Origin of the sequence: Lysinibacillus sp. BPa_S21, assembly GCF_023337795.1 — a bacterium.
In the GTDB taxonomy this organism is placed as follows: Bacteria; Bacillota; Bacilli; order Bacillales_A; family Planococcaceae; genus Lysinibacillus.
Genome location: NZ_JALIRS010000004.1, coordinates 1 through 115,343, shown reverse-complemented (window position 1 = coordinate 115,343; position 115,343 = coordinate 1). Strand labels below are relative to the sequence as shown.

Genomic DNA, 115,343 nt, shown 5'->3' with positions numbered 1-115,343 from the left:
TTATCCTTGAATAATTTTGGTAGCACTGATAGGATGGATAATATCTTAAAATAATGTCATCAAGACATACAATACAAGCTATGAATGCTATGGATAACACTATAGCAGGAGCAGTTCTGGAGAGAGCGCATTTTGCGTCGCCGAAGGGTTCACTATCTCAGGCAAAAGGACAGAGGAGTAATATCAACTTTCAGCATGAAAGCTATACCACACGAATGTTTTCTTTTTTTACATATAACATCCGCAATCGGTATTTGTTATTCTGACGTTTACGAGACTAGTGTCACTACTAGTCTCTTTTTTATTTTCCAGTCATAGTTTTTACAAATCTTTGAGGGGGATTAACGTGGAACAACAACAATTAAAACGTGATTTAAAAAATCGCCATGTGCAGCTCATTGCGATTGGTGGAACAATCGGTACTGGTTTATTTTTAGGATCCGGGAAAGCAATTGCTTTAGCTGGACCATCCATCATCTTCGCCTATCTAATTGTCGGAACTGCCCTATTTTTTGTCATGCGGGCATTAGGTGAACTATTATTATCAAATGCTGGCTATACATCATTTACTGATTTTGCATCTGAATACATAGGACCTTGGGCAGGTTACATCACTGGTTGGACATATTGGTTCTGCTGGATCATGACCGCTATGGCAGATATTATTGCTGTCGGCGTGTATGTACAATATTGGTTTGATATACCCCAATGGGTGCCTGCAGTTGGCTGTTTAGTATTGTTATTAATTTTGAATTTATTAACTGTTAAACTATTTGGCGAACTAGAATTTTGGTTCGCCCTTATAAAAGTCATTACAATTGTTGCATTAATTGCTATTGGACTATTTATGTTATTTACAGGCTTTCAAACAAGCACTGGCACAGTTTCTGTTGAAAATCTTTGGGCCCATGGTGGGTTATTCCCGAACGGCCTGCACGGATTCCTAATGGCATTCCAAATGGTTGTTTTCGCTTTTGTTGGTGTCGAATTAGTTGGGGTATCTGCAGCAGAAACGGCCAATCCTAAAAAAAATATTCCTTCTGCCATTAACAAAATTCCATTACGTATTTTATTATTCTACGTAGGGGCGTTATTTGTTATTTTATGTATTAATCCTTGGCATGAAATGTCTGCCTCAAGTAGTCCATTTGTACAAGTATTTACACTAGCCGGTATTCCAATTGCCGCAGGTATTATCAATTTTGTCGTATTAACATCCGCTGCTTCTGCCGGTAATAGTGGGTTATTTTCTACAAGCCGCATGCTCTTTAATCTTGGAAACAACAAGCAAGCATCACCAGCGTTTGCAAAGCTCAATAAAAACAGTGTACCAAGTAACGCACTCGTTGTGTCTGCAATTGTTGTATCCGCCGGTGCATTACTAAGTAAATTAATGCCTGAGAACGCCTTTAGTGTTGTTACGACGATCAGTGCTATTTGCTTTATATGGGTGTGGAGTATTATCTTAATCTCTCATATCATTTATAAACGTAAAAATCGTGCCCTTCATGAAGCATCGATTTTCAAGGCACCTTTTACTCCGTTCGTGAACTATTTAGTTCTGGCCTTCTTTGCATTTCTATTAGTAGTGATGTTCATTTCAGAGGCAACACGTACTGCGTTACTTCTAACACCAATTTGGTTTATCCTACTACTCATTATTTATAAAATGAAACGAAAGAAAGCAATACGCTAAGGTGAAGTCCTGGATAGTGTCACTTTGAAAGCAAGTGACTCTATTCAGGTTTTTTTATTGCTAACGGTATACTCAAGAAGCGGGGCTCATTGCCTCCCTCATGTTGAATCAAAAAAAAATCGTCTCTCAAAATGAACAAATCTACAAAAAAAGATGACTCCATTTTCTGAAGTCATCTCTCTTTAATTCACTAAAAAATATTCATATTCCACTCGGTAGCTAAATGCTTTAGCAAATTCACTCCGGCTACACTGTTCCCGATGTCATCAATTGCTGGTCCGTAGATGCCAATGCCGCAGCCAGCAGGAAAAGGCGAATCTAAGCCTGCGTGACTTGGCACGGCCGCTAAAATCGCACCAGAGACACCACTTTTAGCAGGTAACCCGATAAATGCAGCAAATTTACCAGAAGCATTATACATACCGCAAGTAACCATCAATGCCTTCGCTAATTTTGCTACTTGCTTCGGAAAGAGCTGTTTATTTAATAGAGGGTGGTAGCCGTCATTGGCGATTACTAAACCAATCATCGCTAAATCCGAAACATTTACTTCAATAGCACATTGTTTCAAATAAACTTCCAACGCTTCCTCTACAGGACAATCTAAAAAGCCAGAATCCATTAAATAATAGGCTAATGAACGGTTTCGATTAGCAGTTTGCCATTCCGATTGATAAACCTCTTCATTCACCTTCAATTCCTTGCCAACCATTTGTTCTAAAAATTGCAGGATTTTAGAAACCTTCTCTTGCGGAGAATTTCCGTCAAGCATTGAGGATACTGTAATGGCTCCTGCATTAATCATTGGATTAAAAGGTTTGCCAGGTTGATGACTTTCTAGACGAATGATCGAATTGAAGGTGTCTCCTGTAGGTTCAACATCTACTCGTTCTAATACATAAGGTAAACCTCGTTCCATACACGCTAAAATAAATGTCACGACTTTTGACACACTTTGCAGCGTAAATAATTCTGCTGTATCCCCAGCTTTCATTTCGTCATTTTTAGTTCCGATAATCGAAATTGCTAATTGATTTGGATCTTTTTCCGCTAAAGCGGGAATATAGCTCGCGCATTTCCCCTCTTTTGCATAAGGACGAAACTGCTTCACCCATTCTGCCGCAAGGTGATTATTATGATTGATATGTTCTGTCGGCATTTTGTGATCTCCTTTCAAAAAACGGCATCTTCTGCCATAGCTACTCAAGTAAGTACACGTAACTGCGAAAATTCTTACTAATAGGCAAAAACAGAGCCTCCATAGTTTACCCTACGAAGACTCTTTTTGGTATAACTTTTTTAAAATTTTGGAGGCTCAGTACCTTCTGGAATTAGTGAAACATAAGTCTCCCCATCCAGACGTTCCTTCCATTCTTTTTTAGCTTCTTCAATAAGTGACGGATGATCGATTAACTCAACCGCAGTGCAAGCCATAATTTTCGCTGCCTGTAGCATCCCTTTATGGGCTATCGGCATAACCCCCTGTGATACAACTTGCCAGGTATGTAATGGTGTACCTAATGCCATACATACCGTTGTACATTGAACAGTTGGTACATTCCAGCTTACATCACCAACATCCGTTGATCCACCTAATATAAATTCAGGTAGGACACTTGGGATATGGTTAGCAATAACTTTACCTTGCAGTTGTGCGGCATCCTCTTTTTTTAGACCCACTAATGCTGATGCCTGAATTTCAGGAGTAAATGTATTAAAAATAGCTTGGGCATGCTGCTCATCTTCTAGTGTATAAGGTGGCATTCCTAAATCCAGTATTTGTTTTTGCATCACATCATAAAGTACTTTATTTGGAATAAGATTTGATGCCGCTCCCTCAAAGTCAATTTCTAACGATGTTTCAGTCATCATCGTTGCGCCTTTAGCAATATTTTCAACACGTTGATAAATCTCTTGTACTTGATGCTTTTTAGGAGCCCTTACTAAGTATGTCACCTCTGCATAAGGTTGAACGACGTTCGGAGACGTTCCTCCTGAGTTTGTAATCGCATAATGCACGCGAGCTTCTGGAATGATGTGCTCACGTAAATAGTTTACCCCAACATTCATCAGTTCAACTGCATCTAATGCACTTCTTCCTAGATGCGGCGCTGCTGCTGCATGTGCACTTTTTCCTGTAAACTTAAAAGTAGCTGCATAGTTTGCTAGGGAACTGCAAGTCATTACAGTTGTATAAGTACCAGGATGCCAAGAAATTGCAATATCGACATCATCAAAAATACCAGCCTTCGCCATATAAGCCTTACCTGAACCATTCTCCTCCGCTGGACAACCGTAGAAACGAACCGTAGCCGATTGATTATTTAGTTCTAGGTAATCTTTCACCGCTACAGCCGCAGCGAATGCGCCTGTCCCTAATAAGTTATGACCACAACCATGGCCACTTCCTCCGGCCTCTAATGGCTCATGATGCGTAGCCCCGCCTTTTTGACTCAAACCAGGAAGTGCATCATATTCACCGAGAAAGGCAATAACTGGCTTTCCAGATCCATACGTTGCAACTAGTGCTGTATCCAACCCTGCAATTCCTAGTTCCGTTGTAAAGCCCTCTTTTTCTAAAGCCGTCTTCATATATTGTACAGATTTCTGTTCTTGAAAGTGAAGTTCAGGTACTGCCCAAATGGCATCACTTAATTGAATACTAGCATCTCTTTTTGATTCGACTAATGAAGAAATTTTCTCATGTAAACGCATAGTTTCATACCCCCTATTAAGAATTCAAAAGACTTCCTTTTTGATCATTTAACGTTAAAAGTGAAATAATACAAATAACCGCAAATCCTATTAACATCCAAAAGGCTGCATCGAAGGAACCGTTAAAAGCATCTACCATAAAGCCGATTGCCATTGGCGTTACAAATCCAGCTAATTGCCCGCCTGTATTAGCAACCCCCATTGCTGAACCTGTAATAGATGAAGGTAATTTCTTTAACACAATGGCAGGTAGTAATGTTACAACAAATGCGATAAATAAAGTTACTACAGTTTGATAACTAATAAACATCGTCACAGACTCTGCTTTAAACATGAAGTACAACAAAATACCAATAACTCCACACGAAATTGAACCCAAAATCTTGTCCATTCCTCGAGGTAACTTGTCAATAATATAACCGCTACCATAAATACCAATAATAGTAGCGATAGCTGGAATTGTTTGTGCCCAACCAATGGACATTAAATCGAGTCCACGATTTTTTTGAAGGTACGTTGGAATCCAAGAAACTAATCCCCAGTTCACTGCATAGATGCAGAAATACGCAATAATTAAATTCCACATAAGTGGTGTTTTAAGTAGTTCCTTAAAGTTAACTTTTGTAGAAACATTTTCTTTACTATTGCTATTTTCCTCCGCGTCTTCTTGTGGAAGTTTGATATATTTCCAATATAAAAATGAAATAATGGCTCCGATAGCACCAATGACAACAAACATTGTACGCCAACCAATTGTTCCTAACAGATAAGCTGCAAGTAAAGGTACGATTAACGAAACGATCCCCCCAGAAGAAAGCATAATTGACATTGCTCGCCCTCGTTCCTCTCTTGGGAAAATCGTCGCAATAATTTTAGAACTAGATGGCTGAAACCCACCTTCCCCAATACCAAACAAAAATCGAATGATAATCATGGCAACTAAAGACCAAGCTAGCGCTGTTAAACCTGTAAATATCGACCACATGATTACTGAAAACAGTAAGATTTTTTTAGCACCAAATTTATCAGCAAGCCATCCACCTGGTATTTGCATAATCGCATAGCCTAAGAAGAAAGCGCTTAAAATAATTCCCGTAGAAGAAGCATCTAATTTTAAATCACCAGTAATCGATACCACTGCATAGTTCATAATGTAACGATCTAGATTTCCTAAAGACCATCCTAAAAATAAGAGTGCTAGGATTAAATTTCTGGATTTTTTTGTTACTTCATTCGTTGTCATTAACATCCCTCCCATGTTTAAACTACATCGCTGCAATTGATAGTAATAGGAAAAAATTTTAACATCTGAAAATTGCGACATCTAAAACTCCTATTCTTCCATTCCGATGTCTTGTGTAACCCCTATAAAATATTTTTCATCTCTCCCTATCTATTTCCTTTTATATAACGACAATTTCGTTATTTATTCGTATAATAATCGACTTTTTATGAATTGACAACATTTTTTTGAAAATTTCTAATAGATAATCGCACAGAAAACGATGCATAAATTAGGTCACAATACTAGGAAACCGTTGATTTATCTACATTTTTCAAATATTCAGCAAAACCAAAAAATCACTAAAATTTTCGGCATCCTTCTATTTACATTAAGCTTTCTACAAAACAAAAAATGCCCCAAAACCATTTATTGGTTCGGGACATTTATATTTCATGTGGTTGGCCTACATCACAAGCTGATATATTTTTATTGGTCTGCCACGTGTATGCTGTAATTCTTCTCCATAAATTTCCGCCAAGCCTACACGACATAAATCAGCCACGATTCGCTGCGCATTTCGTTCACTCATTTGAAGTTGTGTGGCTAAATCCTTTGTCGTAAAATGCTTCCAGCGCATTTTTTGAACGAGCGCTTGTATTTTTGTATAGGTTTTAATGCTAACGTTGCCTTTTTTTAACCTTTCAAGGATTGTAGGATCCTCTGCTCTATAAGAATATGTTAGCTCCTCGGTATTTCCAACAGATTCAATTATTGTGCCATCATCTTGAATCATGACAATATCGATTGATTCATTTTCTTTCGTTTGACGTAAAGCTCTATGCGCATTTAATTCGGCATTAAATACCGTTTGCGCAAAGCCAATTCCTGCTATGACCTTTGCTTCCATTTCTATGGATAGTTGATACATTTTTTCCTTGATGAAATAAATCTGCCCTTCGATCGCTCCACGCGTACTAAAAATTGTATATCGGCCATTCCCTTCCTCGATTAAGGACCCATCAATTTGTTCACATAATTGCAATAAGTTTTCTTTCATGCGTAATTCTAGATATTGAATACGATATCCTTGCTTCATTCTTTCCTTCAAGGAATCAAAATCTTTTATTTCGAGCATAACAGCACTAATTTGCGTTTCTTTATAATACGACGTTTTAATTTTTTCAGTAAAGAGCTGAACCGTATGATAAATCTCAGTTTTAGTAGGTGATATCCAATAGGACGGAACCCCCCTCTTCTTCAGCTCTTCGTCAACTGACGGGTAACATGTAATCGCAAAATCGATTTCCCCTTTCAGCCATAGGTCATAATGGAACGTAAATAATTCTTTTGGATTAATCGCAACATCAAATTCCTTTAAATAGATCTTCCTTACATTTTTCTCTATCTCAGTTATCCCTTTTGATGCGTTATATGCTGGTGATGAGATAATATCAATACTAACACGATCAACAATTTTCCCCATTTTATAGGACTGCTCAAAAAAACCTTTGTAAATGGCCGCTTCAGAAAAGAGGATATGTGCTAGCTTTTCCTGCGAGACACTCGTCTGACTAGCAATTTTATAAGGTATGTACCCCGAAAATAACCAAAAGTCAACATCTTGATTATGTGTTTCTACAAGATGTTTTGTTTCTGTAGCAATCGAATAAATATAAGGAATAAAGTCCATCTCTTTTTCGATTTCATGTGCTAACTCGATAATTTTTTCTACGGATTTTATTGGGCCAACAACACCTATTTTATACATCACAAGTTCCTACCTTCTGTGTCAAACTACCTTTGTTATAACAAAAAATTCTCAATTATTATGCAAATTAACTATAGTATAACGAAGAATTGATATTCTACACAATTAAAAAAGATAAATTTAACCAACAGGACCTTTTTAATTAAGGGCGTCTATTAGAGCTTTTACGTTTTATCATCCAACTTTTAATTTTTATCTTCACGCGCATGCCAGACACGTACACTAAACCCCGAATAATTTTGGTTATTCGGGGTTTAGGTTTTATACAATTTTATAAATCGGTTGGATACATTTTCTTATATAATATTTCTAATTTTTTCGAGAGTTTACCGTATGCAGTTTGCCAAGCTTTACGTTCTGCTGCATTTTCGCCTGTAGAAGGTACGTAAAGAGCATGAACCTCTGCGACCTTTTTCAAATCATTCTCGGCCTGGGTAAGCTTAGAATAATTTTTAACGACGCTCTTTTCAGAAGCACTAAGATTATCATAGGCTGCACGAATTTCTTTTACTTTCGTCTCCAAATCATCAATATATTCACCATTTACAAGCAGTAAATTAATCGATTCAACTAATTTCAAAGCAATTTCATTAGACTGTTGTTGATCTTTATCTTTATCGATAATAGCTTGTCGTATTTCTGGGCTAACTAAACTCATTTGTTTTGATGTTAGCTTTGCAAAAGCTTTAATGACAGTCGTTGGATTACTAATAAATGATTTTTCATACGTCTTCATAAATGATTCTACTTTTTTCACATCAGCAACCGCTGTTGTTAAAATAGCAGCATTCGTAATTCGCTTTTTATCACTCGAGCTCAGCTTATTATATTGCGTTGAAAGCACCTTAATTCTTTCCATTGAAACTGTATACGTATCATTTGAGACAATGCTTGCAATTTCATTATTTAAAGTTGTGATATCCGGTGCATTACCGTCTTCTAGACGATTGTTTAGCAAATCTTCATATTGCTGTTTTGCCAAATATTGCTGATTTGCAGGTAATTTAGCATAAGCAGTTTCTACTGTTTGAATTTTTTTTGCTTGTTTCGCAGCATCTGTTTCTTCTCGTGCAGTTTGTACTTTTTTATGGAATGACTTCACACCAGAAAGATCTTTACTAGCAGCTGTTAATAAATAATAGTTTGTGACATACTTTCGTCCAGCCGAAGATAGACTTTTATATTTCGTTGTTGCTGCATTTACAGCAGTTTCGAATTGTGCAAATGTATATTTCGTTACATTAGCAAACTTATCAATATCAGCCTTCAAAGCCAATGCAGCAGCTTTATCAGCAGGTTCCTTACCATTTACATCAACTGAAATAGTCGGCGTATTTAATAAAAAATCGTTTGCATTATAAACAAGTGATTGTTGTAAACTAGTTAACTTATTATAAGCTTTCAATACATTCGTGTAGTTAGTTTTCAACTTACTTTCAGCTACCCCTGGCGTTTCTGAAAGCTTTTGATAGGCATTCATGTCCTTAATAATTTTATCAGCTGCTTTAAAATCTTTTTGCAACGTTACAATTCTTTCATAGCCGACAATTTTAGCAGCGGAATTTTTCGTTAAGCCCTTATATTCATTTATAATACGGTTTACATTATTGACATGGCCTTGCCAAGAATCTACTGACGGATCTATCGGGTAACTGTCATCCACATCACCTACATAACTGTCAATTTCTTTATTTAATCTTTCTATTTGACTGTTCTCTGCGTTTTCAGCTTGAAGTAAGGTATGCATATAATTTTTTGGTACAAGCTGTAGTTGCTTATACGTTAACTTTTCATAAGCGGTACGTATTGATTTTGCTGTAGTCACCTGTTTGCTAGGTGAATCATTTTGTGACAGCTTATCGAAAAGTTTAATAAATTGTTCAACCTTTTTAATATCTGACTTAGCATCACTTAAAATGGTTTGATTTTGAACAGTTGCTCGGTAAGTTTGAGACAGTTTTGCTATATCTTTTTCAATTGTTTCAACTGCTGTTTGTAAAGCTTCGATGCTAGTAGGTACATACGTAACAAAGGAATTTTCATGTTTTAATAATTCAACAATTGCCTGATTTAGTCTTCTAACTTCTTTAAATTCATCGATCTCTGTCGGATCTTTCAAAATGTTTTTAATGCTATTGTATAAAGCATCGTTCAGATCTAAGCTACGTTGTAATAAATCCAACTTATCATATGCCTCATCGATTTCTTTTAAATATTTTGGTAGATCTTTTTCATTTACCTCATTAACTTTATCTACTTTTTCATTTAACTTGATTATTAATTCTACATCAGCCACTGCTCGCTTTAATACATCATAATTTTTCACATTCGCCTTTGCTGCAGTCGATAATGCTTGATATTTACCTTCTAATGCCGTTACTTCAGCCTGAAAAGATTCTAGACTTGTTGCATTATACTTGTTGTCATTTATTAGTTTTTCAATTTCTTGAATCATTGAATCCGATGGTTCGTTAGAAATAGTTTTTACATCGGAAACATCAGATTCTACGAAAGAAGTTCCTACCTTTGCCTGTACTCTAACCATAATATCTGTGATACCATCTTTTAAAGCATTATTAGGAATTCTGTATGTATCGCTAGTCGCTCCCTCAATAATAGTGGCGTTTTCACCAACTTTATAAAACCATTGATAGCTATATGTAATTTGATTGCTTTGTAACTTTGCACCTGCTTCGTCAGTTACAATTGCACCCGCTACTTGCACCAATTCACCAGGTACTGCATAGTTTGAACTACTATTAATTTTAGGTGCAGTAATTGAAAGATCTAGGTCATTGATCGTACGGGGTTCACTCTTATACTTATCACCTTTCGTTGTTGTCGCTTCCACGAAAACTGCTTTGCCTGCCGCTTCTACTGGTATTGTAAATGAGGCTGATGTTGCACTAGAGATTGGTTTATTCTTTGAATCATTGGAACCATCCACATAATACCATTGATAAGCATTGACAATCGAATTCGCTGGTAAGTTTTCAATAGAAGCTTTTAAAGTTTCATTTACTTTATTATTCCCTGAGACTGTGACTAAAGCTGTATCAGCACCCACCGCTCCTGCAACTGTTGGTACCATAAGGGCTGCTGGGATTGCCGCAGCTGTGAAAAATAATTTTTTATTCAAATTTTCTTACCTCCTCTATCATCTATTGGATTATATCGGCTACATCTTTAATAATTCTCTTCATTTTATAGATTAATTCTAAAAAGTGTATTTTCTCCCTATTTCAACATGATAAATGATAATATTATGATTTTAGACCGTTTTTTATAATATTTATTTCTTTCTCTTGTATTTACAATAAATAGTTGTTAATTGCGTAAATAAGCTTCAAAACGACTAATAAACGCATTTAAAGAATGACATCAAAGAGGCATCTCAATTGATTGATAATTGGGATGCCTCTTCGCTATGTATACTTATAGAAACAGCTAGATATTGATGCCAAATTATCACACCAGAAATTTTGGAAAATCAAACGTTCGTGAAAAAGATCTTTTAATCAAATAACTTCGTTTATCTCCTTAGTCAACTATCAGCATCACTTTCTTCATTTAAACAGGTCTCTATAAATTCAAAGAGACTCTTGGCATCAATTGTTCGATCTCCCCAATCATGCCAAAAATACAACACCTGGCCCACTACTCCTTTTTCTGTTGGATCTGTATCAACACAGAGATAATCGCCACCACCATTTTCAGCAATTGGAATCCATTTTTTATTCCAAAGCGTTGGTTTAACCTCCTCACCATACTCTATATCTGGAAGCAAATCATCTGGATCAAACTCCTCCTGTAAAAACTTCCAATTTTCTATAATTTCAGAAATAGGGGAAAGTGTTAAATTTCTAACAAAAGGCTGTACTCCAGGCGACCAGTCTTGCCCATTAAATATACGATAAAAACTTTTCATCTCGTCAGGAAGAGTAATACCTAAAGTTGTTTCGATTAGTTGAAATTCTTCAGCAGTCGCACCGGGCTGAAGGTTTAATGCTTCTCTACCATTCACCTCCAACTCCGAATTTTTTTCTATTAAACGATTCCATAAAATTTCAGCTTCACTTTTCATTTTCAATCCCTCTTATTTATCATAATATCTCGTCGTAATTTTCTTGCATGATGAGTGGCCAAATCCGCATATCTTGTAGGGATTGGTAAACGACTATCTTTTTCAATAAAGTGCATCGTTATTTTGGTTGCTGTATCTAAATCAATCTCGTTCCCACATGAAACAAATATCGGTTTAACATCCTTTCTACTTCTTAGAGCACGACCGTATACTACCCCATCAATCACAATATCAGTATACGCTCCAGCTCTATTTTCCGGCATTATAAAATCTGTGTTCTCTATTTTATAATACGTTTTGGCAACGCCAATTGTCGGTTTTTCCAAGAAGAATGAAGCATGTGTAGCAATGCCCATATGACGACTATGTAAATAACCATTTCCATCAAACATGTAAAGGTCTAGATTTATCTTCAACTTTTTAGCAGCCTCTATAATCAGAGGTAATTCGCGAAAGGCTAAAAACCCGGAAATATACGGAATGGTAATTTCATTTATGTACTCAACCTGTTCAACTAACTTTTTGGAACTAAAATCAATGACTTGAATGCAACAGACCCCATATTCTTTATTATTTTCATTCCAATAGGCAATATCTGCTCCGGCAACGAGTTTAATTTGATCAGCAGAAAAATTGTTTTCTAATGAAATATGCTTCCTTAAATCATTTTGTTGCGATGTATAATTCAAGATCATTTCTTCTATTTCCATGAAGATATCATCTCCTCTCTATATGATTATACTACCAAGATTTTGCAATCAAAAGCACCCCCAAATCCATACATATATAGATTAGGAGGTGTGAAAATGATTCATATCTTTTTTTCTCTTCATATATAATCCTCTGCTATAAGTTAGCCTTCCAATACAAGTATCGTATCCATAGGAATCGAAGTATGATCCCCTTCATTTACCTTAATTCGAATAGACATTCCTTCTCCTACATTGGTATTGATAGTAAACTGCCCATTAAAGGCTTGTACCCTATCTTGCATTCCTCTGATCCCCATTGAATCAGCCAGAATGATCTCATCCATTTTACATCCTACACCATCGTCAGCATAAATAATTTCAAAGCCATCTTCCGTTTCTAAAAGATGAATTTCGACAGTGTTGGCATGCGAATGTTTTAATGCATTGTTTAATAACTCTTGGAAAAGTCGATAAATCATCAAGTTTAAACGTTCATCTTCTAAATATAGCCGATCAATTGTGTAAATCAAAACAAAATCAGCACGCTTATGAACTTTGTGAATTAGCTTCTCAAGCGCAGCATTTAAGCCCAACGTGTCCAGCAATGGCGGCTTCAAATTTTCACAGTACCCTCGTAAATCATTCAATGACGCAATCATATGATCATGAATCTTAGAAAGGTTCGCCTGAATATCCTTTGTCTTTGCATGCATAAATACATCCATTTCTCGAGCAATATGGAGCTGCTCTTGTAAAACCGTATCATGAAGCTCTTGCGCTAATTGATATTTTTCTTGTTCAAATCGTAGCCAAAGAAGCTTATTGAGCCATGGTAGCTGATTTTTATCAGCCTCTTTCATATGCTTTAACTGTTCTAATAGATCTTCCACCATTTTCGTATTTTCTATAAAATTATTTACATATAAAAGCAATAATTCAAGCCATAATAATTCCTCATCCTTTAGATAAATAGATTTATTATGGTCTACAACTAATATTCTTTTAAAGTTAATATCTTGATGGATAAAAGCAATATAAAAATGCTCTGTCTTCTTTATATCACCTAAGCGAAGTTTCTCAAGCAATATTTCGTTTATTTGATTTTGGGTATATTCTTTTGATGTATTAGTGGAAGTTACGTGATGTGTTTGTAAATCATAGGTTAATACGGAAACCTGTTTAATTTCAAGGTGTAAAGCTATTTCTTGAACAAATTTCTCAAGCAAGTCTTCTATCTTTACGACCCTTCCAATACTATCAACTGTCGTATACAACCGGTGGATATAATCCCCTTTTGTCGAATATAGAATTTTTCGCTTATGATAATCTATTTTCTCTTTAATGTAAAAAAGTGCTATTAAAGACAAGAACGTAAAAAAGAAAATTTCGGTCATTCTTGAAATAGATAAATCAGTAAGCCAATAAAGACCCATTAATAGCCAAATGGTAAAAACAAATGAAAAATTAAAATAGTGGCGTAAACGGGTAATAAAGTATTCCATATCAAATATTCGTTCAGTGAGCTGTGTACATATAAAGCTGTATGGGATGAGCATTAAGAATAAAGAGCATACTTCACCAGTGAGTATGTGAACTTGAAAAATAATTTCCGGTACAGCAAACAAAAAAAGGAATGGTAAGAAGGGAATAATAATGCTTAACAAAAACATTTTTAATTGAGGGGTTTTATATTTTAAATAGCCTATCCCTAAAACACCAAAAATTATTATTAATAAAATAAAAAATAACCATAGAGTAAAATTAGAGAATATAGGATTCATATATGGATAGATAATACTACAATAGCTAAGAACAGCTATAATTAAAGGTACTACATATATTATTTTAATGTTGTAAATCAATAGCCAATTTAAATTTAAGAATAAAAAATAATTTCTTAAAAAATGAATCAATAGAACAAGACAAAGAATCATGCTACTTCGATTCACAACAGTTCCAACACTATCTAACATTCCAGACGCACCCATACTAACATAAGCCAAAGATACTGTAAGAATAAACAAAATAAGTATATTTATCAAACTCGAATTCTTTTGCTTATAATATAAGAGGATAGAAATAATTAGACTTAATAAGTAAAAACTTGCAGGTACAATCAATAAATACAAAAGCTGTTCAGGAATGTTAAATGGATCTATATGTATATGAAGTAACTTCTTATCTTGCTTCACCAACGTTAATTCTTTAGCAACTCTAATTACAGGATCATATTTTATATTATTTATTTTATTAATATTTTTTCCATCAATTTCTAAAACAATATCCCCTGGTGAAATTCCTTGATCATTTGCCCATTTCTTAAAATATGGTTCACTTATTAACCATTGTCCATTCTCTTCTTTTAACTTTATTGCTAAAAAAGGCGTGCTATAAGTAACATAAAGTAAATAGCTTCCCAATATGAGATATGTACTTATAGCAAGCCAAAACCAGTTATTTTTTAAAGATTTTAGAACCAAAGGCCACTACTTTCTAAACGTACCTCTTCATCAAAAGAATCCAGAATCGCCTTTTGTTCAAGTTCTGTAACACCAAGTAGAGAAGCTTTTTTTTCTTTTAACAAAGTTACCATCGACGGATTTTGCTCTAAATATTGAATCGCGTTAATCATAAAATCTCCTCATTTCATTAGTTTTTATAGTTACACTTTCTGGATACTCATAACATCGAGCGTCAACTTATATTTACCAAATATTTTACAAGGAATTAATAACCATAAATGTAACTACACCTTCATTATACTATCACTTTACATTTAATCAACAGAATTTTCTATTAATCGCTAAAAAATAATAGATTATGTATCATTTTCCGCAAAACATACTAATTTTCGTAATACTTCGCCTCATCCACTTTATGAATTTCTGTCAATAAATTCAACAGAACTATATCAGTTTCGATTCTTCTCGTTCACTCAAATGGATGAAGAAAGAAGAATTTATTTTTATAGATGTTCCATATTTTTTTCCTGTATCCCCTTATAAAATCCTGATAATTATAATTTAAAGTGTCATTAGCAAAGTTTTTTCAACAACGTAGAGACTTGTTGAAAGAACAATAAAAATAAAAAGGATGATTTTATGAAGCATAAGCTTTCACCCATAGCTGCTAATGAGCGGATTGAAACACTCGATGTATTAAGGGGATTCGCATTATTAGGAATTATATTAGCCAATATTGTTTGGTTCCTTTATCCGGCTTATATGCAAGAAGATCTAAGTTTTAAAAATGAATGGACTTCTTTTTGGAATCAAGCCGATTTTACAGTTCATACTATTCTTTCTATGTTTATCGATGGGAAATTTGTTATGCTGTTTTCTATGCTGTTCGGTTTTGGAATGGTCATTATGCAGGAAAGAGCCGCTGCAAAGCAACTAAACTTTTGGGGAATTTATTTTAGACGACTTATTGCATTATTTATTTTCGGTTGTATCCATGCATATTTCATTTGGTTTGGGGATATTTTAACAGACTATGCAATCTTAGGGTTATTACTCCTTTTCATGCATAAGTTAAAACCTAATGCTATGTTAATCATTAGCCTAACTTTATATAGCTTGCTTTTTGGATTAGTAACGTTAGGAGCTCTATTCTCCGATTCTACGATGATGTCAATGACCATGTCAGAGGAAAGTCATCAACTTATGCAATTAACGATAGATGCCCATCAAAATGGGAGTTTTCAAGAATTAATGAATGCTAATTTTATGGAAAGAACTTTTTATACAATGCGTAATGGACTATATGTTCTTTCTCTAGGAAACCCTATATTATATTTATTTACAAATCTTCCGTACTTACTAATGTTCTTATTCGGAGCAGCTGTTGCGAAGAAAAAATGGATTCATCGTTTCGAGGAATATCGAAAAGGCTTTTTCATTATATGGTTACTAACATTGATTTTTGGTGGAATATTGTGCTGGATATTACCTTTCCTTTTAGAAAACTTTTCAGCTGTTCAATCTATTAGCTCACCACTCCTAACAATCTTTTATGCTATTAGTTTGATCTTTATTTATCACACGGTTAAAGGGAAGAAAGTTTTACAGTGGTTAGCGTTCCCTGGAAGAATGGCCTTCACAAACTATATCGGCCAATCTATCATTTGTACATTGTTATTTGGACCATTTGCATTTGGCGTATACGGAAAACTCCACTTAACGACAGCCATCATCATCGCTATTGTCATTTTTGTTTTCCAAGTGATTTTTAGTAAGCTTTGGCTATCCAAATTCCGCTACGGACCATTAGAATATATTTGGAGGTCATTTACTTATTTAGGTATTAACAAGGAATCTGAAAATGCATAGGTAGGGCAATTAGGAATTTCTCGATAAATTTGGATTCTTCTCTATAGAACTAAGGGGCTACAATTAGGTAGCCCCTTACTTTGAACTTTAAAATAGTAACGTATGGTTTTATCCATGATTTTTTAGTTCTATCCATCACTTTGACAGTGCTATCCGCACTCTGCAGGTCCTATTAGGCCCTACTTCTTCTATCCATTTTCTGAGAGCCTAATCTACATTCCGCCTAAATTGAATCCGCATCTATTGCATTTAAAATGCCCCCAAAATAATAAAAAAAGACGCCCAACAAACTCATTGGACGCCTTCTAGTAGTTATTTATGCTTTTTGGTAACGTAGCACAGGTGTACGAGCAGCGCGTGTTTCGTCTAAGCGAGATACGACTGTAGTATGCGGTGCTTCTTGTACGATTGATGGATTTTCTTCTGCTTCTTTTGCAATTTGAATCATTACATCGCAGAATGCATCTAATGTTTCTTTAGATTCTGTTTCTGTTGGCTCGATCATTAATGCCTCTTCCACATTTAATGGGAAGTAAGTTGTTGGTGGATGGTAGCCAAAGTCTAACAGACGTTTTGCGATATCTAAAGTACGAACGCCAAGTTTCTTTTGACGACGACCTGATAATACAAATTCATGCTTACAATGACGGTTATATGGTAGATCGTAGAATGGCTCTAAGCGACGCATCATATAGTTTGCGTTTAGTACAGCGTATTCTGTTACAGCTTTTAAGCCATCTGGACCCATTGTACGGATATAAGTGTATGCTCGTACGTTGATTCCAAAGTTACCGTAGTAAGGTTTAACACGTCCGATTGATTGTGGACGGTCGTAATCGAAGTGATATGTTCCTTCCTCCGTTCTTACTAAAACTGGTTTTGGCAGGAATGGAATTAAATCTGCTTTTACACCTACTGGACCTGAACCAGGGCCACCGCCACCGTGAGGACCTGTAAATGTTTTGTGTAAATTTAAGTGGACGCAGTCAAAGCCCATATCACCAGGACGTGCTTTACTCATAACTGCGTTTAAGTTAGCACCGTCATAGTATACTTTACCGCCAACAGAGTGAATAAGCTCTGCCATTTCGATAATGTTTTCTTCAAATAGACCAAGTGTATTTGGATTTGTTAGCATTAATGCAGCTGTATCAGCACCAACTACTTTGCGTAAATCCTCAATATCTACTAAACCATTTTCATCTGATTTAACAGTGATAGTTTCAAAGCCTGCAACAGTTGCCGATGCTGGGTTCGTACCGTGAGCAGAGTCAGGAACAATCACTTTATTACGATGACCTTCACCGTTTGCCTCATGGAAGGCACGAATCATCATTAATGCTGTCCATTCACCATGTGCACCTGCCGCTGGTTGTAATGTCACTTCATCCATACCTGTAATTTCAACTAATGAAGTTTGTAGATCATAAAGAAGCTCCATTGCACCTTGAACAGTTGATTCATCCTGTAATGGGTGAACATTGGCAAAACCAGAAATTCGTGCAACAGCCTCATTAATTTTAGGATTATATTTCATCGTACAAGAGCCAAGAGGGTAGAAGCCTGAATCTACACCGTGGTTTCGACGAGAAAGTGCAGTATAGTGACGCATAATATCAAGCTCAGAAACCTCTGGTAATTCCGCCGCTTCCGCACGTACTAAGTTTGCTGGAAGTAAATCTGCAAGATCTACCTCTGGTACATCAAGTGCTTCTAAGCTGTAGCCTACGCGACCTTCTTTGGAAATTTCAAAAATGAGTGATTGATTTTCGTTATGCATTAAGAGCCCCCATTTCTGCAACTAGTGCATCAATTTCTTCCTTCGTGCGTAATTCTGTTACAGCAATTAGCACGTGATTTTTAAGAGAGTCATATGTTTGACTTAAAGGATAACCACCGATGATACCTTTATCAATTAAGCCTTTATTAATTTCTTTCACACATTTATTTGTTTTCACAACGATTTCGTTAAAGTGTGCACCTTGGAATGCTACTGTGAAGCCCGCCGCTTCAAAGGCATTTTTAGCATAGCGAGTTTTCGCGATATTTTGCATAGCCATTTCACGAACACCTTGCTTACCTAGGGCAGTCATTGCGACAGAAGCAGCAAGTGCAAGAAGCGCTTGGTTCGAACAAATATTTGATGTTGCCTTATCACGACGGATATGTTGTTCACGGGCTTGCAATGTTAAAACATAACCACGACGACCTTCACCATCTACTGTTTCACCAACAAGACGACCTGGAACTTTACGCATTAGTTTCGTTGTTACTGCAAAGAAACCACAGTGCGGACCACCGAATGCTTCAGAAATACCGAAAACTTGTGCGTCCCCTACACAAATATCAGCACCTAGCTTACCAGGAGGTGTTAAAACCCCAAGTGAAAGTGGGTTTGAAGATACGACAAATAGACTTTTTGCCTCATGTGCAATATCGCCAATTACTTGTAAGTCCTCTATCTGACCAAAGAAGTTAGGATATTGTGCAATTACAGCTGCTGTATTGTCATCAATTTGCTCTTTCAAAGCTTCTACATCTGTCACACCATCTTTATGTGGAACAGTAACAATTTCAATGGATTGACCATATGCATATGTAGCAACGACATCGCGATACTCAGGATGAACCGTTTCAGATACTAAAATTTTCTTACGACGTGTATGCCCAGCTGCAAGCATACCTGCTTCAGCTAATGCTGTTCCACCATCATACATAGAAGAGTTTGCAAGATCCATACCTGTAAGCTCTGCAATCATCGTTTGGAATTCAAAAATTGCTTGTAATTCCCCTTGTGAAATTTCTGGTTGATATGGAGTATACGCTGTATAAAACTCTGAGCGAGAAATAACATGGTCTACGATAATTGGTTTATAGTGGTTGTATACGCCTGCACCTAAAAATGATACGTTAGCATTTGTATCTTTATTTTTCGCGGCAAGTGCCGTTAATTCTTTTAATAAAGCTGATTCAGATTTTGCATCTTTAATATCATATAGGCCTTTAAAACGTACTTTTTCTGGAATATCCCCAAATAACTCATCAACTGAGGATACACCGATTACGTCTAACATTTCTTGTTTATCTTGTTCCGTCATTGGTAAATAACGATGTTTCATAAATGTAGGTCCCTCTTTTCAACTATTATTTTGAACGCTTGTAAAACGGTGTTTCTACTGTTACTACTTTTAAGTGCTTACCACGAATTTCAATTTCCAGTTCAGTTCCGATAGTTGCGAATTGACTGTCAATTAAGGCGTGACCAACATTACGTTTAGAGGAAGGAAGCTGTGTACCTGTTGTCACTTCACCGATTTCCTTACCATCCTTAAACACTTTGTAGCCATGACGAGGAATTCCTTTATCGATCATTTCAATGCCTACAATTTTACGTGACAGTCCACCTTCTTTTTGTGCCACTAATGCATCATGACCATTAAAATCCTCTTTATTTAACTTCACAGCAAAACCGATACCAGCCTCAAGAGGTGAAATTGTCGCTGATAACTCTTGCCCATATAATGGAAGACCTGCTTCAAAACGAAGTGTATCACGGCAGCCTAAACCTGCTGGAACAACACCTTTGTCTTTTCCAGCATCCAAGATTTTACTCCATAATGCTTTAATATCTTCCGGAGAGCCGTATAGTTCAAAACCATCTTCTCCTGTGTAACCGCTACGAGATACTAATGCTTTATGTCCTGCAACTTCAACATCTGCTTGGAAACGGAAGTATTTAATCGTTTGTAAATCAGTATCTGTTAATGTTTGAAGAACCTCTTCTGCTAATGGACCTTGAAGGGCAATTTGTGCATATGCATCTGATTGATTGTCGATTGTCACATCATATTGATGTTGATTTTCCATCATCCAGTCATAATCTTTTTCAATATTTGCTGCATTGACGCACAATAAATAATGATTATCTGCTAATTTATACGTTAATAAATCATCGACAACACCACCATCTTCATAGCACATTGCATTATATTGCGCTTGACCTGTTGCAATTTTTGAAATATCATTTGTCAAAAGATTTTGTAAAAATTTTAATGAATCAGGTCCAGTTACTAAAATTTCACCCATATGTGAAACATCAAATAAGCCAGCACGATTACGTACTGCGTCATGCTCTTCTTTAATAGAAGAGAATTGCACTGGTAATTCCCACCCACCAAAGTCAATTGTTTTACCATTATGCTTTGCGTATTCTTCAAATAGAGGTGTACGTTTTAATTCATTCGTCATTGTTTTTGCCCCCTTACAGTTTCATTTTTTACTGGTAGTAGTTCGTCTGTTTTTTATCTGTACAGTCATGCTTTCCATGTTAGTTCATCCATTAAAGATAAACCATCAACTATAGGTAAGACATTTTGACACAAAAAAAAGACAGACGAACCCCTTTTCGGGATTCTCTGTCCTTAAACCTGAAAGTTACACCAGACTGGCTCGCATACCTTCAATGCCAATCAGCCGGCTTTCCCCTTTGGTGGCTGTTGTACCACAGCTCTCTCCAGAGTTGCGTCTTATACGAGTCCTTTTACCTGAGAGATTCATAACATTTTGCTATTTGCTCCTTCGGTGACGTCTACACGTGCTCTCCCCGTACAATCATCCGCCCAAGATTCATCTTGGTACTATTTAGTATTCAATGAACATTTAGTTACTTATTTGTCTATATCCTAACATTAATCACATTGAAAAGGCAATCATTTTTTAAATTATAATAAAACACGAACATTCTTTTTACACAAATCTACAATAGTTCGCCTTTTAACCTTTTAACTTGGAATACTAAATACTCAAGAATTTGACGGATTGTTCTACCCTCTGTTAAAACTTGTATATGTCCTGCCTCACGATAGAACTTTCTTCTGTAATGATACAGCTTCTCTAGCTCCTCTTTCGTTGAACTCTGTACAATTGGCCTGTTTGGATCATGCTGTATTCGTTTGTAAATATCTTCGAATGTCGCATCTAAGAAAAATACGAGTCCACTGCGTCTCATTATTTTTCGATTTTCAGCATTCACCGCAACTCCACCACCAGTTGAAATAATACAGGCTTCGTCTCGGAATTTTTTCAAAAATTCTGTTTCTATTTCTCGAAAACGTGCTTCTCCGTACTTTTCAAATATCTGTGGAATTGTCATACCTTGCTGCCTAACAATTTCACGATCCATATCATAATATGGCATCTTTAACAAATAGCTTAAACGTCTTCCTAACGCACTTTTTCCGCAGCCCATAAAGCCAACTAAATATATTTTTCGCATTCGAATCACCTTCTTATAACTACGATTCTACACTGTCTGACAAAATTTGTCCTAATAAATTTATCGTAGCTCGAACATTCAGCTTTTCTATGCCATCATATGTTCGAAACTGAACCTCATAAGACGTACAATACGTAAGAACAAAAGTAGTTACAAAAAATAATAATGCAATTGCGATTAAAAAAATAGCCCCTCTGTCATTTTTCATTAACTGGAACATAGAAAGACCGCTCCTTTTTAATACCACTCGGAAGTTCAACCGCTACTGTTACCATATCTTCTTCATATATGAACCGGCATTGATTAATACCAATCAGCATAGGTACATGACCACCATTTACTTGATCACGAATAATATTGCTATAACAATCAATATTATGGATAGTATCTGCAGTCTGAAAGGTTATTCTCTTTTGATCATTTCGAATCGTAAATGATGAAAGATCATTGAAATACAAATTCAAATCATAAACAAAAAGCTCCCACTTTGACTGTTCATCAGATAATACCGTTGTTTTCATTTCAGCAAACCATAGCATAATGAACACAGCAAGATGGGCAATAAGCACATAAACAACTAATTGAAACAACGCTTCTAATAATGTATAGCCTCGCTCATTCATCGACTTCTCCTGTCTGTTGTATACATTTTTTGCGTAATTCTCGCGTATTTTGAAAACTAACACATATCCCCTGTTCGTTCATAAACCATCGAAAATTGACATTCTCAATAGTTTTAGTTCCTTCCGTTTGCTGTAAATAGCGGTATTGCTTTAAACCTTCATAGGCGGTTTCAGCTGCAATTACCTCTAACTTCTTGTTGTAAAGAGTCGTTTTCATAGTGTAACTAATAGGTATTAATGTCATGCATAATAACATAACAATGACTACTGATAAAATCGTTTCTACAAATGAAAAACCAGATTCATTCAACTCTCGATCTCCCTCGTCCTAATGTAATGACAACTTTTTTTATACCTTGGGGCGTTTTAAAGCTAAGAGTCCCTGGAGTAATGACGTTTCCATTAAAGTTGTATATAATCGTGTTAATCGAACTCGAAGAAGGCAAGAACTCAACCCCTTTCGGAAAAGATCGTTCAAATAATTCTGTAAAAATATCCTTTTTAATGATGTATCTGTTTGATGAACTCTCAAACTTTATCGAAATATAATCCCTTTGGTCCATACTATAAGTTTGGATATATTGTATATCTAATTGAATTTGTGTAAAAAACTGCTCAAGCTCCCTATTTTCCGCTGCTTTTGCCGAATACCTTACGACAATTGCTGACAAACACATAACAATAAACAATACAATTAATATTTCGATAAGCGTGTAACCACGCTCACTTTTTATATCATCCATCAGTTACCAGAACCGGAATCAGAAGGGGCCTTCGCCAATCGAACCTCGCCATCATTTGTTATCATAATCTCTTCTTTATTAGGGCAGGTCGTTTCATCCTTCTTTAAATAGCCTTTTGTTACTAAATCATTAATAGTTGGATAAGCCATATAATCTACTCGATAAGCCTCTACTTGCCCCTGTACCATAGAAATATACGCTTTACAGCCCTTTTCATCGACGCTGGCAAAATGTTTCGTTACATTTGGGATTGTAATTAAAATCAAAACCGAAATAATTAAAAGCACAATTAACATTTCAATCAATGTAAAACCCGCTTGTTTCTTTATATGTTTCATAATTTTCCTCCTATACTAATTCAATCATGTGATATATCGGTAATAATAAACTTACATAGGCGGCAACTATACATATTGCAATAATGATAAAAAAGGTTGGTTGCACAAATGCAAGGATTTTATGCAATAGTTGCTCTTGCTTTTCTGTCAATAATTCGCTGTACAGTATAAGCTCTTTTCCTAAATAGCCACTTTGCTCACCGTGATCAACAAATATAGAGAAATCCTTCTGCCAAACTGTCATCAAATGAACAGCCTGTGTCAGCGTATCACCAAAAACAACACGCTCTTTTATACTTCGTGCTAAATATTGTAGAAAAGGTTGAAGTTGTTGTTCCTCTAAAATTTGTAGACTTGCCTGTAATGAAAATCCACTTTGTAATAGACTTCCTAAATAAGCAGCAAATTGTCTCGTCAAAGACATTCGTAAATAAATCTGAATTATCGGAATTTTTAAGATAATATTTAACTGGCGAGAAATCGGACGACGTTTGAGAAAAAAGTAAAAAATCAAAGTACAACAGATTACCACTATACTTGTAACAATTAATGCATCAGGGAGATGCAACAATACTTTTGACAAAGCAATACTTGTCTCCTCTGTCCCAGTAGTTCGACTTGTTACCATTTTCTCTATATTTGGAAAGAAAATGGTGCGAAATACGAAAAACAGTAGCAACAAAAACAAAATGAGAGCTACTGGATATAAAAGTAGCTTTGTTAGTTTTTTCTTTGTCGTTTCACTTAAAGCTATTTGCTTTGCCACACCGTTTAACGTCTCAATCATATGCCCATTTTTTTCCGCAACTGTAATGGCTACTAAATGCTGTTTTGGAATTTGCAATATTTCAAAAATCCCTAAAACACCGACACCTTGCCTCATTTTGTCATCGACTAGCTTTTGTATTTCTGTATGCCCTTCAACATGATGAGGTAATAGAATAGCAATAGCCTGTGAAAATAAATAACCTTCCTGCATTAACACGCTTAAGCGACCAAAAAAATGGGATTGCTCTTTTACTCGCCATTTTGTTGCTTTTTTGTACTCCAATCGAATCCTTTCAATAAACTTAGGTATTCGCATAGTTCTGACTCTCAATTAATTCTTTTTGACCTGCAAGCGTTAAATCATGTGGTAGCTCATAGCTAGTTTTTTGCATAATTGCTTTGATAGCCCTTTGAAGATGAACATCGCTTAATATTTCAAACAATGCACGGCGATCTTCCTGGATTATTGGTGATTGAAAAAGTGTTTGAGCAACAATGCCTACCACTGTTTGGCGAAGTTCTTCTATTGAAACACCTAAATCAATAAATCGATAAAGGCAGTTTACCGAATCCTTGGCATGGATAGTCGTGACCACTAAATGACCGGTTAATGAAGCTTCGATTGCAATTTTTGCAGTCTCTTTATCACGTATCTCCCCAATCATAATAACGTCAGGTGAATGGCGTAAAATAGCTTTTAAGCCTGTAGCATATGTAACGCCAGCTCGTTCATTTACTTGAATCTGCAAAAGATTAGCCTGGTTATTTTCTACAGGGTCCTCCAATGAAATGACATGTCGATTCAGCTCTCTCGAACAGTAATCGATAAGGGAATATAAGGATGTTGACTTACCAGAGCCTGTTGCACCTGTAAAACATAAAAGTCCTTGTTGATGTTTAACTAATTCCATTAACATGTCTGCTGCATATTTGGAATAGGATAAGGAAGTAAGTGGGAATGCATGATTTTGTAGAAGCAGTCGGATAATTAGACTTTCTTTAAAAAATACTGAGGGAAGTGTAGAGACACGAAAGGCATATCGATCTTGTTCCATAGCTTTCTGAAAGGAGCCGCTTTGGGGTTTGCGCCGCTCGCTAATATCTAATGCCGCTAAAAATTTATAAAAAGAAATCATTCGTTCCGCAAGATCATTTGGTAATTTCCCTGCTTGGAGTAACTTATCATATTTTCGAAAATAAATACGATACCCCACATTTTCTGGAACTAATAATAAATCTGATGCACCAAAATGATAGGCCTTTAGTAAAAGTTGCTCACATTTTTGTTCAACAATTGTTTCTAAGTCCTGCATATTCGCACCCCTCTTCTGGTTTATTCGAATATGACCGCTCTATTCGTTATCCCTAGTATAGATACGAATTTGTCACTAGAAAAGCCCTTTTCTTAAAATAAAAATTTGCTATAAAATTTCCTGTCAAACATGTTTTTTGCTATAAAAATGTGGATAACATGCAGATTCTCACTAGAAACGAACATAATCCTATGAAAAAGTAAATATTTATGTCTAAAGGAACTGTATCTTTTTCAATAATGCAATATAATAGAATTAACATGATTTTTTTCCTACACTTGGTAGAATAGATAAGATTCAAAAAAATACATAGAGGTGAAGTAAATGATCCATCCATTAAAAATTACTAGTACATTGGCCGATGAAACTAGATACTCCATTTACGAGTATATCCTGCAAGAGAAGAAAACTGTAACGGTCCAAAATATCGCTGATAAATTTGGTATTCATCCAAATGTTGCACGTCTACACTTAACAAAACTCTCAGAAATCAATATTATTACCGCTGATTTCGCAAAAACTGGGAAAGGTGGTAGACCTGGTCGTGTTTATAAGGCAGCAGATAAAGGTGTATCATTAACGTTCCCGAGACGTGAAGAAGATCGACTATTAAAATGGACAATCCAATTAATTGAAGAATTTGGACCATCTGCATTAGAAAAATGCCAGGACATTAGCTACCAAGACGGCTACCAGCAAATGAAGAATTATGTAAATGCTGAGTTACAATTAAATAATACCCTTTCTTTCGAACAAAAGCTCCAGCTATTAACTGACAATGCAGCATTAATCGGCTATATTCCGCAAGTTCAAGAAACAGAAGATGGTAAAAAAGTGACTTTCTCCATTTTTAATTGTCCATTCCAGGAGCAGCTTACTTCTCATTCCGAAATTGTTTGTTCTTTACATGAATCCTATTTAAAGGGACAAGTAGATGCGTTATATTCAAGCAATGACTTTGTACAAATTGATAGCATGATACATAATTGCGATTTATGTAAATATGAAATAAACGTGACAGAAAACGATAACTAATTTTTAAAAATCCAATTGTTTGTCACAAAGAAGAAGAAGTTCCAGTTTACAGATACCTTTCATATCATTTATAATGAGTAAGAGATTATTGTGTCGTGGGCAAAAGGAGGGGAAATCTTCATGGATAATATGTATAAAGTTATGGCATTCTGGACAGGTATTTTTGCAGTTATGTTCTACCTTGGTGGTATGAACGAAGTATCGCTATTATTCGTAGGTAATACAGGTTTATTCTTATTATTAGGCTTCTTAAACCTTTCAGAACGTATGTACATGTACATTTTCGGAGCATATTTAACTGTGTTCTTTGCTGGCTTCACGTACTATACAACATTCATTCACGTACCTGGTGCTGGTCATTAATACAACGTAAAACGCGTGTCTCATCGAAAGTGAGACATGCTTTTTTTATGTAAATTTATTCACCAGATTCATGATCATCTATCAAGACATAGTAAAATCCCCTTTGCAATTACATGGTTAGATTTTGGTTATTTAATCTATCCAACGAATCGCAAGGGGGATTTTGTATTTTATGAAGTTAATTCAGGCTTTAATTTATTAAACACGAAGCTCTGTAATATCACCCACAAAGATGAAATTGTCCAATAAAATGGGATGGCTGATGGCATGAAAATTGAAGAAATAACAATCATCATAGGCATCATAACTATCATTATTTTCATTTGTGGATTGCGATTATCAGATAGCTTAACTGACATATAAATTTGAATCATCATCGCTAAACCTGCGATAATTGTCATAAAAATATCGGCAGACCCTAGATTAAACCAAAAGAAATTCTCATGCTTGATGGCATTGTTTTTTGTAATGGTATAATACAGTCCGCTTAAAATCGGAAATTGTATAAGCGCTGTTAAACAACCTGTTTTCATACCCGAAAAGTTTTCCATCATTATTTGAGAGATTTGCAACTGATATTCTTTACGCTCTTCTTCTGTTTTAGCCTTGCTTAAATTTGATTGTAGCTCTATTAATTTTTCCTTATTACCTAACGACGTTTGTGTAATTGTTTGTTGGGATTTAAAGGATTTATAATTTGGATACATTAAAATTAAGCGTATTAGCACTGTTAAAATCACTAAGGCCACTACATAGCTCCCCGTAAAATTAAAGAAAATATCTAGCAAATTTGTCAGTGGTTGTGTTATAAATTCAAACATTAATTAATTTCTCCCCTTTTATAAGTATTTTTCTTATAAAAGGGACTTTAATTCTTCGTCATTATCTGATTTACTGTAAATTACTTTTCTCAACCATTTATTAAGAAACATATGAGAAGGATAAATTTTACTTTCGAAATTGACATTGACAGTTAAGTCAATAGATACGTCAAGATTCGTATCAATGACAGCAATTTTATCGAAAATAGTATAAATGTATACTTTAATAAATGGACTATGTTGTACTAAATAACTAAAATCAGTAATAAGCGATAATAGCAATAATAATTCCATTTACATCACACCTATTATTATTTGGTTGATCACCATCACGTGAGGTTGATTCCGTTCCGACTGTGCACTTTGTTGTTGTTGTTGTTGCTGCCGCTTCGCTTTCACACAAATAAAACATTTGCCGCTGACGCAGAGGAAAGCTTCCTGGTGGCGTCCAGTCTCCACTCCAATCAACTTATATAAATGATATACGTTTTAACAGATACCATCCACTACCTTCCATGATTATCTTATTTTATCATAAAAGAATGTAATATTTCCAATGAATGATATTTAACTATTACCTTTATCAGCTAATTTAAAAACCATTTAAAAAAGGATTTGTTTCCATTTCTGCACCGACCGTTGTATAGTTCCCATGACCGGGGTAGATAATAGTATCCTCAGGTAGTGTCAATAACTTATCGTGAATGGATGTAAGTAATACTTTTGTCGAGCCTCCAAGTAAATCTGTACGACCTACACTTTGTTCAAATAGTGTATCTCCAACAATAGCGAAGCCATCATTTGCAAATATATATGAAATACTACCTGGTGAATGTCCTGGCGTAAAAATCGCTTTAAAATTAAAATCGCTTATTTCTAATAGCTGTTCTTTTTTAATAATATTTTCTTCAGCTGGGGCACCGACAATATAATCTGGTAATGCTGCGTATTTACTAGAGCCATTTTTTGTTGGATCTCCTAACCAGCTTACTTCTTTTTCATGAATCCATACCGGAACATCAAAAGCCTCACGGACAGCATCCACGGCACCGATATGGTCGAAATGTGCATGTGTTAAAAAGATGGCTAGTGGTTTTAGATTGTTACTGCGGATAGTCTTGATGATGCGATCTGCTTCTTCTCCTGGATCAAATATTAAGCATTCCTTATTTTTATTCGATACGATATAACAATTCGTTTGGACAGGTCCAAGTGAATAACTTCGTACGTTCATCATTGTTATCACCTCAATTTCAATTATACAACCTTTGCCACAATTTGACGATAAATGTTCATAGTTTAAACTATTTTAGTTCTCGACAAAAACAGGTAGAACGTTTACAATTAAGGAGGAATATTGTTTACGACATTCATTTTCTGATGTCGAAAGGAGTGTCTATTTTTAATGAACTTATTAATGGTTATTTTTGGTCTAGTTGCGATTTTAGCTGTAGTTGGTACATTCCAAGCAATTAAGGAAAAGAACCTTTTAAGTGTTGTTTTCAACGTATTAAGTGCTGCAGTATTCGGTTGGTTTGTTATTATGACTGTTATTAATAGCGGATACCCAACAAAATTACACTAAAATTTAGACAGAAAAAAGAGCAGCCTCCATTGAGGCTGCTCTTTTTCTATGTTTTTTTATTGCAGGAAGTTTCTCTCATTGATTCGTCTATTTTATAGACAGCTTTTCGTACGTTTTTTGATTTCTCTTGTAAAAATTATTTCGGTGATTTTTGATGTAACGTAGACGCCATGCATGGACTTAAATTAAAAGTTTTTTGATTTGAAATCATCGGGGACGCCACCTGCACATTGATTCTTTTATTTAAAGGAAAACGAATACATTGCGTTGTTTGGAGAAGCATCGCTCGACTCCTGCGAGAAAGCGAGACAGACGAGTCCCCACACGAAGCGAAGCGTAAGGAGGAGGCGCGGCACTCGCCCGCGGAAAGCGAGCGCAATGCTTCGGAAAACAACAGTAGAGTACAGTGCCAAATGAAAAAAGCGAGGTATTCAACGATTTAATCGTTGAATACCTCGCGAAATGAGAAGATATAGAGACTTTTTCAGTGCCCTGCTATCGTGAGATCTCTTTTTTGTTACTTGACTGCCCCATGCTTCAAGTTACCTGTCTTTTGGTCATAGAAGCGGAGTAAATCGCCATTAATAATGGCATCAGAACTTTCTAGTTCTTTCGTAGCTCGATCAGCGTATGGCTGACATGGCTCACCTTCAATTTCTTCCCCAGTGGCTTTGTCATAACAAGCTTCACCAGCATAGACATATTTATCTGTTACAAAACGACCGTCACGGAAAACAACGAAATCTTCATGCTCTGGTGAAAATAGGTCTGCACCAAGTTGCATATCTTTTGAAGTTTCAACGCCAAGAAGGTGTAAAATTGTTGGACGTAAATCCATTTGTCCAGCAACCTCTGTCATTTCTTTACCATCACCTGCTCCAGGGATATGGATGAATAAAGGTACTTCTTGTAGCAATGCATTATCAAATGGTGTAATTTTTTCTTTTTCTAAATATTGAGCCATCGCTTTGTTGTGGTTTTCTGAAATACCGTAATGGTCACCATACATTACAATAATAGAGTTATCATATACACCCTGATCTTTTAAGCTTTGGAAGAAGTCTTTAAGTGCTTCATCCATATAACGAACTGTTTGGAAATATCGATTTAATGTCCCTGAATTTGAAGTATATTCAGGAATCATTACATCTTCTGGATCCAATGTGAATGGATAGTGGTTCGTTAAAGTAATTAATCGAGAATAGAACGGCTGAGGCATATCTTTCATTAATGCTGCAGATTGCTCTACGAATGGGATATCTTTCATACCCCAGTTAACAGCTTGCCCTTCGCCAATTTTATATGAGTCTATGTCATAGAATTTATTAATGTGTAATGATTGATACATCATGTCACGATTCCAGAATGATTTATTATTTGGGTGCATGACATTCGTAAAGTAGCCATTATCTCCAAGGCGCTCAGCCATAGAGTTATACGTATTTCCACCGTGTGTGAAGAATACCGCTCCACGACCTAAGCCGAACAATGAGTTTTCTAAAATAAACTCTGAGTCTGAAGTTTTCCCTAATCCAGTTTGGTGATAGAAGTTACTGAAATAAAACGTATCTTTATCTTTTGTTAAAGAGTTTAAGAATGGTGTAACTTCATGACCATCCATTTGATTATTAATAACAAAGTTTTGTAAAGACTCCATCGAAACAACAATCAAATTACGACCCTTGTATTTACCAAACATTTGTGGGTTAACTGCTGCTTGATTTGAACGAATATAGTTGTTCACTTCTACTAATTCACTGCCATCCGCTAATGCACGTTGAGCAGAAGATTTAGATTGAATATAAATATCATACAAATGGTAGTTATAAGTACCAATGTTTTTCACAAGTAATTCACGGTCAAAGCTACGTGTTAACAATTGAGGACGCTCTGTTTCTGATAATCCTAAGTTTAAGAACGACACAGCAATCGCCAATACGAAGTATGCGCGACGGAATTCTACGTTGATTTTTACAGTTTCTTTGATTTTAGGTAAATATTTATTAGCTAATATTAGAATAAGTACATCGACGAAATATAATAAATCCCAAGGGCTTACAATCGCTGCTACTGATGTTCCTAAATCACCAAAGTTACTTGTTTGGAATAATACTGGTATCGTAATAAAGTCGTTGTAGAAACGATAGAACGCCACATTCCCATATAAGACTATAGATAAAATAACACTAATCGTAATTATATAACGACTTTTAACTTTTGGCGATTTAAAGAATAACGATATACCATAAGCAAATAGCAAGAAGCTTAATGGATTAATAAACAAAATAAATTGTTGCATCGCATTTTCAAGTTTCATTTCAAAGCTTGTGTGATAAACAATGACCGTTTTAATCCAAGTTGCTACAATTGCTAGTATCATAAATGAATGTTTAGGCCACTTTATTGATTTCATTCCTAACATCCTCCCTACTTTCTTACAAAAAAATAATAATTTTTAACATTTGTTACTGAAACAAAATATATCTTAATCTTTTTTTAACAGATAATCAATAGATATATTTTTGAAAAACCGTTCTCCTTGTTCGTTTATGCGCTGGACAATAATATATACGTTTTTCTTTGTAAAAAGTTTCGTAAATTATAAAAACAGTGGAAAACCACTGTTTTATGAATATTACATACTTGTTACATTATTTTTACAATACCCCAAATGAATTATATTTAAAACATTACTGATGATTTTCTTTCATACGAAGTTTTGTTGTTTCTTGACGAATTAGTAATAATGCCATTTGGTAATCTTTAATATCTAGTACATTCGCTTTATACAACTCACGAATTTCATCCTCCATTAACATCAAATCACCAATAGGATCACGTGTGTAAATAAAAGTGCCGTATGTTTTTAATAATTCATAAATATCTAACATTTTGTCCATTTTAATTCGCTCCTCGTTGTGTTACACAATCAATACGCTTTGTCGGTGTCACAATGATATCTACAGGGCAATCGTGCGCTTCTGTAGGTATGTGTTCATATAGCTGCTCTTCAAATAACAGAGAAATGAGCATACCCTTCTTATAGTTTAATATATAGCGATCGTAATAACCACCGCCATAGCCTATTCGATAGCCGAACTTATCAAAAACAACTCCCGGAACAAGTATGACATCCATTTCATTTGCGTCAACAAACTCACACTTCTCTGGAATTGGCTCACGCAAATGCATATAAACAGTTTCAAGCTGGGCAAATGATTCAATGGCATAAAATGACATCTCTCTTGTTTTTGGATTACATTTAGGTACAGCAACTTTTTTATCAAGTTTCCATAGTTCTTCTATTAATTGAATAGTGTCGATTTCTGGCTTATTGGAAATGGTAATGCCAATTGTACTTGCTTCTATTATATATGATTCCTGTAGCACTTTTTTAACTACAGTAGTTGATAGATCGCGGTAAGCTACTTCGCTTATTTTTGCAAGTGCTTCCTTTACCTCATTCCGTAAAGTTACTTTATCCATGCTAAGCTACCTCCTATTAAAATGTAGAAAGCCAAAACCACAAGTGGTTTTGGCTTAATGAGCGATTACTTAGTTTCACGGTGAAGAGTGTATTTCTTCTCGCGAGAGCAATATTTTTTAAGTTCAAGACGCTCTGGATTGTTACGCTTGTTCTTTTTAGAAATGTAGTTACGTTCGCCGCAATCTGTGCAAGCTAAAGTAATGTTTACGCGCATTATTAACCCTCCCACTCTATATCAAGAATTAAAATTTTTGAGCATGATTTATACGACTAACCCATTATAACACAAACTGAAAAAAAATCTACCTTCATTTCATATTAAGTTTGCATATGGTAAAATATCTTATAATTACATACTTAATGAGGTGAAACTATTGGATTTATCCATCATACTTATGATTGTAGGAATACTCCTAATAATTGTTTCGTTCTTTTTCAAAAATAGCGCGAAAAAAGTCGAACAAGATGTTGAGGAGCTATCCATCTCTATTTTTCAAGAAACTAATAATTTAAAACGTCGTTTAAAAATTGTTGAGGAAGAGCTGTTATTAGAGCCAGAGTTTCAGGTTAAATCACCGTCAGCGCAAAATAACACGGTAGCAAATCCGAAAGTTCAGCAGGTCATGCAAGCTGTTCAACAGGCTGCTCAGGCATCGAAAACAGGACAAGCTACTCCCAAAACGAAACCTATCCATCAAATTATTGTAAGTCAGGTGCTTGAACTAAATAAGCAGGGTCTTTCTGTAGCTGATATTAGTATTCGTTCAAATTTAACTGAAGAGCAAGTCCGCCAAGTGATTGCAAACGGAGGTCGGTAATTCATGAATAAGTCCGCTATCCGTGCATTTGGCATTGCACTTCTTCTTGTCGGAGCATTGTTAGCTTTAGCTGCTCGTTTTGATCTCAATATCGGTCTTCCAACTAAAGCTTCCACAAATACAGAACATGTAGAGGAGCTGCAAAAAAAGCTTGAACAGGCAAATAAAGAAATTGCATTATTAAAAGAACAAGCAAAGCAAGCTCCAAAGGAAAATACTCCGAAGACAGATACACCGAAAACAACGACTAAAGACAATCATAAATCGGCAGATGCACCGGCAAAAGATACAACTATGTCACTCCAAATTTACAGCGGTATTACCCCCTATATCGTGGCACAAAAGCTTGAAGATGGTGGCATTATCGAAAATAGTGTTGAAATGGAACTTTTACTAGCTAACCCTAAATACGCGCGAAGCTTACAAATCGGCTCCTATGAAGTCAATTCTTCGATGTCTTTAGAGGAGATTGCCAAATTGATTACAGGAAAAAAACAATAATATTACGATTAAAGATGGCTGTCACCAAAAATCACAACTACTGATTTTCGATGACAGCCTCTTTAGTTTCGTTTATGATATTTGTTCGATGAAAGCCCGCATCATTATACTGCCTTCTTTTGTCCCAATGGATTCCGGATGGAATTGTAGCCCAAAGAGTGGGTACTCCTTATGTTGAATGGCCATAATTTCACCATCATCACTGGATTTTGCCAAAATATTAAAATCCTCATGTAACGTGTTTTGCTCAATGACGAGAGAATGATAACGCATTACTTCGATTTTACCGTCTAACTGAGCAAAAAAGCCTGTTTTTTCATATTGAATCGTCGATAATTTTCCATGCATTATATTTTTAGCTTGAACAATGTTTCCTCCAAATGCTTGCCCTATCGATTGATGTCCAAGACAAATGCCCAAAATCGGAAATTTCGTATAAAGTTCTTTGACTACATCCACTGTTATCCCTGCATCCATTGGCGTACCTGGGCCCGGCGATAAAATAATGGCTTCAGGTTGCATGTTTTGAATGTCTTCAATTGTCATTTCATCATTACGAACTACTTTTACATCTTTCCCAAGTATTCGTATTTGCTGGAATAAATTATATGTGAATGAATCATAGTTATCGATCAGTAAAATCATTTTTTCACCTCCAATAGCGCGCGAGCTTTATTTAGCGTTTCCTCGTATTCAGACAAGGGCACAGAGTCATAAACAATACCGGCTCCTGCTTGCACATGAGCACGATGCCCCTTAATGATCATCGTCCGAATAGCTAGAGCCAAGTCCATATCGCCTGTTGCAGAAATATAGCCTACTGCGCCCGCATAGACACCACGCTTCACTGGCTCGAGCTCATTGATTAGTTGCATCGCGCGAATTTTCGGTGCACCTGATACTGTACCTGCAGGAAGGCAAGCTCTAAGAACATCCATAACATGTACATCATCACGTAATTCACCGATAACCTCAGATACGATATGCATCACATGTTTATAGCGCTCAATATTCATATATTTTATAAGCTTCACTGAACCCACTTTGGCAATACGCCCCAGATCATTTCGACCTAAATCCACCAGCATTCGATGTTCAGCGATTTCTTTTTCATCATTTAATAGTGCTTCCGAAATTATGTTATCCTGCTCCTCGTTTTTTCCTCTAGGCTTCGTTCCAGCGATTGGATTTGTCGTTACTTTTCGATCCTTCACTTTGACGAGACTTTCTGGAGATGTTCCTAAAATGGTATACGTTCCAAATTCCATATAGAACATATATGGTGATGGATTAGAAGTACGTAATTGACGATATAAAGCGAAAGGATTACCTGTATATGGTGAAGTGAAGCGTTGCGATAAAACTATTTGGAAAATGTCACCTTTACGAATATGCTGTTTTGCACGTTCAACCAGTGCTACAAAATTTTCTTTGGCAATCATCGGCTTGAAATCTAGTTGACCAAATGTCGTGTCGTCAAATGTTGCTCCAGCATATAGCTGCTCCTTCATCTTACAAATAGCCATTTCCATTGCTTCAAGAGAACGCCCTTCATCAAATAAATCGATCGCTGCTAATGTGATCTCTTGCTTTAAATGATCGAAAACGATAAATGTATCATAGAAATAGATATGGACATCCGGCATTTCTAAATCGTCTGGCAAGTATTCACCTATTTTTTCTGTATAAAATGCTGTTTCATAACCAAAGAACCCAATTGCTCCTCCAAAAAAGGCGAAAGGATACTGTTCCTTATGCAATGGCATAACTTGCTGTAATTTTACTAACACATTGTCGTTGGATTTTTCTGTTTCTCCGCCTTTTGTAAAAGAATAACCATTCCTATCTCCTGTCAGTTCTGCGATTGGGTTGATCGCTATAAACGAGTAACGTCCACTTTCTTCATGCTTGGCAGACGACTCAAAAAGCATTTTATGCTCCCCTACAAGTGATTGATAAACGGAAATTGGCGTCATCATATCACCCTGTAATGTCTTCATGGCAAACTTTCTAAGCTCAACTGTCATACTCTTTCTCTCCTTTTCTATGCTCTGCTCTTCCACACCAAAATCTATCCATTATGCTTGGCGGATTTGACGCTACAAAACTTCATTGGTCCGGATTATTCATTCCCGCCAAAACATATAAAAAAGGCCTTTCCATCACAAAAGGACGGAAAAGCCGTGGTGCCACCTTCATTGGTCTTCATCAATTATGCCCAAGCATAATTACATTCAGCCAAGTTTGGATATCCGCTGAAAGAGTTAAAAGACCCACTCTATACCCTGTAACGTAGGCAGACGCTAATCCATACTTTATTCAGGATTAGAGCTCCGAAGTCCATTCACTATTTATTTGTACTAGTTTCCACCAACCACTAGTTCTCTATTAACAAATAATAATAGCTACTACTCTTCATCAAAGCTGATATCATGTATTCATTGTAAAATAAAAAAACTAACAATTCAATTTATTTTTTGTTACGAAGCCATTCATCTTCAGCTGGATTTGCTAGTATAATATTTAGTTCTTGAAAGATTTGGCGTATAGCAAATAAAATATCTTGTCGCACATTTAGCATCTCCGCCGTATCATTTGTTGTCACAAAGAAACGCACAAGGACGCGATAAGAGGTTGGATAAAACTCATCTATAAATACATGAATCATGTCTTTTTCTGTTTGAGCATGCAAATAAATTTCCTTTTGAATGGTACTTAAAGCACTTCGTAGTTTTTCCTCTTCATTTTCAGCAGCTACAAATAAAAATTGCTCACATTTTCGTTTTTCTCGTTTCGATAAATTATAGATTGGTCGATTTACCAAATAGGAGTTAGGGACATAGACAAGCCCTTTATCACCGGTTTGAATTAAAGTACTTCGAAGGTTAATATCTTCGATGGTTCCTTCAATTTTTTGGTCCTCCGTTGCTATCCAATCGCCAATTTGAAATGGGTTATCTAATGCGACTGACATCCCACCAAAAACATGTGCGAGTGTATCTCGAATACCAAATGCAATCGCGACACCAGTTAAGCCAATCCCGGTTAGAAAGCCATTCAAATTAAAATCCCAGAAAGAAGCAATCGTAAACATCGCCAATATCATAATGAGCACTTTCCCTATACGAAGAAAGAAAGGTAACAGGACATTTGGTTCCTCATCGTTATTCAATGGTAGTGGCCGCTTTGTATAATAATTTAAAACATCGTATACGCCTTTGAAAGCAAAAAAGACCATAATCGACAATACAAAATTCTTAGTTGCTACATGTGTAAATAAAAAGATTTCTAATAATATTGATAAGCTAAGTACAAAAACTGCAGACATAAATGCATAGCGAATCGCTTTATTAAATTGTGCGAGCACTGTTGCCTGAAAGTTACGCTGACGATTTCTCAGAAATGTAACAGTACGATTAATCATTTTCTTTATAACAAACTGCTGAAAAAGCCAACCAATTACACAAAGTGCAACGGCAATAATAATTTCCATCCACGTTGGGGTTGAAATATCGGGTAATAACCATTTCAATGAATTCAAATTTTATTCTCCTCTAACTACTATGTATATGCACAGAAAAGGAGCCGACCAACAATGACGATCAGCTCCGTTTTTATTGAATTGCATCATCCGCAAAAAAAGCCTTATTAGCAAACCAAAATTGCTGCTCATTAAAATTATGCTCATGCATTGCGATGACGGAAAATTCAGCATGATACGTACGTTTCATTTCCTCCAGTACAGCCTTCGCTTGTTTTCCAACGAGGTGTTGCCCATCGATTGGAGTACCTTCTGTAAAAATAATAATATCCGCTTCTGTACAATGTTGATTTTCTTGGAGTAAGCCTTTTACAAATTGAAGCACTGGCAGAACCGCAGCTTCTCCCTTTGCCTTATATTCAATAAAATCCTTAAAATCGGATAAATTTAAATGCCCGTCTTCAAATCGAAAATGTACATGAACTTGACAGTCATATGGAACAATATATAAATCTCGACGTTCACGATGCGCGCTCATAAATAACGGTAAAATTATGCTTTTACAAAGCGCAGAATATGCCGCCATACCAGTTGTTTGCTCAAGACAGATAATAATTGGTCCTGTTTCTTTTTTATATTCATTAAAGGGAACATATAGGATATTTCCTTTTTTTATTGTTTGACGATTAAGCTTTCGTCGCCTAGCTATCTGCCACTTTCGCTCATAATACAAGCGCTGCTCTTTTCCATTGGCCAATCGTTCGGCTTGCTCAACAGCTGGTATATTTTCATAAATTTCATGCATGATATCTGCCAATTCAAGTGCAAATGCTGCCATCTTTCGTAAGGTTTCACTCTTGTAAAAATAGTCAATAAAAAAATGTTGTTCCTTATCACTTAATTCCTCAAGATGTAAGTTTTCATATAGAAAACATAAAAAATCACGTTGTTCTGACGTGAATTCCAGATCAAATTTTTCTAAGAGTGATTCTACAGCGTCTTTCACGAAGCAGCACCTCCTCAGCGCAATTTTTCGGATAATGTCTATAGTATAACCAAAATAATTTTTTGACAATACATTAACGCTTACAGTATTTTGACGCTATTTTTATTAAAAATGTTGCTATTACTTAATCATATCTTGAGCAAGGTTTTCTCGAATTAAATGTTCGCACTTCTCTTATAATCCTTCCTTTGTATCACTATAAATAGAATGACTGATATGACAGAAGATACTTACTATGAAGAGTGTTTAATTGGAGTGGAGGCTGGGCGACTCCTTAGGGATCAGCGTACAGATGAGACCCTGGAGCGAGCAACGCGAGTGAAGCGGCTCATCGGACGCCCCTAGGAAAGCGCCCAGTCGGAACGGAAATTAAACACTCATTTTATTTAAGTGCCATATTTTATTTAATAGGATAAATTTGTTTTTAACAATATGAAAAAAAGAGCCTATCATCGGCTCTTCTCTAACTAATTATTTAATTCATAATGTTTACCTTTAACTAAGTAAAATAAGTGTTCAGCAATATTTGTTGCATGGTCAGCTGAGCGCTCTAAGTATCGGCAAACAAATGTTAAGTGTGTGATTTGAGATATATGTGATGGATTTTCAGCTCCTGCACGTAACAATAGCGTTATTGTCGCTCCATATAAATCGTCAACGTAATCATCTAGTTCCGCAATTTCCTTGGCACTAACAGTATCTTCATCTGTAAAGGCTTTGATTATACTCTCTAGCATTTCTACAGTCTTGGTACACATCGTTTGCAAATTTGTTGTAGGGAAAACAAGCGGATCTTTTCCAATACGGATCGTTTCTTTTGCAATATTCACCGCATAGTCCCCTACTCTTTCCATATCAGCTGATGCTTTAACAAGTACCATGAGGCGACGCAAATCAGTAGCTACGGGCTGCTGCTTAGCAATCATTAATATAACACGGTCATTGATTTCTTCTTCAAGACGATTGATGATTAAATCGTCCTCAAGAATTTTTAGGGATGTCTCTAAATCCTGATTTAATAATGCTTCAAATGCTATTTTAAGAGCATTGATACTACTATTAGCTATCTCAATAAATTGTTCTTGGACTTCATTTAATTCCTGTTCAAAACGTTCACGCACTACCATCTTATCTCCTCCTTAGCCAAAACGACCTGAAATATAATCTTCAGTACGTTGATCTGCTGGTGTTTGGAAGATAACGTCTGTTTTATCGTACTCAACGACCTCTCCGCTTAGGAAAAATGCTGTACGATCAGAAATTCGTGCCGCCTGTTGCATATTATGTGTCACGATAATAATGGAATAATCTTTTTTCAACTCTTGTACAAGTTCCTCAACTTTTAATGTAGAAATCGGATCAAGTGCGGATGTTGGCTCATCCATTAAAATAACATCTGGTTCAATCGCTAAACAACGAGCAATACAGATCCGTTGTTGCTGTCCACCTGATAAACCATATGCATTTTGATTTAAGCGATCTTTTACTTCATCCCAGATTGCTGCACCGCGTAATGATTTTTCAACAATTTCATCAAGAATTTTTTTATTTTTTATGCCATGGATACGTGGGCCATAGGCTATATTATCGTAAATTGACTTTGGGAATGGGTTTGGCTTCTGGAATACCATACCTACACGAGTGCGTAATTCCTCAACAGTATAGCTTTTATCTAAAATATTACGCTCACGATATACTATTTCACCTGATGTTCGAACACTCGGTACAAGCTCTACCATTCTATTTAGCGTTTTTAAATAAGTAGATTTCCCACAGCCTGAAGGGCCAATTATAGCTGTTACTTCATTTTCATAGATGCTTAAATTGATGTCTTTTAAACCATGATGATCCCCGTACCATAAATTTAAATTACGTGTATCGTATACTACTTTTTTAGCAACATCAGTCGATGGCTTTGTAGCCATATGAATCGATTTGACAATTGAATTTTCCTCTTTTATACCCAGTACCATAAGGTCACCTCATTAATAACGTTTTTGGAATTTATTTCGAATAAAGATAGCAATAGAGTTCATTAATAAAAGCACTGTCATAAGAACTAAAATACCGGCTGCCGCTACATATTGAAATGCCTCTTGCGGACGTTTTGCCCAATCGTAAATTTGCATTGGTAAAGCTGTGAATTGGCTTAATAAACCATTAGGTAAAAACTGTAAAATAACAGGAATTCCAATAACAACAAGTGGTGCCGTTTCACCAATCGCACGAGACATCGCTAATATACTTCCTGTTAAAATGCCAGGTATGGCTGCCGGTAGCACAACATGCAGTATCGTTTGCCATTTTGTCGCACCCATACCATAAGAAGCTTCACGTTGTTCATTCGGTACAGCACGAATAGCCTCCTGCGCCGCAACAATGATCACTGGCAAAATTAATAAACTCATTGTTAAACCGGCTGCTAAAACACTTTTCCCTAGTCCTAACATTCGAACAAAAATAGTTAACCCAAGTAAACCAAAAACAATGGAAGGTACACCTGCTAAGTTAGAAATATTCATACGAATAAAGTCATTTAGTCTATTTTTCTTTGCATATTCCTCTAAATAGATCGCAGTCCCTACACCTATAATAATCGACACTGGCGCAACAACTGCCATCAGCCAAAGTGAACCTATTAAAGCTGCCTTTATACCCGCTTTATCGGCAAAACGTGAAGCAAAATTTGTTAAAAAGTCGATATTTAAATAGTCGACACCTTGTGTTACTATACGATAAAGCAAAATAGCTAGTGTCACTAATGCAAAGGTCGTAGCTAAGAAGAATAATGACTTCCAAACTTTATTGAATGTAATACGTTTTGTCATTCGTTTCATGACGACCGTGTCATCCATATAGCGCATGCTAGTAAACCTCCCTGAAGCGTTTAGAAATATATTGAGCAAGTAAATTCATCACTAAAGTAAAGATAAATAATGTGAATCCGACTGAATAAATCGAATAGTAAATTGTCGTACCATAGCCAGCATCACCTGTTGCAACTTGTACAATATACGCAGTCATCGTTTGTATCGAGTCTGTCACATCTAAATTGAATTTAGGTGTAGATCCGCCTGCAAGTGATACAATCATCGTTTCACCAATTGCCCGGGAAATGGCGAGAACAACTGAAGAAATAATGCCTGATAATGCAGCTGGTAATACTACTTTTATCGCTACTTCAAACTTTGTTGCTCCAAGAGCTAGGGCTCCTTCTCGCATACTATTCGGGACAGATGACATCGCATCCTCAGAAAGTGACGTAATCATGGGTAGAATCATAATACCTACAACAATACCCGGACTAAGTGCATTAAAAAGTTTTAACCCTGGAATAATTTGCTGTAGCATCGGCGTTACAAATGTTAAGGCAAAGAAGCCATAAACGATTGTTGGTACACCTGCTAACACCTCTAAAATAGGCTTAACCGTACGTCTTATTTTTTCGCTTGCATATTCACTTAAATAGATTGCAGAAGCGATGCCAAATGGTACTGCTACAACAACTGCAATAAGTGTGACTTTCAATGTTCCAGCAATTAAAGGTAATATCCCAAATAACGGTTCCTTTCCTGAAAACGGTAGCCACTGTGTACCAAATAGGAAATCCGTAATCGAAACACGTTTAAAGAATTCAAACGTTTCAAAAATAAGGGTGAAAACAATGCCAAATGTCGTCAATATTGAGATAAGTGCCGCTGAAAATAATAGAGTTGGCATTGCTTTTTCCACTATTTTCTTTATTTTTTTATTGCGCGAATTTGCAATTAATTGCTGCACAGATGATGTCTTGTTTTCTTTTTGAGAAACCATTGGGTGCTCCTTTCAAATAACAGAGGGAAAGAGCATACATCTCTTTCCCTCTATGCATGTCTGCTTATTTTAAGCCTTCTAAAGTTTTTAAAGCTTCACTATATTTATCTTCTGGTAGACTGACATAACCTACTGCTTCTGCCATATCTCCTGCGTGCTCAAGTGTATATTTGATAAAGTCATATGCTGCTTCACTTTCTTTCATAGCACTATTTTTCACGTATACGAATAGTGGTCGTGAAAGCGGTGCATATTCACCAGATTCAATTGATTTATTTGTTGGCTCAATGCCGTTTACTTTCACAATACTTAACTTATCTTTATTTTCTAAGTAGTACGCGTAGCCAAAGAAGCCGATTGCGTTTTTGTCACCCGCTACACCTTGAACTAGCATGTTATCATCCTCTGATAATGTTGCTGATTTTGCTAGATCAGCACCATCTAAAATCACTTCATCAAAGTAATCGTATGTCCCCGAATCAGTACCCGGTGAGTAATACACGATCTTTTCATCTGGCCAAGATGGATCTATATCAGACCATTTTTTAGGTTTCCCATCTTCCACCCAGATTTTCTTTAATTGCTCAACAGTTAAATCTTTCGCCCAATCATTTTCAGGATTCACGACAACTGAAATACCATCATATGCTAAAGGAAGTTCTGTAAAAGCAATTCCCGCTTTCTCTAGTTTCGCTTTTTCTTCATCTTTTATATGACGAGATGCATTAGAAAAGTCTGTCTCACCTGCGATGAATTTTTCAAAGCCACCACCAGTACCAGAAACACCTACCGATACTTTGACATTTGGTTGAGTCCCTGCATACTCTTCAACAACTGCTTCAATAATTGGTGCAACAGTTGATGAACCATCTCCAGAAACAGCTCCTTGCAGTTTTTTGTCAGCAGCATCTTGTCCTGAGCTCGCAGGTGCGTTTGTTTCCCCATTGTTACCCTTTTGTGCAGAGTCACTATTACATGCACCAAGCATTAATGCTGAACCCATTACCGCTGTCATCGTTAAGTACTTCCACTTTTTCATCTCATTTGCCTCCGTCATTAACATTTTTATAGTTGTTTGTCTTACAATCTTTACTATAATGACTAAATGTTGAAGTCGTATAAACAGTTCGTAAAAGACACGTAAAGGAATGTAATGCTTTGTAAATGATTGTAAAGATGAATTTACAATTGCAAATCATTTCAGCTGGGCGTAATTTTTCTGAATTTTCACAACACCCCTTTTTGAAAATCTGTTTTTCAATTAGTAGAAAGCACTGTATGTGGATGAGATAATACTTGCTTCCTTTTAGAAAGATGCTATAATAAGCAATTGTGTCAGGAAATAATCTATGAGGAGTTTGACTTTGTGATTAAACATGCAAAAGTACAAAATGCCAATTACTTTAAAACGTATTTAACACTTGTTATGGAACATCGAGAATTCACTCTACAGGAAGCCGTTGATTTTATGGTAGAGTCTTATTTCTGCAATAATATAGAGCTTTATGGAATAAAACCAAAACAACAATTTGAAATAGCTATTCAGCAATTATCTATATAGTAAGTTTTTATATACAAATAATTAAAACACGGTATGAAAATAATGATCTTTCATACCGTGTTTTTTCCGTGAGTATTCAATTATATTATAAAACTATAAAAAAACCGCTAGGCATTAAAATGCACTAGCGGTTTTCTCTTATTCTTCCTCATCTTCACCAATTTTGTCTTTTGTAATAGCTGGTAAAATGGGTTGTTTGACATTACTATCTGTCACTTTTTCAGTGTTATATTTTGCTTTTAACTCAAAATATTTATCAACAGCTTTTCTTGCAATTTCACTATTAGCCGAAAAAGGTTGTCTAGGGTTTGTTGATGCCCATGGAATAACTACGGCATAGGCAATTTCAGGATTTTCATAAGGGGCAAAGCCAACATGGGTATAAGTAAGTGAATACTGACCCCAATGCTGTCGTAGATCTCCGTAATACAGTACTTCAGCTGTTCCTGTTTTCCCTGCCGCTGTATAAGGTGCATTTCCAAATTGTCTTTTGGCTGTACCATTTGCACCAGTATAAACACGACGTAACCCTTGTTTTACATAATTAATTTCATCTGATGAATTATCAATATGATTTAAAATTGTCGGTCCTATTTCTGTTACTAATTGACCTAACGATTGCCCATCACTTGATGGTTCACGCACTTCTTTGACAACATGTGGCTGAATACGATAGCCACCATTTGCTACTGTCGAAATATACTGTGCTAATTGTAATGGTGTATACGTATCATATTGACCAATTGCTAAGTCGAGTATTTTCCCCGCATGTTCCGGACCAGTAGGACCTTGTACACCGCTAACTTCATTTGGTAAATCAATTCCTGTATTTACACCTAACCCAAATTGTGCATAAGAATTACGCATTTTCGGGAATGTATTTTCATTTAAAATAAGAGGCATCCTATAGCTATATGGAGTTCCATTAATAAGCAGAGCTGTTTTAAACATATAAACGTTTGAAGATTGCTCCAAGGCTCTTAAACCATTCATTTGGATATAGCCACTCTGATTAAAAACTGATTTTTTTGATTCAGTACCCTTTAACCAGATTGGTTCATCTCCTATTACAGTTATTGGTGTAATAGCTCCTAGCTTGTAACCAGTTAGCAATGTTGCTGCCTTAACTGCAGAACCTGCCTCATAAGCTGTTGTAAAGGTACCATACGAATAATCGATGACTTCATTTTTCCCTGTTTCAGGATTTTTCTCAATCTTCTTACCAACCATTGATAAAATATCGCCTGTATTTGGGTCCATCATGACTAAAAAGGCACGATCAAGTAAAGACGAAGCGCCTCGTGCTTTTAATTGAAGTAATTCTTCCTCGACAATTTTTTCAGTTGCAGCTGTTAACTCGCTATCTAGTGTTAAGACTAAATCATTGCCAGGTTTACCTTCAAAGGTCGTAACGGTATCGACTACCTGCCCTTTTTTATTCGTAATGTTTTTAACAACTGATTTTTGTCCTTGTAGTAAATCTTCATATTGTGCTTCAATATAACTTTCACCAACACGGTCATTTCGTGAATAATCACGAGCTAAATAATAATTCAGCTTTTCTTTCGGAATCCCTTTTGCCGGTACAGTTGTGCGTCCTAAAATAGCAAGTGATGATAATTTCAAACGCTTCCAGTCAGTTGTTGTGTTAACACCTGGTAGTTGCGTTAAACGCTCAGAGACACGTGCAAATTCATCGGCAGATACATTTTCACTCTTTATAATTTGTGGTGATAAATTGTAGCCTGCTACCATCTCTCGGAAGATAGCTAATACTTCCATATCTTTTTCTGTCAATTGCAATAATTCTTCATTTGTGATTCGTTCACGAACAAGTTTATCTATCTGTGCATTGACTTGACTTTCCGTTACGTTTTCTTGAGCTCTAATTTTCTTTTTTTCTTTATCAGTTACCTTTGCATAAGCAGCGTCATGATTTTTTATGATCCAAAAATCCTGTTTATCACGTAAAGTGACACGGTTTGTTGGCTGCTCAATCAATTGTGCCAGCTTTTCAGCTATCTCTATCATTTCCTCTGTTTTTGTCGACGGCATTTTCGTATACGTAATAGCGTTTTCTGGTTGGTTATCCACTAAAATACGCCCGTATCGATCATACATACGTCCCCTTGGTACACTTGTATTAACAGGTACCTCCTCTTTACGCTCTAACTCGCTTACATACTCTTCCCCTTTTACGATTTGCATATAGCCAAGCCTAAAGATTAGCATCGAAAATACAAGAAATATAGCAAAGAAAAGGACATTCATACGAAATGTTAAATTAGAGTGATGTTTTGCTTTAACACTCGAAGCGCGATTTTTTCCCGGTGCTTTGCGCATATGTATTCCCCTCCTCATCTAATTACAATTTAAATACACGATACCTAGTATACCATTCGAAGGTACGACAGGAAAGCATGCACTTATGAATTTATGCTTGAAAACATCATTTATTTGACGGCACTTTAAGTGGAAAAGTTTCTGTTTTTTATCGATTGCTTTAAAATAGTTTTAAATAATTACAAAGGGGGAGGCACAGTGCAACGCCTCTCTTTCATCTCAACTGACACATGAACTGGTGTATTTCACCACTTTAACTTGCAATGAATACAACTAAGATTCTAAAAAGACAGCAAAAAAGGCTATGCCTCGGTGACTCATCACCTTGACATAGCCTTTATTAGACAAAAATTATTTTGCAGCTTGGAATTTAGCTTCCACTACATCCCAGTTTACTACGTTCCAGAATGCACCGATGTAATCTGGACGACGGTTTTGGTAGTTTAAGTAGTAAGCATGCTCCCAAACGTCTAAACCTAGAACTGGCGTTTTACCTTCCATCACTGGAGAGTCTTGATTTGGAGTAGATGTAACAGCAACTGAGTCACCATCAACGATTAACCAAGCCCAACCTGAACCGAAGCGAGTTGTAGCAGCTTTTGCAAATTCTTCTTTGAATGCATCGAAAGAACCGAATTTAGCATCGATTGCTTTTGCAACTTCGCCAACTGGAGTTTTAGAACCGCCTGGAGCGATTACTTCCCAGAATAATGTGTGGTTAGCATGTCCGCCACCGTTGTTACGTACAGCAGTTTGTTTATCAGCTGGAAGAGCATCAATGTTTGCGATTAGAGCGTTAATGTCTTTTTCAGCAAATTCAGTGCCTTCTACTGCTGCGTTTAAGTTTGTTACATAAGTATTGTGGTGTTTAGAATGGTGAATTTCCATTGTTTTTGCATCGATATGTGGTTCTAATGCGTCATAAGCGTAAGTTAATTGTGGTAATTCATAAGCCATTGTTAAGTTCCTCCCTAAAGTAAAGAAATAATTAGTACATTCTTAGATTATCAAAATTGGTCAAACCATTCAACGAAAAATACTTCAAATTGAAGATTTCAGCCTTTTGACTGAAAAACCGATACGTTTACTATCCTACCCCGTATCTTTAATGGTTAAACTATCGAGAAGAAATTTATATCGCTATAAAGAATATAACGATCATAACAATTTGAATCACTGCTTTTGCAATTGTGGATGCTAAGAAACCAACAAGAGAACCAACACCGCTTTTCACTGCCTCTCCAAATGTACGACGCTCTACGATCAACTCTGCAATTACCGCTCCTAAAAATGGCCCTACTAATATACCTACCACCGGAATGACGAACGGGCCAATTAATAAACCAATGGTACTTCCCCACATACCTGCGTTTGAACCACCAAATTTTTTAATACCGAAGGCATTGGCTAAAGAATCGGCAACAAATAATATAACCACAAATATTATTTCACTCGCCCAGAACCACCAGCTTAGTTCCGCAAATGAAAAAAATAATCCATAGACTAAAAAACCGCCGATTAAAAAAAGCACACCTGGAATTATCGGGTATACCAATCCAACAAATGAAATGATAAAGCAGGCAATCACTAAGATCCAGCCAACAACTTCCATAAAAATTCTCTCCTTTTGTCGTGCATCAGGTTACTTAATGAGAAGAAATTGACGTAAGCTGAATCATTTCCGCTACAATTTGCTATAAATGCGCTTACATCGCTCAAGAATCCCTTGCTTTCCTAATTAACCAGCATAAAATTAAGCATTGCCTTTTATACGAATCCACAAAGCTAAAAGTTTCGTTCATTTATTGTCGAATCCCCAAAATGGAGTCCGCTATATTTACAGCATGATCTCCTATACGCTCTAAATTGCTAACGATATCTGTATAGACGATTCCTGCCGCTCCATTACATTCACTTGTATTTAAACGCGCAATATGCTTTTGTCTTAGTTTATCTTCCATATCATCTATTAAGCTTTCGAGCTCAGTTACTTCCTGTGCCAAACTCAAACTGGCAGTATCTAGCGCCGCGATACTCTTTCGTACAGCTTCAATAGCTAAGCTAAACATCCCTATTAAATCTTGTCGAGCTGACTTACTTAAACTTACCTCATGATGATCTTTATATTGTAAAAGCTCTAAAATATTTTCAAAATGATCGCCAATTCGTTCGATGTCTCGCACATTTGTTAGAAGGGTATGGTGTCTTACTGAGTCTGCTCGAGAAAGTGGTTGCTTAGACACCATCACTAAATAATTCGTAATTTCCTTGTCCAAATGATCGAGGGCTACTTCTAATTGTAAAACAGTAGGAACATGAGCAGCCTCACCCGTTTTCATATATAAAAATGTTTCCTCTAAACCATGAAGTGCATGTTCCCCCATACGTAACACTTCCTCCTTCGCTTGCCCTAAAGCAATCGCTGGAGAGGAATCAATGAATGATGGATCTAAATGCTTTGTTGTCACATCAATATTTCCATCATGCCCAGGCACTAACTTCGTGACAAGTACAGCCAATCCTCCGATAAATGGTAGTTGGATCATCATATTAATCAAGTTAAATGAGCCATGTGCTAACGCTATTTGCATTTTCGCTTCTAAGTGGAATAGCCCGCTAATCCACTGAACGTAATGCATAAATGGGGTAAAAAACAGCATGAAAATGATTGTACCTATAATATTAAATAGCACATGTGCTGCCGCCGCACGTTTAGCATATATAGAAGCACCAAGTGAAGCTAATACTGCTGTTATGGTCGTGCCTATATTTTCACCAAATAAAATAGGTAAAGCATTCTCTAAGCCAATCAAATGCTCAGCGTATAAGCCTTGCAGCACACCAACAGTTGCTGTTGAGCTTTGGACAAGCAATGTAAAAACCGTTCCAAGGAAAATCCCTAAAATAGGCAGATTACTTAGATGTAGCGTTAACGTTGCAAAGTCCGCTAATTGATGAAGTGACTGCATGCTTGCACTCATTAACTCTAATCCTAAAAATAGTCCGCCGAAGCCAAATAATATTTGCCCGATATACTGATACGTCGCCTTCTTAAAGAAAAATAACAACCCTGCTCCAATCGCCAATAACGGATAAAAATAGATGCCGATATCAATACCAATAATAAATGAAGTTATTGTCGTTCCAATATTTGCCCCCATAATGACACCGATTGCTTGACGCAATGTTAAAAAACCTGCGCTCACTAGTCCAACCGTTATTACCGTCGTTGCAGAGCTCGACTGGATACAAATCGTCACAATTATGCCTACTAACACGCCCATTAAAGGATTTGTTGTAAAACGATTCAACCATTCACGCAGCCGATCATCTGCTGATTTTTGGAGACCATCCCCCATAAATTTAATGGAAAATAAAAAGACTCCTAAACCGCCTAAAAATTGAAACAGTATGCTTTGCCAATCTATTGTCAATTGTATTCGCTCCAATTCCTACATCTCTACTTCTAATCTTTAAATGATAGTTTAGAAAAAGTAAAGAAAACCTTTAACTTCTTTACACAATATTAACATTTCATTGAATCATCACCAAAAAGTGTGGTTGATGTCCTAGGTGCGCCCAGTCTCCACTCCAATCAACTTATTTACATAGTATATGTTTTAACAAAAGTCATCCACCACTTTTGGTGAACATTTGATTATCGTATTCTCAGCAATTATTACTTATTTCATATCTTGTCAAAGTTGAACATGGTAGAATAGCGATTGGAGGAGATATGCTTATGAAACACTCACAACTATTGATCGATAGCTTAATTCATCCCAAAAAACTTGCTGCCTATCGTTTATTACCTATCGGAAAAGTCATTCAATATACCTTTCTTCTAATTACTATTGTGACTGTTTTCTCTTTTGGTCGTTTCACAGCCGGGATGTCGGTTGATACATTTGATATGAATAGTTTAAATGGTATAACTGAATACATAGAAGGCGTTAAATGGGTATTGTATCCCGTGACATTCATTATGCTTTTTGTTTTTACAACGATGCTTATTTTTGCACAAATAGCTCTCTATGCCTTAGCAGGTCTACTGATTTTAAAAGTCATGAAACGTCGCGGAGAATACCGACACATTTGGCGTACTTCAACATTTGCCATGACTTGGGCAATTCTAATAAGTATGCTATCAGATTATCTACCGATAAACAGTACAATTATTTCTGTTTTTTCTTTACTGTTAACTATGACTCTACTAATCATAGCCATCACAAAATATCCAAAACAACCAATTACAAAATAATAGGCATGAATTCCCTCTCTTCTAAATATAGTGTTAGAAAAGGAGGGGATTATTTGCGTGCTTTAGTGTTAACAGCTATTATCATTATTTTTGCTTTTGTCGCGAAAGTAGATTTGACAGAAGGTTCACTACATCTTGCTGCCTTTTATCCAAAAAATAAAGAAAATGCCCTTTGTGAAAAGCAGCGAGAACCAAATTATATTACTGTACAGACAATTCAAGGCGATACCATTCACAGTTTATTTGCACTCCATCCTGCCAAAGTACCCATGACCTTTCCAGAACGTTTACAATTATTTTATGAATTAAACCCTCATTTACAATTACAGGCACTCGTTCCTGGTGAAAATATTAAGCTTCCACTGTCATTTGAATTTGAAAACAAATGCGGAAATTGAAAAGTTAACGTTTCTTCCTTGTCCTTATTTTCTTACACTGCTAAAATAAATGTCAGTGACGGTCGAAAGTAAGGCCCGAAAAGGAGAGAAAGTTAATGAGTGAAATTTGTCACCGTACAAATACACGTCCAGTGCGTGTCGGTAATTTAACAATTGGTGGTAGTAATGAATTATTCATTCAAAGTATGTGTACAACAAAAACACATGATGTAGAAGCAACAGTAGCAGAAATTCTTCGTCTTGAGGAAGCAGGCTGTCAAATTGTACGCGTCGCGGTACCAGATGAGCGTGCAGCTGATGCGATTGCAGACATAAAAAAACGTATCAATATTCCATTAGTAGCTGATATTCACTTTGATTATAAATTAGCATTAAAAGCAATTGAAAATGGTATCGATAAAGTTCGTATTAACCCAGGTAATATTGGACGTAAGGAAAAAGTAGAAGCTGTTGTTAATGCGGCTAAGGCAAAAGGTATTCCAATCCGTATCGGGGTAAACGCTGGTTCATTAGAGCGTCATATTTTAGAAAAATACGGTTACCCTACTGCAGACGGTATGGTAGAATCTGCTCTTCACCATATTAAAATTTTGGAAGACTTGGACTTCCACGATATTATCGTATCGATGAAGGCATCTGACGTAAATCTAGCGATTGAAGCCTATGAAAAAGCGTCTAAGGCCTTTAATTATCCTCTACATTTAGGAATTACTGAATCAGGAACATTATTTGCTGGTACAGTAAAATCAGCAGCTGGCCTAGGTGCTATCCTTTCAAAAGGTATTGGTAATACATTACGTATTTCACTATCTGCAGACCCTGTTGAAGAGGTAAAAGTAGCACGTGAGCTATTAAAATCATTCGGTCTTGCCTCTAATATGGCAACGCTTATTTCTTGCCCAACATGCGGTCGTATCGAAATTGATTTAATCTCAATTGCCAATGAAGTAGAAGAATATATTTCGAAACTAAATGTACCGTTAAAGGTAGCTGTACTAGGTTGTGCGGTAAACGGTCCTGGTGAAGCACGTGAAGCCGATATAGGTATTGCTGGTGCTCGTGGTGAAGGTTTACTATTTATGAAGGGCAAAACAGTTCGTAAAGTCCCTGAAGAAACAATGGTAGAAGAGCTGAAAAAAGAGATCGATAAATTAGCAGCTGAAATGGCAGAAAAACGCGCGGCCGAAGAAGCTGAAAAAGCAAACGCCTAAGGAGGTGTTAGCATGAAAAAGCCACGCTTTGGAATTGATATCGATGGAACGGTGACATGTCCTAGTACACTCATTCCACATATCAATAAACAATACAATGTAAATATCACACTTGACGATGTGTGCGAATATGATTTTTTATCAGCATTTCCCCACCCCGTTGATCGTGTAGCATTCAATACATGGTTTAAAGAAAATGAGCCATTTATGTACGAAGTATCTGAAGCAGCTAAAGATGCGAAAGATATTTTAAATACTTGGAAAGAAAACTACGAACTTTATTACATCTCTGCCCGTGGTGAGAATGTATCAGATGTTACGGTAAATTGGTTTAAATCACAATCTATTCCGTATGATCATATCGAACTCATCGGTAGTCACGATAAAGTTTCAGTAGCAAAAAAACATAGTGTTGAGGCATTTTTCGAAGATAAGCATGATAATGCAGTCATGCTTGCGGAGGAATTAAACATACCAGTTGTGTTATTTGACACGCCGTATAATCGTCTTGCGGTTCCAGACAATGTCGTGCGCGTTTATAACTGGCAGGAAGCCAACCAATTTATCACAAACTATTTTAAATAAACAAAGGAGTCGTGTTCAGCATTGAACACGACTCTACTTTTTATACATCAAGTATCCCTCGTAACCATCGCTCCACGAAATTTTCAAAGGTAATGCCATATTTTTCATAAACAGCATGATATACGAAATAAACGCCTAATCGCTCAAGTAATTCATCATTAATCTTCATCACAAACCACTCCTTCTCTCGAATTCACTAAATTTTCAGTTACTTAAAAATCCAAATTCTTGTACATTCTTGAGGAGGTCACATCGTTGCAAAACCGTCACAATCTGCCGCCCTCATGCCCTTTTTTCATAGTTTTCTTTTCGTTAATATAGTAGTAACAACTTGCAATACTGGAGGGACTACTTGTGAGATGGATGATAAAGATAGCTTGTATAACAAGTCTTTGCGTGCTGCTAGCTGGCTGTGGTAATCGACTATCTGAAATTAAAGACGCAGTTTCAGGCATTAATTCAGCAGCAGAAACTGCAGCCAGTGCAGTTGGTCGTGATGTACATGCTATACGGGCAATTGCCATTGACTATAAAGATACATCCTTTACAGTTAATGACCTATTTAAAACTATTTTACGTGACGTACGCTGGGATTATGACGCTGAAAAAAGTGAGCTCCATGTGAGAGGCACATGGCAAGCACCACTATTTTCTGAACAACAGTGGGATGATACGATGAAAAAACAACTAGCAGAAACAGGCGTAGTAAAGATAAAATGCACCATTAAGGACGATAAAATTGATAGTGCTCTCACAAATGTAACACTTATTTTTAATGATGAAACGATTCTTAAAATGAATGGGGAAGATGCACTACATCACCTCTATGATACATATTTACAAAAATAAAGTCCGTAGCTTTTACACAAGGCTATTTTCTCAAAAAAAAGACAGATTTAATCTACAAACGGGTAGAGGAAATTCTGTCTTTTTGTTTTGATTTTTGATATTTCACGAATCGAAACCTTTACCCACCATCCACGCAATAAAATTGTTATTCCTATTTTGTGCTATCAACTACAGCAATTTCTGATTTGAAATTCCTTGACAGTATCATTGTCTCGTTGCAGCTCTTTCTAGGCTGTATTCTATGAGGCTAGGTGAGGATATGTATTTTTTCTAAATAATACTTCACGATCGCTAAATATTCTCTGGAGTAATACTTAATACGAAATTCAGAGGGTGTTGCAGCTGGTAAGCCGGTAACGTTAAGTCCTAAATCTTCACCAATAGATTCGGCGCGATATAGATGAAATCGATTTGTCACAACTACAACTGTGGCATCTTTGTCTATGTAATCCATTGAATACTGAAAGTTTTCAAGCGTACGAGTCGAATTCGATTCGGTGATAATTCGCTTTTCTTCAATACCTAATTGCATTAATGATTCTTTAATGACAGAGGCTTCAGAGACAATTTCGTCCTGTCCCTGGCCGCCCGAAGCGATGGCAATTGTATTTGGATTTTCTTTTAAATAGGCTGCTGCAGTCTTGATGCGCTCGTACAGTAGACTAGACGGTTGATCCCCCGATAAACGTGTACCTAAAATAATGAGGTAATCTGCATTTTCTATCGCAGTATCTTTACCTTGAGACACAATCAGTAAGTGTAGGCAAAGGAAAAAAACAAATACTGCCGAGAGCAATATAGTGATAAGTTTGAATACCTTCTTCATAATAACCGTTAATTCCCCTCCCATTTACGCTGTAACGATTGACATTACATAAATTATCGGTAGTAAATTTCAAAATATGCGATAGATCCTATAGCGTAGTTTATATTATTCATTTCATCCACCACGATTAAATTGAAACAACACACTATCCACTTCTTTAATCTTAATAACCTAACCTACTTTATAGCAAGTCAAATAAATTTATTGCCATAATAATTTTTAAGAACTTCCTATTTTTATGTTCATCAAAAAATAAGCCTCTGAAAAATCTTACAATTTAGAAATATCAGGTTCTTCCGTTTGAAACTAACCGAACTCTCCAGTTATAATTAAAGTATCACGTGATGGTTCGGAGGTGTTTGTATTGGGACAGAGAGATTAAAAATTGGCGAACTTGCAGAAAAAACGGGAATTACAAAAAGAACAATCGATTATTATACAAACATTGGCTTATTAGAAGCAGAACGTTCTGCATCCAATTATCGCTACTATGCCCCTGCAATGATTGAACGGCTTCATTTTATTGAGCAACGCAAACAGCAAGGTCTTTCACTCATAAATATACAACATGAGCTAAACATCACTCCGCATGAAGAAATCGATGTACAAACGCTACGTGTAAAAATGCAAGACTTAGAGCAGGATGTAACTTTTCTACTTGAACAAATAAACAAACAAGACAATCAAGATATTGAAAAGATTAAAAAACATGTTTCTCCCGAAAGTATTGCTCTCATGCAATCTTTACTTTTACTTATTCATAATTAGGAGGTGACGTTCTGTTCATACAGAACGACTATTTGGAGACCATACTCAACTTATCGATTTTCACCATTTTATTAGCTTTAACTGGCTTTTTCGTGGCAACGGAATTTGCCATAGTAAAAGTACGTTCCTCAAGGCTTGACCAATTAATTGCGGAAGGCAATAAAAGAGCCATTTCTGCAAGGTATGTTGTTAATCATTTAGACGAATACTTATCTGCCTGTCAGCTTGGTATTACTGTCACAGCGCTTGGTATCGGGATGGTCGGTGAAAAAACCTTTGAATTTATGCTTCACCCTCTTTTTAACTTGGTTGGCATTCCAGATAAATATATGACGGTCTTTACGATTGGTAGTGCTTTTGCCATCGCAACATTTTTACATGTTGTTGTCGGAGAGTTGGCTCCAAAGACTGCTGCGATTCAAAAAGCTGAAACGATTACACTCCATTTTGCTAAACCGATTATGTGGTTCTATAAAGTAATGTACCCATTTATCTGGTTCTTGAACGGTTCAGCTCGAGTATTAGTTGGCATGTTTGGGATGAAGCCTGCTTCAGAGCATGAGTTATCACATACAGAAGAAGAATTACGATTACTACTATCTGAAAGCTTTGAAAGTGGAGAAATCAATAAAACAGAGCTAAAGTTTGTGAATAATGTCTTTGAATTTGATGAACGTATTGCTCGTGAGATTATGGTACCTCGAACAGAGATTGTTGGAATTGAAAAAGATGAATCTTTTACAAATATGATTCATTTTATCGCCGCTGAGAAATATACTCGTTATCCTGTTTATGATGGTGATCGTGATAATATTTTGGGCTTTATCAACGTCAAAGAATTGTTTACTCATAGTTTGCTTGAGCAACTGACAGACGATTCATTAATCCTTGAAGATTTCATTAATCCTGTTATACGAGTAATTGAAACGATTCCTATTCAAGAATTACTAGTGCGTATGCAAAAAGAGCGAATTCATATGGCCATTTTAATGGATGAATACGGCGGGACATCGGGACTTGTAACCGTTGAGGATATTTTAGAAGAAATTGTTGGTGAGATTCGCGATGAATTCGACGATGATGAAATTGCAGAAATTCGAAAAGTAAGTGATAATCACTATATTTTAAATGCAAAAATGCTCATTGAAGATGTTGAAAAGCTATTAAATGTAACCCTGGAAGCAGAAGAAGTCGGAACATTGGGCGGTTGGTTTTTAACAGTAAATAACGGCATTAAAGCTACTAAAAATATTGAGCTGGCCCCTTATATATTTAGTATTTATGAACAACAAGGGCATCGGATTGATTACATCGAGGTTCGTCCTCTTCGCAATATGTTACCTACTGTACTAGAAGCATAATCAGGTTTTCTTAATAGTTTATAACAATTTTGCTTCACCAGTATCATTCAAATAGGGCTATTCCAGTTTTTCCAAATACTTTTGTCCCATTCCATTATTAGGCATATCCATATATAATTAATATATGGATATGATTCTATTTTCAGGGGGCAATACATATGAAATTGTTTAAACTCTATCATTCGGACGGTATTCACATCATTACCGATGTTAAAAAACACAAAACCAACATCGAATTAAAAACAATTACTGGTGAAATATTATATATTATCGTAGTTACAGATGAAAACTACACAGTGTACGATGATCGCTTTGCTGGTGCTTCAAAGCAATTAAATTCTGTAGAGGCATTTGATATTGATGGAAACTTCCGTAGCCTAGATTTTGATAATATGCGTTCACTCTTCAAAGAGGCTTTTACAAAGCTATTACAAGAAATTGCAGAATGTGTCAATGATAATGATGAACTAGTAGATATTGATACATTACGTCATAAAGTAAGCGCTCAAATTAAAGGGATCCATTTCCGTGTTATTTCTGACACGAAAAAATACGAAATTTAACTATTTTGCAGACTGTCCAATGAAAAGAATTGCTGGGCAGTCTGTTTTTTTACGTTTTAATTTCCCGCGAAACAAAAAACACCTCTGACCACTTTCATGTATAATAGTATTTAACTATCTGAAAGAAAGGGTGTTTTGGATGAATCGTGAGCAATTAGTCACACTTATTTCAGAAAAACTGAAATTAATCCGTACCGAAAAAGATTTAACACAGGATCAGATGAGTGATTTACTAGGACTTTCTAAAAAAACACTTGTTCAAATTGAAAAAGGTCGTATTTCTACTGGCTGGACCACAACCGTTGCGGTGTGCGCTTTATGCAGAGAAAGCACAATTTTACAGCATGAACTTGGCGGGGATCCACTTGAGGTCGTCGACTTAATCGCTAATAACGGCACATTACAGCCAAAGGAAAAGACGATGGGTGGATACATATGGTGGAAAAATCTTAGCGAGTACAAAGGTTATCGTCTACAACAAAACGTCATTAGTCAGCATTTTCGAATTTTAGATACAAACAACTATCGACTACTATCAACATTCGATGAGTCAATAGCCAAGCAAGTTTGGGAAGACTATAAAAAAGACTAAAACTCGCTACTACCATAGAAACATTACGGCCAAATACTTTTAGGTTTTACGCAAGTAGCATTAAAGAAACTTTGTTTAGGCTGCACGATACTGCCAGTGATGGCGCTCTATTTAAATCTTTTATTTCCTATATTTGATATTCTCTAAAAGACTGCTACTATTCATAAAACAGAGTTACTCTACAAAATGTGTAGAATCAACTCTGTTTTACATATTATAAATCGCATTCAACAAAGGCACTCCGTTACTTTAAGGTACAATATTTCGTTCTTACATACTAATTTTGTTTCGTTAATCAACTGTAAACTCCGCTGTCAAATGATACTTGTCATAGCCCCCAGCGTTTCTAAAATCCAGCATTTCTTTCACTATTCGGTATTCACCGTGATCTATACTTCCATAGAGCCCCTCCCACTTCACTTGCCATTCCTTAGCAACCGAAGAATCCAAGCTATAGCCAATATCATTAAAAGCGGGGTTCCCATCAAAGGCAAATGGAACTTGGTACCATTTCCCCTTGATTTTCTTTTCCAACAAATAATATTCACCATAGATAATTTGCTTGTTGTAGTTATTCTCAAATGTCACCGTCAATCCAGTAGAAGTGACCGTTCCTTCCTTTACAATCATCGTTACTCCCTCAAGGTTGTTGACAGTTCCGTATATTGTTTGTTCCCAGTCAGTTGTCGGTTCTCTTGTTTGATCGTCTAGTTCTTCGGAACAACCGACTAATACAAAACTAATGACCGCCAATACGATAAAAATTCTTTTCAAATTTTCTCCCCCTTTACTATTTAGACATTGATTTTTGATTAAAGTTTCAAAAACCTAACTTCACCAAACTGCTTCGTTAGCTGAATAGCAAGCTGTAGCAAATTCCACATCTATTCCCAACACTTTAGACGAACGAATACAGAAATGGAATCATTTCGTCATATGATAAAGAATAACTAGAAACCTTTATATGTTGTGATAACATTACAATCAAATATATGGTTAAAAGTTACATTAGTCGATATTTGTAAAACTATTCTCTATACTTATTAGTAGTTCTCTAATACTGGAAAGGATGCTCTTTTATGGATCGAATACTAGCAATTAGTGATATACATGGAGAAATAGAACTTTTTGAAGAATTATTATTAAAAGCTAATTATGATACTTCGCTAGATCAGCTATTTTTACTTGGCGATTATATTGATCGAGGGCCTGCATCTTGTGGCGTTTTAAACTTAGTGGGAGAATTACAAGGAAAAGGTGCACGTGTCTTACTAGGAAATCATGAAGCTATTATGCTAAAAGCATGTCGCTCTGGCCTTCCTAAACCATGGAATCATTGGGTAGCACTTTGCGGTGGCGAAGCAACACTCGCGAGCTATGGTTATCAGTTAGACGATTTTACGGAAGCTATTGAAAATGATACTCTACCTAGCTTTATTCAGACCTTACCAAAGCTAGAAGAACATTTACAGCTTATTGAAACTTTTGCTACTTATATCGAATTAGAGGATGCCGTTTTTGTACATGGCGGTGTTGTTCCTGGAGTAGCTTTGGCAGACACCGATCCTTTGCAATTTTTATGGATTCGCGAAGAATTTCATGTAGGTTATCAAGGCGAGAAAACTGTAATCTTTGGCCATACACCTACCTATAGACTTCACCAGAATCCAACAAATTACAGTGTCTATTTTGGTGAAAATAATATCATTGGTATAGATGGTGGAGCTGTTTTTGGAGGTCAGTTACACGCAATAGAATGGCCAAGTCGTCAAATTATCTCGGTGGAAAAGGAAAAGCCAACAAGTGTAGAATAACCTGTTGGCTTTTCGCGATTTCTAATACAATTTAAAAATAACACCTACTAAAGAGTACACGATAACCGTTGTAAATAAAATGGTCATATGGATAAGTGAGAAAACAAACATTTTTGTCGCCCACTTTATTTGATCTTTATTACTATGGTAACCGTAAATACTCATCACAAGCCATGCAATGCTTAGCAATAAAGCAACAAGCATAATGCCAACACTTAAAGTGCCAAATAAAAAGCTTGATAATATTAATAAGATTAAATAAAAGTTCGTTTGATAATAAGTACGACGCATCCCTTTTACAACTGGAAGCATTGGAACGTTAGCCGCTTCGTAATCAGCGTGCTTACGAATAGCAATGGCATAGAAGTGTGGCATCTGCCAAATGACCATCACTAAAAACAGGCCGAGTATTGCAGGGTGTGTAATATCAGAAGAAACTGCCGCCCAGCCAATGTACGCTGGAATCGCCCCTCCTATACTCCCAACTTCCGTGTTATAAATCGTATGTCGTTTTGTCCACATTGTATAAGGTACTACATATAAAAATACTCCTAAGAGACCAAATCCAGCAGCTAGTGGTGAAGCAAGAGCCAACACAGATGCCCCGATAATAAGCATGGCAAAAGCTAAAATTAGTGCTGATTTAGCTGACATTTCACCAGTTACAGTTGGTCGACTTTGCGTACGAGGCATCACAGAATCAATGTCGCGGTCGTACACATTATTAAATGCTCCAGCAGCACCAATAACAAGTGCTGAACCAATCGTTGCGAAAATAATTTCAGGTATATTCTCTACGAAAGTCATTTTATTTTTGTACATACCTAGCGTTAAACCAGCCCACATAGGAATTAAATTGGATTTAATGATTCCTGTTTTCACTGTCTGCGCTAAAATAGAAGAGCGTGAAGACTTTTCCAATGACTTCTCGGAAGTTTGTGGTTTATGCTCCGTTTTTAGATTTTGTTCCATTCATCTTAATTCCTTTTCTCTCTTAATTTCTACACGCTTTACCATTAGAAAGCGACAAATTTTGCATTAGACGTACCAAATTATTATTCTACCTCTTTTAGATAGAGTCTGTCTCAATGTTCACATAAAGTACATGATTTTCTTTATTCTTTATATTCAACCTAATGAAAAATAGAGATACACGTTCATTCACAACATCTTCTATGATACCACCGACTGCCGCGAATTTGAACCTTATTGGCTTGATTCTTTGCATATTACTATTCAAGTAAAACAATCTACTCTATACTAAGGTGTATGTTTTAACTATATGAAGGAGTGTCTACCACGTGAAATACGGATTTATCGGCCTTGGTAATATGACTACGGCCATTATTAAAGGAATGTGTAAAAGCGGAGATTTTGATCCTACTTTTATTTATGGCTATAATCGTACCAAAGCAAAAACAACAAAATTAGCAACCTCTTACGGCATTCAGGCAGCAAGCTCTATTGAAGATATTATGTCGAATTGTGACATCATTATCCTCGGTGTCAAACCCCAAATGTTACCAGATGTTTTACCTGAAGTGAAAAAGCATTTACAAGACAAGCATGTCATTGTTTCCATAGCTGCAGGTAAAAATGTTTCATATTTCCAAGGTTATTTATCTGAAGTTACACCTATTATTCGTGTAATGCCAAACATTAATGCGCTTATCGGTGCTTCCACTAGCTGCTTTACAGCAAGTGAGACAGTATTAGATGCACATCTTCAGCATGTCATCTCACTGTTTGAAACAGTCGGTACAATAATCGAGGTACCCGAACACTTATTTTCCATATTTACAACGATTGGTGGTGCTTCACCTGCATTCACCTATATGTATATCGACGCATTAGCACGTGCAGCTGTACGTGAAGGAATGCCAAAAAGCATGGCGCTTGATATTGCGGCAAATGCAGTACTCGGCAGTGCAAAAATGATTATCAAATCTCAGGAACACCCTTGGGCACTTGTTGATCAGGTATGCTCACCGGGAGGGACAACTATTCAAGGTGTGTCCTCATTACAAAGTAACCATTTTGAAACAACGATTCACGATGCCGTAGCTGCCGTGACTAACAAAGATCGAAGCTTATCAAAATAGGTCTTGAATGAATAGTAAAGAATAAAATGAAACCGAGACATCCTGCATGTCTCGGTTTTTTATGTTGGTTAAAAACTATTATGTTAATGAAATTAAGGTTTTAATATAGTATGGCTCTTCGGCAAAATGAGGGGTTGATTTCCGTTCCGACTGGGCGCTTTCCTGGGGGCGTCCGATGAGCCGCTTCGCTTCGCTGCAGGGTCTCATCTGTGACGCTAATCCCCGAGGAGTCGCCCAATCTCCACTCCAATCAACCACTTCACATAGCATATATCTTCTGGCATGGTACTTTAAATTATGGTTTTTAAGCGCCACAACTCCACAAAGATTTCCTTGACCATTTTGTTTTCATTGAATAGTATCTTGTAATTCCTGTGCTAAAAATGCAGTTAGATCACGTAGATTTTCTGGTGTAACACCATGCCCATCTGGATACTGTTTAAATGTCACAGTAGCACCAAATTGCTCAAATATTTCTTTACTTTCAGCGCCCCATTGTGATGGGATAACATAATCATAATCACCATGAGAAATAAATGCATGTAAATGATTGACGGAGCGAATTGCATATTCCTCTGTCACGAATTTTGGCGTGTAGCCACTTAATGCCACTATTCCTGTAATTAAATTGCCCATTACAAAAGCAAGTGACTGTGCCAAAACTGCGCCTTGACTGAATCCAAGCATGTACACTTTATGTGGATCAATTTGATATTCATCAATTGCCTCTAGTACAAATCGTTGTAGAGCAATTAACACTTTATCGAAAATTTCACGGTCTGGTTTACCGATATCTTGGATTGTGAAAAAAGCATAGCCAGGTTTTTGCGAAATAGGTCCACGTAAACTAATGATATGACATTGCTCTTTAAAGTCCTGCACTAATTGTGGTAAATCATCTTCATTACTACCCATTCCATGCAGTAAAAAAATCGCTGGATATTTTTTATTTGGATCCATATTTGTTGGTTGTGTATGTTTAAAAGTAAATGGTGTATTCATTTAAAAATTCCTTTCAGGTTAACTTAGTGTCACCTTATTATACTGCAAATAATATCTAGACAAAAACAGGATTGCTTCGTGTTAAGACATTAGAACACGATTTTTTATGTACGAAAGCTCCACGCAAGCACTTAATGGATAGAAAGGATACGTATAGAACGTATACTTTTAGCCTTCGTTCCTCTATCGGCTCGCTCCTAGGGACTGCAATCAACTTATATAACTGCAAACTAGATTAATGTTGTTTATCCCGCAGACATAAAGCCTCCTACTGATTAAAGTTTCACTTTATTAATAATCCCGTCAGTATGATAAGCTATATAGCCGTTAATTATGCGGATCGTTTCCTGTGGATCTGCATTAAATAGCACTTTTGATTGCTCCGGTGTAGAGACAAGTACCGTTAATAAATCTACGCGCATGGAATGTCCAGCAGAGCTATAAGCATAATCGTAAACAATATCTTCCTCTGTCATATTGTCTGCCACATACTGCTTATGAAACAATTCTTTAGCAGCATCCATTTGTTCCGCAACTTGCTGACGAATTCGCATTTGATGCATTAAAAGCTCTTCCTCAAGTACAGAAGTCTTTAACCACTCTTTCTTTTCGAGCATCTTCAAAAATTCTTTTTCCCAAACTTGCTCATTCTCAGTAAAATACAGCATGTTAATCATTAATTTATCCCAAAAATCAACTTGAGATTGTGCTGAATTACGCTGTATCTCTAATGCCTCTTTAAAGTGCTCCTCAACCTTAGTAATATTCATATTGCGCACTAAATGGTTACATACTTTTTCAATAAATTTATTTGCCGCTTCTTGTGCCATGAAAAAACCCGTCCTTTATTTCTACATATCATTTCCCCACTATCATATCATGATTGTAGAATATAAAGAAACGGGTAACGATTAGGTCTGCGATGTAGGCTGTCCTAGAATTACATCGCTAACAAAAAACATCCTTGTTTCATCATAAAATGAAACAAGGATGTTTCTTGAACTCTTTATACTTTAGAAGCAGTAATTGAATCTAAAATATTTTTTGCATCATTGTGAAGCGTTTGATAGTTCTCAAGTAATATATTTGGAGGTACAGGTTTACTAAATAAGAAGCCCTGTACAGTATCACATTGACTTTCTAATAGATAGGATAGCTGTTCTACCTCTTCTATTCCTTCCGCAACTACCTTTAACTGTAGATGCTTTGCCATAGAAAGAATCATGTCAACTAATGCCTTATCTGTAGTATTCGATTGTATTTTCTGAACGAAAGACCGATCAATTTTCAAACAGTCTATAGGGAAATCCTTCAAATAAGATAAGGATGAATAGCCCGTCCCAAAATCATCAACTGCAATCGTAACCCCAAGGGCCTTCAATTTGTGTAAAATCATCGTCATATGATCAATATGGATCGTCATACTTTCCGTTATCTCTAGCTGCAAATATTTTGGCTCTAATTGTGTCTTCTCAAGAACATGATGAATTATTTCAACTAAATTTTGCTGAAAAAGTTGACCTAGTGATAGATTGACCGCTACTTTAATCGGTGGCAATCCTGCAGCTTCCCAACTCTTTACTTGTTTACACGCTGTTTCTAGAACCCATTGTCCTATTGGAATAATTAATCCAGATTCCTCAGCAATTGGAATGAAAACCCCCGGAGAAATCCAACCCTTTTTAGGATGCTGCCATCTGACTAAAGCCTCTACCGACTTAATTTGACCCGTACGTAAATCAAGTTGCGGTTGATATTCTAAAAAAAGCTCTTGATTATCTAAAGCATCATGTAAATCATTTTCTAATAAAAGTCGTTCAGTCGTTTCATGTGATAATGAAGACTCATAAAATCGTATACGTGTTGGTGTTTTCTGAGCTTCATGCATAGCATAAAGCGCAAATCTAATAAGCTCCTCTTCCCTATGAGAATCTGTTGGAAATAAAGCAATACCTATATTTAATTGACTATTTAAAGAAAAATGTTGAATTTGAAAAGTTTCTTCCATGACTAATTGAAGCTGTTGACTGAGCTGGGTCAATTGTTGGGTATTGCTCACCTCATCTATATAAACAACAAAATAATCTTCTCGCAACATGCATAGCAAATATTTCTCTGGTAAAACACTTTTCAACCTTTGCGCGATTAAACTTATCATTTGGTCTGCATAGGTGCTACCTAAAGACGCTTTAATAGCAGCAATTCTTTCTATACCGATAGCAAGAATTGCCTTTTGTGAATTAGCTATGTATAAATCCCTTTTTAATGATTCCATTAAAAAACGTTCATTTGGTAAATTCGTAATCTCATTATGGTAAGCCATAAAATGCATCTTTTCACGAGAATTTTCTAAATGCGCTTGTGTAGCCACTAACTGCTGAAATGGTTTTTCGATAGAAGAATAATAAATAGCTCTAAATAAAAGATAAAATGCACCTAACTCAAAAATATGTCCTATAAAGTTTTTAATATCATAAACATCTAGATAAATAGTAAAAAGTATATCACTCAATATTAAATAAATCGAACTACCTAATAGCAAAAATATAATTTTTGGTGCTTTCTTAAAATTTTTAAGCAATAGAACCATAATCACCATTTGAAGCGTTATAGCTATATATTGTAAAGTATTTTTTAAATTAGTAGGACCTTCCCCTTCGATCATAAGAGGTGGCAAAACAGGCGTAGGAGCATAGAGAACGACAAAACAACTAATGGTTATTACGAATGGCAAACTATAAATGAACCAGCGATCAATTAATTTGATTTCCTTCTCCTTGATAAAATAAATAAAAAGAGAACCAATCGATAATAGTAATCGACCGAACATATAAAACCAAGTTGCCGCATACGGTGTACTTTCGGTAATGAAGAAAGGCATTCCCTTATAGGTGAGTGCATGTGCTATTTCGATGAAGCTAAATGTTAAAAACAATGCCCCAACATACAGGCCTCTATTTGATAAAATAAATGGTGATATTAACCATGTCTGAATCGAAATTGACATCGTCACCACAATAATGAGTATTTCCATCAATAAATGAATCGTAACATAGTTGTTCTTACCCATTACTCCATAAAATTCATCACTTCCTAATCCAATTATGATTAAGAAAATTATTGATACTAGCATGAATTGAATGCCTTTTCGCACAAACGGAAAATCCTCATTAAATCCCCACATTTTCCAACTACCCTCCTTTGATTCAAACATATTTTCTCAGATATATGGATGATCCTATTCAACAAAAATCGTATTGATTATATAGTTCTTGAAAAATAACAAACTATATCAAACAAACTCTTGAATTCCCTTCCAAATCTTTAATTCGGCTAGGAAATTTGGAATAATTATACTATAAGATTACCATGAAATATCGACTTTTCAATCAAAACTCAAAACCGAATAGAAATAGAGATAAATTACAAAAAAACAAGCTCAACTCATAAAAAATTGTTTATTCCGTTTTACCGAGCATCTTCATCACAATGTTAGGTATGACTTAAGGCAACATGCAAAACCGGAATGGCCGAGAGCAGCAAACGAGAAAGCGGAGCGCAAACGTCAGATTTCAGCACAAAAAAAAGACGCCTCAACTCATTGAGACATCTTATATCTTATGAAAATACATAACTATCCATATTATCGATTGTATTTTGGATAGCATCTTTTAATGAACGCTGATGTTCGCCACAATCAGCTATTGCTTCTTCTAAAATAATCGCAGCATTTGCTATAAACGGCGCCATTTGCAAATCCTTCGCTAATTGAATCAGAACAAGTGCTTTATTCCATTTCCAACGCGCATTTTTTGGATCTAAGTTTATAGCTTGTTCTAAGTAGCCAAGTGCATCGAAGGGCATCCATCCAAAGCGATGCATCGTTTGACCTGTGATGCCCCAATATAACGCCTTGTTAGGATTTTCTTTGACTGCTTGTTTAAAACAATGGACACTCTCGTTGTAATGATGGGCAAACAAAAACAATTCACCCTGTGTAAAAAATGAATGGGCCTTTTCATTTGGAGTACCCTTTGTTGCTACATCCTCTAGCTCTTTAATACGTTTAGCAAACTCTGCCTCATCCTTGATTGCACGAATTTCGACGACGGCATCGGATTCAGGATAGCTCTCATCCGCTCGTTCAGCATGTTGAGTTTCAACGCCCATTGTAGGCTTTGGATAACTAGCAAAATCATACTCTTCTAATAATTTAATATATTTATCAGCTAACGCTTTCTCTTTTTCATCTGTAACTTGCTTAGCTGCCTCATAGCACTTCATTAGCTCACCATTATAAAAATAATCATCCATCGTCATTCAATATTCCTCCAATGTACAACTCTTCAGTATATTTAGTATACACCAAAATTAAAAAAGACTGATCAAAATAATATTTGATTCAGTCTCAGCATACCTTATTTTTTTAATACTTCTTTATTTAAAAATGTACGCAAATCTTTTTCTGGTAAGGCACCTTCAAAACGTTGTACCTCTTTACCACCTTCAAAGCGAATGAAAGTTGGTGTTTTTGTGACATTATACTTTTGCCATAATTCATCGTATTCATACACATTTAATTGAGCAATATCAACGCCAAGCTCCTTAGCAATCGGCATTAACTCAGGTGTAAAAGCTTTACAGTGCACGCATATTGGACTGAAAAAATAAGCATTTACATCTTCCCCAGCTTTTAATTTTTTTTCAAGTTCGTCAGGTAACATAATATTTTGGTAATTTTTATCATCCAATTGATCAATTGTTTCTTGTTTTAGTTCTTTGTCGCCATAAAGTTTCTCTGCGTTTTCTAATTTGCTATTGTTCGAGACTTTTGTTAGCACAATAATTACCGCAAATAACAAAACAATTACTGAGCCAATGATTAGTAGTTTTTTCACTTGAATCATGTTCCTCCTTTTTTACACCAAAAAATCCTAGTTTTAGTGTATTCGCGATTGATTATAAAGTGTTTTTAAATCCTAGTAAACTAATTAGTCTTTAAAAATAAGTTTTTTTATAATTCAAACATAAATTGGCCCGAATTTGGGAACATACATATAGAATGCTCAAACGAATGTGGGGTGATGAAATGAAAAACACTTTCCGAAATGTTTTCCAAATCTATAAAAGTGATATCCATAATATCTTAACAAACTGGGTAGTTGCTGTCATTATTGGTGGACTTATTTTTTTACCCTCCCTTTATGCGTGGCTCAATATTTATGCCTCAATGGATCCCTATGCTCATACTGCAAACATGAAAATTGCTATTGTCAATGAAGACTCAGGAGCGAAAGTTAGAGGGGAAGATATTAATGTTGGTAATGAGGTAGTAGACAATTTAAGTACGAATGAAAACTTTACTTGGGAATTTACCTCTCATGACGAAGCCATTGATCAGTTAAAAAATGGTAACTATTTTGCGGTTATTGTTGTCCCTAGTGATTTTTCTGAAAAACTGACCTCTATAATATCGAATGTGCCTACTAAAGCACATATCGATTACTATGTAAATGAAAAAATAAATCCAATCGCACCCAAGATTACAAGTAAAGGTGCTAGCGGCCTGACACAACAAGTATCTAGTGAGTTTATCTCAACTGTCAACGGAACACTTTTTTCTATTTTTAATACGGTCGGTATTGAGATGGAAAAAGAAATTCCAGACTTTAGAAAGTTTGAAGATTACATTTTTACAATTGAACATCACCTCCCAGAAATCACATCATTTTTAGCACAAACTGCCAAAGGCGGGAAAGAAGCCGAGACATTACTGAATCATACGATTACCCAAGTGCCAGAAGTTGAGAAGTTAACAAATGACGGTCTAACAACTATCCATAAAGGTTTAAATTTGGTTAATGAAGCTGATACATTGTTCAACCAATTATCACCTATCGTAAAAAAAGATTTAGAAGCTGTGCAAAATATTGCTCAACGATTTACAGATATAGTAGCGAAGATTCAAAATACTAATGTGGATTCAGCGAAGATTGCTCAAATAAAGGATACGATTACAAATCAGCTGGATGCATCTCGCGAAAAAGTAAATAGTAGCATCCAAACACTTGAAGCACTTCAAAAATTAACACAAGCTGATGCTTCGACTCGTAAACAGCTTCAAAACAAGGTACAAAACATCCTGACAGCGCTACAGCAAAGTAATTCTGAAGACGTTAAAAATTTACTAACGAATAATAAAATAATTGAACAGCTTGAAGCCATACGTGGGGATTTACAGGCAAATCCTAGTTTTACTGATTATTCTTCAAGTTCTTTAACAGCATTAAATCAGCTAAATGCATTATTAACGGACGCCTCAACTAAAGTACAACAGTTAAATAATATTGATGTTGAAACGATAAAAAAAGATCTTGCTGATATTCAAAATGTTGCACAAAATGCTTCCAACAATCTTCAGCAATTCCTTACGCATTATAACGATAAACTAGAGCCACAAATTCATTCGACCATAGCCTCTGCCAAAAATACGTTAACAAATGCGTCAACCATGTTAACAAATGTTAAAAATTTACTACCGCAAGCAACAAATCGTTTATCAAATGCCAAAGATATGTTAGCAAAAGCAAATAAAACAATTGGTACAGTACAAGCAAATTTCCCAGCTTTAAGTACAAAAATTAAGGCTCTTGCAGACAAGCTAAGAACATTAGAAAGTGAAGCTGATATTTCTGAAATCGTTCAATTATTGAAAAACGACGTCAATGCTGAGCGGGATTTCTTCGAGGAGCCTATTAAGCTTCAGGAGCATAGAATGTTCCCAATTGCTAATTATGGAACAGCTATGACACCGTTTTACACTGTGCTTTCCATCTGGGTTGGTTGTTTATTATTAATTTCTCTTTTATCTGTAGATATTCACGGGAAGAATCAATACAGTATTCGTCAAATTTACTTTGGGCGATTATTAACATTTGCAACTTTTTCATTTATTCAAACACTCATTATTACAATAGGAGATATTGTTCTTTTAGATGGATCAATTAGTGCTCCTTACTTCTTTGTTCCATTTGGGCTATTTATTAGCTTAGTGTTTATCACAATTGTCTATACGCTAGTATCTGTCTTCGGAAATGTAGGGAAAGCGTTAGCCATTGTCATGTTAGTACTGCAAATTGCAGGTTCTGGTGGCACATATCCCGTTGAATTACTACCTAAGTTTTTCCAAATAATAAATCCATTTCTCCCTTTTACTTATGCAATTGAAATGATGAGAGAGGCAGTTGGTGGTATTATTTGGACAAAAGTATGGGTTGATCTAGCCTTTTTATCTTTCTTCTGGTTCATTTTCATTCTATTTGGTTTCTTCTTGAAAAAATTACTGAGTGAGAAAATGGAACTTTTCATGAACAAAACACGTGGACTCGATATTTTTCATTGATTTTCACTTGCGCTTCTTATAAATGTTTAAAGGAACGATGTTATAATGGAAGTATTGTAAACATGTAGGAGGCGCTTTTGTTGAAAAAACTACTATCTATTTTTGCTTTGTTGTTATTATTCGTGTTAAGTGCTTGTGGTGAAGAGAAAAAGGTTGAAGAAAATCCGGATGAAGCGCAAAAAGAAGCTTCACATAGTGAACATGCACAAGCTTCTGGAGATATTCAGGAGGAAACTGCATCTGCTGATGTTTTGCCATCGTTTTTAGATAATAAATCCGAAGATATTCGCTTAGTATATCAAATCGCTGGACAATCTACAGACATTTTGAAGTGGATTCCATGCTATTGTGGATGTGGCGAATCAGCTGGGCATAAAAGCAATTTAAACTGCTTTATCCAGGAAAAGCGAAAGGATGGAACAATTATCTGGGATGATCACGGTACCCGTTGTCTCGTTTGCCTAGAAATTGCTGTACAGTCCGCAAAAATGCATAAAGACGGTATGGACCTTAAAGAAATTCGTCAAACCATTGATGAGACATATAAAGAAGGTTACGCAAAACCAACACCGACTGATATGCCCGCTTGATAAAAAACTCATCGTAACGATGAGTTTCAGACTGTCGACAAAAGGAATCGGAGGAGTTCACACTTGATTCCTTTTGTCATTTTTACTTCTTTCATCATGTTTAAAAGTGGTAATTTTCACCTTGATAAAACGTACTCTTTATGTAGAAGTTTATTGGAATTAATTGTAAAAGAAAAAGACTGTAGGCAAACTCTCAAATTTTTTGAGTTTGCCTACAGTATGAATAACTCATCATAACGATGGGTTTTTTGTTATTTAACGAGTTGTAACACTGTTTTAAAATGTGGATGATCTGCACGCTGTAGTAACTCGTATAAAATCATTTCCACGCTTGTTGGTAAAATTCCAAGTGCCTTCATCTTCTCAAGTCCTAACTCTTTATTGGCCTTTGTACGTGACGACACTGCATCTACAACAACTTCAACCTCAAACCCTTGTTCTTTTAGCTGTCGAGCTGTTTGGTAAACACAAATGTGTGTTTCGATACCTGTCACGATAAATTGAGTACGACCGCTTGCCTTCATTGCCTCTACAAACTCTTGCTCCTGCCAAGCACTAAAAGCCATTTTAGCAATAGCTTCCCCTTGCAGATGCTGAGCAATATCCAATGCAGTCCCACCTAAACGACTTGGATTTTGTTCAAGCCATAAAATAGGTACCTCCAATGCTTTCATAGCCTGTACCAGCTTTGCCACATTTTCAATCATCGCTTCACTGTCATCAACAATTGTCGCCAACTTACCTTGGATATCAACGACAACCAAACATGCTTCTTCTATTGTAAACATTCAAAACACCCCTTATCTCCGTATTCATAGTTCATTATACCGAAAGTTATTAAGTTTATCTTCGCTCAACAAACGAAAATGTTTGCATTCTCAGCCATTTCTCATCTATAAACACGAACATTTTATAATTCACCTAATTAAGCAATGTGTAAATCACGAAATATCAACTCATATATCTACAGCTATGTATCTGTTTGTTCGTATTTAAACCTCCATAGCCATTATGAATTTAACTCAATTTTGTTCATTTTGTTGCGAGCCTGTCATTTTTCTGCTTAAATAGTGAGAATTTTATTTTTTCTCTTGAAAATTGGGTTATAATCCAGTAAAGTGCTTTTATCCGCTTTAACGGTCAACTGTTTAGATTAAAAATGAATGGATCGTAAAAGCCTGATAGATTCAACAACCAATTAATAGGGACTTAACCCCCTATGATTAAGATGTAACCTTATAAAACCAAACAAGGAGTGTACCACTTTGACACAACATGCATACAATTTTAATGCAGGCCCATCTGCACTACCACTAGAAGTATTAGAAAAAGCCCAACAACAATTAGTAAACTTCCGCGACTCAGGCATGTCAATTATGGAAATGAGCCACCGTAGTGCCATTTTCGACGAAGTACATAATGAAGCAATTGCTTTATTGAAAAAGCTTTATGCTATCCCAGAAAACTATGAAGTTCTGTTCCTACAAGGTGGAGCTAGTCTTCAATTTACGATGATACCGATGAACTTCCTACAAGCAGAGCAAAAAGCAAGCTATGTATTATCAGGTTCATGGTCTGAAAAAGCATTCAAAGAAGCTAAATTATTTGGTACGCCTGTAGAAGCGGCTAGTACAAAAGAAAATCAATACCGTAATATCCCTGCTTTAGCAGACATTCAATTCAATGCAGAGGATGCATATTTGCATATCACTTCAAACAATACGATTTACGGTACACAATGGCATGACTTCCCTGAAACAGGAAATGTACCATTAGTTGCGGATATGTCTAGTGATATCCTTTCTAAACCAGTTGACGTAAGTAAATTCGGTCTTATTTATGCAGGGGCTCAAAAAAATCTTGGTCCATCTGGTGTAACAGTAGTTATTATTCGCAAAGATTTACTAGAGAAAGCGAATAAAAATATTCCTACAATGCTAAAATACTCAACGCACGCTGATAGTAACTCTTTATACAATACACCACCTACTTTTGGGATCTATATGTTAGGTGAAGTATTAAAATGGGTAGAATCAAAAGGTGGCGTTGCTGAAATTGCCAAACATAATGAATTAAAAGCAAAAGTAATTTATGATGCTATTGACAATAGCAATGGATTCTATAAAGGCCATGCAACACCTGAAAGCCGTTCTTTAATGAACATCACTTTCCGTGTTGCTGATGAAGAGCTTGAAAAACAATTCCTTGTAGAAGCAAAAGCAGCAGGATTTGTTGGTCTAAATGGACACCGTTCTGTAGGCGGCTGCCGCGCATCTACTTATAACGCTGTACCGTTAGAGGCTTGTGAAGCATTACGTGACTTTATGGTAGCATTCCAACAAAAACATCAATAATAAAAAAAGACGAATGATGATTTCCTCACATCATTCGTCTTTTTTATAGTTGAGGAAAGAAGACAACGAAGCAGCAACATCTTCTTTTTAAGAAAATATTTAAATGCCTAGCGGACATATACCAATCTGTCTCCTTTCAACAAGCATAGATTGTTAGAGTAAGGCCATTAATAACTTTTCCACAATAAAATTAAAAATACTTATATAACAGCATAATTACTATAAAAGGGGTAGTTGCAAGTGAAACCTCACTTGCCCTACCCCTTTCTTCAAATAATGTCATTTCAGATTTTACAAAGATTCACGCTTGCACGCTGGACATTTACCGTAAATCTCAAATTTATGATTTTCAATTTCATAGTCGGGTAGCTTTTCTCCAAGCATTTCCATAGGACAGAGATGTAGCTCCTTAACATTGCCACAATCCATACAAATAAAATGATGGTGATGATGCTCAGACTCACAATGCATACGGAAATTTCGTTCCCCAGATAACTCAGTTTCCTCCAATATTCCTAGCTTCACAAACGTTGCAAGGTTACGATAAATCGTATCGAAACTCATACCAGGAAAATCTTTTTTCAAAACAACTAATAAATCTCGAGCAGTTAAATATTTATCTGTTGCTGCAAACATATCTAATATTAACTCCCGCTTATCTGTTTTTTTAAAGCCGTTTTCTTTTAAAATTTCCCACGCTCTAGAAACATTCAATGCGCTACCTCCTCCCGTTTTGCAGCCATTTTAAATACTATTTTCTTCACTAGTATAACAAGTAATAAAATCAAGATAGAAGTAACGACAATTGTCCCACCAGGTGCTAAATCTAAATAAAAAGCACTGACTAAACCGATTAACACAGCCGCTTCGCCAAAGACAATCGCGTAAATGATTGTTTGCTTAAAGCCCTTTGCAAGTCGCATTGCAGCAGCTACTGGTAACGTCATAAGTGATGATACTAGTAAAATACCTACGATGCGCATACTTGCAGCAATAACAAGCGCTGTAATAATCATAAATAAGAGATGAATCCAACGCGCAGGTAGACCGCTAGCTTTTGCATATTCCTCGTCAAAAGATAAAACAAAAAGCTCCTTAAAAAATACAAACAAAAAGATAATAACGACGGCAGCTATTCCTACAACTACCCATAAATCCTGACGTGATACAGCTGACACTGAACCAAATAAATAGCTCATTAAATCCGTGCTAAAACCACTTGCAAGCGAGATAAATATAGCACTAATACCAATCCCACCTGACATAATAATAGGAATAGCAAGCTCTTCATAGTGCTTATATAAACGTCTCAGACGCTCAATTAATATCGAACCGCTGACAGAGGCCAGTATGCCTAAGTAAATTGGATTTAACATTGCTAAGGCTGTAACAGATTGACTGATATATAAGCTTCCCGCTATACCTGCCAGTGTTACATGTGACAAGGCATCTGCAATAAGGGAAAGCCTGCGAACGACAATAAAAACACCTAGTAGCGGCGCCAATATGCCAATTAATAGCCCAGAGAAAAAGGCATTTTGTAAAAATTCATAGTTAAAAATTGCTTCAATCATTATGCCTTCTCCTTCTAGTGAATCTTTCTCACAGAATGGCCATACCAAGCATCAAGCGCATCATGAGAAATTGTATCAAATTCATTTTTGTAACCGTGGAAGTGTATCGTTTGATTTAAACATGCCACATGACTGATACGGTTCGACACAGTATCTACATCGTGTGTAACAAGAATCATTGTAATTCCCTGTTCCCGATTCAATTTCGCCAGCATATCATAAAATGACTGCACATTCTCATGATCAATGCCGACAGTTGGCTCATCTAATATTAGTAGCCTCGGTTCACTAACTAATGCTCTTGCAATAAAGACACGCTGTTGTTGCCCACCAGATAACTCACCGATATTACGATTCATAAACGCTTCCATGCCAACAGCTTTCAATGCTTCTAACACTTTTTCTTTTGCATCTCGTCCAGGTCTTTTAAATAGCCCTAATTTTTTGGATAATCCACTTTTCACGACTTCTTGGACTGTTGCTGGAAACCCTGAATTGAAGGCATTCGATTTTTGTGACACATACCCAATCCATTCACGATGCTTAAAAGTCGTACTAGATTCACCAAATAGTTTAATTTCTCCAGACATTGGTTTTAGTAATCCTAAAATAATTTTTAATAATGTAGATTTCCCCGAACCGTTCGGACCAAGAAGTGCTAAAAAATCTCCCTCTTCAACGCGGAAAGAGATATTTTTTAATACTTGAGTATAGTCGTATTGAAATGACACGTTTTCAATGTCAATTAATGACTTTTTCATGTTTATTCTCTTCTTTCTAATTCAAAATCATTACGATTTAACAAGTTGTAAGTATAAAGGAAAGTACAGATTTTGTAAAGAAAATAAAATCATCCCCAAAACGTGTGATTGATTTCCGTTCCGGCTGGGCGCTTTGTTGCTGCCGCTACGCTTTCGCACAGAGCAAAGCTTCCTGGGGGCGTCCGATGAGCCGCTTTTGTTGCTGCCGCTACGTTAACACTACGCTTTCGCACAGAAAACATCCGCTGCGCTGCAGGGTCTCGGGCCAACACGAGGTTGGTCACGAAGGCGTTATCACAGGATGTGATGTTCTTAGCCTTCGTTCCCATATCGCTAATCCCCAAGGAGTCGCCCAGCCTCCACTCCAATCAATGGCATACGTTTTAACAAATGTAATCTACAACTTTTGGTGATGGCCAGAAAATAAGATTGTAATGCGTATTGTTAGGAAAAAAAATTTTATTGTGAAGGATTTCATAGCTGTCACGACGTTCACAAGAATGATTTTGTTTTAAAAACTAAACCACTTCAAAAGGAGGATTAGCTTTGAGCATTCAATTTTTACAGCAATTAACACAAAGTAGTGATAAGGAAATTGTTGCAATTGCTCGTTCTGAGGGATTTGAAATTTCTACTTCTGAAGTAAAAAAACTCCGGCCTTATTTGGAGCAATTCTCATTTTCATGGCTCTTTTTAGGTATACCAAAAGATATACTTGTAGAGGTTGAAGCCGTTTTAGGTAGAAAACGTTCTAGACAACTCATTGCATTGTTTACAAAATAATGCGCCTCGTCGTACTTATAGCAAACGCTACATCTACATTTGCTGACTAAATATAAAAGAAGCCCGAAAATCAGTTGCATATGCACTGATTTTCGGGCTGTTTTTATTCTATCCTCTTAGCGCATCGATTAACGCTGGTTGAAACTCTCCATTACGAAGCATTTCAATTTCATGTTTATAAGGAGCCGATTTTGATTTGGCATCACTATTTAAAGCGACAAATGGTGTTTCGAGGATTTTAGGAATTTCCATTAACTGTGGATGATGGACAACATATTTTAATGCATCAAAGCCAATATGACCGAAGCCAATATTTTCGTGACGGTCTTTTCCTGCACCACGAACATTTTTTGAATCATTGATATGAAGGACTTTGATACGATCAACACCTATTAATTTATCAAACTCATTTAAGACGCCGTCAAAGTCTTCTACAATATTATAACCAGCGTCATGAGTATGACATGTATCAAAGCATACTGAAAGACGCTCATTATGTGTTACACCATCTATAATTTTAGCAAGCTCTTCAAAGGAACGACCGCATTCAGTTCCTTTCCCTGCCATTGTCTCTAATGCGATTTGTACAGGATAATCCTGTGACAACACTTCGTTTAAACCTTCAATAATCTTGGCAATACCTGCGTCTGCTCCCGCACCTACATGGGCACCTGGATGCAAAACAATTTGTGTTGCTTCCAATGCTGCTGTTCGTTCGATTTCACTTTGTAAAAAATCAACACCTAGACGGAAAGTTTCAGGTTTTTCTGTGTTCGCAATATTAATAATGTATGGAGCATGGACAACAATATTTGTCATCCCATGCTCTTTCATGTGTAATAAACCATTCATAATATTAAGGTCAGCAATTGCCTTACGACGAGTGTTTTGAGGTGCTCCTGTATAAATCATAAAGGTATTAGCCCCATACGAAAGGGCCTCTTTACTTGATCCAAGCAGCATTTCTTTTCCGCTCATTGAAACATGTGATCCAAGTAGCATTTAAATGCCTCCTTATTTTTTACCGCGAGCTTTTAAGCGACGTTCACGTTTTTTAATTTTTTCCATTTCCCATTTCATATTACGCTTGTAGCCTGGTTTTACTTTTTTCGGCTTACGTACTAATGCTTTTGCTTTCGCATCGATTTCATTTTCATGCTTCACACGATTTTTACGTGCATGACGTTCTTTTAGTTCCGACCATTCTCCATCTTTTACGTCTTTTTGAACAAAAGGAATGCCCATCTTCTCAACGCGTACTACTGCATCCTCATCTGATGGCTCAAACAATGTAATAGCCGTTCCTTTATTCCCTGCACGCGCTGTACGTCCCACACGGTGAATAAAGAATTCTAAGTCCTCTGGAATTTCGTAGTTAATGACATGTGAAATTCCTTGAATATCAATACCACGTGCTGCAAGATCTGTTGCAACAATATATTGATAATCTAAATCTCGAATTTGCTTCATCATCTTCTTACGATCACGTGGACTTAAGTCACCATGTATTTGACCACAGCGAACCCCATTTTCATTTAAGTAACCTGCAACATGCTCAGCTGTTTTACGTGTGTTCGTAAAAATTACCGCTAAAAATGGATTGATTCCTTCAATGACTTCCAACAAACGTTTGTTACGTGATTTAGATCGCACTGGTACAAGCACAAAGTCAATTCCTTCTGCGACCGGGCGTTTATCGTTCATATGGATATGAACAGGTGCTTCCATATATTTTTTTAAGAAAGGCTGAAGCTTTTCTGGAATTGTTGCTGAGAATACAAACATTTCAAGGTTTTCTGGCATTTGGGAAGCAAAACCATCAATTTCCTCTATAAAGCCCATATCGAAGGCTAAATCTGCCTCGTCAACTACTAAAATTGGCGCCGTATGCACAAATAACGCTTGCTCTGAAACGAGATCACGAATACGTCCTGGCGTTCCGACAACAATTTGTGGTTGTGTTTTTAACTTATCAATGGAGCGTTGTTTGTCCGTACCTCCAATAAATAGTTTTGCTTGAATAGTTGTTCCTTCTATTAATTGATTTAACGCATCAAAAATTTGTTGTGCAAGCTCACGTGTAGGTGATGTAATAACAGCTTGTACTTCTTGCTTATCAGCATTAATTCGTTGCACAATCGGAATTAAAAAACTATGTGTTTTTCCCGTCCCTGTATGCGCTTGCCCGATGGCACTCTTTCCTTTTAAAAGTAGCGGAATGATTTCTTTTTGAATCGGCGTTGGTTCTGTAAAGCCAAGTCTTGCAATTGCGTCCTGCAAAAATGGCTGAAAATTATAATCAGTATATTTTGACATAATTCGTTCCTCCTAACATCTTTCACATTGTATCATGATTCGAACTCCAGGTATATTAACGTCCTATTATCTCAAGCATGAACATCATTTTATATTTTTATTATGGCTGTAGCGAAGCCCTTATCAAAGTTACTCGAAATGCTGTGAATATGCAATAAAAAAAGCGCTCCATCCAAGATAAACGTTACTCCTACTTACATAAAGCAGTAAATCGTAAGACCTCGACATTTCCATTTTGCGAAAGGATTTTCTCTAAGGTGAGCTACTATTATAATAAGTCTAAATACTTTTAGTATGTTCAACATAGCTTTAATACTATTTTGGTCCAGTTTGGAACGCATACTAATAATGAAGAACCGTTGATTTTTCACTGAGAGTGGCGACTCCTACTGAAAGCACCTTTAGGCAGTTGAAAGAAGCTAAGAATTAGTATTTTTTATGTCATTTACCGTTAACTAATGTCTTGAAGAATTACCATATGTTACGATTAAACTGTAAGATACTAGAGGAGGTTGACTTATCATGAAAGCAGCAAGATGGTATAAAGCAAAAGACATCCGAGTAGAAAACATTGAGGAACCAGTAATCTCACCTGGAAAAGTAAAAATTAAAGTACAGTGGACAGGAATTTGTGGTAGTGATCTACATGAATACGCAGCTGGTCCAATCTTCATTCCAGTGGAACAACCTCACTATGTAAGTAAAGATATTGCGCCTATTGTTATGGGCCATGAGTTCTCTGGTGAAGTCGTAGAAATTGGCGAAGGCGTTACAAAGGTACAAGTTGGAGATCCTGTCGTTGTAGAACCTATTCTTGCATGTGGTGAATGTGCCGCTTGTAAAAAAGGAAAGTACAATATTTGTAAGCATCTAGGTTTCCACGGTCTTTCTGGCGGTGGCGGAGGTTTCTCTGAATATACAATGGTAGATGAAAAAATGGTACATAAAATGCCAGAAGGTCTTTCCTATGAACAAGGTGCACTTGTTGAGCCTGCAGCAGTAGCATTACATGCAGTTCGCCAAAGTAAATTAAAGGCTGGTGATACAGCAGCTGTCTTTGGTACTGGGCCAATCGGTCTTCTTGTTATTGAGGCATTGCGTGCAGCTGGAGCAGCCGAAATTTATGCGGTAGAGCTTTCGGCAGAACGTGCTGCTAAAGCATTAGAGCTAGGCGCTACAGCAGTTATTAATCCTAAAGATGAGGATGCAGTAGCTCGTCTACATGAATTAACAAATGGTGGCGTAGATGTTGCATTTGAAGTAACTGGTGTTCCGGTAGTATTACAACAAGCTATTGATTCAACAACATTTGAAGGTGAAACAATTATCGTTTCTATTTGGGAAACTGAAGCTTCTATTCTGCCTAACAATATCGTACTGACAGAGCGTTCTGTAAAAGGTATTATTGCTTATCGCGATATTTTCCCGGCGGTAATGGAATTAATGAAACAAGGCTACTTCCCTGCTGAAAAACTTGTGACGAAACGAATCGCTCTTGATGAAGTCGTTACTGAAGGATTCGAGGCATTAATGAAAGAGCGAAACCATATTAAAATCCTTGTAAATTCTCAAGCATAATGTATATAGAAGCGGGTAGAGAAAGACTAAGAAGCTTTTCTCTACCTGTTTTTTTAAATTATGATTCCTCATCATTCTCATCTTCAACTTACATACAATACAAACCTTTTAATCAATGTAAATCCAAACGCATGTCCGTGTTGGGTAGAGAATGCTTCGTTGTCATGAATAAGGTTTGATCTTTGCTATTCCAACATTACTTTAAACGGTTAACTTCTTATTGATAGACTGGATAAAAAATGATACTATTTATTTGATAATGATTATCACTCACAAGAAAGTAGGTAGATCTCATGAACCTTCATGCGGTTCAATTGGGTGAACAAGTTAAAGTGAAAGATCTACAGCAAATTGACACTCTTTTATGTAAGCGATTAAATGCTTTTGGTATAAAGGAAGGCTGTCAAGTTTGTATGGTCCAAAAAGGATGGTTTTCTGGCGCTTGTATATTGGAATGTCAAGGACAGAAAATCGGACTTAGAAAAAAAGATTTAATGGATATAAAGGTCGAACAAGTATGAGTAGATTAGCTTTAATAGGAAACCCCAATATCGGTAAAACATCATTGTTCAATACGTTGACAAATTCATATGAATACGTTGGCAATTGGAGTGGTGTTACCGTTGAAAAAAAAGTAGGACAAGTAAAAAAACTACAAAAGGAAATTATTGATTTACCTGGTGTATATACACTTAATCCCATTTCAAGAGACGAAAGTGTTGTGACTTCATTTTTACTTGAAGATCAGGTAGATGGAATTTTAAATATTATCGATGCTTCTAATTTCGAACGAAATATGCAATTAACGATAGATATACTTGAATTAAAAAAACCTGTTTACGTTTGTTTAAATATGATAGACGTTGCAAAAAAGAAAGGCATTTCAATTGATGTCGAGAAATTACAGCATTTATTGGGCGTACCTGTTATTCCAATAAGTGCTCGTACTGGGAAAGGTGTCGACGGTATTTATGCCGCGATTCAATCCCCCAATCGTAGTCAACAACATTTTATATTAACCTACGATGACCTAATTGAAGAAGGTATCGCAAAAATTGAAACATTGTTACAGCATATTCCTGAGGATCAAAGAAGATGGTGTACCATTCAATTTTTAATGGGCAATGAGGCTGTTGACGCTTATTTCAAGGAAAAAGAATACTTTGAACAGCTTGTTGCAATGAGGGATACTTTAGAGAAACAAATTGGTGAACCTTTAAATAATGCAATTGCTAAAAAACGTGATTTATATATTTCTAACATTTACAGCGAAGTAATTAGACAAGAGAAAAGTGAAACACAATGGTCAGAGAAAGTTGATAAAGTTCTAACACATCCGATTTTAGGTATTCCGATTTTCTTAGCGCTTATGTTTTTAATGTTTCAAGCAACGTTTGCATGGATCGGCACACCGCTTTCTGATTATTTGGACGGCATTGTAGGAGGACCTCTTACAGATGCCGTTACTAAAGGCTTAGAAGCTATTGGTGCTGCCCCTTTTATTATTAATTTAATTTGTGATGGGATTATTGCAGGGGTTGGTGGCGTCTTAGTTTTCATTCCACAAATCTTTGTACTATTTTTCTTTATTTCACTATTAGAGGATTCAGGTTATATGGCGAGAATTGCCGTTGTTATGGATCGCATTATGGAATTTTTCGGCTTAAACGGTAAGGCTTTTATTCCGATGATTGTAAGCTTTGGCTGTAATGTTCCTGGTGTAATGGCTGCAAGAACTATTGAACAACCAAAAGAACGACTATTAACGATACTTGTAGCTCCGTTTATGAGCTGTTCAGCAAGGTTACCTGTATATGCTTTATTTGGTGCAGCATTCTTTACTGCACATCAATCTTTAGTGGTATTCTCTCTATATATCATGGGAATAGTGATAGCGCTTATTGTGACAAAATTACTATCAATGACAATTTTGAAAAATGAAACTTCAGTTTTTATTGTTGAATTACCTGCCTATCATATACCACAGCTTAAAACACTTTGGCGTTCTACTTGGGAAAAAGGGAAAGGATTTTTCCGCAAAGCTGGTACTATTATCTTTGCTGGTTCCGTTATCATTTGGCTCCTTTCTTATTTCGGACCACAAGGCGCTAATGTTAATATGGATGAAAGTTTCTTAGCAATTATTGGGGGCGCTTTTGGCTTGTTGTTTATCCCACTTGGCTTTGGAACATGGCAAGCTGGGGCATCTCTTATCTCAGGATTCCTAGCAAAAGAAGTAATTGTTTCGACTATGGCGATTATCTATGGCGTAAGTGAGGGTGTCTTATCTTCTACGATGACAACTCATTTTACTGCTTTAAGCGCCTATACATTCTTGGCCTTTGTTTTACTTTATATGCCTTGTTTAGCAACAGTAGGCGCAATAAAAAGGGAAACACAGTCTGTGAAATGGACTTTATTTGCAACACTCTATCCCTTTGTTGTCGCTTATATTATTGCCCTTATGATTTATGGCATCGGGAACTTATTCATGTGAGGTGTAGAGAATGACTTTATTGATTAATATCTTAATCGGTTGCATTATATTTGGCTATGCTGGTATTACTTTATATAAAAGCATTAAGAAACAGAAAAAGGGCAAGTGCGCATCATGCTCATTACAGAAGAGTTGTTCCTCTAACGTCTGTGCCCCGCCTTCTAAACTAAAAGATATTTCCCATAAATAAATTTATAGAAAAATAGAGCGAGGTAATCCCAAATTGTAAATTCAATTGGAGATTACCTCGCTTTTTTGTTTACTCTATAGCCAACGATTTTAAATATTTCATCAAAAAAATGAGCCTTAAACTTTAAATTTATTGATTTCTTCCTTCACAGACACCGCTTCTTCACTTAATGCCCTTGCAACAGCATTAATTTCTTGAAGGGTCGCAGCTTGCTCTTCTATTGTTGAGGCTATTGTTTCAGATTGCTGTGCAGCATAATTAGAAGAAGAGGACATTTCATTGACCGATGCTGCCATTTCTTCAGTACTTGCGGAAATTTGTTGTGTTGAAGCAGACACATCCTCAATCTGAGATGTCATATCAACAATCGCTGTTAAAATACCATCGAAGGCATTTTGAGCATTCTGAATAAATGTGACACCCTCATCAACATTCAATACTGTGACATTTACAGCCTTTTCTACTTCCTTCGTTTCTTGCTGTATTAGTGCTATTACATCCACTATTTGATTGGCAGAAGCTTTGGATTCCTCTGCTAATTTGCGTACTTCATCTGCCACAACCGCGAAACCTTTACCATGCTCTCCAGCACGAGCCGCCTCAATCGCAGCATTTAGGGCTAGAAGATTTGTTTGCTCAGTAATCTCCGTAATAACTTTTGTAATATTAACGATTTCAGCTGATTGCGTGCTTAACTTCTTAATACGCTCATTTGTTGTATTTGAAGATTGTTGGATAATCGACATTTGGTTTTCTGCGATATGCAACGTTTTTTCACCATCATTTGCAATAGATTGTGTGTCTACTGCTTTAGAATGAAGCATTTGCGTAGCCTCCGCAATCCGCTGAACACCTTGTGCAGTTTCATCCATTGCTATCGAGCTTTCACGTCCAGTAACAGCTGCTTGGTTATCACTAATTGCCATTTTTTCTACAAGATTTGCAATATCATGGGAGGATTTTGAAATTTCATCTGTACTTGCTGCTAATTCTTCAGCTGCTGATGTTGTATGCTCAACATTTGCCGTCATGCTATGTATTAATGAATGTAAATTAGACTTCATCAAATTAAAAGACTCTGCCAAATCTTTAATTTCATCCTTCGTTCTAACTTCAATATCCTTTTGACATAAATCTCCTTTAGCAATTACCTTTGCTGCAGAAGTTAACTTATTGACAGGAACAACGATGGAACGTACGAATACAACCCCAACTACTATACAAATTAGTAACATGATACAGAACATCCATAAGAACCATTGCTTATTATGATCAATAAGCTTTTCAACATTTGCTAAAGAATTTTGTGTTTCTGTCATGTTTTCTTGTTGAAACAAATCTACTTTGTCATTAATTTCCACTGATGTCGTATCAAATTCAAGCATCATTTTATTCCCTAGCTCAGGCCCGCCTTGAATATAGCCACGAGCCATTTTCTGACCAGTACTATAATACTCATCAAATGCTACTTTAATGGTATCTAATCTTTTCTGGTCTTCCGGATGCATTTTTTTCACTTGCTCCAAATCCCGATAAAAAATTTCGCTATATTTTTCTGCTTGCTCAAATCCATCATCTAAACGATTGAGTGCTCTTGTGGCACTAATATCAGTCAAATACTGTTGAACCTGTACTACTGCTAATTTCATCTCATCTGCAAGTAACGTCGTTTGTAGTGTTTTTTCTTTTATCAATTGTACTTGCTCTAGTTGAGATTTGGCATTTTGTTGTTGAAAAATCCCCATTATTAAAACTAATAATACGATAAGACCAAATGATACTATGCTTCTAACTTTAATTGTCACAGAATACCTCCTAATTTTAACCTCTGCAATTTAAGTCTAGTAAAGGATCATCACCATAGCTCTTAACTATCTTCAAAAATCATCCTTTTCGAAAAAAATGACTTATCAACTCAACATTATACGCTTACAATCGAGCGAAAGAGTGAAAAAATGTGTAGTTTTCAAGAATTTTTTACCACTAATTCACTACATATGAAACAACTAAACCTTACAGGATATTGCGAGATGCATTGACAATGCCCTTGTTATTTAATTGTGGGTGCAGAACGCTAACTTCCCCTTCTGCATATCATATTTATAATCAGGTATGTCATCAATGATCAATTATGCCTCGGCATAATTGCGTCCGGAATCGGCTTTGTGCTAGCACAAAGCACTCCGTCCCGATTCCGTGACATCCGCCGGAGGCTTTAACTTCTTTCAGCGGGTGTTTGGACACACGCTGAATAGTAGCTTAAAATCCACATTCATCTACCACCTATAAAGGTGGGAGACTTCTACTGAAAGAAGTTAAATCACTATCGAAAGGAGATTGTTATGGTATTTAGACCACAGTTCCCGATGTATCCTGGTGGCATGAGAATGCCCATGCAAATGCCCATGCAAATGCCAATGCCAACACCTCCACAAATGTCGCCGCAGTCCTTTTTCCAGCCTGGAGGCTTCCCAAATCCACGAATGCCAGGTGGCTTTCCAATGTCCAGTGGAATAGGATCATTTGGAGGACAAATGCCAATGCCATCCATGCAGGAACCTTCAAAAATCGGTTCTTTTTTACAGCAGGCGAATAACTTATTTAACTCAGCGAAAACATATACGCCTTACATTCAGCAAGCAATGCCTATGGTAAAAAATATTCCGTCACTTTTAAAATTGTATAAAGGCTTTCAAGGTCTTCCTGCTGCAGGAGCTGCCGCAGGGGCTGGAGCAGTAGCAGCTGAAGCAGCGGCTAGTGAAGGAGCAGGTTCTACTAAAAGACGAAAAACGTCTCGACAAAATGGATCATTTACTCCTGCTGACCCACTTCCATCTAAGCCCCGTATTTTCCAGCCGCCTATGTAGATGAAGGTTTCTTTGTATTCGCTGTCCCTGTCCGTTATAATGTAGATAGGTAAGCTTGAAAGGAGTCACAACCATGCAAGTATTAAAAATTAATCCACGTGGCTATTGCTATGGTGTTGTTGATGCGATGGTCATCGCTCGAAACGCCGCACTCGATAAAACATTACCAAGACCTATCTACATTTTAGGTATGATTGTGCATAATAAACATGTCACGGATGCCTTTGAAGCAGATGGCATCATCACATTAGATGGCGAAAATCGTTTAGAAATTATTGAACAAGTTGAAACTGGCACTGTTATTTTCACAGCGCATGGTGTTTCACCTGAAATTCGTGAAATTGCGAAGCGAAAAGGCTTAGTATCCATTGATGCTACATGTCCTGACGTAACAGTTACCCACGATCTAATTCGTGAAAAATCAGCAAATGGCTATGATATTATCTATATCGGTAAAAAAGGCCACCCTGAACCAGAGGGAGCAATTGGCGTTGCACCAGATCATGTTCATTTAGTGCAATCATCCACTGATATTGATGCATTAAATTTAACGAATGATAAATTATTAGTAACGAATCAAACGACGATGAGCCAATGGGATGTCTCTCACTTAATGGATAGTTTAAAAGAGAAATTCCCACATATTGAGGTGCATAAGGAGATTTGCTTGGCAACCCAGGTACGCCAAGAGGCAGTAGCTCAGCAAGCTGGGGAAGCAGATTTACTTATTGTTGTTGGTGACCCAAAATCTAATAACTCGAACCGTTTAACGCAGGTGTCTGTTGAAATTGCAGGAACACCTTCTTATCGAATTGCAGACGTTTCTGAGCTAAATATTGAATGGTTAAGAGGCATTCATTCCGTCGCTGTAACAGCCGGTGCCTCAACGCCTACACCAATCGTAAAAGAGGTTATTTCATTCCTTGAGCAGTTCGATGAAAATGATGAATCAACACATATCATTAATCGTACAGTTACTTTAGATAAAATTTTACCTAAAATTAAAACGCCTAAGCCTGTTGACAAAATTATGCCTTACTAACAAAAAAATCCTGATTGTAAAAATAGACAATCAGGATTTTTCTTTATTTACAAAATAATAATTGACCGGGCGACCAATGCCACCATAATGCACATCCATCGTAATTTCCTCTTGTTTCTCTAAATAATCTAAATATCGTCTTGCTGTGACACGCGCAATCCCTACACCACTGGCTACTTCTTCTGCCGACGCTCCTTCCACAGACTGCAAATAGTGTACAACTTTCTCCAGTGTTGCACGATTAAAACCTTTCGGTAAACTTTTCTCTGACCGTAAAACATTCGATTGCTGAACCTCGTTTTGTCCACCATGATAATGGAATAACTGATCAAGCTCTCCTTGTGTTAACTCACGCTCCGTTTGCATTTGCTTTTTGAAGCGCAAATAATTTTCAAGCGTACCTTGTACTCGTTCAAATGAAAAAGGTTTCATAATATAATCAAAGACGCCAAGATGCAGGACCTGTTTTACAGTTTCCATATCATTAGCAGCGGTTACTGTAATTACGTCTACTGGTAACTTGAGCTCACGAATTTTCCGCAAGCTTGTCACTCCATCCTGCTCTGGCATGAAAATATCCATAAATACTAATCCTGGTTGAAGTTTTTGAATTTGAGCAATCCCTTCAACTCCATTTGAGGCTTGTCCAATTACTTTAAATCCAGCTATCTTTTCAATAAATTGGCGATTAACCTCCCGCACCATTGGATCATCCTCTATTAATAAAACCTTAGTTTGTGTCACTGTCAGTCCTCCATATTCACTGAAGGAAGCTATCTAAGAGAGCTTCGCTGTTCCCTTAGAATTGCTCGCTTCTACTTCCACTATTTAAGTATGATAAAAAGTTATTAAAAAACTCGTTCCTTTATTCGGTTCACTTATGACTTCTATTTCCCCTTTTCCTTTCTGTACAATTTCTTTTATTAAGAAAAGTCCAATGCCTCGACCTTTTTTCTCTTTTGTTGAATAGCCATTATCAAAAATATGCGCCTTGACTTCATTCGTCATCCCTCTGCCATTATCCGTTACTAAGATTGCCAGTACATCCTCATCCTCATCAACTGAAACATGGATTATTTTTTCTTCAATTTGTACATCCCTTAATGCATCAATAGCATTTTCAATTAAGTTACCAAATAAAATAACGAAATCATGTTGATCTAAATTGTTAGGAAATGTTGTCAAACGGCTTTCTCTGTCAATCTCCAGTTGAATTCCCTGTTCTTTTGCGTAGGAAATTTTACTAAGTAAGAGCCCTGAAATATTTTCATTTTTAATGCGTTCATTTAAAAAGTTTGTAATTTCATCGTGTTCTTCTTTTACTTGCGTTAAATAAGAAAGTGCTTGTTCATGGTGTCCCAGCTGCAAAAGACCAGCTATTGTATGTAATTTATTTTTATGCTCATGTGTTTGTACACGTAATGCTTGTACAAACGCCTTAACACCCGTTAATTCCTCTGCAAGCTTCTTCACTTCAGTACGATCCTTAAACATGGCCACAGCGCCGACCGTTTTTCCATTAACTTGTATAGGAATACGATTACTCATAATACTGTGATCATTAATATAGAGCTCACGATTAAAAATGGGTTGATCTAGCTCCAAAATTTCTGGCAATCGTGTATCCGGTAAGACGTTAAAAATTTTCTTCCCTATTAATGTTGACGGTTCTTTGTGAACACCTAAAATTTCACTCGCTTTTTCATTAAATATCGTGATTGTCAAATCATTATCAATGGCAATAATCCCTTCATGCATCGCGTTAAAGGTTTCTGTCCGTTCCACATACATTTTAGCAATTTCGTGTGGCTCAAGCCCAAACATTTGCTTTTTCATATGAAGCCCTAATGTACGAGCCCCCCATGCACTAAAGAAAAGAGACAACAAAATAGTCATCATTAATTCAGTTTGAATAGATTGTAGTAACTCTACAACTGTTAAAACACTGTAGCCTACAACTACGACTCCTATTTGTCTACCTTCTTTACTCATGATTGGGACAAATGCTCGTACCATATCTCCATGTTCACCATGTGCAATGGATGTATAATAATGCTCAGAAAACGCTGCGTTTAAATCCCCTGACTCCGAGACATTTCCGATTTCCCCCGAATTTGGATGTGAGTATTTACGTCTTTGCATATCAAGTACAACAATATACTGTGCGCCATTTATATCACGTATTTCTTCCACTACAGGATTAATATGTTTCGTCGCCTCATTAAAATTATTGTTTGTAATGTTAGTTTTCAGCTCAGGAAGCTGTGATACTGTTTTTGCCACAAGTAATGCTTGATTTCCAAGCTTATCCTTTTGTTCATTCATAACAAAGCCTAGCAAAAATGTACCACCTATACTAAAGGAGAGCATGAGAATAAAAAAAGTCAGAGACATAATTTTACTCTTCATCGATAATTTTTGAAATTTCAAGATGTACGCCTCCCTCTTACTATATTTTAGCTTACTCCATATGTTAGAATAACAAAAACATCAGAAAATACGAATAAATTAGGTGTAATAGATGAAAAAATTTATAATTGGAACAATAATAAGCGTATTATTATTAACAATAGCAATAGGTATTCAACAAGATTTACTATTTGCCAAGCCACTTCCCTATGACGATGAGCAAAAAGGCTTGGATACCCAAATTACGATTCATTTAAGTCATGTTGTAGCTGAGAATACACCAAAAGGACAAGCGGCTAGTAAATTCGCCGAGCTTGTCGAGGAAAAAACAAATGGGAAGGTAAAGGTACACGTCTACCCCAACTCCTCTTTGTTTAATGATGAAAATGAATTTCAAGCCTTACAAAATGGCAATGTAGAAATGATTATCCCTACTTTTTCAAAGATGACATCCAATTTACCAAATTGGCAGGTTCTTGATTTACCTTACCTTTTTAATTCGGATGACGAAGTGCATGAGGTACTTACAGGTTCGATTGGGGAACAATTGTTAAATGAGCTTAAACCTTTTCATATAAAAGGTCTAGGCTTTTGGCATAATGGCTTTAAACATATAACCACTATCGATCACCCTATTCACACATTTGAAGACTTAACAGGCTTACGTGTCCGTACAATGCCAAGTAAAACCCTTGAAAAGCAATTCGAGGCTGTTGGGGCTACTTCAATCCCAATTTCCTTTAGCGAGGTTTTTACTGATTTAGAATCGAATGCCATAGATGCGCAGGAAAATACAGCGTCCAATATTTATTCTAAAGGTTTTTATAAAGTACAGAAGCATATGACCTTAACTAAGCATGGCATTTTAGGATACGCTGTTTTAATGAACGAAAATTTCTGGCAATCTTTGCCTACAAAAATTCAAAAGCAAATTATGGAAGCTATGAAAGAAACGACAGACTGGCAATTTAAACAAGCGATTGACATGAACAAGGAAGATTTGCAGAAACTTGAGCAGCAAGATAACTTTGAGGTGTATACGATGAGTGATAAGGAACGCCAACGTTTGAAAGAAAAACTAGCATCTGTCTATGATTTTTATAGAAACAATGTACAAAATAACGATGTCTTATCGGAAATTGAAAAAATTGTTTCCCCTTAAAGTAGTTCTTCTCTGCCCAGTAGCGGGTGGCCATACTTTTGTTCATTAATGATAAAATCCTCACTACAGTGGGGATTTTTTTCTTTTGTATTATAATAGATTCCCAAAATATAAAACTACTATAAAACAGCTTCAAACCATTGCTATTACTAACTTTATCGCCCTTCAACCCAAAAATGAACAAAATGAACAATAGAAACTTTACGGTCATAAAAACCATTGTCGGAAAATTTCAGCTATGATAAACCACATGAAAGCGTTCACATAATATTCATAAACAGTGTAAGGGGAGAACTTTATGCGTATAAATTTTAAAAACTTAACTGTGCAAGTACTGATTGCTATTGTGCTAGGTATCATTGTCGGTGCTACGTTCCCAGAGTTCGGAGCGAAGTTAAAAATATTAGCAGATATTTTTATTAAATTAATTAAGATGTTAATAGCCCCTATCATTTTCTTAACAGTTGTTATTGGAATTGGTAGTATGGGTGATGTAAAAAAAGTTGGTAAAATTGGCGGGAAGGCATTAATTTATTTTGAGATTGTCTCTACTTTCGCTCTAGCAATTGGCTTAATCGTTGTCAATATTGTACAACCTGGTAAAAACTTTAATACAGCAACCGCGGACGGTGCAGATGTTTCCCAATATACAGAGGCAGCAGCCGCTACTGAGCATGGCTTTGGCGCATTTATTATGCAAATTATTCCTGATAATGTTGTTGGAGCCCTTGCAAATGGAGAGTTATTACCTGTACTATTCTCAGCAGTTTTATTCGGCTTAGCTGCTGCAGCTATTGGTGAACAATCAAAACCTGTTATTAAATTTTTCGAACAAGTAGCAGATATTTTCTTTAAAATTGTTAATATGGTCATGAAGGTTTCCCCGATTGGTGCATTTGGTGCCATGAGTTACACAATCGGAAATTTCGGTCTTAAATCACTTGGAAACTTAGGATTTTTAATGCTATCCGTGTATATTACAATGTTTATTTTTATCGTAGTGATCATTGGTCTGATTACACGTTACTTCGGGTTCAGTATTTTTAAATTTATTAAATATATTAAAGATGAAATTTTTATCGTTATTGGGACATCATCATCAGAATCTGCACTTCCTTCGATGATGCGCAAATTAGAAAACTACGGTTGCTCTAAACAAGTCGTTGGTCTTGTTGTTCCAACGGGGTATTCTTTTAACTTAGATGGTACGTCTATTTACTTATCTATGGCGGCAATTTTTATCGCACAAGCTTATGGTGTTGATTTAGATATTTGGCATCAAATTACGTTGCTTGCTATTTTAATGCTAACATCTAAAGGTGCAGCAGGTGTAACAGGCTCTGGCTTTATTACGCTAGCAGCAACATTAGCAGCATTCCCTATGATTCCGGTAGAAGGGATTGCTCTGTTAATCGGGGTCGATCGCTTTATGTCAGAGGCTCGCGCCGTTACAAACTTAATCGGTAATGGTGTAGCAGCAGTTGTCGTATCAAAAATGGAAAAAGAATTCGATCCAGAGCAGGAAAAACGTGCTCTTGCAGGAGAAGTCACAACCCAACAATAAAAATGAAGGCTGTCCGAACATAAACAATTTCACATGATCGGACAGCCTTTTTCATTGATTAACTTCATCTTCTTTTACCTCGAATGTACCACTATTTGTTGCTTACCTAGATATTTACTCTTGCTGCTCCGCAATTTTTTAAAAATTTTTGTTACAAGCTGAAACTTCTAGTACAACCTCCTCGTATAGTAAGTAGATTGGAGGCTTTTTTATGACTACATTTACCCTTACCTACCCAAAAGCTTTCGAAAGCTTTTCAAATATCCCTATTGTAAATGAACAAAATGAGACGGTTTGTATGCTACAAAAAGTAGAGCGTTCATCCGTTGGAAAAGTAATGAATGCTGTCATGCTAGTAGCTGCACAGCAGTCTTTACCACATCGTTATGAAACACGCACTACTTTAGGCGCACCACTTTTTCAAGTGCAATCTACATTATTGACAAAGGGTGTTAGCCATCAGCTTATAATGCCGGATGGATCCATTTTACCAATCCAACGGAAGACGGTTCAATTACTTGAATCCTCGTACTCTTTTAGAATGGATGGACTCGCTTTTCGCTTTGAAAAGGATTTCACTTCAACCGCCTATTTATATTGTAATGATGAAAAAATAGCTAGCGCGAGTAATATCGAAACTGAACTTGTGCGTACTGGTGTATCGTTTAAACTTTTTAACTCTGACGACACGCTCTTTGTTGCTTTGCTAGCAACTTTGTATCAGGCATTATTCTCTATAAATAATTAGGTGAAGTGAACAGCTTTAGCAGCGGAAATAGCAGTTATGGTGGCGATGTGAACGGCTTTTGCGGCGGAAATAGCTGTTTTAGCGGCGAAGTGGATGGCTTTTGCGGCGGAAATAGCTGTTTTAGCGGCGAAGTGGACAGCTCTGGCAGCGGAAAACAGAGTAAGCTTCTTATTGACATAAATACATACCGGTTTAAATAGAAAAACTCCTATTATTAGGAGTTTTTTGATATAGAGATAATAAATTAGCTTTATTACATATACAACTATTTGACGCTAATTTCTAGCTATGACATGTATTCCACTATTGCTAGAATCATTCAATATATTCCGGGACACGAAATAAATTCGCTTTGTTTTACCATTTTACGCCGTCCTTCTAAAAAAGGAGTACACTAAAGAGGTAGAAATACTATACTTTGGAGGCATTTATCATGGATACAAAAGCAGCTGAAATTAAAAATTTGATGACATTAAATCTACTGGTACAAATCCTAGAAGAACGCGGTATTATGACAGATAGAGAGTTAAAAGAACGTCTCACTAATAACGTTAAGCTTTCCTCTATGGATGCAGATTTGAAAGAAAAAGTCATTGAAGAGATAAAACATTAATGGAATGGACGACATTCCAGAAAAAAATGGCCGCTTCTAAAGTGATGAACGTACTTTAAGCGGCCCTTCTTATTATATTCGTATCTTTAGTTCCTTTACATGCACAGCAGTTCCTGTAATTGAAATATTCAGTTTCCCTTTTTCGCTTTTCACATGTACGTGGACACGTCCATCCTTGCCAAGTTCCTGACCTTGTTCGACGATTAGCGTTTTCGGTAATTGTGCTTGTCGTTGAATATACTCTGCAAAATACGCGCCCATAACACCAGAGGCAGTACCTGTAGCAATATCTTCAATTGTTCCAGAGTATGGAGATGAGAAATGCCTTGCATGCATATCAGCATTCTTATCAAATGCCTCTAAGCAAAAAGGATGCAAGGATGCTTTTGGCATTTCTTCTAGGATAGTTGGAAAATCTGCAGTTTGCGGCATCATTTTATCAAAGTCTGTTAAATTTTTAATAGGAATAAGCAGTGTCCAAATTCCTGTACTTCCATAAACTATCGGTAATTCAGGATGTATCGCTTCTTCTGTTAGTCCAATAGATTGGGCAAGCTTCGATCTTGAACCATTGAAGGCTACAAACTGAGGTGTTGCATATTGCATGGTAATGTAAATTTATCCTTCTTTTTGTTCTTTTATTTCAACAGGGAGAACGCCTGCTTTTGTCTCAATAGTAAGTTTTGACTTATCTTCTAGTAAACCTTTTGTTTTTAGTGCATATAGCGTTGCCATCGTAGCATGTCCGCATAAATTTACTTCATGCCCTGGCGTGAAATAGCGAATACGCAAATCTGCTTTTTCCGATTTTAGCGCAAAGGCTGTTTCATTAAAACCTACTTGCTTAGCAATAGCCTACATTTCTATTTCACTATACTGATCTCCCTCTACCACAACACCTGCTGGATTTCCCTTATTAGGTATCGTACTAAACGCATCATAATGATGGACAGTAATAATTTTCATAAGCATTTCCTCTCCCTTCAACTAATGTTTACTACCAAGCCTTTCAAATGGCCACAATACAAAGCCTGCTGTTCCTAAAATTTTATCCTTTGACACGAATCCGATATTCGAACTCCGACTATCTATGCTTTGCCGGCGATTATCCCCAAGTACGAAATAATGACCCTCTGGTACAGTCATTTCTCCTAGTTGTTCCTCTAAGGTGAAATCATATGTAAAATCACCTTTATCAAGTAATCCTTCTTTATATTCTGTTAAATAGGGCTCATCAAAAGCCTTCCCGTTTATGTATAAAACGTCATCTTTGTAGGCTATATGATCTCCTGGTATGCCGATGATTCTTTTAATATAATGCTCTGCTGCTTTCGTTTCAAAGACAATTACATCGAAACGATTATAATTGGAAATTCGCGGTCCCACTTTATTAACAATAACTTTATCTCCAGTTTCAAAAGTCGGCTCCATTGAAGCACCTTTTACAACTACAGGGGATAAAATAAAATAACGTACACCCATTGTAAAAATGACTGCTAGTCCAATTGCTTTAAACCATGCCCAAAATTCATTCTTAGTTTGTTTTTGTGTCACACTTTACTCCCCAATCCTTCTTATTTAATCGCCAATTTACTTACACTAATGGATACGAATCCCCCGTTAAAAAGTTCCCATTATGTATTTAAATAATTCTAAAAATTCCACCTATTTGAGATTAGTGCAGAGACTCTAAGTGACTTTTTCTATCTGAACCGGAGAAAGCGCAACGAGATCATTAAGAAAACTGATTGTACACGTATATAATGAAAGAATCATAAGTAAACTTAGGTTAATAAAAGGACAGGATTACGAGAAAAAGGGGAATAATAAATTTGAAAAAAATTTTATTCATAGTAAGTTTGTTATTATTAGCTGCGTGTTCAAATGATGAAGTTAAATATGATGGAGCACCTTTAAAAATTGCGGTAGTTGGTGATATTCCTGAACTAAAAAACGAAAAAATTCATTTCGAACCAATTTCATTAGATGAATTTAGTGAAGATACAATGCACATTTCAACAAATTTTGATGCTGTTATGATAACACCAGTGCTGTTTGAAGAAGCATCAGATGATAGGTTTGTTAAAGTTTATAAAAATTCGAAAATACCTATTATTTTTTTTGATTCAACAAAACGTCATTTACCATTTACAAATGACGGTCTTACCTATGAAACAGCTCATCAGGAAGCATTAAATAACGGTTCTCATACGACAATTTATTTATCTGATAACGCTGTAAATAGAGAAGATGCTTGGTATTTCTTTTTAAAAGATGAAAAAGAGATAGATATCCTTTACAAAGATATTTTTCAAAAAATAGAAACATTAAAAAGATAGATTATGTATTTACCACTCGAAAACCAGCGTATTCGAAATTTCTCGAATACGCTTTTAATTTTGGAAAAACAACAACCAAAACGAGTCATATTAAAAAAGCAGTATGCTCTTTTTTCTGTGCACACTGCTTAAGATTTATCGAATTGTTTTTAATGCTGTTGCCCAAGGGATAAGTTGATCTAACATTTGATTTACTGAATCCGCTTGCACATCCTTCGGTTTAAAGACCGTACCGTTTTCGAAGTCAGTAAATAAGGATAAAGCGGGATGTACTCTAACATCTGCTACTAATAATTCACCAAGAATACCACGTAAATGTTCAGCTGCTCTTGCACCTCCAACAGAACCATAAGAAACAATACCTGCCGCTTTATTATTCCATTCGTTACGTAAATAGTCTAATGCATTTTTTAGTGCACCCGTAATGGAATGGTTATATTCTGCAACGATAAAAACAAAACCATCACAGGCAGCAACTTTTTGTGACCACGTAGCCACTCCTGAAGTATCTCCACCTGGCTCGCCTAGAAGTGGTAATTTAAAGTCAGCTATATCTATAATCTCATATTCCGCATCGCCGCGTTTTTCTGCTACTTCCTTTACCCATTCACCAACTTGTGGACTTAAACGCCCTTCACGCGTACTACCTAAAATAACCCCTATTTTCAACATGTTTTGCCTCCTTATTTTATCCCTCAAAGTGTGCTTAAATCTTACTTTCACCAAATGAAATTCGACTCTCTAGTCATGTTGTACAAGAAACAGACCGTTTAATCAAAGTTTAGACGATTAATTAGAATCTTATTATTTACTTCGAATTAGTTTATCTTAAATCCAAAACAAATATGACAAAAATAATTATTTTATTTTTATAGGTCTTTCTAATGCTGCCAGTTCATCCTCAATCGATGCGTATTGTCTTTCTACAACGTATTTTGCATCTGAAATAGCTGCATTGTAAATATGTGGAGCTATATTTTCCTTTATAAAGTCTAATACTCTTTCTGCTTCAAATTCTGTAATATCCTCATCACGATTATTATAGAAAAAACGTTGAATATCAGCGATGATTGTTTCCTGTTGTTCCTTTGATAAACGAATAAACATTCCACAAAATCTCCTCTCATTGCAATTTATACTCAACTATCATAACACTCTGAAATTAATCCGTGCATACACAAAAAGACTGAATTATATTAACTACTATAATTCAGCCTTCATGATGTTAAAAACTAATATGTCAATGAATTAAGGATGTCTTTAAGTATGGCTCTATTGCAAAACGAGGGGTTGTTTTCCGTTCCGGCTTGGCGCTTTCCTGGGGGCGTCCGATGAGCCGCTTCACTCGCGTTGCTCGCTCCAGGGTCTCATCTGTGACGCTAATCCCCAAGGAGTCACCAAGCCTCCACTCCAATCAACCATTTAGCAGGTACCTATTGGCATGTTACTCTAATTAATAATTTTACAAAGAAACAGCGACGGCATTTTTGTGCGAAAGCGAAATTCAACTCAAAAAGACTGAATTATAATTAATTCTATAATTCAGCCTTGTTTTTATTACGGGTTACAATTAAATGAATAGTTTGTTGATAAAAATCTCTTTTCTTTTGAGACGATGGGTTCTCCGCCATCTTTTTCACATTGCTCTGTCATAGCATCAATTTTTTTGGCATTCATCGTATTTGTCATTAATGTCATGCCTACCCCAAACACAGCAATTAGTAAACCAATCATCATCCATAACTTGCCGGCTTTATTGCCAGCAGGTCTTTCATTCGCCAAATCGATTCCCCTCTCTTACACGAATAAAAACGGTTCTGTATGAATAGTAGATTGTACAAATTCAACAGAGTATTTTTTATTCTCACACATTCCTGCCATCTTTTTAGCTACTCCTGCGATCATTACTTTCTCCACATGATGACCTGGATCTACAATTTGTAGGCCAATTGCTTGAGCGTCCTGGGCAGTATGGAAGTACATATCTCCTGTTAAAAATACATCTGCCCCAGCTCTCTTCGCAGAATAAATATATTTATTGCCATCGCCACCGACAAGCGCAACTTTTTTCACCTTCGATTGTAAATCACCAACAACTCGGACAGCTGGCACATCTAGCTGCTGCTTAACAAATTGCGTAAAATCATGAAGTGTCATTTCTTGTGGTAAATATCCCACTCGACCTAAGCCCATTACATTCGTTTGCTGGTCTAAGCGAATAATATCATAAGCAGGCTCTTCATATGGATGTGCGTTTAACATTGCCTTTAATACACGATTTTTTATAGATTCAGGAAATACAACTTCTACCTTCACTTCTTCTTCAACATGTAATTCACCAATAGAACCCACATGTGGGTTTGCACCTTCTAGTGCACGGAACCGCCCTTCTCCCATTGTCGTATAGCTACATACTTCATAATCTCCAATGCGACCTGCACCTGCCTTTGCTAACGCCTCACGTAAATCATTTGCATCTGCAGTCGGAATAAAAACTGCTAGCTTCAACAAGTTTTCCGCATATGTTTCTTCTAAAATAGAGCGATTTTCCAGCTGTAGAGCATCTGCTAGTAAATCGTTGACACCGCCTTCAGCCACATCTAGATTCGTATGCGCTGCATACACCGCAATATCATTTTTGATAAGCTTTTCATATAAACGCCCGGCAGGATTGTCAGTACGAATATTCGAAAGTCGTCTGAAAATCGGTGGATGATGCGCTATTATTAGTTCGCACCCTTGCGCAATAGCCTCGTCTGCTACTGCCTCATTAACATCTAATGTGACTAATACTTTACTGACAGGTTTATTTAATGTGCCAATCGCAAGACCAATTGGGTCATTTTCCATACAGGCTAGCTTTTTAGGCGACCATGATTCAAACAATTGGATAATTTCCTGACCGTTTACTGCTTTCATCTCACAGAACCCCTTCCACTAAATTGAGTAAAGCTACTAACTCTGCACGTTTTTCTTCAATTTCAGGTGTTTGATCTGCCCCTTCAATGGACTTTAATACACGCTGCCAATTTTCTTTTTCACGCGACCATTTTTTAATAAATGATGGTGATTTTCGTTGCATTAATTTCGGCCCAAATAAAATTTCCGGTTCCGTTAACGTCATTGAGCTTCTTTGCAATACAAGAATTTCATAAATTTTTTCGTCTTCCTCTAAAATCTCTTCGTCCTGGATTGCCCAATCATGTGCTAACGCCCATTCGCGAATCACTTTCGCATGAATATTCGGCTGCAAAATAAGCCTTGTTACCCCTTGTAATTTTTCCGGATGCTTTTCCAAAATGGAAACAATAAGAGGCCCACCCATCCCAGCAATAGTAACTGTATCTACATGATCAGCTTCTTCCACAGCTGCTAAACCATTTGCAAGTCGTACGGTAATTTTTTCCGTTAGGCCTTCCTTTTTCACTTGTCCAACTGCTGACTCGAATGGTCCTTTCACAACTTCCCCTGCTACTGCATAAGAAGCAATACCTTTATGAATTAAGTAGCATGGTAAATATGCATGGTCGCTCCCAATATCAGCTACAACTGCGCCTGTGGGAACAAAGTTAGCTACTGTTTCTAATCGTTTTGATAATTTTTGTGCATTCATTTTTTTACCGCCTGTCTTCAATAGTGTCCATTCTTAGTATGTATGATGTCGGGAAAAAAAACAAATGGAGTTGCCCCAAATTTTGAGCAACCCCATTCTTCATTTACTGAAATGAAGATAAAATAAATTGTAGCTGTACTAATTACGATTAAACGCTTTTTAGTACAGCTACTTTTTTAGACTATTTTAAAGTTGAAATGTACTTAGCGATTTCTTTTGCTTCCGCTTCAGTTTTCATTCCAGGTTGCATTGGCGTTCCTTCGATACCGTTAGTTAAAACGTCAACGATACGAGCTTCATCTAAGCCATGTAAGTTTGGCCCTACAGAACCAGTTAAGTCAGCAGCGTGACAGGCAATACAAGATTGTACTAAAGCTGAGCCGTCATCAGTAGCTTCTGTCTTTTCGCCACCGCCTTCTTTTTCAGCAGCAATCTCTTTTTTGTTATCTGCACCTGTTAAAGACATGAAGAAAATAAGACCAATACCAAATGCTAAAATTAAGATGTAAGGAACGACTGGATTGTTTTTCATATGTTTCCCCTCCTCATTTTAAATCTACTTCTATGATAATATAGAATCAGTCAACATCTAATATTGTACTTCATTACCAATGAAACGAAAAGCCCTATTCGCTAAGTTTTCCTTTGTTTGTAACAAATTCGACATTTCTGTAACTATTGGATAAAATATGTCTTGAAATCCCCAACATTTGGAGTATCTATTGTCTTTTTTACAATTACTGAGGTTCCTTATACGTTGTTATCTTTCCTCTCTTTACGCTTTCATATACCAAGAAAATCAAAATAACTTCTTGATATTTGCTAATAGAAGAAGTCCTATATGTGTGGTTGATTTCCGTTCCGGATAAAGGCGTCCGAAGAGCCGCTTCAATTGCTTCAATCAACTTATTTATGGCAACATTACAACAAAAGTCCTCCACAACTTTCGGTGATGAACTATTATTATTCTATATTTTCCCGTAAACATATTGATACAAAAAGAATCCGTAAGCTATTAGAAAGCAAACAGATTCTCGTCATGATCAGTAATAGTAATGGCAAATAAAGTTCTTATAATAAGTTTATGATATAATAGCTAATCAGTGCTAGGAAGCCTAGGACACCTGAGACAGTGAAATAAAGTAGCTTCATTTTTAAACCTGACCAAAGCCAAACCCCGCAGTTTGCTGCAATCAAGCAAAACAATGCAATATTATTCCCATTAAAATATGTAGTGTAAATTCGAATTGACATACTAAACAATAAAATAGCAGCTAACAAATGGAAAACAGGGGCTAATAAATCATTTTTTCGTGCCATTCGAAACGCCGTCAGTAATAATATCATTGCAGCTGTTCCAACGACAACCGTTAAAATGATCATTAAGGATGCTATAGTAAAATAAATAGACAGCAACGTAATCACAGCTATACATATACCTGCAATGACAAGTAGTAGCCTTCTCTTTTCCGAGGGTAATATAGCCTGTTTATGATGTACCGGCTCTAGCTCCTCTACATCTGCCCCTTCCGCATATAGAGCCGCTAAAAAATCACAGTAATGCTCTGGTAATAGCTTATTCTGCTTCCAAAATAAAATCTCATTCAAGATTATTTTTTTTCGAGGATTTGTCATAGTTTTTGCTCCAAACATTTGCTTTAAATAAATCATCATCAAATAGCACAGCATCCTGGGGCATCGGGCCAACACGAGACGAATACGTTATCACAAGATATGATGTTCTTGCCTTCGTTCCCTTATTACTAATCCCCAATCAGGCTCCCAGTCTCCAATACGTAAATGTTATCCACAACATTGATGATGAGCATTGGTTATTATTACAATTTTATCTCAAAATAGTCAAAAACACATCTGTATAAAGTAGCAAAAATATTATGATCGCCTCATTCTCATACACAATATAAACATTATTTCTTTTGATAGATTTTGCTTACACAGTATTCTCCTGATTCCATAGTAGCATAAAAAGGGCTATCTAATTAGTCATCACTAATTAGATAGCCCTACTTTGTTTTTTTATTCTAAGAAGTCTTTTAATCGTTTGCTACGAGAAGGATGGCGTAGCTTTCTAAGTGCCTTAGCTTCAATTTGGCGAATACGTTCACGTGTTACACCAAATACCTTCCCTACCTCTTCTAATGTACGTGTACGACCATCATCTAAACCGAAACGTAAGCGAAGGACATTTTCTTCACGGTCAGTTAATGTATCTAACACATCCTCTAATTGCTCTTTTAACAATTCATAAGCTGCATGATCAGATGGAGACTGAGCTTCTGAATCCTCAATAAAGTCTCCTAAATGTGAATCATCTTCTTCTCCAATTGGTGTTTCAAGGGATACTGGTTCTTGTGCAATTTTTAAAATTTCACGTACTTTTTCAGGTGTTAAATCCATTTCTTCGCCAATTTCTTCTGGAGATGGCTCGCGACCTAAGTCCTGTAGTAACTGACGTTGTACACGAATTAATTTATTAATTGTTTCTACCATATGCACTGGAATACGAATTGTACGTGCTTGGTCCGCAATTGCACGTGTAATCGCTTGGCGAATCCACCATGTTGCATAAGTGGAGAATTTAAAACCTTTACGGTAGTCAAATTTCTCAACAGCCTTGATAAGCCCCATATTCCCCTCTTGAATTAAATCAAGGAATAGCATTCCTCGGCCAACATATCGCTTTGCAATAGATACAACAAGACGTAAGTTCGCTTCTGCTAGGCGTTTACGTGCTTCTTCATCACCTTGCTCAATACGCTCAGCTAAAGCGATTTCTTGCTCGGCAGAAAGTAAATCAACTCGACCAATTTCTTTTAAATACATGCGTACAGGGTCATTTATTTTAACACCTGGTGGTACACTCAAATCATTTAAATCGAAAGTCTCTTCGTTTGCTTCTTCTTTCATTAAGCTTTCTTCTTCAAACTCTTCTTTTCCAATGATTTGAATGTCCTTAGCTTTTTCAAGATCCTCAGCAAAGTGGAAAATCTCTTCATTTTCCAATTCATAAGGCGCTAGTTTCTCTGAAATTTCTTTCATTGAAATTTCACCTTCTGTTTTTGCTTTTTCTTGTAGTATTTTTTTTGCTTCATCCAATGTAATTTCTACTTCTACCTCTTTTGAACGTTCTGACTTGTCCGCCATAAACCTTCCTCCTTCTAAACAACCGAATCGGGTTAAATCGCCGATAACGATTTTCTTAAGTGAATAATCTGTTGGGCGATTTCAAGTGCACGCGCATACTCATGCATCTTCTCCGCTTCCTTTGACTCATGCATCTTTTGTTGAATTTCTTGCTCAATTCTATATTTTTGCAGCTGACGTATTGAGTCTGTGACCTCTGCCTCTGCTTGGTCGGGATCCCGTTCCGCTAAAGCCGCTTCCATTACAATCTTACGTAATTCAGAGTCATCTAATATCTCAACAAAACGCTGATAATCTGGATGACCATATTCCTCATAAAATCCTACTAAGCGAACAAAAACTGCCATATAGGCATCTCGTACAAATGGATCTTTTTGCTCACTACGTAATACCTTGTCCACTACATCTATATTATGAAGCATATGAGCCAGTAATAAACGTTCGGCACGTTCAGCTGCGTCCATAGGCTTATGTTGCTGTGTGACCGGCACCGAGGGCGTTTGAACAGGCATTTCTACTTTGGTAGAACGCACCTGATTTGCCTCTAGCTTTCGGAATTGAGCATAAATTGCTTCTTCCGAGATGTTTGTTTCATTCGATAGCTGTCTTATATACAAATCTCGTTCAACCGGTGACGATCTACCTACCAGTTGCTCAAGAACTTCTTGAATATATTGAAGCGTATCATTTTCAAACTGAAAGTTCTTATTTCGTCTAGCATGCATCATCATAAAAGCAATATACGCATGTGGTTTTTCCAAAATTTGTTCTTTAAATGCTTGTCCACCCAAATTACGAATGTATTCATCGGGATCTAGCTTATCTGGTAACACCGCAATATTGACTTTCATACGTTCCGTTTGGAGTAACTGTGCTGCTCTTTTCGCTGCATCGAAACCAGCATTATCACCGTCATAGCAAATCGTAATCTGCTCTACTAAGCGCTTTAGCTTTGTAATATGCTGGTTTGTAAGCGAAGTGCCCATTGTTGCTACAGCATTTGTTACACCCACAGAAGTTGCTGCTAAAACATCCATAAATCCTTCCATCAATACTACTTGACGATTTTTTCTAATCGAGGTTCGTGCTTTATCTAGGTTATAAAGTACTTCACTCTTTTGAAAAATTGGTGATTCTGGACTATTTAAATATTTTGCCTCTTCACCAGTTGAAGCAAGGATTCGTCCTGAGAATGCTATAATCTTACCGTTCTCATCACGAATGGGAAACATGATACGCCCTCTAAAACGATCAAAATAGCGTTCTTCCCCTTCACGCTTGATGACTAAACCGCTTTCTGAGATTTCTTGTAAGTTATAACCTTTTCTTTCAAGCAATATCGTTAATGCATCAAAGCTTGGAAGAGACCATCCAATGCTATTAGATTCTATAAGTTCCCTTGTAAATCCTCTTTCTAGCAAATAATTTAAAGGTTCTTCACCATCTTCAGTATTTAACAGTAAATGATGAAAAAAATCTGCTGCAAAAGCGTGAGCTTCTTTCATCCTTTCTTCTGTTTTAGATACTTTTTTCGTTACCTCAGGTAAACTTGGTCCAACATCTAACTGTATGCCAACACGTTCACCAAGTTTCACTACTGCATCAGGGAAAGAAATACCTTCTATATCCATGACAAAAGTAACGGCATTACCGCCTGCACCACAACCAAAGCAATGAAAAATTTGTTTGTCTGATGACACAGAAAAAGATGGCGTTTGTTCTCCATGAAAAGGACAGAGCCCAAACCAATTGCGCCCACGCTTTGTAAGCTGCATGTATTCGCTTATGACATCCACAATATCCGATTGTGTTCGAATCTGTTCGATCACTTCTTCAGGAATCTTCCCTGCCAAATCCATCACCATCTTTAAATTACGTTCTAAAACACAATTCGCTATCCGATTTAAAAATCCTTTATTTCTCGACAAAAAAATAGGATTTTTCTCTTTATAAATATTTTTACCACAATTTTATTATTATAAAACAAAAAATAGTTTTTATCTATACTATTTTAAAAACCGACTCAAAAAAACCGCCTCTTATAACCGAGGTGGTTTATATCATTCGTTTCTTATTTACAGTTCGAGATATGCTCAATAATGACGTTTGCTGTTTCCTCAACAGCTTTGTTTGTCACATCAATCACCTTACAACCGATTTTAGCGACAATTTTTTCAAAATGCTGGATTTCTTCTAATATTCGATTATGCTGTGCATAGATAGCATCATCATTCAATCCAAGAGACATTAATCTCTCTTTTCGAATTGAGTTCAATTTATCAGGAGAAATAATTAATCCAAAACATTTCTTCGGATCAATTTTTAATAGTTCTTCAGGTGGCTCTACTTCTGGTACTAAAGGTACGTTCGCTACCTTATAGCGTTTATGTGCTAAATATTGTGATAACGGCGTTTTAGAGGTACGTGAAACACCGACTAACACAATATCAGCCAGCAATAGACCACGTGGATCTCTACCATCATCATATTTTACTGCAAATTCAATAGCCTCTATTTTTTTAAAATAATCATCATCTAGCTGGTGAACAATTCCTGGTGCTTCTAATGGGAATTCTTCTACAAATGTTCCCATTGTTTTTAAAGCTGGCCCTAAAATATCGACGGCATAGACCCTTTCTTGCTCACACAGTTCATGTAATAACGATCGCATCTCCTGGCGAACAAGTGTATACACAATAAATGCATTCTGTTTCGCTGCAAGGCATACAATTTTCCGAATGAGCTCCTCTGATTGTATATGAGGAAAACGACGAATGATCGTGTCTTCCAAACTAGGTCGAAACTGGCTAATAACCGCTTTCGCCACTTGATCACCAGTTTCACCGACTGAATCAGATACAACAAAAACTCGTAGTCTTTTCATGCTGCTCTCCTTCAAATAGTTAGACATTCTGTGCAAGTGATAAGAAAGCTCGTGTAATGGTCGTTTTTGTAAGACGACCAACGATTAGCAATCCACCTTCTTGTGGCTCTACTACTGGTAGCGAATCAACTTCTCGTTCAATTAGTTTATTCGCTGCGACAACTAAAGAATCTGATCTCTCACAGTACGAAATATTTGGCATACGTGTCATAATTATATGTACAGGTATTTTGTTTAAATCCTGCGTGCCAATACTTGTACGAAGTAAATCCTTTCGGGAAAGTACCCCTGTCAAAAATTCATTCTTATCTACGACAAAGAGTGTTCCAACATCCTCTGAAAACATGAAGCAAATCGCATCATAAACAGTCATTGTTTCCGGTACAACAACTGGTCCTGAATGAAAATCTTTCACCTTTAAATTGTGAATACTATCCATCAATGTTACAGATGCTTTTTTACCTGAATAGAAATAGCCAACACGTGGTCTAGCATCTAAAAAGCCCGCCATTGTAAGTATTGCTAAATCTGGTCTTAAAGTTGCTCTTGTCAGATTGAGACGTTCTGCAATATGTTCGCCTGTAATAGGGCCGTTTTCTTTCACAATTTGTAAAATGTCTTCCTGACGTTTATTGAGTTCGATTGGACTCACCGCCTCAAATCTAATAGTGTTATACTTATGCTCAATTATTATATACTATTTTAATAATTATTGCGAAGAAAAGAACTACATGCTACAATATTGACACAGACGCTTCCTCTAAATGTATTTTCGAGCGATTTGCGTTATACAGGCGATGACGGGAAAAAAGTATCTGTTCATTTTTAAAGCGAGTAGAAGATGGTGAAAGTCTACATAGTAACAGAGAAAAGGCACTCCTTGAGCTAACTTTTTGAAAAGAGGTTTTAAACACTACGTTTAAAACAATCAGGGTGGAACCGCGGGTTTTAGCACTCGTCCCTGGGCATTTAATGTGCCCGGAGACGGGTGCTATTTTTAATTTAGTCCTATCTAAATTAAAAAATATCTCTAGCGAATTTTATCAATCGTATAAATTCGCTAAACAAAATCAATGTTCACTCTGTGAAAACTATGAAGGAGGCTATTTTTATGGCTAACAAATCAATGGAAACAATCGTATCATTAGCGAAGCATCGCGGCTTTGTCTTCCCTGGTTCTGAAATCTACGGGGGCTTAGCGAACACTTGGGATTACGGTCCACTAGGTGTTGAATTAAAAAATAATGTTAAAAAAGCATGGTGGCAAAAATTTGTCCAAGAATCTGAGCACAACGTTGGCATAGATGCTGCTATTTTAATGAACCCAAAAGCTTGGGTGGCTTCTGGTCACGTTGGCAACTTTAATGACCCGATGATCGATTGTAAGGCATGTAAAGCGCGCCATCGTGCTGACAAAATCATCGAGGATGCTGCGCTTGCAAAAGGCGATGAAATCATTGTCGATGGTATGACATTTGATCAAATGAAAGAAACAATGGTTAAGTATGACGTAGTATGCCCGGATTGTGGTAAAGCTGATTTTACAGATATTCGTCAATTTAATTTAATGTTTAAAACATTCCAAGGTGTAACAGAATCTTCTACAAATGAAATTTATTTACGTCCAGAAACAGCACAAGGTATTTTCGTGAACTTTAAAAACGTACAACGTTCTATGCGTAAACGCACACCATTCGGTATTGCACAAATCGGTAAATCATTCCGTAACGAAATTACTCCAGGTAACTTCACATTCCGTACACGTGAATTTGAACAAATGGAACTTGAATTTTTCTGTAAGCCAGGCGAGGACCTTGAATGGCACGCATACTGGAAAGAGTTTTGTAAAAATTGGTTATTAAATTTAGGCATGAAAGAAGAGTCTATGCGCCTTCGCGATCATGAAGCAGACGAATTGTCTCACTACTCTAATGCTACAACGGATATCGAATTTAAATTCCCATTCGGTTGGGGCGAGTTATGGGGCGTAGCGGATCGCACAGATTTCGATTTAAAACAGCATATGGAGCATTCTGGTGAAGATTTCACTTACATTGACCCAGTATCAAACGAACGTTATGTTCCTTATTGTATCGAACCTTCTTTAGGTGCAGACCGTGTAACATTAGCATTCCTTTGCGATGCTTATGATGAGGAAGAACTTGAAGGCGATGATAAGCGTACAGTTTTACGCTTCCACCCGGCTTTAGCTCCATTTAAAGCTGCAGTACTACCGCTTTCTAAAAAGCTTTCGGATGAAGCTACTGATGTTTGGGCAGATCTTCGCAAATCATTCCCAGTTGACTTTGACGAGTCACAATCAATCGGTAAACGTTACCGTCGTCAAGATGAAATTGGTACACCATTCTGTATCACATACGATTTTGACTCAAAAGAAGATGGTCAAGTTACAGTACGTCACCGCGATTCAATGACTCAAGTTCGTATGCCAATCACAGATGTTAAAGCATACATTGAAAAACATCTTCAATTCTAAAATTATTAAAAAGGGAGTAGCATTTTAAGCGCCTTCCTCCAGACTGTAGACAAACTCAAAAAATTTGAGAGTTTGCCTACAGTCTTTTTCTTTTTACAATAAAATAAAATAAAATAAAGTAAAGCCGTTGATTTCCACTACGGGCGGACGCTTTCCGCGGGCGGGGGTCGAGCTGCTTCCCTCGCTTTGCTCAGTCCAGGATCTCGACTTTCCCGCTTTTCCCGCAGGAGTCGCCGCCCTTCGTTCCAATCAACTTCTACATAAAGTACTCCATCTACATAGGTTAATGAAAAGTAAACTTTTAAGATGATACAATGATGACGAAGAATCAAATCAATGAACGTCCAAGTATTGATCCTGTCGTTCTCTTTAAGATGTCTTTGGCATTCGCTCCATGCGCCAAACTATTAAAGAAATTGAAACGAATATGGTGTATTATTTTCGCGAAGTGTACAAGTCTATCACAATGTACAGAGAGTAAGAATCATCAAAAACTCATTCAACGTCATATTTTGGAATCGTTTGTGGAGCAAGCTGAACATTTACGACATTCCATTAGTATCAAAAAAATCTATGCAAAGCGCAAAGAAACAATTGAGCGTGTCTTTGCGGATGCGATGGACAACCTTAAGAGGTCTTAAAAAATTGTCCATGCAGGCGATACTACTTTTTTCTGTCCTGAATTTGACATAGCATGCAACTTAAGAGTGCATCTATGCTCGAAAAGTATGTTTTATCAGGAAGTAAATTCTTCTTTCAACATAATAAAAGAAGTAAAAAGGACAAAAGAAATCGAGTGTGAACTTCCCGATTCCTTTTGTCAACAGTCTAAAGGGAGTCGCATTTTAAGCGACTTCCTCTTATTATGTCTTTAACGATGCAAACAAGCGCTCTTGCATCTTCTCCTCAAATGAAAACCTTTTCATATTCATACCTACTAAGCTATTAAGCAATTCCTCAATATCTGTTAGAGAATAATAAAGCAACGTACCTTCCCCCAGTGGACAAACTTTCATATCAACTGTTAATTCTTCCTCAATAATGTAAGCTACATTTACGTTACAATGCTCCATTAATTGTGTAATGCGTAGATCATCATCAGGATTAATAAAAAGCGGTACAATTTTATCAATATACAAAATACTTTGTACAAGTTTTATGAAAAAATTTTCACGAAGTGAAGTTTCAACCACTAATATAATTGTTTTTTCATGCTGATAATCCTTATACAATACATCTAATTGCTCTTCTAATAATTTTTTTAGAATATCAATAGAATGCCTATACTTTGTCATATCTATTTGAATTTCTTTTGTTAATAAACGTAGAATTCGAAAGGCAGGTAAAAATATTTTTAAAATAATTTCCTTAGGATGTAAATGGTCTATTAATTTATTAAAGTAGACTCTTATGCTATTTTCGTCACAACGAATTAATTGCTCAATAAATAAGTTGAAAATTTCCTCAAAGCTATTAGCACGATAATCAATCATCTTCGCAATTTTCACCTTATAGTTTAAAGGTAAAATCATAGATATTTGTTCATCCAATAGTTTAACTTTAGGTATCGTTGGGAATAAATCATAGACAAGCTCGACTTGCGCACTTCGATTATCAGATAATTGAACGACCGAGTTGACAGGATAAATCCCTAGGCACTCTACAAATTTATGCATAAATTGCTCGTTATATAAATGTCGATCACGATATAAAACAGCCAATGCATCTGTCGCAGCATAGCCCGAATGATATACACGCTTTGATGTCATAGCTGAATAAACATCAACAATTTGTAATAATTGAACTCCCTCACATATATCATCCTTGCAAAGCTGACTCGGATAACCTTGACCCGCAAATCGTTCATGATGATCACGGGCTAAATAAGCAATATCCTCTTCTCCTTTTTCTATGAGCAACTCATAACCTTTAGTCGTATGTGTTTTAACCATTTCAAACTCATCTTCAGATAATTTTCGTTTTAAATTTAAAATTTCTTGGGGAATAAATACCTTCCCAATGTCGTGGAACAAATAGCCCCTTGCCAGCGTTTCAATATCTGTTAAGCCTAAGTAACGCGCAAAGATCGTGCCTAAAACGAAAACGTCAAATGAATGGACAAACGAATACTCATCCCACTCTTTTAAACGCATGAGTAATTCATAGCGATGTTTTTTTTCTAAAATTTTTTCAAAAATACCTCGTAGATAAGCAGTATCTTGGTTGCTTTTTAAAATTTGACCATAGCGCAATTCATGCAAAACATTCTCTAATGTAGTCTTAAAAAGGCTACTTACTGTTTCTTGATACGCATCTACCTCATCCTTCTCGCCCATTAGTGGTGCAAATACATCCTCGTAATGCCGAACACTTACATCATGAACAATTCGGACTGAATCAGTTGGTACATATACAGATAATTCTTCTGCTTTTCTAAGTTTAAGGAAAGCAATAATTCGTTCTGTTAAAACTAGATCCTTTTTAACTAGTAAACGATACTCAGAAAAAATATCTTCAGCTAAAATATCATTTGCTTCAACTTCATCAATACTTAACGTCACTTTTCTTAGCATATTTTCTGCCACATACGCAATATTCAAGCATGATGTGACTCCCTCCTTCTTCCTTAAGACTGCGTTATTCATCAATTATGCCGCAGCATAATTACGTCCGGAATCAGCTTTATGCTTAAGCCTGCATAAAGGCAGAGACGATGTCGGTAACCTGGCGTTTCTCTTTCGTGCTGTAAAACACTTGCACCTTATAGCTGATGTTTTGCTTTCATTGCTGAAAGAATTTAAAACGTTTTTTGCTGATAGAGACGTGTTTTATGCATGTTTATATAAATCAGTCATCCTAATTTCAAACGCAAGTATAAGTAATAAAGTTTACATATCTGCATTAACAATATCATAGATCAAAATGCCTTTTCAACTAGTTTATGGAATTTGAATGAACCATTACTACTATGTTTATATTACAAACTAATCTTAAATTAGTATTTTTTATCTAATAATATCTGTTGAAAATAATTACAATTCGAAACTAACAAGTTATAAAGAACTGATAAACACAACATAAAAATGTATTTTTATAAATTTTTATCTCAAACGTAATATTCCTTCAAATGATCAATATGTAAATAATTTGTCCTAATGCTATTAGACAAAATAACTACTCTATTTTGTGGGGAGTATTGGCAATTAATCATTTTTATGTATTTTATTCGACTTTCGGAAGATGCCATCATCTGAGAATCCCCCTGCTCCCAATCAGCTCATCGGACGCCACTGAAAATGTTCAATCAGAATGGATTTAATCTCTATGCCACGGTGATGAACACGGCTTTTAAACTTGTTAATTTTTCACAGCTTAAAATTTCCTCTATTCTCATCTTCATCATTTTGATATAAATAAAGTATTATAGTAAATCTTAAATGTTAAATAACAATAATTTAACAATTTATAGAAGTTCCAACCTATTACATTCACGCCAATTGTAATCGTAAGGTCCTAACTATAAAATTACTTTATTCACTTTGGAGGAAATCATTTGAAGACCAATCGTTTTTATCAAATTGCAATGGCATCAGCACTAGCAACAAGCGCTATTGTTATCGCACCCCCAGCAAACGCTGCATCGGTATTCCCCGACATTAATTCGTCAACTGAGGAAGGCAAAGCTGTTATTAACTTAGCCCAACGAGGTATTATATCAGGCTACCCGGATGGCACATTTAAACCTGCGAACCCAATTACTCGTACACAAGCTGCGAAAATTTTAGCTGGTATTTTAAAGCTGGATACGGTTCATGTAAAAAATCCTAATTTTAAGGATATCAAACCTGGCGATGCAAATTATGGTGCGATTGCTGCTTTAGCAAATGCAGGCATTATTAGTGGCTCTAATGGCTATTTCCACCCAACTAAAAATATTACACGTGGGCAAATGTCAAAAATGATTGTTAAAGGCTTCAAATTACCAATCACAAACGGCATTTTCATTCCATTCGATGATGTCAATGAAGGCAGTGAATATGAACCATACATAAAAACACTATTTGCCAACAGCATCACAAAAGGTACGACCCCAACTACCTTTGGCACACAAAGTAATGTTAAACGCTCCCAGTTAGCAACTTTCGTTGTTCGTGCTGAAAATGCTCTAGGAAACGCTACCGTTTTTGCCAGTCAATTTAAGCAAGACTATATCTTTGCTTCTTATGGCGGCATCAAGCCAGCAGACGATATCTTTACATGGGTTGAAGATGAAGAAGAATATATGACGGATTCCATTACAATTAAACCGCTAAAAGAAGGCGTAGGAAAATTAGTTATTACCGGCTATAAAGAAGATACTGAAGACTTTATGGATTTCTTTTACTTAGTACATGTGAAGAAAGTAAATGGCAAGCTACAAGCAACACTTGAAAAAGTGAAAGAAGAGGATTATGCGGAAAACTTACCGCTCAACTTAATGGAAAGCGATTTAAAATTTGTTCCTACTGGGGTAAGTATTCAAACAGCAGATGGCCAAGCCTTATCTCCTGAATTATATAGTTTTAAATCAAGCACTAATTCAGCTACTCTTGCTATCCATAAAAACGGTCAATATATCCTAACGTTCACTAATGGTCAGCAACAGCAAACGATGGCTGCTGTAGTTGATACGAATGATTTCGTTCGTGGTATTGATTTGTATCAAATTACAGATGAGTTAACGATCTCAAGTGGAGATCTAAAGTTCGAACCAACAAGTGTTGCCTTGGAAAAAATTTTCCCTGGGCCAGCAACTGTGAAAGCTTCTATCAAAGATAAAAAAGTATATGTAACACCTTTAGCAGAAGGTCCCGCTATTTTACATATTTCAGGTAAAAATGGCGAAACTGCATACATGTATATTGAATATCAAAAAATCGCTAATAAATGGGCTGTTTATTACGATTTTATGGATGATTCAGACGAATATTAAAAAAGAAAAATGCCAGAAGATCAGTGTTAATGGTCTTCTGGCGTTTTTTCTTGTTCAGTACTTGTTCTTAATTGAAATTCAGGCGTTCTCTCAAGTTGTTCAATAAACTTTTTAGTCTTAAAACGAATTCCTGTTTGTTCCTCATAAATTGTGGTAATTATTTTTTTAATAAAATATTTAGTTTCCTTTTTCAATTCTAATTTCCCAATCTGGTCGATCGGTACCGTATAGAACATTCGGATAAGCTTAAGCTGAGTCGGTGTTAAACGAATGATATAAGGATCATGTTGATAACAACGATGACACAAAAAACCTCCCTGTGCAAAAGAAAAGGCAAATTCACCATCTACTGCACCGCAAGCTGTACAAGCATGTAATATAGGCTGTACACCTGTATAGGGTAGCATTTTCCATTCTACGAACAATGTAATAGCCTCCGGATCATAGCCTTCTTCTATTGCTTGTAATGCTTGAAGGAGCACATCAAATGCAAGCGGCTCAGGTTTCCCCTCTTCTACTACACGCTCAACCAGTTCCATTATATAACTTGCATACGCCGTTGCCATTATATCTTCTCGAATATGGCGCATTGAATTGAGGTGCTCCCCTTGTTGCAACGTCCCCATACCAGTATGATGTTGTACCATAAACATGCCATATGTAAATGGCTGTGTCACAGATGCCAATCTACTTGAAGGCTTTTTTGCCCCTCGAGCCATCGTTGCAACCTTTCCTGCTTCTCTAGTTAGTAATGTTACAATTTTATTGGATTCTCCGTAGGCACGCACCTTTAAGACAATCGCTTCCCATTTATAAAGCATCGATCCTCCTCCTTTCTTCGAGCCTCGTGATCATTGTGTCCGGAAACAGATTTGTGATTAGGCCTGCAGTGTCGAAACCGCAATGCTAACGTAGTGGCAGCAACATTCAGCGAGTGTCCAAACACATGTAGCTGACGCTTTGCTTTCACTACAGAAAATACTTGTAGCTGACGCTTTGCTTTCGCTACAGAAAATAACTTGTAGCTGACGCTTTGCTTTCGCTACAAAATACATGCTGAAAGACGTGAAAATAGAGCTCTCCAATAAATTATTGGACAGCTCCATTACAGCGACAAATAGGACCTTAACAATACATCCTATTAATATTCATCATCACGGAAACCGAAGTCACGTAAATGTGTTGATTTATTTCGCCAATCCTTTTGTACCTTTACCCAAAGCTCTAAATACACTTTTGAACCAAGTAGCATTTCAATATCTTTTCTTGCTCGAATACCTACTTCTTTTAATAGCGCTCCCCGTTTACCAATGACGATTCCTTTTTGCGAATCCCTTTCCACGATAATCGTTGCTGCTACACGGATTTTATCTTCATTTTCTTCATCGCGGCGAATTTTATCAATAACAACAGCTATGGAATGAGGTATTTCTTCACGCGTTAAATGTAGCACTTTTTCACGAATTAACTCTGAAATAATAAAACGCTCAGGATGATCTGTTACTTGATCTGCTGGATAATATTGTGGACCCTCTGGTAAATACTTCGATAATGTTGCTAATAAATTTTCTACATTATTCCCTTGCAATGCGGAAATTGGTACTATTTCTGCAAAGTCATAACGCTCTTTATAGCCTTCAATAATCCCTATTAATTCATCCGGATGAATTTGGTCGATTTTGTTAATTACTAGGAAGACAGGCGTTGGATTACCAGCTAGCATTTCAAGGATGAATTCGTCACCCTTCCCAAGTTTCTGCTCTGCATTAACCATGAACATAATAACATCTACTTCACGCAATGTATTTTTAGAAACTTTTAGCATAAAATCCCCTAGCTTATGCTTCGGCTTGTGGATTCCTGGTGTATCTATAAAAATCATTTGGCTATCATTTGTTGTTAGTACACCTTGTACTTTATTTCGTGTTGTTTGTGGTTTATCACTCATAATCGCAATTTTTTGACCAATGACACGGTTTAAAAATGTTGATTTCCCTACATTTGGTCGACCGATTATGGAGATAAAACCTGACTTATAGCCATTGTTATTTTCCAGCATTCTCTAAATCCTCCGTTGTAAATGCAAACGGTAGTAATTCGCCTACAGACGTTACCGTGACATCACCTTTTAAATTCGTTAAATATACAGGCATAGACGGTTCACAAAACTCCATCATTACTTGACGGCAAGCTCCGCATGGCGCACACGGTCCATCCGTATCAGCCACAATAGCGATCGCCTCAAAATCATATATACCTTCTGACACAGCTTTGAAAAATGCTGTACGCTCAGCACAATTGGTCATACTATAGCCAGCATTTTCAATATTGCAGCCATGAATAACCTCTCCATTTTTCGTTAAAATCGCCGCGCCTACTTTAAATTTTGAATAGGGTACATAAGCCTTTTCACGCGCTTTTTTTGATTCTTCTAGTAATGCATGCATATCAATTGTCATCAACGTTCTCCTCTACATATCAATTTCGCCTCGGCGGAATTGCGTCCGGAGGCTTTATCTTCATTACTGAAGATAATTAGCTCATCACCTTAAGCGGGGTTGATTTCCGTTCCAGCTCGGCGCTTTGTTGTTGTTGTTGCTGTCGCTTCGCTTTCGCACAGATAAAACATTTGTTGCTGTCGCTTCGCTTTCGCACAGATAAAACATTTGTTGCTGTCGCTTCGCTTTCGCACAGATAAAACATTTG

111 protein-coding genes, 2 pseudogenes, 2 riboswitches and 1 other annotated feature are annotated in these 115,343 nt (G+C 36.5%); of the genes and pseudogenes, 37 read left to right on the top strand and 76 right to left on the bottom strand.

From position 1 onward, the window contains the following. Positions 1-106 precede the first annotated feature (106 nt). Positions 107-183: riboswitch (glycine riboswitch) on the top strand. Between the two features lie 163 nt (positions 184-346). After that, on the top strand, positions 347-1,696 hold the full coding sequence (locus tag MOK21_RS09010; RefSeq protein ID WP_249073609.1) for an amino acid permease: 1,350 nt from the start codon (positions 347-349) through the stop codon (positions 1,694-1,696). Positions 1,697-1,886: 190 nt separating this feature from the next. Here MOK21_RS09010 and MOK21_RS09005 read toward each other — a convergent pair whose 3' ends face one another. The 9 genes from MOK21_RS09005 to comX all read right to left on the bottom strand — a co-directional run bounded on the left by MOK21_RS09005 (position 1,887) and on the right by comX (position 14,812). Further along, positions 1,887-2,855: a glutaminase gene (locus MOK21_RS09005; protein ID WP_249073608.1), complete on the bottom strand. Its 969-nt coding sequence runs from the start codon at positions 2,853-2,855 to the stop codon at positions 1,887-1,889. A 140-nt stretch (positions 2,856-2,995) separates the two neighbouring features. Further along, positions 2,996-4,411, bottom strand: coding sequence for a M20 family metallopeptidase (locus tag MOK21_RS09000; protein ID WP_249073607.1), 1,416 nt, complete (start codon positions 4,409-4,411; stop codon positions 2,996-2,998). A 16-nt stretch (positions 4,412-4,427) separates the two neighbouring features. After that, positions 4,428-5,654, bottom strand: a complete 1,227-nt coding sequence (locus MOK21_RS08995) for an MFS transporter (protein ID WP_249073606.1) — start codon at positions 5,652-5,654, stop codon at positions 4,428-4,430. Positions 5,655-6,099: 445 nt separating this feature from the next. After that, entirely contained in the window at positions 6,100-7,404 is a 1,305-nt protein-coding gene (locus MOK21_RS08990; RefSeq protein ID WP_249074083.1) for a hypothetical protein, read from the bottom strand. Positions 7,405-7,675: 271 nt separating this feature from the next. Then, positions 7,676-10,543 (bottom strand): hypothetical protein, encoded by a 2,868-nt coding sequence (locus MOK21_RS08985; protein ID WP_249073605.1) that lies wholly within the window; start codon positions 10,541-10,543, stop codon positions 7,676-7,678. Between the two features lie 405 nt (positions 10,544-10,948). Beyond that, a complete protein-coding gene (locus MOK21_RS08980; protein WP_249073604.1) occupies positions 10,949-11,488 on the bottom strand; it encodes an SMI1/KNR4 family protein in 540 nt (179 codons plus the stop codon). A 2-nt stretch (positions 11,489-11,490) separates the two neighbouring features. After that, positions 11,491-12,198 carry an endonuclease V gene (locus tag MOK21_RS08975; RefSeq protein WP_249073603.1) on the bottom strand — a complete coding sequence of 236 codons (708 nt, stop codon included), beginning with the start codon at positions 12,196-12,198 and terminating at the stop codon, positions 11,491-11,493. A 143-nt stretch (positions 12,199-12,341) separates the two neighbouring features. Then, positions 12,342-14,660, bottom strand: coding sequence for a sensor histidine kinase (locus MOK21_RS08970; RefSeq protein ID WP_249073602.1), 2,319 nt, complete (start codon positions 14,658-14,660; stop codon positions 12,342-12,344). Continuing rightward, a complete protein-coding gene (comX, locus tag MOK21_RS08965; RefSeq protein ID WP_249073601.1) occupies positions 14,651-14,812 on the bottom strand; it encodes a competence pheromone ComX in 162 nt (53 codons plus the stop codon). Before comX ends, MOK21_RS08970 begins: the two co-directional genes overlap by 10 nt. Before the next feature lie 469 nt (positions 14,813-15,281). Between comX and MOK21_RS08960 the strand changes: the two genes are divergently transcribed. Further along, positions 15,282-16,511 carry a DUF418 domain-containing protein gene (locus MOK21_RS08960; protein ID WP_249073600.1) on the top strand — a complete coding sequence of 410 codons (1,230 nt, stop codon included), beginning with the start codon at positions 15,282-15,284 and terminating at the stop codon, positions 16,509-16,511. Between the two features lie 316 nt (positions 16,512-16,827). On the opposite strand, the gene gcvPB is transcribed toward MOK21_RS08960, so the two are convergent. The 11 genes from gcvPB to comGA all read right to left on the bottom strand — a co-directional run bounded on the left by gcvPB (position 16,828) and on the right by comGA (position 25,571). Beyond that, positions 16,828-18,291, bottom strand: a complete 1,464-nt coding sequence (gene gcvPB, locus MOK21_RS08955) for an aminomethyl-transferring glycine dehydrogenase subunit GcvPB (protein WP_249073599.1) — start codon at positions 18,289-18,291, stop codon at positions 16,828-16,830. Beyond that, positions 18,284-19,630 (bottom strand): aminomethyl-transferring glycine dehydrogenase subunit GcvPA, encoded by a 1,347-nt coding sequence (gene gcvPA, locus MOK21_RS08950; protein WP_249073598.1) that lies wholly within the window; start codon positions 19,628-19,630, stop codon positions 18,284-18,286. The genes gcvPB and gcvPA overlap by 8 nt, the downstream gene beginning before the upstream one ends. Positions 19,631-19,655: 25 nt before the next feature. Continuing rightward, positions 19,656-20,759 (bottom strand): glycine cleavage system aminomethyltransferase GcvT, encoded by a 1,104-nt coding sequence (gene gcvT / locus MOK21_RS08945; RefSeq protein ID WP_249073597.1) that lies wholly within the window; start codon positions 20,757-20,759, stop codon positions 19,656-19,658. Positions 20,760-21,033: 274 nt separating this feature from the next. Beyond that, a riboswitch (glycine riboswitch) is annotated at positions 21,034-21,126 on the bottom strand. 141 nt (positions 21,127-21,267) lie between these two features. Then, on the bottom strand, positions 21,268-21,786 hold the full coding sequence (locus tag MOK21_RS08940) for a shikimate kinase (protein ID WP_249073596.1): 519 nt from the start codon (positions 21,784-21,786) through the stop codon (positions 21,268-21,270). Between the two features lie 19 nt (positions 21,787-21,805). Then, on the bottom strand, positions 21,806-22,006 hold the full coding sequence (locus tag MOK21_RS08935; protein WP_249073595.1) for a hypothetical protein: 201 nt from the start codon (positions 22,004-22,006) through the stop codon (positions 21,806-21,808). Beyond that, complete coding sequence (comGF, locus tag MOK21_RS08930; RefSeq protein ID WP_249073594.1) at positions 21,984-22,409, bottom strand: competence type IV pilus minor pilin ComGF; 426 nt, start codon at positions 22,407-22,409, stop codon at positions 21,984-21,986. Before comGF ends, MOK21_RS08935 begins: the two co-directional genes overlap by 23 nt. Continuing rightward, on the bottom strand, positions 22,402-22,719 hold the full coding sequence (locus MOK21_RS08925; protein WP_249073593.1) for a type II secretion system protein: 318 nt from the start codon (positions 22,717-22,719) through the stop codon (positions 22,402-22,404). The genes comGF and MOK21_RS08925 overlap by 8 nt, the downstream gene beginning before the upstream one ends. Next, positions 22,712-23,152: a competence type IV pilus minor pilin ComGD gene (gene comGD, locus MOK21_RS08920; RefSeq protein WP_249073592.1), complete on the bottom strand. Its 441-nt coding sequence runs from the start codon at positions 23,150-23,152 to the stop codon at positions 22,712-22,714. Before comGD ends, MOK21_RS08925 begins: the two co-directional genes overlap by 8 nt. After that, entirely contained in the window at positions 23,152-23,490 is a 339-nt protein-coding gene (gene comGC / locus MOK21_RS08915; RefSeq protein WP_249073591.1) for a competence type IV pilus major pilin ComGC, read from the bottom strand. Before comGC ends, comGD begins: the two co-directional genes overlap by 1 nt. 10 nt (positions 23,491-23,500) lie before the next feature. After that, complete coding sequence (comGB, locus tag MOK21_RS08910; protein WP_249073590.1) at positions 23,501-24,541, bottom strand: competence type IV pilus assembly protein ComGB; 1,041 nt, start codon at positions 24,539-24,541, stop codon at positions 23,501-23,503. 19 nt (positions 24,542-24,560) lie between these two features. Further along, positions 24,561-25,571 carry a competence type IV pilus ATPase ComGA gene (comGA, locus tag MOK21_RS08905; protein ID WP_249073589.1) on the bottom strand — a complete coding sequence of 337 codons (1,011 nt, stop codon included), beginning with the start codon at positions 25,569-25,571 and terminating at the stop codon, positions 24,561-24,563. 324 nt (positions 25,572-25,895) lie between these two features. On the opposite strand from comGA, the gene MOK21_RS08900 reads away from it, so the two are divergent. Further along, positions 25,896-26,606: a helix-turn-helix transcriptional regulator gene (locus tag MOK21_RS08900; protein WP_249073588.1), complete on the top strand. Its 711-nt coding sequence runs from the start codon at positions 25,896-25,898 to the stop codon at positions 26,604-26,606. 120 nt (positions 26,607-26,726) lie between these two features. After that, entirely contained in the window at positions 26,727-26,969 is a 243-nt protein-coding gene (locus tag MOK21_RS08895; protein WP_010859821.1) for a DUF2626 family protein, read from the top strand. A 170-nt stretch (positions 26,970-27,139) separates the two neighbouring features. On the opposite strand, the gene MOK21_RS08890 is transcribed toward MOK21_RS08895, so the two are convergent. Both MOK21_RS08890 and MOK21_RS08885 read right to left on the bottom strand, forming a co-directional pair. Beyond that, positions 27,140-27,790: a YidC/Oxa1 family membrane protein insertase gene (locus MOK21_RS08890; protein ID WP_249073587.1), complete on the bottom strand. Its 651-nt coding sequence runs from the start codon at positions 27,788-27,790 to the stop codon at positions 27,140-27,142. Positions 27,791-28,382: 592 nt separating this feature from the next. After that, positions 28,383-29,027, bottom strand: coding sequence for an MBL fold metallo-hydrolase (locus MOK21_RS08885; RefSeq protein WP_249073586.1), 645 nt, complete (start codon positions 29,025-29,027; stop codon positions 28,383-28,385). Positions 29,028-29,195: 168 nt separating this feature from the next. Here MOK21_RS08885 and MOK21_RS08880 point away from each other — a divergent pair, with 168 nt between their 5' ends. Continuing rightward, positions 29,196-29,375, top strand: a complete 180-nt coding sequence (locus tag MOK21_RS08880; RefSeq protein ID WP_249073585.1) for a DUF2759 domain-containing protein — start codon at positions 29,196-29,198, stop codon at positions 29,373-29,375. Positions 29,376-29,892: 517 nt separating this feature from the next. Here the strand turns inward: MOK21_RS08880 and MOK21_RS08875 are convergent. The 4 genes from MOK21_RS08875 to rpmG form a co-directional block, all read right to left on the bottom strand. Then, the gene (locus tag MOK21_RS08875; RefSeq protein WP_249073584.1) at positions 29,893-31,788 is read right to left on the bottom strand and encodes an LTA synthase family protein; all 1,896 of its coding nucleotides are present in this window, start codon (positions 31,786-31,788) and stop codon (positions 29,893-29,895) included. 277 nt (positions 31,789-32,065) lie between these two features. Next, positions 32,066-32,275 carry a YqgQ family protein gene (locus MOK21_RS08870; protein WP_249073583.1) on the bottom strand — a complete coding sequence of 70 codons (210 nt, stop codon included), beginning with the start codon at positions 32,273-32,275 and terminating at the stop codon, positions 32,066-32,068. Position 32,276: 1 nt separating this feature from the next. After that, a complete protein-coding gene (locus tag MOK21_RS08865) occupies positions 32,277-32,861 on the bottom strand; it encodes a 5-formyltetrahydrofolate cyclo-ligase (RefSeq protein WP_249073582.1) in 585 nt (194 codons plus the stop codon). 65 nt (positions 32,862-32,926) lie between these two features. Continuing rightward, positions 32,927-33,076 (bottom strand): 50S ribosomal protein L33, encoded by a 150-nt coding sequence (rpmG, locus tag MOK21_RS08860; RefSeq protein ID WP_008408521.1) that lies wholly within the window; start codon positions 33,074-33,076, stop codon positions 32,927-32,929. A 151-nt stretch (positions 33,077-33,227) separates the two neighbouring features. Between rpmG and MOK21_RS08855 the strand changes: the two genes are divergently transcribed. Beyond that, entirely contained in the window at positions 33,228-33,680 is a 453-nt protein-coding gene (locus MOK21_RS08855) for a hypothetical protein (protein ID WP_308221898.1), read from the top strand. A 3-nt stretch (positions 33,681-33,683) separates the two neighbouring features. Then, on the top strand, positions 33,684-34,181 hold the full coding sequence (locus MOK21_RS08850; RefSeq protein WP_249073580.1) for a hypothetical protein: 498 nt from the start codon (positions 33,684-33,686) through the stop codon (positions 34,179-34,181). Positions 34,182-34,253: 72 nt separating this feature from the next. Here MOK21_RS08850 and MOK21_RS08845 read toward each other — a convergent pair whose 3' ends face one another. The 9 genes from MOK21_RS08845 to MOK21_RS08805 all read right to left on the bottom strand — a co-directional run bounded on the left by MOK21_RS08845 (position 34,254) and on the right by MOK21_RS08805 (position 43,520). Further along, positions 34,254-34,826 carry an anthranilate synthase component II gene (locus tag MOK21_RS08845; RefSeq protein WP_249073579.1) on the bottom strand — a complete coding sequence of 191 codons (573 nt, stop codon included), beginning with the start codon at positions 34,824-34,826 and terminating at the stop codon, positions 34,254-34,256. Then, positions 34,823-36,208, bottom strand: coding sequence for an anthranilate synthase component I (trpE, locus tag MOK21_RS08840; RefSeq protein WP_249073578.1), 1,386 nt, complete (start codon positions 36,206-36,208; stop codon positions 34,823-34,825). Before trpE ends, MOK21_RS08845 begins: the two co-directional genes overlap by 4 nt. Positions 36,209-36,346: 138 nt before the next feature. Beyond that, positions 36,347-36,612 (bottom strand) — a binding site (T-box leader). A gap of 39 nt (positions 36,613-36,651) precedes the next feature. Continuing rightward, positions 36,652-37,722 (bottom strand): mechanosensitive ion channel family protein, encoded by a 1,071-nt coding sequence (locus MOK21_RS08835; protein WP_249073577.1) that lies wholly within the window; start codon positions 37,720-37,722, stop codon positions 36,652-36,654. A gap of 73 nt (positions 37,723-37,795) precedes the next feature. Further along, the gene (locus MOK21_RS08830) at positions 37,796-38,668 is read right to left on the bottom strand and encodes a vWA domain-containing protein (RefSeq protein ID WP_249073576.1); all 873 of its coding nucleotides are present in this window, start codon (positions 38,666-38,668) and stop codon (positions 37,796-37,798) included. 467 nt (positions 38,669-39,135) lie between these two features. Then, a complete protein-coding gene (phoU, locus tag MOK21_RS08825) occupies positions 39,136-39,795 on the bottom strand; it encodes a phosphate signaling complex protein PhoU (RefSeq protein WP_249073575.1) in 660 nt (219 codons plus the stop codon). Positions 39,796-39,807: 12 nt separating this feature from the next. Further along, on the bottom strand, positions 39,808-40,593 hold the full coding sequence (pstB, locus tag MOK21_RS08820) for a phosphate ABC transporter ATP-binding protein PstB (protein WP_249074082.1): 786 nt from the start codon (positions 40,591-40,593) through the stop codon (positions 39,808-39,810). Between the two features lie 60 nt (positions 40,594-40,653). After that, positions 40,654-41,532, bottom strand: coding sequence for a phosphate ABC transporter permease PstA (pstA, locus tag MOK21_RS08815; protein WP_249073574.1), 879 nt, complete (start codon positions 41,530-41,532; stop codon positions 40,654-40,656). Position 41,533: 1 nt separating this feature from the next. Next, positions 41,534-42,481: a phosphate ABC transporter permease subunit PstC gene (gene pstC, locus MOK21_RS08810; RefSeq protein WP_249073573.1), complete on the bottom strand. Its 948-nt coding sequence runs from the start codon at positions 42,479-42,481 to the stop codon at positions 41,534-41,536. A gap of 64 nt (positions 42,482-42,545) precedes the next feature. Next, positions 42,546-43,520, bottom strand: coding sequence for a PstS family phosphate ABC transporter substrate-binding protein (locus tag MOK21_RS08805; RefSeq protein WP_249073572.1), 975 nt, complete (start codon positions 43,518-43,520; stop codon positions 42,546-42,548). A 327-nt stretch (positions 43,521-43,847) separates the two neighbouring features. Here MOK21_RS08805 and MOK21_RS08800 point away from each other — a divergent pair, with 327 nt between their 5' ends. Then, positions 43,848-44,042 carry a hypothetical protein gene (locus tag MOK21_RS08800; RefSeq protein WP_249073571.1) on the top strand — a complete coding sequence of 65 codons (195 nt, stop codon included), beginning with the start codon at positions 43,848-43,850 and terminating at the stop codon, positions 44,040-44,042. Positions 44,043-44,180: 138 nt separating this feature from the next. On the opposite strand, the gene MOK21_RS08795 is transcribed toward MOK21_RS08800, so the two are convergent. From MOK21_RS08795 to MOK21_RS08780, 4 genes are all read right to left on the bottom strand, one after another. Next, entirely contained in the window at positions 44,181-46,385 is a 2,205-nt protein-coding gene (locus MOK21_RS08795) for a peptidoglycan D,D-transpeptidase FtsI family protein (RefSeq protein WP_249073570.1), read from the bottom strand. 351 nt (positions 46,386-46,736) lie between these two features. Then, entirely contained in the window at positions 46,737-47,342 is a 606-nt protein-coding gene (locus MOK21_RS08790) for a superoxide dismutase (protein ID WP_249073569.1), read from the bottom strand. 175 nt (positions 47,343-47,517) lie between these two features. Beyond that, positions 47,518-47,997 carry a DUF456 domain-containing protein gene (locus MOK21_RS08785; protein WP_249073568.1) on the bottom strand — a complete coding sequence of 160 codons (480 nt, stop codon included), beginning with the start codon at positions 47,995-47,997 and terminating at the stop codon, positions 47,518-47,520. 190 nt (positions 47,998-48,187) lie between these two features. Further along, on the bottom strand, positions 48,188-49,819 hold the full coding sequence (locus tag MOK21_RS08780) for a Na/Pi cotransporter family protein (RefSeq protein ID WP_249073567.1): 1,632 nt from the start codon (positions 49,817-49,819) through the stop codon (positions 48,188-48,190). Between the two features lie 308 nt (positions 49,820-50,127). On the opposite strand from MOK21_RS08780, the gene MOK21_RS08775 reads away from it, so the two are divergent. The 4 genes from MOK21_RS08775 (at position 50,128) to MOK21_RS08760 (ending at position 52,840) form a co-directional block, all read left to right on the top strand. Continuing rightward, a complete protein-coding gene (locus MOK21_RS08775) occupies positions 50,128-50,646 on the top strand; it encodes a DUF1189 family protein (protein WP_249073566.1) in 519 nt (172 codons plus the stop codon). A 53-nt stretch (positions 50,647-50,699) separates the two neighbouring features. After that, positions 50,700-51,044: a hypothetical protein gene (locus MOK21_RS08770; RefSeq protein WP_249073565.1), complete on the top strand. Its 345-nt coding sequence runs from the start codon at positions 50,700-50,702 to the stop codon at positions 51,042-51,044. Between the two features lie 95 nt (positions 51,045-51,139). Then, positions 51,140-52,255, top strand: a complete 1,116-nt coding sequence (ispG, locus tag MOK21_RS08765; protein ID WP_249073564.1) for a flavodoxin-dependent (E)-4-hydroxy-3-methylbut-2-enyl-diphosphate synthase — start codon at positions 51,140-51,142, stop codon at positions 52,253-52,255. 12 nt (positions 52,256-52,267) lie between these two features. Then, positions 52,268-52,840, top strand: coding sequence for a 5' nucleotidase, NT5C type (locus tag MOK21_RS08760; protein WP_249073563.1), 573 nt, complete (start codon positions 52,268-52,270; stop codon positions 52,838-52,840). Between the two features lie 40 nt (positions 52,841-52,880). On the opposite strand, the gene MOK21_RS23730 is transcribed toward MOK21_RS08760, so the two are convergent. After that, positions 52,881-53,009, bottom strand: coding sequence for a hypothetical protein (locus tag MOK21_RS23730; RefSeq protein WP_283164663.1), 129 nt, complete (start codon positions 53,007-53,009; stop codon positions 52,881-52,883). Positions 53,010-53,203: 194 nt separating this feature from the next. Here MOK21_RS23730 and MOK21_RS08755 point away from each other — a divergent pair, with 194 nt between their 5' ends. After that, positions 53,204-53,689, top strand: coding sequence for a hypothetical protein (locus MOK21_RS08755; RefSeq protein ID WP_249074081.1), 486 nt, complete (start codon positions 53,204-53,206; stop codon positions 53,687-53,689). A gap of 247 nt (positions 53,690-53,936) precedes the next feature. On the opposite strand, the gene MOK21_RS08750 is transcribed toward MOK21_RS08755, so the two are convergent. Then, positions 53,937-54,515, bottom strand: a complete 579-nt coding sequence (locus MOK21_RS08750; RefSeq protein WP_249073562.1) for a YdcF family protein — start codon at positions 54,513-54,515, stop codon at positions 53,937-53,939. 363 nt (positions 54,516-54,878) lie between these two features. On the opposite strand from MOK21_RS08750, the gene MOK21_RS08745 reads away from it, so the two are divergent. From MOK21_RS08745 to MOK21_RS08730, 4 genes are all read left to right on the top strand, one after another. Next, positions 54,879-55,283, top strand: coding sequence for a MerR family transcriptional regulator (locus MOK21_RS08745; protein ID WP_308221913.1), 405 nt, complete (start codon positions 54,879-54,881; stop codon positions 55,281-55,283). A gap of 32 nt (positions 55,284-55,315) precedes the next feature. Then, the gene (locus MOK21_RS08740; protein WP_249073561.1) at positions 55,316-56,644 is read left to right on the top strand and encodes a hemolysin family protein; all 1,329 of its coding nucleotides are present in this window, start codon (positions 55,316-55,318) and stop codon (positions 56,642-56,644) included. 158 nt (positions 56,645-56,802) lie between these two features. Further along, on the top strand, positions 56,803-57,207 hold the full coding sequence (locus MOK21_RS08735) for a hypothetical protein (protein ID WP_249073560.1): 405 nt from the start codon (positions 56,803-56,805) through the stop codon (positions 57,205-57,207). Positions 57,208-57,346: 139 nt separating this feature from the next. After that, positions 57,347-57,799: a helix-turn-helix transcriptional regulator gene (locus MOK21_RS08730; RefSeq protein ID WP_249073559.1), complete on the top strand. Its 453-nt coding sequence runs from the start codon at positions 57,347-57,349 to the stop codon at positions 57,797-57,799. A 291-nt stretch (positions 57,800-58,090) separates the two neighbouring features. Here the strand turns inward: MOK21_RS08730 and MOK21_RS08725 are convergent, their stop codons facing one another. Then, positions 58,091-58,573, bottom strand: coding sequence for an immunoglobulin-like domain-containing protein (locus MOK21_RS08725; protein ID WP_249073558.1), 483 nt, complete (start codon positions 58,571-58,573; stop codon positions 58,091-58,093). A gap of 305 nt (positions 58,574-58,878) precedes the next feature. Here MOK21_RS08725 and MOK21_RS08720 point away from each other — a divergent pair, with 305 nt between their 5' ends. Next, positions 58,879-59,613 (top strand): metallophosphoesterase, encoded by a 735-nt coding sequence (locus tag MOK21_RS08720; protein WP_249073557.1) that lies wholly within the window; start codon positions 58,879-58,881, stop codon positions 59,611-59,613. A 21-nt stretch (positions 59,614-59,634) separates the two neighbouring features. Here the strand turns inward: MOK21_RS08720 and cyoE are convergent, their stop codons facing one another. Then, a complete protein-coding gene (gene cyoE, locus MOK21_RS08715) occupies positions 59,635-60,585 on the bottom strand; it encodes a heme o synthase (protein ID WP_249073556.1) in 951 nt (316 codons plus the stop codon). Positions 60,586-60,914: 329 nt separating this feature from the next. Between cyoE and proC the strand changes: the two genes are divergently transcribed. Beyond that, complete coding sequence (gene proC / locus MOK21_RS08710; RefSeq protein ID WP_249073555.1) at positions 60,915-61,715, top strand: pyrroline-5-carboxylate reductase; 801 nt, start codon at positions 60,915-60,917, stop codon at positions 61,713-61,715. Between the two features lie 348 nt (positions 61,716-62,063). On the opposite strand, the gene MOK21_RS08705 is transcribed toward proC, so the two are convergent. The 5 genes from MOK21_RS08705 to MOK21_RS08685 form a co-directional block, all read right to left on the bottom strand. After that, positions 62,064-62,717 carry an alpha/beta hydrolase gene (locus MOK21_RS08705; protein ID WP_249073554.1) on the bottom strand — a complete coding sequence of 218 codons (654 nt, stop codon included), beginning with the start codon at positions 62,715-62,717 and terminating at the stop codon, positions 62,064-62,066. Positions 62,718-62,992: 275 nt separating this feature from the next. Next, positions 62,993-63,547: a hypothetical protein gene (locus MOK21_RS08700; protein WP_249073553.1), complete on the bottom strand. Its 555-nt coding sequence runs from the start codon at positions 63,545-63,547 to the stop codon at positions 62,993-62,995. 176 nt (positions 63,548-63,723) lie between these two features. Continuing rightward, positions 63,724-65,901 (bottom strand): bifunctional diguanylate cyclase/phosphodiesterase, encoded by a 2,178-nt coding sequence (locus tag MOK21_RS08695; protein WP_249073552.1) that lies wholly within the window; start codon positions 65,899-65,901, stop codon positions 63,724-63,726. A gap of 434 nt (positions 65,902-66,335) precedes the next feature. After that, entirely contained in the window at positions 66,336-67,037 is a 702-nt protein-coding gene (locus MOK21_RS08690) for an O-linked GlcNAc transferase (RefSeq protein ID WP_249073551.1), read from the bottom strand. Positions 67,038-67,135: 98 nt separating this feature from the next. Then, positions 67,136-67,615 carry a thioredoxin family protein gene (locus tag MOK21_RS08685; RefSeq protein ID WP_249073550.1) on the bottom strand — a complete coding sequence of 160 codons (480 nt, stop codon included), beginning with the start codon at positions 67,613-67,615 and terminating at the stop codon, positions 67,136-67,138. Positions 67,616-67,806: 191 nt separating this feature from the next. Here MOK21_RS08685 and MOK21_RS08680 point away from each other — a divergent pair, with 191 nt between their 5' ends. Both MOK21_RS08680 and MOK21_RS08675 read left to right on the top strand, forming a co-directional pair. After that, positions 67,807-70,119: a YhgE/Pip domain-containing protein gene (locus MOK21_RS08680; RefSeq protein WP_249073549.1), complete on the top strand. Its 2,313-nt coding sequence runs from the start codon at positions 67,807-67,809 to the stop codon at positions 70,117-70,119. An 80-nt stretch (positions 70,120-70,199) separates the two neighbouring features. Continuing rightward, entirely contained in the window at positions 70,200-70,709 is a 510-nt protein-coding gene (locus tag MOK21_RS08675; RefSeq protein WP_249073548.1) for a PCYCGC domain-containing protein, read from the top strand. Positions 70,710-70,960: 251 nt separating this feature from the next. Here the strand turns inward: MOK21_RS08675 and MOK21_RS08670 are convergent, their stop codons facing one another. Then, positions 70,961-71,497, bottom strand: coding sequence for a hydrolase (locus tag MOK21_RS08670; RefSeq protein ID WP_249073547.1), 537 nt, complete (start codon positions 71,495-71,497; stop codon positions 70,961-70,963). Positions 71,498-71,974: 477 nt separating this feature from the next. On the opposite strand from MOK21_RS08670, the gene serC reads away from it, so the two are divergent. After that, positions 71,975-73,063, top strand: coding sequence for a 3-phosphoserine/phosphohydroxythreonine transaminase (gene serC / locus MOK21_RS08665; RefSeq protein WP_249073546.1), 1,089 nt, complete (start codon positions 71,975-71,977; stop codon positions 73,061-73,063). Between the two features lie 291 nt (positions 73,064-73,354). Here the strand turns inward: serC and MOK21_RS08660 are convergent, their stop codons facing one another. The 4 genes from MOK21_RS08660 to MOK21_RS08645 all read right to left on the bottom strand — a co-directional run bounded on the left by MOK21_RS08660 (position 73,355) and on the right by MOK21_RS08645 (position 75,631). Continuing rightward, positions 73,355-73,777, bottom strand: a complete 423-nt coding sequence (locus MOK21_RS08660; protein WP_249073545.1) for a Fur family transcriptional regulator — start codon at positions 73,775-73,777, stop codon at positions 73,355-73,357. Next, positions 73,774-74,637, bottom strand: coding sequence for a metal ABC transporter permease (locus MOK21_RS08655; protein ID WP_249073544.1), 864 nt, complete (start codon positions 74,635-74,637; stop codon positions 73,774-73,776). The genes MOK21_RS08660 and MOK21_RS08655 overlap by 4 nt, the downstream gene beginning before the upstream one ends. A gap of 14 nt (positions 74,638-74,651) precedes the next feature. Next, entirely contained in the window at positions 74,652-75,398 is a 747-nt protein-coding gene (locus MOK21_RS08650; RefSeq protein WP_249073543.1) for a metal ABC transporter ATP-binding protein, read from the bottom strand. 89 nt (positions 75,399-75,487) lie between these two features. Then, positions 75,488-75,631 (bottom strand): hypothetical protein, encoded by a 144-nt coding sequence (locus MOK21_RS08645; protein ID WP_249073542.1) that lies wholly within the window; start codon positions 75,629-75,631, stop codon positions 75,488-75,490. A 313-nt stretch (positions 75,632-75,944) separates the two neighbouring features. Between MOK21_RS08645 and MOK21_RS08640 the strand changes: the two genes are divergently transcribed. Next, complete coding sequence (locus tag MOK21_RS08640; RefSeq protein WP_249073541.1) at positions 75,945-76,181, top strand: endonuclease IV; 237 nt, start codon at positions 75,945-75,947, stop codon at positions 76,179-76,181. A gap of 108 nt (positions 76,182-76,289) precedes the next feature. On the opposite strand, the gene MOK21_RS08635 is transcribed toward MOK21_RS08640, so the two are convergent. Further along, positions 76,290-77,183: a deoxyribonuclease IV gene (locus tag MOK21_RS08635; RefSeq protein WP_249073540.1), complete on the bottom strand. Its 894-nt coding sequence runs from the start codon at positions 77,181-77,183 to the stop codon at positions 76,290-76,292. A gap of 12 nt (positions 77,184-77,195) precedes the next feature. After that, positions 77,196-78,497, bottom strand: a complete 1,302-nt coding sequence (locus MOK21_RS08630) for a DEAD/DEAH box helicase (protein WP_249073539.1) — start codon at positions 78,495-78,497, stop codon at positions 77,196-77,198. A gap of 522 nt (positions 78,498-79,019) precedes the next feature. Here MOK21_RS08630 and MOK21_RS08625 point away from each other — a divergent pair. The 4 genes from MOK21_RS08625 to MOK21_RS08610 all read left to right on the top strand — a co-directional run bounded on the left by MOK21_RS08625 (position 79,020) and on the right by MOK21_RS08610 (position 82,762). After that, positions 79,020-80,075 (top strand): 2,3-butanediol dehydrogenase, encoded by a 1,056-nt coding sequence (locus MOK21_RS08625; protein ID WP_249073538.1) that lies wholly within the window; start codon positions 79,020-79,022, stop codon positions 80,073-80,075. 293 nt (positions 80,076-80,368) lie between these two features. Then, on the top strand, positions 80,369-80,596 hold the full coding sequence (locus tag MOK21_RS08620; RefSeq protein WP_249073537.1) for a FeoA family protein: 228 nt from the start codon (positions 80,369-80,371) through the stop codon (positions 80,594-80,596). After that, a complete protein-coding gene (gene feoB / locus MOK21_RS08615) occupies positions 80,593-82,572 on the top strand; it encodes a ferrous iron transport protein B (protein ID WP_249073536.1) in 1,980 nt (659 codons plus the stop codon). Before MOK21_RS08620 ends, feoB begins: the two co-directional genes overlap by 4 nt. Positions 82,573-82,582: 10 nt before the next feature. After that, entirely contained in the window at positions 82,583-82,762 is a 180-nt protein-coding gene (locus MOK21_RS08610) for a FeoB-associated Cys-rich membrane protein (protein WP_249073535.1), read from the top strand. A gap of 116 nt (positions 82,763-82,878) precedes the next feature. Here MOK21_RS08610 and MOK21_RS08605 read toward each other — a convergent pair whose 3' ends face one another. Then, positions 82,879-84,567 carry a methyl-accepting chemotaxis protein gene (locus MOK21_RS08605; protein WP_249073534.1) on the bottom strand — a complete coding sequence of 563 codons (1,689 nt, stop codon included), beginning with the start codon at positions 84,565-84,567 and terminating at the stop codon, positions 82,879-82,881. A gap of 537 nt (positions 84,568-85,104) precedes the next feature. On the opposite strand from MOK21_RS08605, the gene MOK21_RS08600 reads away from it, so the two are divergent. Beyond that, positions 85,105-85,629 carry a YqfQ family protein gene (locus MOK21_RS08600; protein ID WP_249073533.1) on the top strand — a complete coding sequence of 175 codons (525 nt, stop codon included), beginning with the start codon at positions 85,105-85,107 and terminating at the stop codon, positions 85,627-85,629. A 73-nt stretch (positions 85,630-85,702) separates the two neighbouring features. Continuing rightward, positions 85,703-86,671, top strand: coding sequence for a 4-hydroxy-3-methylbut-2-enyl diphosphate reductase (locus tag MOK21_RS08595; protein WP_249073532.1), 969 nt, complete (start codon positions 85,703-85,705; stop codon positions 86,669-86,671). A 30-nt stretch (positions 86,672-86,701) separates the two neighbouring features. On the opposite strand, the gene MOK21_RS08590 is transcribed toward MOK21_RS08595, so the two are convergent. Continuing rightward, on the bottom strand, positions 86,702-87,415 hold the full coding sequence (locus MOK21_RS08590) for a response regulator (RefSeq protein WP_308221897.1): 714 nt from the start codon (positions 87,413-87,415) through the stop codon (positions 86,702-86,704). Between the two features lie 84 nt (positions 87,416-87,499). Continuing rightward, the gene (locus MOK21_RS08585; protein WP_481817350.1) at positions 87,500-89,080 is read right to left on the bottom strand and encodes an ATP-binding protein; all 1,581 of its coding nucleotides are present in this window, start codon (positions 89,078-89,080) and stop codon (positions 87,500-87,502) included. 112 nt (positions 89,081-89,192) lie between these two features. Here MOK21_RS08585 and MOK21_RS08580 point away from each other — a divergent pair, with 112 nt between their 5' ends. The 4 genes from MOK21_RS08580 to MOK21_RS08565 all read left to right on the top strand — a co-directional run bounded on the left by MOK21_RS08580 (position 89,193) and on the right by MOK21_RS08565 (position 93,167). After that, positions 89,193-90,242, top strand: a complete 1,050-nt coding sequence (locus MOK21_RS08580; RefSeq protein WP_249073531.1) for a TRAP transporter substrate-binding protein — start codon at positions 89,193-89,195, stop codon at positions 90,240-90,242. 298 nt (positions 90,243-90,540) lie between these two features. Next, positions 90,541-91,806 carry a dicarboxylate/amino acid:cation symporter gene (locus MOK21_RS08575; RefSeq protein ID WP_249073530.1) on the top strand — a complete coding sequence of 422 codons (1,266 nt, stop codon included), beginning with the start codon at positions 90,541-90,543 and terminating at the stop codon, positions 91,804-91,806. Positions 91,807-92,017: 211 nt separating this feature from the next. Continuing rightward, positions 92,018-92,554 carry a tubby C-terminal domain-like protein gene (locus tag MOK21_RS08570; protein ID WP_249073529.1) on the top strand — a complete coding sequence of 179 codons (537 nt, stop codon included), beginning with the start codon at positions 92,018-92,020 and terminating at the stop codon, positions 92,552-92,554. A 433-nt stretch (positions 92,555-92,987) separates the two neighbouring features. Next, on the top strand, positions 92,988-93,167 hold the full coding sequence (locus MOK21_RS08565) for a hypothetical protein (RefSeq protein ID WP_249073528.1): 180 nt from the start codon (positions 92,988-92,990) through the stop codon (positions 93,165-93,167). A gap of 72 nt (positions 93,168-93,239) precedes the next feature. On the opposite strand, the pseudogene MOK21_RS08560 reads toward MOK21_RS08565, so the two are convergent. The 3 genes and pseudogenes from MOK21_RS08560 to lepB form a co-directional block, all read right to left on the bottom strand. After that, a pseudogene (locus MOK21_RS08560) lies at positions 93,240-94,019 on the bottom strand (PhzF family phenazine biosynthesis isomerase). 3 nt (positions 94,020-94,022) lie between these two features. Then, positions 94,023-94,133 carry a PhzF family phenazine biosynthesis protein gene (locus tag MOK21_RS23980; protein WP_249073527.1) on the bottom strand — a complete coding sequence of 37 codons (111 nt, stop codon included), beginning with the start codon at positions 94,131-94,133 and terminating at the stop codon, positions 94,023-94,025. Positions 94,134-94,154: 21 nt separating this feature from the next. Beyond that, entirely contained in the window at positions 94,155-94,721 is a 567-nt protein-coding gene (gene lepB, locus MOK21_RS08550) for a signal peptidase I (RefSeq protein WP_249073526.1), read from the bottom strand. Positions 94,722-94,999: 278 nt separating this feature from the next. On the opposite strand from lepB, the gene MOK21_RS08545 reads away from it, so the two are divergent. Beyond that, positions 95,000-95,506 carry an amino acid oxidase gene (locus MOK21_RS08545; RefSeq protein ID WP_249073525.1) on the top strand — a complete coding sequence of 169 codons (507 nt, stop codon included), beginning with the start codon at positions 95,000-95,002 and terminating at the stop codon, positions 95,504-95,506. 135 nt (positions 95,507-95,641) lie between these two features. On the opposite strand, the gene MOK21_RS08540 is transcribed toward MOK21_RS08545, so the two are convergent. The 11 genes from MOK21_RS08540 to ccpN form a co-directional block, all read right to left on the bottom strand. After that, positions 95,642-96,178 carry an NADPH-dependent FMN reductase gene (locus tag MOK21_RS08540; protein ID WP_249073524.1) on the bottom strand — a complete coding sequence of 179 codons (537 nt, stop codon included), beginning with the start codon at positions 96,176-96,178 and terminating at the stop codon, positions 95,642-95,644. 186 nt (positions 96,179-96,364) lie between these two features. Continuing rightward, positions 96,365-96,613 (bottom strand): DUF2164 domain-containing protein, encoded by a 249-nt coding sequence (locus tag MOK21_RS08535; protein ID WP_249073523.1) that lies wholly within the window; start codon positions 96,611-96,613, stop codon positions 96,365-96,367. Positions 96,614-97,063: 450 nt separating this feature from the next. After that, positions 97,064-97,288 (bottom strand): hypothetical protein, encoded by a 225-nt coding sequence (locus tag MOK21_RS08530; RefSeq protein WP_249073522.1) that lies wholly within the window; start codon positions 97,286-97,288, stop codon positions 97,064-97,066. A gap of 15 nt (positions 97,289-97,303) precedes the next feature. After that, positions 97,304-98,425, bottom strand: coding sequence for a Nif3-like dinuclear metal center hexameric protein (locus MOK21_RS08525; RefSeq protein WP_249073521.1), 1,122 nt, complete (start codon positions 98,423-98,425; stop codon positions 97,304-97,306). Between the two features lies 1 nt (position 98,426). Continuing rightward, entirely contained in the window at positions 98,427-99,119 is a 693-nt protein-coding gene (locus MOK21_RS08520; RefSeq protein WP_249073520.1) for a tRNA (adenine(22)-N(1))-methyltransferase, read from the bottom strand. 181 nt (positions 99,120-99,300) lie between these two features. Further along, positions 99,301-99,651 carry a c-type cytochrome gene (locus MOK21_RS08515; protein WP_249073519.1) on the bottom strand — a complete coding sequence of 117 codons (351 nt, stop codon included), beginning with the start codon at positions 99,649-99,651 and terminating at the stop codon, positions 99,301-99,303. A 539-nt stretch (positions 99,652-100,190) separates the two neighbouring features. After that, entirely contained in the window at positions 100,191-100,754 is a 564-nt protein-coding gene (locus MOK21_RS08510) for a hypothetical protein (protein WP_249073518.1), read from the bottom strand. A 402-nt stretch (positions 100,755-101,156) separates the two neighbouring features. Continuing rightward, positions 101,157-102,284, bottom strand: a complete 1,128-nt coding sequence (gene rpoD / locus MOK21_RS08505; RefSeq protein WP_049663796.1) for an RNA polymerase sigma factor RpoD — start codon at positions 102,282-102,284, stop codon at positions 101,157-101,159. Positions 102,285-102,316: 32 nt separating this feature from the next. Continuing rightward, a complete protein-coding gene (dnaG, locus tag MOK21_RS08500) occupies positions 102,317-104,149 on the bottom strand; it encodes a DNA primase (RefSeq protein ID WP_249073517.1) in 1,833 nt (610 codons plus the stop codon). 206 nt (positions 104,150-104,355) lie between these two features. Further along, positions 104,356-105,168: a pyruvate, water dikinase regulatory protein gene (locus tag MOK21_RS08495; RefSeq protein ID WP_249073516.1), complete on the bottom strand. Its 813-nt coding sequence runs from the start codon at positions 105,166-105,168 to the stop codon at positions 104,356-104,358. Positions 105,169-105,187: 19 nt separating this feature from the next. Beyond that, a complete protein-coding gene (gene ccpN, locus MOK21_RS08490; protein ID WP_249073515.1) occupies positions 105,188-105,820 on the bottom strand; it encodes a transcriptional regulator CcpN in 633 nt (210 codons plus the stop codon). Between the two features lie 459 nt (positions 105,821-106,279). On the opposite strand from ccpN, the gene MOK21_RS08485 reads away from it, so the two are divergent. Together MOK21_RS08485 and MOK21_RS08480 are read left to right on the top strand one after the other, a co-directional pair. Next, on the top strand, positions 106,280-107,665 hold the full coding sequence (locus MOK21_RS08485; RefSeq protein ID WP_249073514.1) for a glycine--tRNA ligase: 1,386 nt from the start codon (positions 106,280-106,282) through the stop codon (positions 107,663-107,665). Positions 107,666-108,099: 434 nt separating this feature from the next. Further along, positions 108,100-108,358 (top strand): annotated as a pseudogene (locus tag MOK21_RS08480) (transposase); the annotation flags it as partial. A 170-nt stretch (positions 108,359-108,528) separates the two neighbouring features. Here MOK21_RS08480 and MOK21_RS08475 read toward each other — a convergent pair. Beyond that, entirely contained in the window at positions 108,529-110,265 is a 1,737-nt protein-coding gene (locus MOK21_RS08475) for an HD-GYP domain-containing protein (protein ID WP_249073513.1), read from the bottom strand. 953 nt (positions 110,266-111,218) lie between these two features. On the opposite strand from MOK21_RS08475, the gene MOK21_RS08470 reads away from it, so the two are divergent. After that, a complete protein-coding gene (locus MOK21_RS08470) occupies positions 111,219-112,637 on the top strand; it encodes an S-layer homology domain-containing protein (protein WP_249073512.1) in 1,419 nt (472 codons plus the stop codon). 26 nt (positions 112,638-112,663) lie between these two features. On the opposite strand, the gene recO is transcribed toward MOK21_RS08470, so the two are convergent. From recO to MOK21_RS08455, 3 genes are all read right to left on the bottom strand, one after another. Next, entirely contained in the window at positions 112,664-113,458 is a 795-nt protein-coding gene (recO, locus tag MOK21_RS08465) for a DNA repair protein RecO (protein WP_249073511.1), read from the bottom strand. 320 nt (positions 113,459-113,778) lie between these two features. After that, positions 113,779-114,696 carry a GTPase Era gene (gene era, locus MOK21_RS08460; RefSeq protein WP_249073510.1) on the bottom strand — a complete coding sequence of 306 codons (918 nt, stop codon included), beginning with the start codon at positions 114,694-114,696 and terminating at the stop codon, positions 113,779-113,781. Continuing rightward, positions 114,683-115,096, bottom strand: coding sequence for a cytidine deaminase (locus tag MOK21_RS08455; RefSeq protein WP_249073509.1), 414 nt, complete (start codon positions 115,094-115,096; stop codon positions 114,683-114,685). Before MOK21_RS08455 ends, era begins: the two co-directional genes overlap by 14 nt. Positions 115,097-115,343 lie beyond the last annotated feature (247 nt).

Bases quoted from the DNA above. Each gene is read 5' to 3' on its own strand.
- MOK21_RS09005 (WP_249073608.1), bottom strand. From the start codon at position 2,855: ATGCCGACAGAACATATCAATCATAATAATCACCTTGCGGCAGAATGG.
- MOK21_RS09000 (WP_249073607.1), bottom strand. From the start codon at position 4,411: ATGCGTTTACATGAGAAAATTTCTTCATTAGTCGAATCAAAAAGAGAT.
- MOK21_RS08995 (WP_249073606.1), bottom strand. From the start codon at position 5,654: ATGACAACGAATGAAGTAACAAAAAAATCCAGAAATTTAATCCTAGCA.
- MOK21_RS08990 (WP_249074083.1), bottom strand. From the start codon at position 7,404: ATGTATAAAATAGGTGTTGTTGGCCCAATAAAATCCGTAGAAAAAATT.
- MOK21_RS08980 (WP_249073604.1), bottom strand. From the start codon at position 11,488: ATGAAAAGTGAAGCTGAAATTTTATGGAATCGTTTAATAGAAAAAAAT.
- MOK21_RS08975 (WP_249073603.1), bottom strand. From the start codon at position 12,198: ATGGAAATAGAAGAAATGATCTTGAATTATACATCGCAACAAAATGAT.
- comX (WP_249073601.1), bottom strand. From the start codon at position 14,812: ATGATTAACGCGATTCAATATTTAGAGCAAAATCCGTCGATGGTAACT.
- MOK21_RS08960 (WP_249073600.1), top strand. From the start codon at position 15,282: ATGAAGCATAAGCTTTCACCCATAGCTGCTAATGAGCGGATTGAAACA.
- gcvPB (WP_249073599.1), bottom strand. From the start codon at position 18,291: ATGCATAACGAAAATCAATCACTCATTTTTGAAATTTCCAAAGAAGGT.
- gcvPA (WP_249073598.1), bottom strand. From the start codon at position 19,630: ATGAAACATCGTTATTTACCAATGACGGAACAAGATAAACAAGAAATG.
- gcvT (WP_249073597.1), bottom strand. From the start codon at position 20,759: ATGACGAATGAATTAAAACGTACACCTCTATTTGAAGAATACGCAAAG.
- MOK21_RS08940 (WP_249073596.1), bottom strand. From the start codon at position 21,786: ATGCGAAAAATATATTTAGTTGGCTTTATGGGCTGCGGAAAAAGTGCG.
- MOK21_RS08935 (WP_249073595.1), bottom strand. From the start codon at position 22,006: ATGTTCCAGTTAATGAAAAATGACAGAGGGGCTATTTTTTTAATCGCA.
- comGF (WP_249073594.1), bottom strand. From the start codon at position 22,409: ATGAATGAGCGAGGCTATACATTATTAGAAGCGTTGTTTCAATTAGTT.
- comGD (WP_249073592.1), bottom strand. From the start codon at position 23,152: ATGGATGATATAAAAAGTGAGCGTGGTTACACGCTTATCGAAATATTA.
- comGC (WP_249073591.1), bottom strand. From the start codon at position 23,490: ATGAAACATATAAAGAAACAAGCGGGTTTTACATTGATTGAAATGTTA.
- comGA (WP_249073589.1), bottom strand. From the start codon at position 25,571: ATGCAGGACTTAGAAACAATTGTTGAACAAAAATGTGAGCAACTTTTA.
- MOK21_RS08900 (WP_249073588.1), top strand. From the start codon at position 25,896: ATGATCCATCCATTAAAAATTACTAGTACATTGGCCGATGAAACTAGA.
- MOK21_RS08895 (WP_010859821.1), top strand. From the start codon at position 26,727: ATGGATAATATGTATAAAGTTATGGCATTCTGGACAGGTATTTTTGCA.
- MOK21_RS08890 (WP_249073587.1), bottom strand. From the start codon at position 27,790: ATGTTTGAATTTATAACACAACCACTGACAAATTTGCTAGATATTTTC.
- MOK21_RS08885 (WP_249073586.1), bottom strand. From the start codon at position 29,027: ATGATGAACGTACGAAGTTATTCACTTGGACCTGTCCAAACGAATTGT.
- MOK21_RS08880 (WP_249073585.1), top strand. From the start codon at position 29,196: ATGAACTTATTAATGGTTATTTTTGGTCTAGTTGCGATTTTAGCTGTA.
- MOK21_RS08875 (WP_249073584.1), bottom strand. From the start codon at position 31,788: ATGAAATCAATAAAGTGGCCTAAACATTCATTTATGATACTAGCAATT.
- MOK21_RS08870 (WP_249073583.1), bottom strand. From the start codon at position 32,275: ATGGACAAAATGTTAGATATTTATGAATTATTAAAAACATACGGCACT.
- MOK21_RS08865 (WP_249073582.1), bottom strand. From the start codon at position 32,861: ATGGATAAAGTAACTTTACGGAATGAGGTAAAGGAAGCACTTGCAAAA.
- rpmG (WP_008408521.1), bottom strand. From the start codon at position 33,076: ATGCGCGTAAACATTACTTTAGCTTGCACAGATTGCGGCGAACGTAAC.
- MOK21_RS08850 (WP_249073580.1), top strand. From the start codon at position 33,684: ATGAATAAGTCCGCTATCCGTGCATTTGGCATTGCACTTCTTCTTGTC.
- MOK21_RS08845 (WP_249073579.1), bottom strand. From the start codon at position 34,826: ATGATTTTACTGATCGATAACTATGATTCATTCACATATAATTTATTC.
- trpE (WP_249073578.1), bottom strand. From the start codon at position 36,208: ATGACAGTTGAGCTTAGAAAGTTTGCCATGAAGACATTACAGGGTGAT.
- phoU (WP_249073575.1), bottom strand. From the start codon at position 39,795: ATGGTAGTGCGTGAACGTTTTGAACAGGAATTAAATGAAGTCCAAGAA.
- pstB (WP_249074082.1), bottom strand. From the start codon at position 40,593: ATGGCTACAAAGCCATCGACTGATGTTGCTAAAAAAGTAGTATACGAT.
- pstA (WP_249073574.1), bottom strand. From the start codon at position 41,532: ATGCGCTATATGGATGACACGGTCGTCATGAAACGAATGACAAAACGT.
- pstC (WP_249073573.1), bottom strand. From the start codon at position 42,481: ATGGTTTCTCAAAAAGAAAACAAGACATCATCTGTGCAGCAATTAATT.
- MOK21_RS08805 (WP_249073572.1), bottom strand. From the start codon at position 43,520: ATGAAAAAGTGGAAGTACTTAACGATGACAGCGGTAATGGGTTCAGCA.
- MOK21_RS08795 (WP_249073570.1), bottom strand. From the start codon at position 46,385: ATGCGCAAAGCACCGGGAAAAAATCGCGCTTCGAGTGTTAAAGCAAAA.
- MOK21_RS08790 (WP_249073569.1), bottom strand. From the start codon at position 47,342: ATGGCTTATGAATTACCACAATTAACTTACGCTTATGACGCATTAGAA.
- MOK21_RS08785 (WP_249073568.1), bottom strand. From the start codon at position 47,997: ATGGAAGTTGTTGGCTGGATCTTAGTGATTGCCTGCTTTATCATTTCA.
- MOK21_RS08775 (WP_249073566.1), top strand. From the start codon at position 50,128: ATGAAACACTCACAACTATTGATCGATAGCTTAATTCATCCCAAAAAA.
- ispG (WP_249073564.1), top strand. From the start codon at position 51,140: ATGAGTGAAATTTGTCACCGTACAAATACACGTCCAGTGCGTGTCGGT.
- MOK21_RS08760 (WP_249073563.1), top strand. From the start codon at position 52,268: ATGAAAAAGCCACGCTTTGGAATTGATATCGATGGAACGGTGACATGT.
- MOK21_RS23730 (WP_283164663.1), bottom strand. From the start codon at position 53,009: ATGAAGATTAATGATGAATTACTTGAGCGATTAGGCGTTTATTTCGTA.
- MOK21_RS08755 (WP_249074081.1), top strand. From the start codon at position 53,204: ATGATAAAGATAGCTTGTATAACAAGTCTTTGCGTGCTGCTAGCTGGC.
- MOK21_RS08750 (WP_249073562.1), bottom strand. From the start codon at position 54,515: ATGAAGAAGGTATTCAAACTTATCACTATATTGCTCTCGGCAGTATTT.
- MOK21_RS08735 (WP_249073560.1), top strand. From the start codon at position 56,803: ATGAAATTGTTTAAACTCTATCATTCGGACGGTATTCACATCATTACC.
- MOK21_RS08730 (WP_249073559.1), top strand. From the start codon at position 57,347: ATGAATCGTGAGCAATTAGTCACACTTATTTCAGAAAAACTGAAATTA.
- MOK21_RS08720 (WP_249073557.1), top strand. From the start codon at position 58,879: ATGGATCGAATACTAGCAATTAGTGATATACATGGAGAAATAGAACTT.
- cyoE (WP_249073556.1), bottom strand. From the start codon at position 60,585: ATGGAACAAAATCTAAAAACGGAGCATAAACCACAAACTTCCGAGAAG.
- MOK21_RS08705 (WP_249073554.1), bottom strand. From the start codon at position 62,717: ATGAATACACCATTTACTTTTAAACATACACAACCAACAAATATGGAT.
- MOK21_RS08700 (WP_249073553.1), bottom strand. From the start codon at position 63,547: ATGGCACAAGAAGCGGCAAATAAATTTATTGAAAAAGTATGTAACCAT.
- MOK21_RS08695 (WP_249073552.1), bottom strand. From the start codon at position 65,901: ATGTGGGGATTTAATGAGGATTTTCCGTTTGTGCGAAAAGGCATTCAA.
- MOK21_RS08690 (WP_249073551.1), bottom strand. From the start codon at position 67,037: ATGACGATGGATGATTATTTTTATAATGGTGAGCTAATGAAGTGCTAT.
- MOK21_RS08680 (WP_249073549.1), top strand. From the start codon at position 67,807: ATGAAAAACACTTTCCGAAATGTTTTCCAAATCTATAAAAGTGATATC.
- MOK21_RS08670 (WP_249073547.1), bottom strand. From the start codon at position 71,497: ATGTTTACAATAGAAGAAGCATGTTTGGTTGTCGTTGATATCCAAGGT.
- MOK21_RS08655 (WP_249073544.1), bottom strand. From the start codon at position 74,637: ATGATTGAAGCAATTTTTAACTATGAATTTTTACAAAATGCCTTTTTC.
- MOK21_RS08650 (WP_249073543.1), bottom strand. From the start codon at position 75,398: ATGAAAAAGTCATTAATTGACATTGAAAACGTGTCATTTCAATACGAC.
- MOK21_RS08635 (WP_249073540.1), bottom strand. From the start codon at position 77,183: ATGCTACTTGGATCACATGTTTCAATGAGCGGAAAAGAAATGCTGCTT.
- MOK21_RS08630 (WP_249073539.1), bottom strand. From the start codon at position 78,497: ATGTCAAAATATACTGATTATAATTTTCAGCCATTTTTGCAGGACGCA.
- MOK21_RS08625 (WP_249073538.1), top strand. From the start codon at position 79,020: ATGAAAGCAGCAAGATGGTATAAAGCAAAAGACATCCGAGTAGAAAAC.
- MOK21_RS08620 (WP_249073537.1), top strand. From the start codon at position 80,369: ATGAACCTTCATGCGGTTCAATTGGGTGAACAAGTTAAAGTGAAAGAT.
- feoB (WP_249073536.1), top strand. From the start codon at position 80,593: ATGAGTAGATTAGCTTTAATAGGAAACCCCAATATCGGTAAAACATCA.
- MOK21_RS08610 (WP_249073535.1), top strand. From the start codon at position 82,583: ATGACTTTATTGATTAATATCTTAATCGGTTGCATTATATTTGGCTAT.
- MOK21_RS08600 (WP_249073533.1), top strand. From the start codon at position 85,105: ATGGTATTTAGACCACAGTTCCCGATGTATCCTGGTGGCATGAGAATG.
- MOK21_RS08595 (WP_249073532.1), top strand. From the start codon at position 85,703: ATGCAAGTATTAAAAATTAATCCACGTGGCTATTGCTATGGTGTTGTT.
- MOK21_RS08585 (WP_481817350.1), bottom strand. From the start codon at position 89,080: ATGAAGAGTAAAATTATGTCTCTGACTTTTTTTATTCTCATGCTCTCC.
- MOK21_RS08580 (WP_249073531.1), top strand. From the start codon at position 89,193: ATGAAAAAATTTATAATTGGAACAATAATAAGCGTATTATTATTAACA.
- MOK21_RS08575 (WP_249073530.1), top strand. From the start codon at position 90,541: ATGCGTATAAATTTTAAAAACTTAACTGTGCAAGTACTGATTGCTATT.
- MOK21_RS08570 (WP_249073529.1), top strand. From the start codon at position 92,018: ATGACTACATTTACCCTTACCTACCCAAAAGCTTTCGAAAGCTTTTCA.
- MOK21_RS08565 (WP_249073528.1), top strand. From the start codon at position 92,988: ATGGATACAAAAGCAGCTGAAATTAAAAATTTGATGACATTAAATCTA.
- MOK21_RS23980 (WP_249073527.1), bottom strand. From the start codon at position 94,133: ATGAAAATTATTACTGTCCATCATTATGATGCGTTTAGTACGATACCT.
- MOK21_RS08540 (WP_249073524.1), bottom strand. From the start codon at position 96,178: ATGTTGAAAATAGGGGTTATTTTAGGTAGTACGCGTGAAGGGCGTTTA.
- MOK21_RS08535 (WP_249073523.1), bottom strand. From the start codon at position 96,613: ATGTTTATTCGTTTATCAAAGGAACAACAGGAAACAATCATCGCTGAT.
- MOK21_RS08525 (WP_249073521.1), bottom strand. From the start codon at position 98,425: ATGAAAGCAGTAAACGGTCAGGAAATTATCCAATTGTTTGAATCATGG.
- MOK21_RS08520 (WP_249073520.1), bottom strand. From the start codon at position 99,119: ATGAATGCACAAAAATTATCAAAACGATTAGAAACAGTAGCTAACTTT.
- MOK21_RS08515 (WP_249073519.1), bottom strand. From the start codon at position 99,651: ATGAAAAACAATCCAGTCGTTCCTTACATCTTAATTTTAGCATTTGGT.
- MOK21_RS08510 (WP_249073518.1), bottom strand. From the start codon at position 100,754: ATGACAAATCCTCGAAAAAAAATAATCTTGAATGAGATTTTATTTTGG.
- rpoD (WP_049663796.1), bottom strand. From the start codon at position 102,284: ATGGCGGACAAGTCAGAACGTTCAAAAGAGGTAGAAGTAGAAATTACA.
- dnaG (WP_249073517.1), bottom strand. From the start codon at position 104,149: ATGGTGATGGATTTGGCAGGGAAGATTCCTGAAGAAGTGATCGAACAG.
- MOK21_RS08495 (WP_249073516.1), bottom strand. From the start codon at position 105,168: ATGAAAAGACTACGAGTTTTTGTTGTATCTGATTCAGTCGGTGAAACT.
- MOK21_RS08485 (WP_249073514.1), top strand. From the start codon at position 106,280: ATGGCTAACAAATCAATGGAAACAATCGTATCATTAGCGAAGCATCGC.
- recO (WP_249073511.1), bottom strand. From the start codon at position 113,458: ATGCTTTATAAATGGGAAGCGATTGTCTTAAAGGTGCGTGCCTACGGA.
- era (WP_249073510.1), bottom strand. From the start codon at position 114,696: ATGCTGGAAAATAACAATGGCTATAAGTCAGGTTTTATCTCCATAATC.
- MOK21_RS08455 (WP_249073509.1), bottom strand. From the start codon at position 115,096: ATGACAATTGATATGCATGCATTACTAGAAGAATCAAAAAAAGCGCGT.